Below are 114,259 nucleotides of genomic sequence, written 5' to 3' on the forward strand. Positions count from 1 at the left end.
CCCCCCCCCCCAGTTACGTTAGTAACGTCTTATAGGGAAAGCCCCTCACCGATTCGTTCGGTGAGGGGCTTTCTTGTGTCTTCTAAGAGCTGTCTTCTATGCCTGTTTCCCGCCGTGATGGGCGGCTACCGCCGTTGCAGATTCGGTTATTCGGACTCCTGCGAGGACTTATCGTGGGAGGACTTATCGTGGGAGGACTTATCGTGGGAGGACTTATAGTGCAGGCCCTGCGGGCGCGGGGTCGGACGCTGCGGCTTGGGCTGAATCAGCTTCGCGTATTCTTCCGGGTCGTCCACGCGCAGACCGTACCGCTGCGCCGGGCGCTTCTGCGTATCTGACTTCTGGGCGGTCGCCTGGTCAGTATCTGCCTGTTCAGCAGACTGTGCAGACTGAGCGGACTGTGCGGGGGCAACCGGTGCGGGCATGTTCTGCGCCGCGCTCTGAGCAATCGCGTTCTGCGCGGTCGTATCATGCTCGGGAAGGTTCTGGTTCGGCGCCGGCTGGCTACCCGCCTGCGCACGGTACGAGGGAGCCTTCGGCGCACCGGTCGGAACCGGTGCGCCATTCATCGAGACGGTGCTCTGAGCGGCACGCGCCTGCGAAGCCTCCGGGGCTGCCGCCGCACGCGCAGCCGCAACCGCCGCCGAGAAGCGAGGGTGCGCACCCAGCACGCGGCGCGCATCCTGAGCGTACTCCGGCAGAGCGTACATCACGGTACGCGAGGGAATCGCCTCGGTACGCATCGGGTAACGAATACCGCGATTACGACGAAGAATATACATCTGCCACAGCACAAACACAGCCACCGACAGCGGCACGTACCTTAGCGCCACCGACGTAAAAGAGTCACCGGTCAGCGTCAACAGCACCGAAAACACCAGGCCCATCGACGCACCCTGAATCGTCGCAGAAATCAGGGCACGACCATAACCGGGCTGCACCGGGTACTCCACCTGGCGGATACCGTCATTGACCAGGTACAGCGCCGTGACCGGATAATCCTGCTCGCTGAGCACGTCAAAAGCGGCGAGCGCATCATCGTGACGAACGAAGGAGGCAACCGCCTCACCGGCGGGCAGGGGCTTGCCCTGAGCCTGCGCCAGGCGCGAGGCCAAGTACGAAGAAGGCGGGGTCGAGGGAATATTCGGCAGGTTAGAAGTCATGGCTCCTATTCTACCGCCCGCCCTAACCCTGGACCCGGTGGGCAGTCTGCTCTTCTACAGGCGTAGCGAACACCTGTTCAATTAGGCTTCTCAAAGTGCGAATCCCCGCGGCGGGGCGTACCCTAGAGAGGTGAGCAATTCGAAGTTCAGCACCCCCAGCAAGATTTACATTGCCCGCCTTTTGGGCCTCGACGTTTTTGACCCCTTCGGTGACCGCCTCGGCCGTCTCCGCGATGTCGTCGTGCTCAAACGCGGCCTGGGCGCGTCCATTGCGGGCGCCCGCCCCGCCAAGGGCAGCGAACCCATTGTTGTCGGCATCATCGTTGAGGTGCTTGGCAAGAAACGCGTGTTCATGCCCATGACCCGTGTGCGAAGTATCGACGCTTCACAGATCATTTCAACCGGCTTGGTGAACCTGCGCCGCTTTGAGCAGCGCAACTCTGAGACTCTTATCGTTGGTGAGCTCTTTGACCGCCGCGTGCGCCTGCTCGACGGCAGCGGCGATGCCGTCATTGAGGACGTCGCCATTGAGCAGCGCCGCAACGGCGACTGGGGCGTGACCGAGCTGTTCGTTTCCCGCGTCAGCTCCTCCTCCAGCACGTGGCGCCGCCGCTCCAAGGAGACCCTGATCGTCGACTGGGACGAAGCGGTGCTCTCCACCGATGTGGAACCGCAGGCGGCAACCGCGTTCGTGGCGAACCACGAGAACTCCAAGCCCGCCGACCTTGCGGATGCTATCCACGAGATGAGCGATAAGCGCATGGTCGAAATCGCCGCCGAGCTGCAGGATGAACGCCTCGCGGACGTTCTGCAGGAGCTGCCCGCCGAGGACCAGGTGCAGATTCTCTCGCACCTGGACGACGAGCGTGCCGCGCAGGTCCTCGAAGAGATGGAACCGGACGACGCCGCCGACCTTCTCATCGAGCTGGACGACGCCCAGCGTGAAAAGCTGCTCGAACTCATGGAACCCGACGAAGCAGACGACGTGCGTCGACTGCTCGAATATGACGAGGGTACCGCTGGTTCGCTCATGAACCCGGTGCCGATCATCCTCTCCCCGGAGGCGACCGTTGCGGAGGCGCTCGCGCACATCCGCGCCGAGGAGATCCCTCCGGCGATGGCGGCTGCCGTCATGGTGACCCGCCCGCCCCTGGAAACGCCGACCGGCAAGTACCTGGGTCTGGTGCACATGCAGAAGTTGCTGCGTGTGCCGCCGAGTGAGCCGATTGGTCACATCCTCGATACCGACACTGAGCCTGTCTCTGACCAGGCAAGTTTGGAAGAGCTGGCACGCGTGCTGGCGACCTATGACCTGACCATCGTTCCCATTGTGAACGAATCGCACCGCCTGGTAGGCGCAGTGACCATCGACGACGTGCTCGATGCGCTCCTGCCCGAAGACTGGCGCACTTACGATGATGGAACTCCCGTACGAAAGGTAGGACGACGCTTTGCCTGATTCGAACCGCCGCGACGCAAACCGTACCGAAGAGAACCCCCGCATCGATAAGGCGCGCATCCTCAAGGACCGCCTGGAGAAGAAGTACGCTGAACGCAACCGCGAGCGCGGCGACTCCCGCCCGCAGCGTAGCGACTCGCAGCTGAGCACCCCCGGCACCCGCAAGCCGAAGCTGTTCTCGAGCCCCAACCCGGACGCTTTCGGCCGCATGACCGAGGGTTTTGCGCGCTACATGGGTACCCCGCAGTTTTTGATGTGGATGACCATTTTCTGTGGCGTGTGGCTTGCCTGGAACTCCCTGGCGCCGGAGGAGATGCAGTTCGACCCGCGTAGCCTGAACTTCACCTTGCTGACCCTGATGCTGTCCCTGCAGGCTTCTTACGCGGCTCCCCTGCTGCTGTTGGCGCAGAACCGTCAGGATGACCGCGACCGCGTGGTCGCGTCTGAGGACCGTAAGCGTGATCAGCAGAACCTGGAGGAGACCCAGTACCTGACCCGCGAGATCGCTTCGCTGCGTATTGCTCTGCGTGAGGTTGCGACCCGTGACTTCGTCCGTAGCGAGCTGCGTGACATTCTTGAGGAACTGCAGAACATTGCGCAGGAGCAGGAGCGTCACGCCGAGCAGCTGCAGGACATCAGTGAGGACATTGAGGACCTGGAGGAGGCTATCGACGATATCGATATCTCCGAGGGCGAGGAAAAGGACGCTGAGGAGCAGGATTCTGAGGGCACCGAGAACGGTACCGAGAAGTCTTCTGACAATGCTGAACGCTCTGCAAAGGACTCCGCGCAGGATCCCCGCCGAGGCGATTTGAGCCAGCCTCAGAGCCGCGAATCCCAGCAGGCACAGCAGCAGGCAGAGCGCACCCGTGAAGGAGGCGCCCGTGACCGCTAATTCACCCCTGCAGGATGCGCTCTACGCGGCACTCACCCGCGTCGAGGACCCCGAACTGCGCCGCCCCATTACGGAGCTGGGCATGGTGGAGACTGCGCTCGTACATCCTGAACTGGATGAGCACGGTGAGCCGATTCCCGGCCGCCACTGGGCTGAGGTCACGGTGCTGCTCACTATTGAGGGTTGCCCGCTGAAGAACACCATCGAGCAGCAGGTTCGTGACGCCGCCGCCACCGTTGAGGGTATCGAGCGTGTGCAACTGCAGGTGGGTGCGATGAACCCGCAGCAGCGTTCTGCCCTGCGTTCGATGCTCAAGCCGGAGCGTTCCAACCCGTTTACCGCGCCCGGTTCGCTGACCCGCGTGTTCGGTGTGGTGTCCGGTAAGGGCGGTGTGGGCAAGTCCTCCATGACCGCGAATCTTGCCGCCGCGTTCGCTTCACGCGGGCTTGCGGTGGGCATTATTGACGCGGATGTGCACGGCTTCTCGATTCCGGGTCTGCTGGGTATTGCCGACGCCCCGACCCGCCTGGATGACCTGATTCTTCCGCCAACCGTGGACGTTCCCGCCCCCGCCCAGCGTTGGGGTGAGCAAAAGGTCAGCGGCGGCTTTATTCGCGTGATTTCTATCGGCATGTTCCTCAAGGGCAACGAGCCGGTGGCGTGGCGCGGCCCCATGTTGCACCGTGCCCTGGAGCAGTTCATCATGGACGTGCACTTCGGCGCCCTGGATGTGCTGCTGCTCGATTTGCCGCCCGGCACCGGCGATATTGCCATCTCCATGGCTCAGCTGCTGCCGAATGCGGAGCTGGTACTCATTTCCACCCCGCAGCACGCCGCGGTGGATGTGGCGGAGCGTGCCGGCACCCTGAGCTTGCAGACCGGTCAGAAGGTCGTGGGCGTGGTGGAGAACATGGCTGCCATGACCCTGCCGGACGGTACCGTGCTCGATATGTTCGGTTCTGGCGGCGGTCAGGTGCTCGCTGAGCGTCTTTCGGAGGCGCTCTCCTATCCGGTACCGCTGCTCGGTTCTGTCCCGCTGGATGTGAACCTGCGTACCGGCGGCGACGAGGGCACCCCGGTGGTCTGGAGCCACCCGAACTCCCCCACCGCCGAAGAGATTCAGTCCATCGCCTCGCAGCTGCTGCAGTCGGGCGAGTCGAGGGCGGGTCAGAGCCTGCCGCTCTTCGTTTAGAGATCTAGCCGTCTAGAGATGTCGCCGTCTAAGACCAAGCATCTAGAAGCTGACAACCAGACAGCTGAGAACAGAAAGAACCCCGCACCATCACGGTGCGGGGTTCTTATCTATTCAAAATCTTAGGTGGCGTCCACGTCGAAGGGGGCGTATGCGCCTCGCGGAAGAGCACGGCTCTCAGCCTTTTCCTTCTCCTTCAGCAGCGCCTCTTCACGTTCCCTTGCCTCACGCGCACGCTCGGCGTCATCCTCAGCGAATGCCTGCTTCACAATCACGCGCGGATCGTACTGGCGGGGGTCGTACTGGCGCCAGTTAATATCTTCCAGACCCGTCTCGCCCAGGGCTTCCTTGAAGTCGTCCTTCGCATCGAACGCCATACGGCGCACGGTCTTGACGAATTCACGGATCTGTCGGGCGTATTCGGGCATGCGTTCGGGACCGATCACAAAGAACGTGATAACGGCCAAAATAATAAACTCGGTGCCACTAATACCAAACACAGAATATAGATTATCAGTTCCGAGCCAGCACCGCCGAACCCGCGGCGCTTTCTGGACGTGTCTTTAAGCTCTGGACAAGCAGAAGGTGTACGCTACAGCACCGCGGAGGGGCATTGCGCCCACGGCTAAGAACGCAAAAGACCGCCGGCAGCACACCGGCGGTCTCAAACATCCGTTGAATAGATTCAGCGGTTTACGGCGGATAATCTCCACCGCCGGGTTAAAACGCTGCGGCTCCAGCCGCAGGCACGCCCGCCTCCCGAACGCAAAAGACCGCCGGCAGCACACCGGCGGTCTCCAGTCACGATATTCGGTTTACGGCGGATAATCTCCACCGCCGGGTTAAAACGCTGCGGCTCCAGCCGCAGGCACGCCCGCCTCCCGAACGCAAAAGACCGCCGGCAGCACACCGGCGGTCTCAAGCACCTGTTGGAAAGAATCAGCGGTTTACGGCGGGTAATCTCCACCGCCGGGGAGCTGCTTCCAATGCCACAGCCAGCCCACCCAGCCCCACTGCGCACACGCACCCGCCACCAACAGCGCCCAACGATACGCCCGCGAACGGCTCGCCGCCGCCACCACAATCACCAGCGGGAACAACGGCAACAACAGACGGAACGTCGAGGACTGCGGATTCAAAAACAGAATCAAATACGCAAAATAGCTCAGACACCACAGGTTCAGCGGAGCCGCCAAAACCCTACGCGCCAGCGGGCTCAAACACAGAGCAATAAAGCCCAAAATCAGCAGGGTCAGCAGCACCGGAGCCGCATAGCCAAAGTACAGGTAACCTTGCGAAAGCCACGGCTGAATCGGCGCCAAATGGGTACCGCGCCACGCCGTCTCCGTGGCGGTGTACGCATCCACACGACCCGTAGCCCACCACGCAATAGCAGGCCACACCAGCGCACACGCACACACCACCAAGGCGCTCATCAGCTGCCCCAAATGACGCACAAACGCCGTGCCGATACCGGACCGGCGGCTCGAACGCACCCAGCACACAAACCACCACAGGCCAGCAGCCGCGCCCAGAGGCACACCCACCGGACGGGACAGGCACGCCAACGCCGCCACAGGAACCAGCAGGCCGTAGCGTCCCTGCACCAGGCACAACAGCGCACCGGCAAGGAACACCAAGTTCAGCGACTCCGCATACGGCACCTGAAGCACCGGTGCCACCGGCAAGAACGACACCAACGCCACAGCCCACATGGACAGCGCAGAAGGCGACTCCTCGCTCTTGAAACCGGTCGCCTTCAACGACGCCTCAAACAGCAGGTAAATCACCCACGCCGCCGCGAAACCGGCAAGCAGAGCAACCGTCGCCGCCACCGGGTAGTACCCGATGCCCGTCGCATGGCTAATAGCACCGGAAAGCTGCGGAAAAATCGGGTAAAACGCCCACTGATTCTGCTGCACCACACCCGCCGCGTTCACCGGCAGCTCACTCGGGTAGCCCTGTACCGCAATCTGCTCATACCAGCCGGCATCCCAGATGCTAATGAACGACAAATAATCCAGGTGCTGACCCCACGGGCTGCGCAACTGCTGCTGACCGACCACGGCAAACACCACGAAGCCCCACACGCGGGACAGGCCATAAATCAGCAGCACCGACAGCCACGCGGGCAGGGCACGCAGACGCTGCCCGATTCGGTACAGGCGCTCACCGGCGGCGGTGTACGCCCAGGTCAGAAGCTCATCAAAGGATTCGCCCTGCTCCTTCGTGGAGGCGGTGCGAGGGGCAGAGTCAGCGCGGGCAGGCGGAACAGGACTAGTGTGCTGAGAAGGAACACTCACCGGCGCTAGCTCCCCTCAGCCACCGAAGGAACACCCTCAGCCTGCGGGTTCTTTCGCTTCTCCACAAAGTCATGCGCGCTCAAGGTGCTCTCCGCATCATCAGACAGGGGAACCGCACTGCGGCGAACCGGCTCAGCGGCAGCGACGTTAGCATCAGCAGATTCTGTGGTAGAAGCGGCTGCCTCCGCGGCGGGTGCGTTCTCGAGTGCCTTGTTATCTTCGGGTGCACCGACGAGAGGAGCGATAAAGCCGAAATCCTCCACACGGTCGAAGGTGCCCAGACCGTCACGGCCCACACCGCTGAAGAACGCGGCACCGGGCACGGCACGCTCACCGGAGAGCGCCACAACGGAGAGCACCGCAATGCCCGAAATCAGCAGGGCAAGCAGAATCAGAAGAAAGTTCATGTCAATCTCATATCATGCAGGACCGTCAACCCCTGACGGTCACCTAAATTCAAATAGTAGCGCCAGCACCGGCAGAATCAGCACCAACCAGAGTTAGCGCCGCGACTAGTCCTCGTCACGGTCGCTGAGTAGCCAGGCACGCAAATCCGCGTGGCAGCGGGTCAGCTGACTAAAGCTCACGTGCTCATTATCGGTGTGAGCCAGCAGGGCATCACCGGGGCCGAAGTTCACGGCGGGAATACCGATCTCGCTCAGGCGCGCCACGTCCGTCCAACCGTACTTCGGCTGAGGCTCCTGCCCCACCGCCTCAATCAGGGAAGCTGCCAGCGGGGTGTCCAGGCCGGGGCGTGCCGCCGGGGAAAGATCCACAAAGTCCAGCTCGTATCCGGCGAAGACCTCACGCACGTGGGCGACCGCCTCATCCAGGGTCTTATCGGGCGCGAACCGGTAGTTCACGTGCATTGCCGCCGCATCAGGAATCATGTTACCGGCAACGCCACCAGCAATCTGCACCGCGTTCAGGCCCTCACGGTAATCCAGGCCCTCCACCGCAATAGTTTTCGGTTCGTAGGAGGCGAGCGCCACCAACGCCGGCGCCAGGGCGTGAATTGCGTTCTCGCCGCGCCATGCACGTCCCGAGTGGGCGGCGAGGCCGCGGGTGCGCACGAAGAAACGCATGGTGCCGTTGCAGCCGCCCTCAATGGTGCCGTTGGTCGGTTCAAGCAGCACACCGAAGTCTGCGTCAGTGATGAGCTCGCCGTGGTTGCGAATCAGACGCGCCAGGCCGGAGAGCTCGCTGGCGACCTCTTCGTTGTCGTAGAAGATGTAGGTCAGGTTGTAGTCGGTGTCTTGCGCGGTCAGTTCGGCGGCGAGCTTCAGCTGAACCGCCACGCCGCCCTTCATGTCGGTGGCGCCGCGACCGTAGAGCACATACCCCTCCTCTTCTTCACGCACCGTGGACGGCACGGTACCCAGCGAGCCCGCAACGGTGGGCAGGGGCACGGTATCCAGGTGACCGGCGAGAATAATGCGGGTGCGCTCGTCCTCAGCGCCGGGTAGCGGCGGGAACTCGGTGCGGGCGATAATGGCGTCTCCGTCACGGGTCAGCCGTAGGTGCGGGCAGAACGACAGCGCCATGTGCACGGCGTCAGCAATTGGCTGCTCATTGCCGGAAACCGACTCGTAATCCAGCAGGGCACGGGTCAGCTCGGGCATGGACACGTCCAGGTTCAGGGGCGGCTGCGGTACAGGGTGACGCTCAGAAATATTCGGGGAAACGCTCATCCTTCCACCTTACAGGTTCCCCGGTACACACACCCGCGCCCGCAACTTCCATATCGAGCATATGAGACGGTCTTGAAGGGGCTCTAACCCCCAAAACTATAATGGGAGGCATGTCTGAAAACACTCCCCGTTACGCCTCCGGCGTTGCACTGGTCAATGTTGTTGTCTCTGGCGAGCACGCCGGCACCGTCCTGGATGCTTGGTTCCCCGCCCCCTCCCTCACCCAGACCCCCGACCTGTCCATCGCGGACGAGCTGGAGGACCTGGCCGTTGAGCACCCTGCGCGCAACGCCCGTACCGAGGTGCGTACCGCCTCCATCAACCTGGATGAGGCACCCGAAGACGCAGTCGACGCGTACCTGCGTCTGCACCTGCTCTCTCACACTCTGGTTCGCCCCAACGAGCTGAACCTGGACGGCCTGTTCGGTACCCTGGCGAATGTTGCGTGGACTAACCACGGCCCGGTGCTTGCCGCCGAGTTCCAGAAGCTGGCGATTGGTCTGCGCAAGCTGGGCCACCTGAGCGTGAGCCACATTGATAAGTTCCCGCGCCTGGTGGATTACGTGGTTCCCGCCGGTGTGCGCATTGGCGACGGTGACCGTCTGCGCCTGGGCGCGCACCTGGCGTCCGGCACGACCGTGATGCACGAGGGCTTCGTGAACTTCAACGCCGGCACCCTGGGCACCTCCATGGTTGAGGGGCGTATTTCTCAGGGCGTTGTGGTGGGCGACGGCTCGGATGTGGGTGGCGGCGCCTCCACGATGGGTACGCTTTCCGGCGGCGGCACTCAGCGCGTGTCCATTGGTGAGCGTTCCCTGCTGGGTGCGGAGTCCGGTATCGGTATTGCCCTGGGTGATGACTGCGTGGTTGAGGCTGGCCTGTATGTGACCGCCGGTTCGCGCGTGAGTGTTCTGTTGCCCGGTCAGGAGGCGCGCGTAGTGAAGGCTGCGGAGCTGTCCGGCGTGTCGAACCTGCTGTTCCGCCGCAATTCGATCAGCGGCGCGATTGAGGTTCTGCCGCGTGCGAAGAACACCGTGGAGCTGAACGAGGCACTGCACCTGAACTAGTGCTGGGTCTGGACTAGCTCTGGTTGCCCTTGCGAACGTTGGGAATCGGCCAGTGAACTTTAGGGGTCGGGACGCGTGAAGCATCCCGACCCCTTTTCTGCGCCCTGTGTTCTCTCTTCGTCGCTCTTACAGGCTGGGCGCGAATCCGCGACGGCTACGATGACCGTTTTCAGGGCGGGATGCTCGGGTTTTCGCTAGGCTGGTAGTACCGGGTACAGCGCACCCGCCATGACTGACCACCTGTATAGTTCAGAGAGGAACTCAGATGCCCGAATCAACTAAGCCAGAGTCGACGATGAGCGAAACCTACCGGCACTTTACGCGCCTCTTCCCTACCCGCACGAGCGTATTGCGGTGGGCGCTCCTGCTACTGATGCCATGGCTCGTTACGATGAGTTGGCTCAGCTGGGGCGCGCGCAGGGGTTCGTCCCCTTCTTCCTGAACCTAAACGATACGGTGCTTGAAAGCATGGTCATTGCGGTATCCCTTGAGCACGACATCATTGACGATGTTGAGACTCTAACCCCCGAGCAGGTGAGCGCCTACACTCGTGCTGTCCTGCAGCGTTACCGTACCGCCCGTGGTGGCGCCTCCGCCGAAGAGTACGGTAGCGCCGTCATTGCCCAGCAGCTGCGCCGGGTTGCCGGTGACGGCGAAGATGCTCACGAGGAGGGCTCTGACGACTTCAACCTCAACGAGCTTGTTAACGAGTTTATGAGCTCCGATTTTCTTCCCGATGAGGAGCCCGAAGCTGACGCCCCGACTCTTTCTGCTCTGCTCTGCTACGAGCTTGCGGATGAGGAGGATCAAGGCGAGATGCTCCTGCTGCAGGTTCCGACCGATGACCCCGCCGATATTCCCGCGTACCTGCCCTTCGGCGGCTGGAATGACTGCCCGGGCGCTGAAACGCAGCTGGCGTTCACCCACTACTGGCGTGAAAAGTACGGTGCCATCCCGGCGGCTCTTGACGGTGCTGACTGCCTAGAGTTTCTGGTGGAACGCCCCGTCACCGACCCGGTCGAGGCGAAGAATCTGGCGGTCGAGCAATTCGCATTTTGTTCCGATCTTCCGTTCCAGGTATTTGAGGATTTTGAGCAGCTGACGGAGTTTATTCACCAGAGCCGCCAGTGGTATTTCTGGTGGGATTAGACGCAAGCTATACAGCGAGGTGGGGGCGAGTGGCAACACACCTCAATAACGCCTCCCACGTGCTCACATCAGAGTGCACAAGCGCACAGTGTTCCGCAGTACTTACACCGCATGCACGGCTGTACCATTAGATACAGCTCAACAGCTTTTGTCCCCCATCCGGAGCACTTTTTCCGGATAGATAAAGCCCGAAAGGACATCATGAAGGTACTCGTTACCGGCGGCGCCGGCTACATCGGCTCCCACACTGTACTTGAACTGCTCAAGGCAGGCCACGACGTCGTCGTCATGGATAACCTCGCGAACTCTTCCGAGGAGTCCCTCAAGCGCGTCGCTGAACTCGCTGGCCGCGCCCCCGAGTTCCACAAGGTTGACCTGCTCGACCTCGAAGGCATGAAGGCTCTCTTCAAGCAGGTTCGCCCCGACGCTGTGATTCACTTTGCGGGCCTGAAGGCTGTGGGCGAGTCCGCTGAGAAGCCGCTGTGGTACTACCAGACCAACGTGGCTGGCACCCTGAACCTGCTGTACGCAATGGACGAGGCTGACTGCCACTCCATCGTGTTCTCCTCCTCCGCTACCGTGTACGGTGAGCCCGAGTCCATGCCTCTGATCGAGAAGATGAACATGGATGCGCAGTCCTGCTACGGCCGCACCAAGGAGCACATCGAGGACATGCTGGTTGACCTGGCTGCTTCCGACTCCAAGTGGAACATTGCTCTGCTGCGTTACTTCAACCCCGTTGGTGCGCACGAGTCCGGCCGTATTGGTGAGGACCCGGCGGGCATCCCGAACAACCTGGTGCCCTTCATCGCGCAGGTTGCTGTGGGTCGCCGCGAGTACCTGAACGTCTTCGGTAACGACTACCCGACCGTTGACGGTACCGGCGTGCGCGACTACATCCACGTGGTTGACCTGGCTGACGGTCACCTGAAGGCGCTGGATTACATTACCCAGCACGGCGGTCTGCACACCTGGAACCTGGGTACCGGTAACGGCTACTCGGTTCTGCAGGTTCTGCACGCGTTCGAGGAGGCGTGCGGTAAGGAGCTGCCGTACAAGATTGTGGATCGTCGCCCCGGTGACGTTGCGGTCTCTTACGCTGATCCTTCCTCTGCTCTGGCGGATCTGGGTTGGAGCGCTAGCCGCGACATTAAGACCATGGTTCGCGACCACTGGAACTGGCAGAAGAACAACCCCAACGGTTACGAAGCCTAAGCTGTTTTAGCCCCTTGTGAGGGGTGTTGAAGAGTGCCTGATAGGTGTTATCTCACCTATCGGGCACTTTTTTACGCTTTTTTCGAAATTTTTACCAAGTCGTGACTACCTCCCTAAAGACGTTTGACACCTCGTGAGTGCGTAGAGAAAGGGCAGAATATATTCCCTAGTCAGAGCCTTTTATGAAGATGAGGTGTTTTTTACCCATATTTTTACGTCAAAAATACTATAACTATGCATTCATGCTTAAAAATTCACATTGCTTACACAGTAAAGTGAATATTTTGCAGACAGGAAACCGCCTGAGGCGTAAGCTGAAAACTCAGCATACAGACAACCCGCATCATAGACGCACCTCACGTGAAAGGGTTCAAAATGTCCGCACAGGCAGCTCCCGAAGCGCAGAAAAACCTCATCGAAATCACCAACGTCAACAAGTACTACGGCACCAACCACGTTCTGAAGAACATCAATCTTTCCGTGGGAAAAGGTGAGGTCGTCGTCCTCCTCGGCCCCTCCGGTTCCGGCAAATCCACCCTCTGCCGAACCATTAACCGCCTCGAAACCATCACCAGCGGGTCCATCACCATTGACGGACAAGAACTACCCGAAGAAGGCCGCGCCCTCGCCAAGCTCCGCGCCGAAGTCGGCATGGTCTTCCAGTCATACAACCTCTTCGCGCACAAGAACATCCTCGATAACGTAACCCTTGGACCCCGCCGAATCCGCAAGATATCCAAGTCAGAGGCAGAAGCAGAAGCCATGAACCTGCTCGCGAAAGTCGGCGTGGATTCCCAGGTGCACAAGATGCCCGCAGAGCTTTCCGGTGGTCAGCAGCAGCGCGTCGCCATCGCCCGCGCACTCGCCATGAGACCTAAGGTCATGCTCTTCGACGAACCCACCAGCGCGCTCGACCCCGAAATGGTCAACGAAGTGCTCGACACCATGGTCTCCCTCGCGAGGGAGGGCATGACCATGATCGTGGTGACCCACGAAATGGGTTTTGCCCGCAAGGCTGCAGACCGCATCGTCTTCCTTGCCGACGGCGAGATCGTCGAAGAGGCGCACCCGGACGAGTTCTTCACCAACCCGAAGAGCGAGCGCGCCAAGGACTTCCTCTCCAAGATCATCAACCACTGAAGCAGAGGGACCACCATGCAAAAATATTCACGCAAGCTCGCGGCACTCGCCGCGGCAGCATCCCTCGCTCTGACCGGCGTCCTCGCCGGATGCTCCAGCGCAGACATCGACCACAAGATCCGCATCGGCATCAAAGTAGACCAGCCCGGCCTCGGTTACCAGGACGGCAACACCTACACCGGTTTCGATGTGGAGGTGGCACGCTACGTCGCCGGCAAGCTCGGCTACTCCGAAGAGCAGATTGAGTTCGTCGAATCCCCCGCCGCTAACCGCGAAAACATGCTCAACACCGGTCAGGTAGACATGATTTTTGCGACCTACTCCATCTCTGAAAGCCGCAAGAAGACCGTGGACTTCGCCGGCCCCTACTACACGGCTGGTCAGGACCTGCTCGTGCGTGCCGATAACACCGATATTCACGGCCCCAACGACCTCAACGGCAAGAACCTCTGCTCCGTCACCGGCTCCACCAGCGCCCAGAAAGTGCAGGACAAGTTCGCCAAGAACGTGAACCTGGTCAAGCAGAACAGCTACTCCGACTGCGTGGTCGCCCTCAACGGCGGTGTGGTGGACGCCGTCACCACCGACAACATAACCCTCGCCGGTCTGGCAGCCACCAAAGCGAACAAGGGCAAGCTGAAAGTGATCGGCTCCCCCTTCACGACCGAACGCTACGGCGTGGGCCTGCCCAAGGGCACCGACAAGTGCGAAGCCGTGAACAACGTCATCAACGAGATGGTTGCCGACGGTACCTGGGAGAAGCTCATCACCAAGTACACCGAAGGTACCGGCTACCACTACAACACCGAAACCAACCCGCCGCACCTGGGCACCTCCTGCGCCTAGGCCTTCTAGAGAGGTTCACGAATGTCATTCTTTGACCAACTCGGCACCCTCCTGTCCAAGTACGATGTGGTTGGTGCCTTCATGACCAATATTCAGCTGACCTTCTGGGCGGCTATTGGCTCCTTCGTCATCGGTACCGTGCTGGCGCTCATGCGCATCAGCCCCGTCCCGTCCCTGCGCTGGGTGGGCACCGCCTATGTGCACACTGTCCGTAATACTCCGCTCACCATCATGATGACTTTCGCCATTTTGGGTGTGTGGACGCAGTTCCAGCTCTCTTTCTCGCACGATTTCGACACGAACTTCTTCGTGTACGCGGTCATTGCCCTGTCGATTTACCATTCGGCGTTTATTTGCGAGGCGATCCGTTCGGGTGTGAACACCGTGCCGAAGGGTCAGGCTGAGGCGGCACGCGCTATCGGTCTGGGTTTCTTCGATACCGCCCGCCTGGTGATTTTCCCTCAGGCTCTACGCGGTGCCATTACCCCGCTCGGCAATACTCTGATTGCGTTGACGAAGAACAGCACTGTCGCCTCGGTCGCGTCGGTGGCTGAGGCCTCCGGGCTGATGAAATCCATGATTGAGTTCGACGCGAACATGGTGCTCGCTATCTTCATCATGTTTGCGTTGGGCTTCGTCATCATTGTTGTTCCCATTGGTGCGTTGACCACCTGGTCATCCCGTAAGCTGGCGGTGAAGCGATGAAAAACCCTTTTATCAGTAATGACACCCGCACCGCTTCTTCGGTGCTTTTCGATGAGCCGGGTCCTATTGCGCAGCGTCGTATCCGCATCTTCAACATTGCTGCGGTAGTCCTTTTCGCGCTATTTGCGGTGTATGTGCTGACCGTGATGGGTCAGAAGGGGCAGCTGGAGGCAGAAAAGTGGACTGATCTGTTCACCGCCCGCGCCTGGAGTTCCTACTACCTGCCGGGTCTCGCCTCGACCCTGTCGGCGGCAGCGGTGTCGGTGGTTACCTCGGTTGCGTTCGGTGTGGTCTTCGGTATTGCTCGACTCTCCCAGTACCGCGTTATCCGCTGGTTCGGCACCGTGGTGGTGGAGTTCTTCCGCGCCGTGCCGGTGCTGATCATGATGATCTTCTTCTGGCTCTTTTTGGGCAAGTACAGCGGTCTTCCGCCTGCTCAGCTGCCCTTCATCGCCGTGGTCATTGGTCTGACCCTGTACAACGGTTCGGTGATTGCTGAGCTGCTGCGTTCGGGCGTGAAGCAGCTTCCTCGCGGTCAGGGCGAGGCGGGTCTTGCGATCGGTCTGACCCCGACCCAGACGCTGATTCGGATTCTGCTTCCGCAGGCGTTCACCGCAATGATGCCCTCGATGCTCAGCCAGTTCGTGGTGATTCTGAAGGACACCGCACTCGGTTACATCATCTCCTACCCGGAGCTACTCGCCTCGGCGCGCCGCATCGGTTCCGGTGACGGCAACGTGCTGCAGACCCTGATTCTGGCGGCGGCACTCTTCGTAACGGTGAACTTTGTTCTGACGGCTGTAGCAACCGGCATTACGGACAGGCTGGCGTCGCGCACCTCCGCGAAGGTGACCCGAAACCTGATTCCGGATGCGTTGGATAACCCGAACCCGCCGACCGTTCAGATGTTCGTTCTGCCCGGCGACCGCAAGTAGCCCTTCTCGTTCGGGCCCCTCGGCCAACGACAATCAGCAGATACGGCAAAGCCCCCGCACTCCCCTTTCGGGAGGGTGCGGGGGCTTTCTGCTATGCGGGCTAGTTAGACCCGTCGGGACTACATGCCTGTCGGGACTACTTAGCGGCAACGTTACTTAGATGCAGATGCCTTCAGACGCTCAGCAGCCTTCGCCACCGCCTCATCAGAGGCGGTCAGAGCGATGCGCACGTAGTCTTCGCCGTCCTCACCGTAGAACACGCCGGGGCCAGCAATAATACCCAGCTCCGCCAGGCGACCAATCGAATCCCAGGTGGACTCACCGAAGGTGGTCCACAGGTACAGGCCAGCCTCAGAATTCTCAATGCGGCCACCGGCGGCGGCAATCGCCTCCTGCAGTACCTCGCGGCGGGCACGGTACAGGTCCTTCTGCGCCGCCACGTGCGCCTCATCAGCCAGCGCCACCATCATGGCAGCCTGCACGGGGGCGGGCACAATCATGCCGGCGTGCTTGCGGCTATTGATCAGGTTCGGCATCAGCTCGGGGGCACCGGCAATGAACGCGGCACGGTAACCGGCGAGGTTCGACTGCTTCGACAGCGAGTACACCGCAAACAGGCCGGTGAAGTCACCATCGCACACGCGAGGATCCAGGATGGACGGCACCGGCTGACCGCCGCGTGCCTCATCCCAGGCACCCCAACCGAGCTCCGCGTAGCATTCGTCAGATGCCACCACGGCACCGATTTCACGCGCCTGTGCCACAATCTCACGCAGCTGCTCCACGGTACGCACCACACCGTTCGGGTTCGCCGGGGAGTTCACCCAAATCAGCTTCACGCGGCTGCGGGTGTCAGCGTCCAGCTCGTCCAGGCTGTCGGCGGGCAGGGACTCGGCGCGGGCAAAGCGGGCACCCATATCGTAGGTGGGGTACGCAACGCGCGGGTACACGACCACATCGCCCGGGCCCAGACCCAGCAGGAACGGCAGCCACGCCACGAGCTCCTTCGAACCGACCGTGGGCATGATCGCCTCCAGGCTCAGACCGGTCACGCCGCGGCGGCGCGCAAACCACTCGGCAATAGCCTCACGCAGGGCGGGGGTGCCGTGGGTGGTCGGGTAGCCGGGTGCGTCGGAGGCGGCCGCCAGCGCCTCACGAATATTCTGCGGGGTCGGGTCGACCGGGGTGCCGATGGACAGGTCCACCGGACCGTCCGGGTGGGCGGCCGCGGTTGCGCGGTAGGGGGCGAGCGCCTCCCAGGGGTATTCGGGCAGGTTCAGGCCGTAAGTCATTGTGTCACCTGGTTGCTTGGGAATAGTTTTCGTCATTTTAGTCTAGCGTCCGGGCGCTGGCGTGCCTACAGCAAAAGCCTCCATTCCAGCGCCTAGACGGTGCGTGGGCACCGGGTGCTGTGATGGAGGCTCTTGGCACCCGTTAGCGGGTGCGGGCAGTCTATGCGGTTGTACCTATTATTAGCCGCAGGCTACTACTCACCACGAGGGGGCAGTGCCGCGATGAAGGGCACGTCCTTGCCGGTGGGGCCGAGCTTTGCTGCGCCGCCGGGGGAACCCAGGTCGTCGAAGAAGTCTGCGTTGGCGCTGACGTATTCGGTCCACTCTTCGGGGACGTCGTCTTCGTAGTAGATTGCTTCTACGGGGCAGACGGGCTCGCAGGCGCCGCAGTCCACGCACTCATCGGGGTGGATGTACAGGGTGCGTTCGCCTTCGTAGATGCAGTCGACGGGGCATTCTTCAACGCATGCGCGGTCTTTGACATCCACGCAGGGAAGCGCGATTACGTAGGTCATTGGTGTGCCTTTCTAGAAGCTTTTCGCCCCGTGCCCGCCGTTCTGCGGGTCGTCTGCTGCAGGGCAAAATCTACAGAATAAACCGCCGAGTGGTTGGTACCCGGCGGGGAAGTCTGTGTATAGTCTATCGCGCGCTGACTGTTTAACAGTATTTTCGTGGTGTATCAGACAGTGGGTCATTGGGTTTGCGGGGGTATTTTTTAGGCTAGGCTGACCTGGTATTTATTTACATTATGACTAGTCGGCTGGCTTTTAAAAATAGATTAAGCCAAAAATGAAATCTTCGTCACATGAATTTTTTGATGAAGTCACCACTATTTCCACCCCGCTAAATTCACCGAATAACGCATAAATTTTCTTCCCTATTACCCTCTATCCGGCGGGTTTAGAAGACAGCAGCGGTGTAGCACCCAAAAACAGCAGGAGGGGCGTTCCGGCTAGCCGGAACGCCCCTCCCCCACGTTATGACATAGTAATAGCCTTCAGGCTACTTCTAGGCGCGCGCACGCTGATGCGCCGCACGCGGCGAGAAATACTGCGCGTCCTTCACGCGAGCGCGCGTGTACACGAGCATGCCCAGCATCGCCGCAACCGGGGCGCCAAACCACCACAGGGCACCGTACAAGCCAATCGCCGAATGGCCCGGGTTCACCAGAACAAACGGCGAATCGGGGCGACCATAACCAAGCACGTACACAGTCACGAACACCGCAACAGCCACGACAGCCGCCGCGTAGCCGCGACGCAATGACAGGGCACACCACAGGGCGGTAAAGAAAACCGTCAGGTACGCCACCAGCAAGCCGAGGGGCAGAGCGGTATCCCCCGCGTACACGACCCAAGCGTGGTAGATTGACCCGGCAATACCGGCAAAAATACCCAGAATCGAGCCGGTCAGAACGCCCGCCACCAGGCCCGCCTCCTGCGGCTTCGGGTGCACGGTCGCGGTCGAATCACCGTCGAGCACACGGAAAGTCTCCACGGCAGAAATCTTCTGCGGCACCTTATTCGAGTACTCAAAAGTCTTCTCGTCCACCACCGTAATCTGGGTGCGGTGCGCCTCCATTGCCTCACGCTTGGCGGTACCGTCACCGTAAATTGCCGCCTGCAGGCGCTGATCAGCCGCATCGAACTCACCCTCAATACCCCAGGTGAGAATCGGGCGGTCCTCGTCGTCTTCAAGGATCTGCAGGGCACGGTGCACAATCTCGTACACGCGCACGTGGTCGGGGTGGCCGTAGCCGCCGCCCGAATCGTAGGTGACCAGAACATCCGGGGTGAGGGCACGGATAGCGGCAACCAGCGCCTGAGCCTGCGGTTCCAGCGGCTGCGCGGTCAACGAATCCTCCGCCGCCACCGGGTTGGCGACGGGCTTACCCTCCGGGCCCCACGCCATGCCGGAGTCACGGTACAACGGCAGCGCGCCCTCCGCGACGGCGGGTTCCTGACCCAGGAAGAACTGCTTCTTCACGCCCAGCGCCTTGATAGCGCCGGCAAGCTCACCGGTGCGGTACTCACCCAGCGCCTCACCGTTATCACGGCAGCCGGGCTTACCGACCTCCAGGTGATGTAGCTCCTCGGGGATAACCTCACCCAACTCACCGCGGGTAGCGGTCAGCAGGTACACCTCCGCGCCCTTCTGCGCATAGTACGCCATGGTCGCGCCGGTCGAGGAGGTTTCGTCGTCCGGGTGTGCATGCACAAACAGGATGCGCGCCTTCTTCGCATCGTAGTTATTCGGTAGCAGGTCGCGACGCGAGCTGGGGGCGATGCTCTCACCCTGCGTGGGGTAGCTGGGGGTCGCAGAATCAGGCTGAGTGTTCTCGGTTTCAGACACAGGCTTTCCCTCTCATACGCAGGGTTGGGTTTCTTGGACGGTCAAAGCGCGCCGGCAATTTACATCGTTGATCAGCAAACGTTGAGTCGCGGACAGGTGCCGCCACCGCGCAGGCGCATTATTTTATCTTACACACTCGCATGTACAGCACGGGGTGTTCAGGCTTTTCGAAAGCAGTTTTAGGCAGAAAGCAGAAGCGCCCGGCTCTCCTCCCCCTTCCCTCCCGCCGCCCCGCCGTTATTTCCCGAACGGATCGGGGTGGTTAAACGGTGGGTAAACAGAACCGCCGCCACCTTCCATATGGAAGGTAGCGGCGGCTCTTGAACAACAACAGCGCTCGGGCAACGACAGCACCCGCTACAGCAGGTGAGTCGCTAACGCGCTATCAGTTCGCGCTGTACTAGTTCGCGCGGGCGCGGCGGCGGAACTCGCGGACACGCTCGTTGGAATCCAGGATGACCTTGCGGATACGAATCGCCTCGGGGGTCACCTCAACGCACTCGTCTTCGCGAGCGAATTCCAGGCACTCTTCCAGGGTCAGCTTCTTCGGCGGGGTCAGGTTTTCGAAGTTGTCCGCGGTCGAAGAACGCATGTTGGTCAGCTTCTTTTCCTTGGTGATGTTAACTTCCATGTCGTCTGCACGGGAGTTCATACCAACGATCATGCCCTCATACACCTCAGAGGTGGGCTCCACGAAGAAGGTGCCACGCTCCTGCAGGTTAATCATTGCGTAGGGGGTCACCACGCCGGCACGGTCAGCGATCAGCGAACCGTTGGTGCGGTACTCAATGTCGCCAGCCCAGGGCTCGTGCTCAATCGAGTAGGAGGAAGAAATACCGGCACCGCGGGTCTCAGTCAGGAACTGAGTACGGAAACCAATCAGACCACGTGCGGGAACAGCGAACTCCATACGGACCCAACCGGTACCGTGGTTCGACATGTTCTCCATGCGGCCCTTACGTGCAGCCATCAGCTGGGTGACAGCACCCAGGTGCTCCTCGGGCACGTCAATAATCATGTGCTCCATGGGCTCGTAGACCTTGCCGTCGATGGTCTTGGTAACCACCTGGGGCTTACCCACGGTCAGCTCGAAGCCTTCGCGGCGCATCTGCTCCACGAGGATAGCCAGGGCGAGCTCGCCACGGCCCTGAACTTCCCACGCGTCCGGACGCTGGGTGGGCAGAACCTTGATGGACACGTTACCGATCAGCTCGCGGTCCAGGCGGTCCTTCACCTGACGTGCGGTGACCTTTGCGCCCTTAACGCGGCCAGCCAGCGGGGAGGTGTTAATACCGATGGTCATGGAGATCGCGGGATCGTCCACCTTGATCAGCGGCAGGGGCTTGGGGTTCTCAGCGTCGGTGAGGGTTTCACCAATGGTGATGTCCTCGATACCTGCCACTGCGACGATTTCGCCGGGGCCAGCGGACTCTGCGGGAACACGCTCAAGAGCCTTGGTAGCCAGCAGCTCGGAGATACGGACGTTCTTGATTTCACCGTCGTGACGTGCCCATGCAACGGTCTGACCCTTCTTCAGGGTGCCGTTGAAGATACGGACCAGCGCCAGACGACCCAGGAACGGGGAGGAGTCCAGGTTGGTCACGTGTGCCTGCAGAACCTCGTTGGGGTCGTAGGTGGGGGCGGGCACGTGCTCGATGATGGTCTTGAACAGCGGCTCCAGGTCGTCGTTGTCGGGCAGCTGGCCGTCTGCGGGCTGGTTCAGGGATGCAGCGCCAGCCTTACCGGATGCGTACACTACCGGAACGTTCAGCACAGCGTCCAGGTCCAGGTCGGGAACCTCGTCCGCCAGGTCAGATGCCAGGCCGAGCAGCAGGTCCATGGACTCGCCAACGACCTCGTCGATACGGGAGTCGGGGCGGTCAACCTTGTTCACCACGAGGATCACGGGCAGCTTAGCAGCCAGTGCCTTACGCAGCACGAAGCGGGTCTGGGGCAGCGGACCTTCGGATGCGTCCACGAGCAGCACAACGCCGTCAACCATGGACAGGCCGCGCTCCACCTCGCCACCGAAGTCGGCGTGGCCGGGGGTGTCAATAACGTTAATGGTGATGGTCTCACCGTTGGCGGAAGGGCCGTTGTAGAACACGGTGGTGTTCTTCGCCAGAATGGTGATGCCCTTTTCCTTTTCGAGGTCGCCGGAGTCCATGACTCGGTCTTCAACATCTGCGTGGGCAGAGAAGGCGTGGGTCTGCTGCAGCATCGCGTCGACGATGGTGGTCTTGCCGTGGTCAACGTGTGCCACGATGGCCACATTGCGAAGGTCGGGGCGCGAAGCGGTGTTTTCAGACATGCGTTAAGTTTCTCGCTTAAATCTAGGGGATAGTCTTGCCAGCGGGTGCGCTCTAGACAGCGCGGGGGTCACGGGGCAGTACCTTCAGATAGATATCTGGGGGTGTTTGCCGGTTGGAGTGTTTGCCGGTGGAGCCGCTCTGCAATGAGAGCGTTTCCGGGCACGCCAAAACCGACCCCCCTCCGTTGGGCTTAGCTACCAGTGTATCACTAGGGCTTTTCTGCGAGCCACTCATCAATCATGCGGCGGGCGACAGCGTTCGTGCCGGGCAGCTCCAGCTTGGCGGGGTCGTCCTCGTCGCTGTTACCGCGCTCCTCCGAAATAGCAATCGCCTCACGCAACTCAGCCGCGGTAAACCAGCGGGCGGCACGAATCTCACCGTCGTGATGGATGATGGTTTCGTTCTCATCCACGCGCACCCGGTAGCAAATCATGAGCGAACGCGGGAAAGGCCACACATCACTCATACGGTACTCGGTACTGAGGGCGTGCAGACCGGTCTCTTCGTAGACTTCGCGGGCAATTGCCTCTTCAAGGTTTTCGCCGGGGTCAACGAAACCGGCGATGAGGGCGAAACGGTTGGGGTGCCACTGGCGGTTATTCGCCAGTAGCACGCGCTCACCGTCGCGACTAGTCACCAGCGCCATGACGGCAGGTTCAATGCGGGGGAACACCATCTCGCCGGAGGCGGTGCGGCGGATGCCCTTGGAGCCGAGGGGCGCCTCCTCGCCACTGTAGGCGGAGTAGCGCATATCGATGAGGTAGTCGCGGCGTGCCAGGGCGGTGGCGTAGTGGGCGCGGCCTTCCGGGTCATCGTGGACCGGGTAGTAGCGGAAACCACTGGTGGAGGCGCGCACCCGAGGGTCGTTCAGGTCGGCGGCGACCTGCGCGAGGGTTTCGTCCTCACAGTAGAGCACGTGCACCTCTGCCTCACTATTCTTCTGGGCATCAGCACCGTAGGCGGCGGGGCGGATCACACTGCACGCAAGGATAGCCTCTTCGGTCAGCGGCTCGGCAGTATCGTTACCGGTCAGGTAGTGCAGGGTTCCGTCATCGTTGAGGAGGGTTTCCCCTTCGCAAGAAATGAGCAGGTAGCGCGGTGCGTAAGCGTCAGCGGGTGTGTGTTCAGGTGAAGAAGTCATAGGTTTTACTCTACTCTGCTCAGCTCCATTCCGTTCAAACAGCCCACGCGCGGCAACCGCTCGCCTGGCAAAACTAAAACCCGCATCCCCTTCCTAGCCAAACCCCCTTGCTCGTCCAAAATCCACGAAAGCCTACAAAGCGCAGCAAAGTCCCCTCCCGCACGCGGCGGAAGAGGACTTTACAGTCAACACATTATGCGAATTAGCCAAACGGATTGCTTACTTGCGGGTGATTCCCTTCGGGTCCCAGCCAGCGGCAAAGGCACGCTCGTAGACGATATCGGTGAGGGTTGCCTCGTAGACATTCGTCAGGTGGTTCGAGTCAGCGTACATGTACACGTTGCCATGCAGAACCGAGCACTTACCGTCGGGGCAGTACACGTCCTTCAGGTCAATCAGGTAGGCACCACGATCAGCATACTTGGCGAAAATCGGGGCGGAAGCCACGACTTTCCAGGAAAGATTCATAGGGAGGATTCTGACCATTTTTGGGCACACGAATCCCCTTGAAAAGGTTAAATGCCATATTTGATTGTCCTGAGTGTTGTGTTTGAGAGTTTGAGGCGGCACTCCGCCCCAAAGGTCGTACCGGGCGGAGAACCTCACTATTAGTGCGTGGAGGAGCGATGAGAGAATGTCGCCCATGTGTGTTTCTTAAATCCAGGCACTATTCCCGTCAGTATAACTTTCTTTAAATTGAAACTTCAAGGATTGTGGGCTTTCCCCACTCCCTTTGTGGACCATTCCCTTTGCCGACGGATACGCGCCCGACAAGGCACGTCATCCTATTCGTTTTCTTCGAATTACTACCTCGTTTCTGTGCCGCTCACAGCAGTGCCAGGTTTCGATTTTTCGCCGTATCGTCCCATATCACTCTCGAAAGAGGTGACAGAGAACCCCGAAAATAAGAGAATGGGAGCATGACTACTTCTATTGACCCTACGACCACCTCCGCGTGGTCCGCTCTGTCCGCTCATCACAAGTCCCTCACCCCGAACCTGCGCGAATGGTTTGCCGCTGACCCGGAACGCGCGCAGAAGCTCAGCTTCACCGCCGACGAACTGCACGTCGACCTGTCCAAGAACCTGATTACCCCCGAAACCGTCGAGCTGCTGGTCAAGCTCGCTGAAGAGGTCAAGCTGGAGCAGGCTCGCGAGGCAATGTTCTCCGGCGAGCACATTAACGTCACCGAAGACCGCGCAGTACTGCACACCGCACTGCGCCGCCCCGAGGGTTACACCCCTGCACTGACCGTTGACGGCCAGGACGTAGACGCAGACGTTCACGCCGTGCTGAAGAAGATCTACGCATTCGCTGAGCGCGTGCGCAACGGCAAGTGGACCGGCATCACCGGCAAGCGCATCGAGACCGTTGTGAACATCGGTATCGGTGGCTCCGACCTGGGCCCGGTCATGGTGTACGAGGCTCTCAAGCCCTACGCTGATGCAGGTATCACCGCACGCTTCATCTCCAACATTGACCCCACCGATGTGGCTGAGAAGGTTTCCGGCCTGGACCCCGAGACCACCCTGTTCATTGTCGCGTCCAAGACTTTCGGCACCCTCGAAACCCTGACCAACGCGCGCGTGGCACGCGAGTGGCTGCTGTCCGCACTGGCTGAGGCTGGCGCTCTGGAAGGTAAGGAAGCATCCGAGGCTGTGGCTAAGCACTTCGTGGCTGTCTCCACCGCACTGGATAAGGTTGCAGCATTCGGCATTGACCCCGAGAACGCTTTCGGCTTCTGGGACTGGGTTGGCGGCCGCTACTCTGTAGACTCCGCTATTGGTACCTCCCTGGCTATCGTTTTCGGCCCGAAGGTTTTCGCTGAATTCCTCGCTGGCTTCCACGCAATGGATGAGCACTTCCGCACCGCTCCCCTGGCTCAGAACGTACCCGTTCTGATGGGTCTGCTGAACATCTGGAACGTGAACTTCCTGGGTGCTGAGACCCACGCGGTTCTGCCCTACGACCAGTACCTGCACCGCTTCCCCGCATACCTGCAGCAGCTGACCATGGAGTCCAACGGCAAGTCCGTTCGCGCGGACGGCTCCTTCGTCAACTACGCAACCGGTGAAGTGTTCTGGGGCGAGCCCGGCACTAACGGCCAGCACGCTTTCTACCAGCTGATCCACCAGGGTACCCGCTTGATCCCCGCGGACTTCCTTGCCTTCGCTAACCCGGTCCACCCGACCAAGGACGGCGAGCAGGACGTTCACGAGCTGTTCCTGGCTAACTTCTTCGCACAGTCTCAGGCTCTGGCGTTCGGCAAGACCGAGGAAGAGGTTCGTGCAGAGGGCACCGCAGAGCACGTGGTCAACGCACGTATCTTCAGCGGTAACCGCCCCTCCACCTCCATCATGGCGCCGCGCCTGACCCCGCGCGTTCTGGGTTCCCTGATTGCCCTGTACGAGCACATCACTTTCGTTCAGGGTGTTGTTTGGGGCATTGACTCCTTCGACCAGTGGGGCGTTGAGCTCGGTAAGAAGCTGGCACTGGACCTGGTTCCCGCTATTGAGGGTGACCGTGAGGTTCTGGCTCGTCAGGATTCTTCGACCGCTTCGCTGATTGACTACTACCTGAAGAACCGCACCAAGTAGTAGCTTGAGCCTGCATGTGCCGGTGTTATAGCCCGGCTGTGTAGGGTCAGCGCAGATGCACAAACCGCCGGATAGGCTCCCAGTTAGGGAGGCTATCCGGCGGTTTTGTTGTACGGGTTCTAGCTAAATGCCGTGCTACTAGTTCACGGCGGGCAGGGTGTCGGAGGCGACCTCCGCAATAATGCGCACCACGGTGGATTCGGGTAGCTGCGGGATGCCCTGCTCGTCACGCACCACGCCACCGGCGTCACGGTGGGCGGTCATGCCGGTGTCTTCGGTGGTCTCTTCGCCGTCGGCGCAGGTTGCGGGCACATGCACGAATCCGGCGGGGATGCTCAGACCCAGTTCACGGCTGATGCGCTGACCCTCGTAGAACACGTGGTTGCACACGTAGGTTCCGGCGGTGTACGAAATCTCAACCGGCTCCCCCACCGCACGCAGACGCTCAAAGCTGGCGCGCACCGGCAGGGAGGAGAAGTATGCCTCCTGACCGCCCGGAGCGATCGGCTCATCGCAGCGCTGGTCGCCGTCGTTATCTTCAATACCGGCGGAGTCCAGGTTGATAGCGACCTGTTCGAGGCTGACTACGTCGCGGCCAACCGCCACGCCCAGGCTGATGAGCGCATCGGGCTGCACATCCTGCAGGGCGGTGCGCAGTGCAGTGCTAGAACCGTTGTAGCTGACGGGCAGCTCGCAGGCCACGACGCGCAGGTCCGGGCGGGCGGTATTCAGCGCCCGCACGGAGCCTTCTGCGAGCGCCACGGTGGGGTTGACGGGCACGCCGGGGAACGGTCCGAAGTAGGTCAGTAGCAGGGTATTGGCCATGGCAGTTCAGCTTTCTGCGTTGGTCTTTTCGGCGGCGCGGCGCTCTAGGTCCTTGGCGAGCGCATCCAGCAGCTCCTCGGGAGTGGTCGCGATAATGAGTTCGTCCAGGTAGCGCTCGTTCAGCAGGCCGGTGGAGGCCATGTAGTGCATCGCGTCGATGAGCTTATCCCAGTAGCCGCTCACGTTCAGCAGCGCAACCGGCTTGGAGTGGATGTCGAGGAACTGCCAGCTGAACACCTCGAAGAACTCTTCCAGGGTGCCGGGGCCGCCGGGCATGGCGACGAATGCGTCAGCCTTGTCGATCATGGCGATTTTGCGCTGGTGCATGGTGTCCACAATGTCGAGGGTGGTCTGGCCGGGGTACACGCCCTCCAGGCCGACCAGCTTGTGGGTGACTACGCCGTAGACCACGCCGCCGGCGTCCAGGGTTGCGCCCGCGACGGTGCCCATGAGGCCGGTGCGGCCGCCGCCGTAGACCACGCCAATATTGTTCTGGGCGCAGAGGGTGCCGAGTTCCTGGGCACGGGTGGTGAAGAGCGGATCGTTGCCGGAGCGTGCACCGCAGTAGACGGCGAGGTTGTAGTCAGTCTTCTTCATGGTTCTCCTTGGGGTGTATGGGGGGTTCCGGGGTGGAGCGCCTCTATGCGTTCTACCCGCGATAGATGTTGCTGTGTTGAGGGTACCGGATGCACCTGTGTACCTCATGTGTGCGCCCGCCAGTTCAGGGGCACGTTGGGCGCAGTGGTTAGGGTAGCGCGGTGGTTACGGTAGCGGGGTACGTGCCAACAGCGGGAAAATCTGCTCGGTATTCAGGGGTGCCTGCAATGCAGAATCGGAGGGGCTGCTCATGGCGGGGTTGACCCAGCGCAGCTCAGCGATTTCAGCGTGCGGCACCAGCGTAGCCAGCTGCTCGTGTTGCTCATCGGTGGGGGCGTATTCGAAGGTTTCGGCGCGCACCGTAAAGCCTGCCTCGTTCAGTGCGGCGGCCTCTAGCAGTCCGAGATGGTGCATCCGGTCGGGGTCGGGGGTGAGCCCGATTTCTTCGCTCACTTCGCGGCAGGCAGTCTGCAGCGGGGTCTCCCCCGGTTCGGGTTTGCCGCCGGGCATCATGAACCCGTCACTGCCCCGTTTGCGCACGGTGAGTACGAGCCCGTCCCAGTTGCGGATTGCTACAGCGCACACGTTTACGACGCGGTGCGTGCTGTCGATGGCGCTGTGCTCAGTAGCGTTGGGTTCGGCGGGCGGGGCGGGCGGGGCTACTTCTACTCGGTTCTGCGGGTTCTTCTGCGTGGGCATCTTTCTACCCTAGCATTTCCGTATCCTCCAGCCGGCGCTGTGCGTGTATGTCTTATTCATCCGCCCTATTGTGCGCCCTGTAGGCGTTGGTTTTACGTAATATTTCGGCGAGTTATCTTATGTCCGGTTCATGCGTTTAGGTGCGTGTTACGGTGTATTTAACCGCGATGTCGCGGTACCGTATACGCACTCGACTTGGCGCGATACAGGAAGAGCGCGGATCACTCAATCACTCATGTAGAAGGAACTTCATGATGGCTAACTCTTCTCGCGCCCGCTGCTACGGTAGCGCCGGCGCTTCTGTTCTTCTTGCCGCATCCTTGAGCTTGTGCGCTCTGCCTTCTGTTGCGGCAGCGAATACCCCGGATCCGGATAACCCGCCGGTTATTACGGTCTACAACTACAAGGTTGAGACCAATACCCGTCAGCTGAAGACCGCCCTGCGTCTGAACAAGATTACGTTCAAGGCATCGAAACTGCCCGCGAAAACTGCCGCTTTCGCCCCGGCATTGCACGAGGCAAACCATAGGGGTTTCCCGTTTCTGAACCCGATTCAGACGGTGCGCGTTGAGGGCCCGTTCAAGGATGGCACGGCGACTGCGACCCATTAGGTTCCCGGTAGACTGATTGACCCGGCGAAGAACTACAGCTTCGTCGCTAATATCATCGTTGATGGTTACGGTGGCGGTCAGGTGCTGCGCATGGACGTTGTGAAGGATAGCGCCGCGCCGGTTCTTCAGGTGGATTCACCGCGTCTGAACACCAAGGGTGAGACCGTGTTGAAGGTGCGCGGTACCGGCTACACCGGTGAGGCGACCCCGCACGGTGTGCGCGTGGTGGTGTCTGATACGAATGTGTGGGTTCCCGGTCGTTTTCCCCAGCAGGGTATGCGTTTCGTGGCTGAGGTGACCGTACCTGCTTCGCAGATTCACAACGGTGCTTTTGAGACGGAGGTGAAGGTCCCAGCGAATGTTGCGGCGACGCTGAATACCTCTCACAAGTACATTGCGGGCACTATGGCGGCTGGCGTTCAGGGTGCTGAGTACGGCTCGTTTGATGCTCAGAAGCCTCTTGAGCTTTTCGCGCAGGAGGCCGTGGTTTCTGCGGTTCCGACCTATGCTCCGACGGTGGCTCCCCTGCCCGAAGCAACCGTGGGCGTGAACCCCACCAATGCACCCACCGTAGCGCCCTTGCCGGAAGCAACCATCGGTGTAAACCCGACCGACGCGCCGACCGTAGCACCCCTGCCGGAAGCAACCGTTGGCGTGAACCCCACCGATGCGCCGACGGTTCCCGCGCTGCCGGAAGCAACTGTCGCTCCGGAGCCGGTTGCCGATAAGACCCCGAACGCTGACAAGCTGGAGGACGCAACCGTGGCGCATCCCAAAAGCAAGCCAGCTCAGAGCAAGCCCGCTCAGGAGGCTCCGGTGACCGCCCGCTCGGCTCAGGACACGCTGGCAAAGAACACCCCGGCAAAGGACAGCCCCAAGAAGGCTACCCTGGCGAACACCGGCGCATCCAGTGTTGGCGTGATTGTTGGCATTGGCGTTGTCGCGATTTGTGCGGGTCTTGGCCTGAGCGTTCTGCGCTCGCGCCGCCGCTCCTAAGAGCTGCGGGGCGCATAGTCTAGCCCACCCGCCCGATGTAAACCGCGGATAGCGAAGAGCCGCCGGCTCCCCTCAATCAGGGGAACCGGCGGCTCTTCACGTATCAGCTCATTCAATCAGCTGGCGCAATCGTTCGCGTTACTTCGAAGCCTTAACATCAATGCCGCTCACGTCAATCTGCTCCAGCGGAATCAGGCGGTCACGAGTGACCACGCGGTGCACCAGCCAGACCGCGATAATCACGGGCAGACCAATGTAGGAGCTGAGCACACCAGCCCAGTCACCGCTCAGGAACGCCTCGTAGTTCTGGCCGCCAATAACGACCAGGCACATGAGGAAGGCGATAATTGGGCCTGCAGGGAAGAACGGCGCCACGTAGGGCAGATCCTTCAGGCTGTTGCCCTGCTTCAGGTATGCGCGGCGGAAACGGTAGTGAGCCACGGCGATACCCACCCAGGTGATGAATCCGGCAAGACCGGACACGTTCACCAGCCACAGGTACGCGCCATCCGGGGAGAGCAGTGCGGCGATGAAGCCGACCGCGCCGATTGCTGCGGTTGCCAGCAGTGCGTTCATGGGCACACCACCGGAGTTGATGCGGGTGAACATCTTCGGCGCCTTACCCTCCTGCGCGAGCGCGAAGAGCATACGAGCCGAAACGTACAGGCCCGAGTTACCCGCAGAAAGCACTGCGGAGAGAATCACGGCGTTCATGATGGCTGCCGCGAAAGCGATACCCGCACGCTCAAAGATGAGGGTGAACGGGGAGATATTGATGTTACCGTCCGCTGCGGTGAGCAGGTTCGGGTCGGAGTAAGGAATCAGGAAGCCAATGACGACCATCGCGCCGATGTAGAAGAGCATGATGCGCCAGAACACGCTGGTGAGCGCGCGGGGCACGTCGCGGCGGGGGTTCTCAGATTCGCCCGCAGCCACACCAATCATTTCGGTGCCCTGGAAGGAGAAGTCTGCCACCATGAAGATGGCGAGCACGGCGGGTGCGCCACCAACGAAGGGTGCCTCGCCCACGGTCCAGTTGGAAACGCCCGGGGAGCTACCGCCCAGGATGCCGAAAATCATGGCGATACCGGCGATGAGGAAGACGACCACGGTGACGACCTTGATGGTGGCCAGCCAGAACTCGCTCTCACCGTAGGAGCGTGCCGAGAGGGCGTTGATACCGGTCAGTAGCACGAGGAATCCTGCCGCCCACACCCAGGAGGGCACGTCCGGCAACCAGTACCTCATCACCTCACCGACCGCGACGAGCTCGGCGGCCACGGTAATCGCCCAGTTGAACCAGTAGTTCCAGCCCATGGCGAAGCCGAAGGACGGGGACACGTAGCGTGCCGCGTAGGTCTGGAATGCGCCGGGGACGGGCAGGTGCGCGGCCATCTCACCGAGGGACTGCATGAGGAACAGAACCATGACGCCGATGAGGGCGTAGGCGAGGATTGCGCCGCCGGGGCCTGCGGTGGAGATGGTCTTACCGGAGGCGACGAAGAGGCCGGTGCCGATTGCGCCGCCGATTGCGATCATCTGCATGTGGCGGGCGGAGAGGCCTCGCTTCAGTTCACCCTCTGCGGGGGTGGCTTCCGATGCAGCGCCGGAAGTCTCTGTAGGCTGTGCCATGTCAGGTCTTCTTTCTGAGGCTATTGTTTCGTGCGTTTGCTAGCGGTCTAGTCTGGTGTCCAGTCTAGTCTTGCTGCGGGCTGTGCCGCCGAAGGTTTGTGCCTGGGTCAAGAAATTCTTCAATCTTAAGGATTTCTTACGTACCGTAAGTTTTCCTAATCTGAGGGTCAATCCTACTCGCTTTTTAGACTCTTTTCCACCCCAAAACCACAAAAACACAGAAAAACCCTCCCGTACCATCTCAATACAAGCGGTACAGGAGGGTTCCCTATCGGGCTAATTCACCCGATCTATTCAGCTCACCCGGCTTTAGTCTGCCAGGTTGTGGAACGAAACGTTCGTGGGGTGCTCCACGGTACGAGAAACGGTGCAGTCCTTCTGCTCGCTGAGCTGAATCAGACGGTCCACCATCTTCTGCGCTTTGGCGCCCTGCTCATCGGCGGGGAATCGCACATCAAAGTCCACCTCAACGTCGTCGAGGCGCACCGCGCCGTCTTCGGTCTGCTTCAGCGCCGAGGCGAGCACCTCGAACACCTCGGGAGTGGAGCGGCGGGAGGTGCCCGCGTCCACGTCTACGGAGGAGCAGCCGGCAATCGCGGCGAGCAGCAGCTCGACGGGGGTTAGCAGGCCCTCGCCCACACCGAAGTCGAGAGTTGCGCCGTTGGCACCGTATGCACGGTAGCGCAGGCGGTCGATGCGCTCGATTTTGGTCTGGCGGTAGTTGTCGAGTTCGCGGCGTTCCTGCTGGCGCGAGTACACCTTCTTCTGCTCTTCTACAGTCTGCTCGGCGTTGTTCTGCACGCTGTTGTTCTGTTCAGCGTTGTTCTGCTCGGCCATTGAGGTTCCTTTCGGGTTGTCTGCGCGGTCGCTAGGTTATTCAGCGCCGCATTGTTTAGTGTCACTCACTATAAGCGTGTTTCTCATATTTTATTCCCGGACTCTTTTTCTCGTCGGTCAACCGCTTGCTCCTATACACTGGAAAACCGCGGCGGAGCTTCGAAGTCCCTCACGCACACAGTAGATTTTTTGAAGAGCACAACATATACAAGGAACTCTTTTATGGCACAGACCCCCAGCGCTGAGCGTACGAGCACGCAGAATGATTTCCGCTTGGCTGTTGCGGATTCTTCCGTGGTGATGCTCGGTATCGCTGTGCTGGGTTTGGGTTTGGGTATTATCCTCAACGCGCACGGCCTGCCGGTCTGGACTGCGCCGCTGCTATCTGCCCTAGTTTTTGCCGGTTCGGTGGAGTTTTTGATGGTGGGCATGGTCAGTGGTGGCGCGCCCCTAGCGTCGATTGCGTTGACGGTGTTCCTGGTGAATGCGCGCCATCTGGTGTACGGTCTTTCCTACCCGTTGCACAATGTGAAGGGTTTCTGGGCTAAGGCTCTGGCGATTCACACTCTTTGCGATGAGGCGTTCGCGGTTAACTCCGGTCCCGACCGTAATGAGCGTTCGGGGGCGCGCATTCTGTGGGTGAACGTGCTGATTTACGTGTCGTGGGTTCTGAGCGTAGTCCTCGGGTATGTGCTGGGCGCGAGCTTCCTCAGCAGTCTGAAGGGCGTGGACTTCGTGATGGTGGCTATCTTCACGGTTCTTGCGATGGACGGCTACCGCGCCAACCCGGATCGTGTGACGGCGCTCTTTGTGGCGGTTTCGGCTGCGGCTGCGCTGATTTTTGCGCCGTCCTCGTTCTTGGTGGTGGCGTTGGGTTCGTATGTGGTGCTGCTGCTGGCGCGTTTCCCGATGGCGAGGCGCCGCGGTACGCTGCCGCATCGTGCTGCGCATGAGGTAGCGGCTGAGGCTGAAAGCGCCGCTACCGCTGATGCCCCCGCTTCCACACAGCGATAAGAACGTTACATACGTGTTCGAAACCGGTTAGGATAGATGAGTGGAGCTTCGCTCTCCCCTCTTTCTATTTCTAGGATTACTAAGATGCCTCCCGCGCGAACCTGCGCGGAGGCTCCCAGAGGTGAAGGTACACCATGACTCAGATGAAAGACACCGCTAAGGAAACTAGCGACGCAGAACGCTGTGCCGCCCCGGAGTAACACCGCACCGGGAGCGGCATCACCCGAGGTCACGCACGAGAACTACTGACGCGCACAACTACCCGCGCAGAAAACTTGCGCTGAAAATTTACGCAGAAAAACTCGTGCAGGAGGAACGGCCCTCCGCCTCCATGTTTCGCGGCTTTCATCAACTCACATACCTACCGCACTACTTAGCACCCAGCCTCTCTTCGGCTGGGCTCTCCCTACCCTTTTCGCGGATGCTTTCAGGTTTCGCGGATGCTTTTCAGGGCTTCACCCGCACGCCTTGTTCAGGGTTCTTTCGCTGAGTATGTGCAGAAAGAGAAAATCTTCATGAATAGTGAAGTGACCACCGGTTATATTCTTGCGGCAATACTTGTTGCTGCGGTTATTACTTTTCTGTTGCGCCTGCTGCCTTTCGGTTTGAAGAAGGCACTGGCTGGCTCCGAACTTTTGGATGCGCTCAGCCACTGGATTCCGCTCGGCGCAGTCGCGCTGCTTGCCATCTATGCGGTGGCGAAGATTGATTATTCTTCGTTCGCTACGGCGGCACCGTACCTGGCGGGTCTGGTGGTGACCGTGGCGGTTCACCTGTGGCGTAAGAATATGGTGCTGAGTATGGTGGCGGGTACCGTCACCTGCGTTGTGCTGGCTAACTGGGTTTTCTAGGGGGATACAATGAGCATCTCTAAGAAGTCTGTTTCTTCCCCCGCCGTTTCTTCTCAGCCCGAGCCTCATCAGGCGAGCCAGCAGCAGGTTGAGCATGTTATTGCCTCCGCCCTTCCGCTAACCGGCATGATTCCCGTGGTGGAGGCGCCAACCTCCCCCGATGCACAGGAGCCTCAGCAGCCGCGCGAGAGTGGCTTCGCCGAGGCGATTCGCGTTGCCGGCGTGATCATACTGGGCCTGTTCTTTGTCGGCATTGGTCTGGGCGTGCTGGTGCACAGTTACGGTCTGCCGTTCTGGGTGGCTCCCCTGCTGCCGCTCCTGGTGTTTGCCGGTTCCGTAGAGTTCGTGCTGATCGACATGATCTCGAATCATGCCTCGCTGCTCTCTATTGCGGTGATGACTCTGCTCATTAACTCACGCCACCTCATGTACGGTCTGTCCTACCCGATTGAGCGTGTGCGTGGCGGCTTGGCGAAGTTCTACACCGTGTACACCCTCATCGATGAGGCATACGCGCTGAACACCGGACCGGACCGCCATAAGCTTCGTGCCTCCCGCATCCTGTTGATTCACGCGGGTCTGCACCTGAGCGTCCTAGCGAGCGCTACGCTCGGCTACGTGCTGGGTGCAAGTTTCTTGAGTGAGCTCAAGGGCGTGGATTTTGTGATGACTGCGCTTTTTGCGGTGCTCGCTATCGATGCCTATCAGAGTTCAAAAGACCATACCACTGCGGCTATCGCAGGTGTGTCTGCGGCGGTTGGTTTGTTGGTGGCGCCGCAGTCAATGCTGCTGATTTCGATGGTGGTGTACATTCTGCTGCTGGTGTCGCGTTTTGTGGTGGCTAAGCGCCGCGGCACCCTGCCGGAGCATATGCTGGTCGCGGATGAGGACCCCGCCGAAACTGCCGAAGCCGCCGACACTCCCGCTCATCCCGGCGACTCTGCACACTAAGTCTGAATCCCGCGCTAAGTCTAAATCGCGCACTAAGTCTGGATATAGTAAAGCGCCCCGCCCACCCGAAATACCGGGTGGGCGGGGCGTTATGCTGTCGCCAGCCGCATGTGTGGGTGAACCCCAGATCATGCGCTGTAGACGTTCAGTATCTGCTGTGCTGTGTACCGCCAGGTGTCCCTGACGGAAGTACTACGCGGGTGCCGGGCTTGCGTCCGGCTCCCGTACCAAGCTTAGCTTACTTGATAGCTGCCAGGGCTGCTTCGTAGTTGGGCTCGTTGGTGGTTTCGGGAACCAGCTCGGTGTAGACAACCTCACCGTCGGGGTTCACGACAAGCACGGAGCGTGCCAGCAGACCAGCCAGGGGGCCGTCAATCAGCTTCACGCCGAAGTCCTCACCGAAGGAGGAGCGGAAAGCGGAGGAGGTGACGACGTTTTCAATGCCCTCGGCTGCGCAGAAGCGGCCGATTGCGAAGGGCAGGTCGTTGGAGACGCACAGCACGACGGTGTTCTCCAGGCCTGCAGCCTGCTTGTTGAAAGTGCGGACGCTGGTTGCGCAAACACTGGTGTCGACGGAGGGGAAGATGTTCAGCACCAGGTTCTTACCTGCGAAGTCTGCGGAGGAAATCTCGGAGAGATCAGCCGCGAGAACCGAGAATTCGGGCAGCTTTGCGCCGACTGCGGGCAGGTCGCCGTTGGTGTGGATTACGAGTTCGTTCTGTAGAGTTACTTCAGCCATGCCTTCATTGTCCCCCGGATAGGGCGGGTGTGCAAGGGGACACAGGCACTAGCGGGCAGAGTTTCCGCATAGCTGATTTTCTGCGGTGCCGCTTCGCCTCAGCGGCATCTCTACAATGGACAGGTGAGCATTTTGAGGCACGTATCTTCCCGCCTTGCGCCGCTGGCGCATCCCGTGACGAATTTCAGGGCACTCCGTCAGGACCTGCGCCGTCAGCGGGTGGTGGGTCGCGCCCTCGTTGATCCGCAGAATACGTACCGTCCGAGTGTGCGCGCTGAGCTGCGCCGCATGTTCACGCGCCCCCTCCCGGTGGAAACGCAGACGCTCATGTGTAACGCCCTGCTGGCGGCAATCTGCTGGTACCTGCTCCCGGACGTCTGGCGTTCGTGGCTGTTTAGCGAGTTTAAGGGCCCGGCTGGTTTTGCGCTGGTGATGGTCGGCTGGATGGTTGCGGACGTCACCTCAACTAACCTGATGGGCCACGATGAGGAGCATGCCTTGCGTGCGTTGCGCAGTAGTGACCCGCACGCCCTGCACCTGTTCGTGCGCACGAAGGCTATTGCAATCGGTCTGATCACGGGTGTTTCTGGCACTCTGCTGACGCTGATTCTGCACAGTCAGGACAAGAACCTGCCCCCCACGCTCATGATGTCCCTGTCGTTCTTTGTGGTGCCGGCTATTGTGGTGTCCCTGGGCTCGATTCTGGGCGTGATGTATCCGTACCGTCTGCGCGGCTGGCAGTTCCGCTGGGCGCACCGCAAGAACCTGCGGATGAGTGCCCGCTGGGTTCTGCTCTGTTTCGGGCCGGGCTGGGTGCTGGGTACGGTGCTGATGTCGCTGATGTTCCCGTCGATTTTCCTGTCGGATGCGCTCGCGCGCCTTCTCAACCCCGGCGTGGATCCGCGCGATGTTGCGTTCCGGCCGCTGCTGTTTTCGCTGATTTTGTGGGCTCAGGGCGCGATTAGTCTGTGGGTTTTTCCGCGGATTACGGCGCGTATTGCGACCGCGAGGCGCGCCTGGCTGGTGCATTATCTGACGGACGATAAGGTCTGCTAGCCGGTTTTTGGTGCTGGGTGTTTGGGCCGGGGGTTTGGGCCGGGCAGATACTCGCCCATGCCACGGTAACGAACGGCACTGACCGTGCGCACCACGTGCCCGCATCTTTTCCCTATACTGGACGAGTTCACTATTCACTTCTTGACCAGCACTGATGCGCGCTGCCGCGCATCTTCAGGAGTATCCATGTCTTCTAATCGCCGCCGTTTCACCGGCCGTACCGCTTTGGCTCTACCCGCGTTGGGCGCCGCTCTAGCTCTTGTTGTCACTTCCTGCTCGGCAAGCACTGATTCTGCTGTTTCGGGTACCGTAGTGTCTTCTTCTGGCAGCGCTTCTGCCTCCGCGAGCGCGACCTCCACTCAAGCACTGTTCCCGACCCCGTCGGCGAGCCCGAGCGCATCCGCGGGCGCTACCCCGAGTGCTTCGTCGCCTGCTCCGGTGCCGTCGGTGGTGACGATTACGGTTCATGCTGAGCCGACCGCATCCGAGTCGAAGTCGGATTCCAGGTCTGAGGCTAAGTCTGAGTCGAAGAAGGACTCCACCTGCGCGTCTGATTCTGCATCGACCGTGGTGTCTAAGGCTCTGCGCGAGTTGAAGAATAAGAGCAAGTGGGATCAGTGGACGAACGTTTCAGAAGACTACGAGGGTTATGATTCCTGTGCTGAGCTGTCCTGGATTGACGCTATTCCGGGAAGCTCTCATAAGGAATGTTGCATCTCCTCGATGGCGCACCACATTCTGCTGTTCCACCGCGGCAAGTTCATTGGTACCGCAACCTATGAGCCGTACTCGTTCTCTCCGGTGATTACCCGCACCTCGGACAGCTCGATTCGTGTGACCTACCGTTACATGAAGGAAGACGAAGCTCCCGCTAGCGCGAGTGGTAGCACGACTGCTGAGTTCACTTGGAACCCGGCAAAGAACCAAGTCGATATGGAAGGTACCCCGCCTCCGAGCTATAACTCTTAGGCTACGTGCTTGGGGCGCACAAACTGGGCGTACGAGAAACCCGCCGTCTCGCATATGGTGCATATGTGAGACGGCGGGTTTTCGTTGCTTAAGGATATGTAGAGTGCCCGAGGGCTAGCTATTTAGGCAACGAACTTCTTGTAACCGAAGTATGCGGCGCCTGCCAGGATAGCGATGCACAGGATCTTCTTCACGGTATAACTCCTTTGATTGTTCCGGTAGGCACCCGGTGTTTTACTCCGTTTGCGACTCACCTAAAAATGAGGGCAGGCGGAGCGTCATCCGCACGTGGTGCCGTTGCTCCCTATCTTACCTGCTTTTGAACAACGTTTTTCTGTTTGACGTGCCTAGTCCGCATTTTAGACAGTCAAACACGCAGCGGTTCAGCGCATCGTTGAGGCGGGGAATAAGCCCCTGACGGGCGCATAATGGGAGCATGAGTATTTTTAAGAAGAAAGAGTACAGCGCTGAGCGCTCGGCTACTCGTATGGCTCGTGCCCTCGCTGTGATGGGTGCGTTGCACTTCATCATCACGGATTCCTTCGACTCGATTGTGCCGAAGTACCTGCCGGGTCCTGCCCACGCGTACACTCACGGTTCGGGTGTAGCTGAGATGGGCACCGCTGCCCTGCTGGCTAATGATAAGACCCGCCGTGCCGGTGGTCTGCTGGCGGCTCTGCTGTTTGTTGCGGTATTCCCCGCGAACATTCAGATGGCTCTGGATGCGCGTAACCAGTCCACTCAGCGTAAGGCTATTGCGTACGGTCGCCTGCCCCTGCAACTGCCGCTGATTTGTAGCGCTCTGAAGATTTGGCGTAAGTCGAAGTAGTCAATAAAATCACCATTCGATACATTCGACACTCATCTCATTGATGAGAAAAGCACCTTAGTGTTTTAGAGATAAAACACTAAGGTGCTTTTAGCTTAATAAAAGCTCTTATAAGCTCTTCTTACATCATATTTACGTATAATTGAAAACAACATACTATCTGCCACAGTGGCAGATATATAAACCCAAGGAGATTACAATGGGTACTTTTATTGGCACCATTATTACCGGCGCAATTATTGGTGCACTTGCACGCTTCTTTATGCGAGGCCGCCAGAACATTTCGATTCTTTGGACCATTATCTGCGGTGCTGTCGGCGCAGCTATCGGTACCTGGGCAGCGACCCAGCTGGGTGTTGCAGACACTAGCGGCATTGACTGGATCCGCTGGATTATCTCAATTATTGCTGCAATGCTGACCATTTCCCTGTACATGGGCTTGACCGGTAAAAAGTAAAGAGATATTTGCCAATTTCTTTTAAAACCTAAGCAATTTTATAGAGCATAAGGCGGCACCTCCCCTAGCGTGAGCTAGTGCGGGAGGTGCCGCCTTTTCTGCGCCTCGCAGGAGGCGTTTTATGTCTTCTTGGCTTATATCGCCTTGGGTTATGCCTTCTTGACGACGGAGGACTTCAGGTACATCTGGCCTGCGCCGGGGACCTTCGCCTCAATGTCGTGGCCGTTGACGGGGGATTCGAGCAGGCGGATGCCGCGCACCTTGGTGCCTGCCTTGATGTCTGCGCCACCCTTGACCTTCAGGCCCTTGACGATGGTGACGGAGTCGCCGTCGACGAGCTCGTTACCGACGGAGTCGAGAACCTTGGTGCCTGCTTCTTCTTCGGTTTCGCCTGCTGCGGTGCGTTCCCATTCGTGGCCACACATGGGGCATGCCCAGAGTTCGCCCATTTCGTAGGTGTAGTTTTCGCTGCATTCGGGGCAGGCGGGTGCTTCGATTTCGTTGAGGTTTTCGCTCATGGTTCCTTCTTCGATCTGTGCGGATGCGCCGCTCCTCTGTTTCCGCGGTGTTACTGCGGTGGTGCTGCGGCGTGTGGGTGCGCGTCAGCGAGGGCGGGGTGCGACGGTGGAGGGTGCGAGGATTCTCGCGTTCGTGCTGACTATACCATTTGGCGGGTGTGAGCCGCATGTGTGGGGCTGTTTTTTGCCGGTCTTTTAGGGTGAGTGCGGGGGCGTGCCGGTCGATAAGGCTTATACCCGGGCGGCTGCCTTGTGTGGCGCGCGAGGGTTAATAGGGCGGAGCCCCGCACTGTACACACAGTGCGGGGCTCCGTTGCTTTCTGAGGTAGACCCCCTACAGGAGGGACTGGACCCTCACCCTAACCTGCGGGGTATTGTCGTCATCGCTACTGGTTGAGTCTAAGGCTTGAGAGTTTGATTGCTCTTCGTCGTGTTGCTGCGCTTGAGACAGCGAACGAATGACAGTCTCTTGGATATCTCGTACGATATCTTTGACCGGCCTGGATTCGTCAATGCCGACCTCAATAGTAGCTTGGCGCGAGCCTGATTCAACGATTACACCAAATCGGGCCTGCGGCATGCGGCTACCAATTACTTTCAGGGTGCTACCCAGTCCAGGTTCGATTCCTCGTACTCCGGGAATGGCTGTGACCAGCCGAAGTAGCTCGGCGGCAGAGAAGTTAGTCGTCATGATGAATATCCTCGATATGTACATTGACTGTCGGGGAGACTCCCAGGTTCTTATCGCAGGCTTCGCGGACGGCTTCGCGGACTTGCTGGGCCAGTTGCGGTAGGCTTTCAACGGCACCGTGAGCCGAGATTCGGCAGGATACAACCTCCGGAACCCCCAGACCGCGATGCTCTTCGCTTGACGGTGCGTGCTCAAAAGAAGAACGCAAGGAACGTGCACCGGGTACTGAGTCTACAGCGCGGCGAATAAGCGCCCTCAGCGAAAACTCAGACATGCTGTAGGGACCCAAATCCGTATCGGGCATTTCCACCTGAGCACCGTGACGAGTCTCAGCGATAATAGCGTCCATTATGGAACGGGGCCGCGGCATAACCGAGGTACTTCCCATAGCCTCTAGCCGGTCCCATTCCTTGTGGATGGAGGCGATAAGACTCAGATATTCCTGGGTGTCCGCGTCGTCCTGCTCGTGCGAGCGCAAGAGTGATTTTGCCGACGCTGCTGAGTGCCGGACCTTATTTGAGAGGTTTTTGGCGTTACTCAAGCCCACTCCTTCATCAGGCGTATGACGAGAGAACGGGCTCGTGCCAGCCTCCCACGGACGGTCGAAACTGTCAGGTTCAGTGTCTTGGCAATCTCTTCGTATGACATCTCATCGATTTCTCGAAGAATCCATACTATACGCAGTTCAGGTTCCACGGACGCCAAAAGATTGGCAAGGGCCTGAATCTGCGCATTAACTTCACTGGAATCAGCCGGGTCAGCGGTACTGCTCGACATCATCTCAGCCGCAGCGCTCACACCTTCGAGCCCTTCTGCATCATAAGGATCCGTGGCACGACGCTGACGCTTACGCACCATACTAGTAGCTTTATTAGTGCAAATCTGCATAATCCAGCCACGAAAAGCTGCCGGTTCCCGAACTAGATGAAGGCTACGCCAAGCCTGGACGAGGGTATCCTGAACGATATCCTCACTGTCCTGACGGTTCCGAACAATCATATATGCAGAGCGAAAAAGACGCCCTTGATAACGCTCAACAAGCTTCTCAAAGGCGTCAATGTCTCCGTCCTGAGCACGCAGGACAAGGTATCGGTCCTCGTCCTGCGTTGCTTCAGACAGAGCGCTCAGCTGCGCGGTGGGGTACTGATGGGTTTGAGGTTCCGGCGCCATCTCGCTCTGAGGGTTATGCGCCAATGCTCTCTCCCGTGATTTCGGGTGCATGATGGCCAGTTACAGATTCGGAGACATTACGCGACTTCGATGAACGCTCCAGCCGTACTAGAACGTCAATCTGCTTGGGGCTCGCGCCGAAAGATACTGCCACATCATTATTAAGTCGGTTCTTGAGTTCAGCAATAGCCCACTCAACCTCACACCCCTGAGAGACAGTAGCCTCTGCCTGAACCCACAGGCTCTTCGGGGAGCCAGTAGCCCAGACAGCGCACTTTTCCACACCGGGGACTTCCTGAGCACGCTCAGACAGAGCCTGCGCCAGAACCTCAGGTGCCAAAGTAGCCATTAGCACACCCTCAGAACCACTAAACTTCAAAGGGGATGCAACAGCTTTACGGGGAACCTGTGCAACCAGCATGAACAAGCCGGCAAGGATAATAAGTACTGATACCAGTGCTACTACAGGCAGGAACCACGGTGTGTGCACCATGGGTCCGATAAAGCTAGCTACCGGGTCCTGTGCAGAGGCCAGGAAAGGTGCAATTTCCGGCCAAACCTGACCAGCATTAAAACCTGAGGCTAAAAGCCAAACGGACGCTACTACAAGGAGAAACCCAAAGGTAGCCAGAACAGTTCTGTTCAAAACACCAGAAACTGAACGCATATTCGTATCTCCTTTAGCTAATATGCTTAATCCGCACGCGACTACGTGCAATACCCACGGGTGCGAGCATCTTTAGAACTTCGTCAGTCTTCTTCCGTGCAGCTTCACGCACGGGGTCGAGGTCGTCCAAGACGCTATGGACAACAACGTCTACGCGGGAGCCGTTAGCGGTAACGATAGCGGAGTGGACGCCGTCAATCTGCTCAACCTGGGTCTGAATGAGGTTAGCCAAGTCTCGGCGCTTTGCGACAGTCTGACCGGGAATATCGTCGGGGAAAATTTCCACACGATCCGGAGCTCCCGGCCACACAGCGCCAATGATCATAGTCAGACCGCACACCGCCAGGATGATGGCGAAGATGGTAGCCGTGACGGAGCCAAGAGTGGTAGAACCAATAGCGGTGAGGGTACCCACCATAGACTCGGGCCAGGCACCGTTCACCATTCGGTGAACCGCAAGCCAAACCACCAGTCCCCCCAGTGCGAGCAAAACCAGAGCCAACAGGATGCTAGGGATACTTCGCGAGGGACGACGAATTAGTTTCGGAACAGGTGTACTCATTTAAGGCTCTTCCTAACGTGGCTGCTCGGATTGAGCCAGGATATCTCGATGTTAATCTTGCCCACGCTAAGCCCCGTGAGGTACTCAACGCGGTTACGCACGTGTGCGCGCAGATTTTCGATGATGGGGGACAAAGGTGCTGGGAAGACCAGTCCGATGTCCAGGTGCAGGACTGCTACCTGGCCGTAGAGTTCACACTGGGCTTCAGGGCGCGAGTCGAAGTTGTGGCGGGTACCAATTCCCAGTACACCTCCAGCATTTGAGCCAACGTTCGCACTTTCGTTTGCAGCCTCAGCTGCAATCTTTGCAACGAGTCGCGCGGGGATGGTTGTGGTGCCGCGGTGCTCCCAGGAAGAACGTTCTTCCTGGGAAGCACTTAGCTGCGTGTTTGCACGCTGGTTCGCGGTCACCATCGTCACTTCTTTCGCCCGGCCAGGAGGCTTCGGACATCGACCCGGCCCTCCAGGCAGAGGCCTACGGCCCATCCGGCAAAGCCACACAGGGCTACCAGAGCGAACGTTCCGAAAGAACCGAAGGCAAGAACGGCTCCAAGGAACAGGCCCACCAGGAGGGCCAGGTGCGTTGTCTTCATAAGAACTCCTTAGATTAAGGCGTTGGATGCGGGTTACTTGAGGTCGGTGTCCTCGGACTTGTCAGAGTCGTCCTCGGGCAGGTGAACGTCGGTAACGTTGATGTTGACCTCAACAACCTCAAGACCGGTAGTGCCCTCAATCTGCTCGATAACGTTGCGACGAATTGCGTCGGCAACCTCGACGATGGAGACACCGTACTCGACGACTACGGTAACCTCGACAGCTGCCTGGGTCTCACCCTTCTGGATGCTAATGCCGCCAGCAACGTTGGTCTGAGCGTTGGGGATACGGTCGGTCACTGCGTTGAACGCACGGCGGACAGTGTTGCCCATGTCGTAGACGCCGGGGATTTCACGAGCTGCCATGCCAGCAATCTTTGCGACGACGCTCTCATCAATGGTGGTAACACCGTGCTCGGTCTGGAGGGGGCCGCGGGGCTCCTTGGTCTCTTCAGCCTTGTTCTCGTTGTGCTCGCGCTGCTTTGCGGTCTGGGGGATAGCGTTGTTGCTCATTTGGAGCCTCTTTCGTAAAAATCCGAGATGGTTAATAACGGTTATGCACGATGCAGTAAGCAATGTAGCCAAGGTGCCCTCGGTGGCATCCACAATCAGCTTTCTTCATTAACTGATCTGACTGGTTGTGCAAACTGTCATCTTCGCCGTGCTAATAGTTAGACGCCACCAACTGCGGTTTCGTCATAACTTTATTTTATGCAGTGCATCACTTAGTTCAAAAAAGGTCTTCTTGTGCGCGTAACAATCCATCACAAACATATAGATAGGTAGCGCACCATTGCCGTATATCCCGCCAGATAAGAGTCACCGCAACACCACAGACGACCACTTCGGAAGACGGCTTTCCGTCTTGTCATCCTATGGTTTCAGGCAGGAAGGTGCATCCGTCAGATTCTTCAGAAGAAGCCAACAAGAATAAAGCGGAGTCTCGCACTGCACCTTCACAGTGCGGGCTCCACTGCATCTGAGGTTTCTCTACCGGGTTGGAGCATTTACCCTAGAACTTACCCCAGCTGGTCAGCTCCGAACGCGCCGGAACGGGCTCCTTGTTATCCCAACGTTCCGCGATCTTCTTCCAGGCGGATGGTCATGGACCCCTCCATGGATCTGGGTGGTTTGTTGTTTCCTTATATATGTCTAACGTGCCCGAGGTGGGGTTTTATTCCGGGTTCGTCAGGGTGATTTACGTATTTTTGAGTCTATATTTTTGGGTCTTCTAGGGGCGTGGATGGAGCCGAAAATAAAATTTGCCTGGTTCGTGCGTAATATTTACGAAAATTCGGGTTTTTGCTCATTATGCAGAAGATAAGGCGTGTAAAGTATCTAGAGCATTTGTACGTTTATTGAGTGAAAGGCACGGCTTCATGAAGCTTTCTGCACGTAACCAGTTCGCTGGCAAGGTTGTTGAGATTACTGAGGGTGCAACCAACGGCATCGTTAAGATTGAGATCGCTCCGGAGGTTGTTATCTCCGCTTCGATTACCAACGAGTCCATTAAGGAACTGGGCCTGAAGGTTGGCGAGACTGCTTACGCAGTGATTAAGGCTTCCAATGTTATGGTTGGTGCTGACCACTAATCCCGGTCGATAAGGCTTATACCCGGGCGGCTGCCTTGTGTGGCGCGCGAGGGTTAATAGGGCGGAGCCCCGCACTGTATGTTCACAGTGCGGGGCTCCGCTTTTATGTTTTATCGCTTAGACGTTGAAGCGGAACTCCACCACGTCGCCGTCCTGCATGATGTAGTCCTTGCCCTCCATACGGACCTTACCGCGAGCCTTCGCCTCCGCCATGGAGCCAGCCTCATCCAGGTCCTTGAACGACACAACCTCAGCCTTAATGAAGCCACGCTCAAAGTCAGAGTGAATCACGCCAGCAGCCTGCGGCGCAGTATCACCCTTGTAAATAGTCCAAGCGCGAGCCTCCTTCGGGCCAGCAGTCAGGTAAGTCTGCAAACCCAGGGTCGAGAAGCCCACGCGAGCCAGCTGGTCCAGGCCGGACTCATCCTGACCGTTCATCTCCAGCATCTCGCGAGCCTCCTCCTCAGACAGCTCCACCAGATCAGCCTCCAGCTTCGCATCCAAGAACACAGCCTCAGCCGGCGCCACCATGTCACGTAGCTCCTGCTGCCTCTCCTCAGAGGCCAGAATGCCCTCATCCGCGTTGAACACGTAAATGAACGGCTTAGCAGTCAGCAGGTTCAGCTCCTTCAAATGAGCCAGCTCCAGCTTCGCGTCCTTCGCACGAGAGATGATGGTGTCACCATCCTCCAGAATCTTCTGCGCAGCCTTGTAAGTCTCCAGCTGAGCGGCGTCGCCCTTCTTGATCTTCACAGCCTTCTCCAGACGCGGAATAGCGTTCTCCAGAGTCTGCAGGTCAGCCAGAATCAGCTCAGTGTTGATGGTCTCCATATCGGAGGCGGGGTCAACCTTGCCGTCCACGTGAATGACGTCCGGGTCATCAAACGCACGCACCACCTGGGCGATAGCGTGCGCCTCACGAATATTCGCGAGGAACTTGTTGCCCAGGCCCTCACCCTCAGAAGCGCCCTTCACAATACCCGCAATATCAACGAACGAAACAGTCGCAGGCAGAATACGCTCCGAACCAAAAATCTCAGCCAGACGGTTCAGACGCGCATCCGGCAGGTTCACCACGCCCACGTTCGGGTCAATGGTCGCGAACGGGTAGTTAGCCGCCAGCACAGTGTTGCCGGTCAGAGCGTTGAACAGGGTGGACTTGCCCACGTTAGGCAGGCCAACAATGCCGATAGTTAGAGCCACAAGTTTTCCTTCGAATCATGTACCCCGCCATACGCACGGATGCGCCGCGTAAGTGATGTGGCGGGTGCGGGCGGGCACAGGGCGAAAATGGTGCCCGCTTCCAAGCGCGGCACCGCAAGTCTCGGGAAGAAACGGGTGCGGGGCGCCTGCGGGCATAGACACTACCATTCTACCGTGTTCGGACAGGAGCCGCCCTGGGTGCTAGAAATAGGGTTACTGGGCTGGACTAAATCATTTGAAATGCAGAGCACTAGAAATTTAGAACCCAGGAATTTCTTCAAGCTTCACTTAATATATAAAGATTAATGTAGAGTATTTACTGCCTGCTGAAAACAATGGGCACCAATCATACAATATTTTCATCATGGAGAAACAATGACTAGTTTCAAGAAGCTCCTCACCGCCTCCAGCGCGCTCGCTATCGCAGCCGTCGGGCTGAACGCTCCCGCATCCCAGGCAGTCGTACGTGGCAAGAACGCCGATAACCCCGCCGTTGTAAAAATCTGGCTCCAGGGCAAACACGACGGCACCAAGGTCTGCACTGGCACCCACATCGGTAACGGTTGGGTACTTACCGCCGCGCACTGTGGCCTGCACATGCACCACAAGACCCTCCGCGTCGGATGGGGCGATTCCCGAACCGGTGCATACAACCCCGAACGCGGACAAACCAGCGCCGATGCACGAATCTACGGTGTAGAAGGCACTGCCGACCGTGCAGAATACCCGGACGACTACCGCGTTGACATGATGCTCATCCACTCCCCCGAGCTCGAAACCGCGCATGTTCCCGCAATGCCGATTCGTACCAAGGGCACCGCCCAGCAGCTCGTCACCAAGACCTGCACCGCCTACGGTTACGGCGACCAGACCCCTGTACGTCAGAAGCCCCGTAAGGTTGGGGAGCGTCTCAAGTCTGTCTCGGTGCGTATGACCTCCGCAGAGACCGACGGCGCCACGATTGATAGCACCGCTCTGGGCAACCTGCACGGTCGTGGTCTCAACGGCTCCCTGTCTTCCGGTGATTCCGGCGGACCGGTCGTATGTGATGGCGTTCTTTCCGGGGTAATTTCATCCATCGATAACGCAAGTGGTCAGCTTAATTTCGCGTCCCTCGACGCCGAAGAAGCAGCTTGGATTAAGAACACCGCCAATATCTAAAAGCGGTACCTAGATGCTCCCTCGTTTTGAGGCTCGTTTCAACAAGAAGTGTTCGTGCACTCTACACAGTGCACGAGCACTTCTTTATTTCAAAGCATCTCTGAAATTCTCGGAACGGACCAGAAAATCGAGCTAGAGCCAGCCGTTCTCCGTAGCGATACGCACCGCGTCCTGACGCGTCGATGCACCCGTCTTCGCCATCGCCGCCGACAAATAATTACGCACCGTACCCGCCGACAAAAACAACGCTGCGGCAATCTGCTGAGCCGTACTACCCGACGCCGCCTCACGCAGCACCTGCGCCTCACGCTCCGTCAACGGAGAAGCACCCGTCACCAAAGAATCCGCCGCCAACGACGGATCAACCACACGCAACCCCGCATGCACACGACGAATCGCCTCCGCCAACTGGCGAGCACCCGTATCCTTCACCACGAACCCACTCGCACCAGCCTCCAACGCACGGCGCACATAGCCAGGGCGGCCAAACGTCGTCACAATCAGCGTACGCACCGGCTCACCCGACTCACTCAAAGCACCCGCATCACGCAGCGCCGCAGCCGCCTCAATACCATCAGCCAGCAAAGTACCGGGCATCTGCACATCCAGCAGCACCACGTCCGGCTTCAACAGGGCGACAGCGCCCAACACCTCATCACCACTACCGACCTGACCCACAATCTGCAGGTCAACCTCCAGGCCCAGCAGGGCGGCAAGAGCCTCACGGATGAGCTGCTGATCGTCAGCGAGCAGAACACGAATCATGGGAGCCTCCCAGGGGTGAAGACGGGGTGATAACGGCGGGCGGAACAACCGCGTGAGGTTGTCTACCACCACCATACAGGGGCGGGTGGCTCTCCCGTCCAGGGCACGGCGCCAAGTTCCACAATCTACAGCACCTACCTACAGCAGTGAGGTGTCGCCGTCCATGCTCACACGGATGCGCGTACCCATCCCACTGCCAGGGTTCTCCGCCAGCCACTGCTCGGGCGCCGCCTCAATCACCACACTACCGCCGGACGCCGCCACACGCTGAGCCATACCCGTCAGCCCGTTACCGCGGGCATCGCCCACACCCACGCCGTTATCGAGGATGTCCAGACCGGTTGCGCTCAGACGAACCCGCGCCGCATTCGCGCCCGAATGGCGCACCATGTTCGTAACCGCCTCACGCAGAACCCAGGAGAACAGCTTCGCGTTCACACCAGCAACCGCGAGCGCGTTCTGAGCCTCCGGCAGTTCGACGCGAATACCGGCGGTCTGCAGGGCACGACCCGCACCCTCAATCTCACCCGAGAAGTCGGGCACACGCAGGCGCGTCACGGTTGAGCGAACCTCCGCCAGGGATGCACGGGACAGCTGCGCAATCGCCTCCATCTCGGCGCCGGCGCGGGCGGGGTCAATCTCCAGCAGGCGCTGCGCCAGCTCCGCTTTGAGGGTGATGACGGTCAGGGAGTGGCCGAGCACGTCGTGCACGTCGCGGGCGATCTCTTCACGTTCCTCGGAGAGCGCCAGGGAGGCACGCGCTACATCCGCACGTTCACCGAGCTCAATGAGGTAGGAGAAGCCCAGCATGCCCACCATCGGCGCACCGATAAAGAGGGCAATTCCGCCGTGCGCGGTGACGTCAAAACCGATGCCCGCCATAAAGATTAGCCAGCAGACCAGGGCAATCGTCGCGGCCACACCAAACCGCAGGCGGTACGGGGCGATTGTGCCAAAAATCCAGAACGCCACAAAGTACATGCTGAACGACAAGAACACCACATACGCCGACTCAAGCCGCAGTGCCGTCAGGCCAGCTACAGGCAGTGCCATCAGCACCGTCCAGATAACGCTTCTACGCACCGTGGAGGCGACCGGCACCAGCCACGGCACTGCGTACGCCGAGCAGTTCACCACCGCGAAAAGTGCCACCAGCACTACACCGGTCCAGCGCACCGGCGCCAGCTCCGGGGTGGTGAGGAAGCTGTCCAGCGGCATGAGCAGAAACACCAGCCACGGGGCGCTGAAACCCAGCGCCAGCCAGTTCACGTTGCCACGGCGTTCACGGTAGAGGAAGCGGAAGCGGTGCTTGCCCAGGGTGCGCTTCGCGGCGGAGGGTGCCACCTCGTTCTCTGCGTGGGGGTGTTCGTTCTCGTAGGAATGGGTGTGGGTGTGGGTTTCGGTCATGGTTCTAGCCTAACGTGCGGGTGCCAAGGGTGCGGGTGCCGCGGGTGCAGATACCACCGGTGCGGCGGTGTCAGTAGCGGCAGTGTTAGTAGGAGCAGCGTGAGTGGATACGGCTTCCGCCGCAGCCTCGGGAGCTCCTGATACTACGGAACCCTTGAGACTGCGGCGGGAAGAATCATTTAGCGGCGGGTTGCGCGGCGCCTCAGCAGGGCAGAAACACTCAGGAAGATAGCCGCCCAGACGACCAGGCTCACCACGGCGTACCAGAGCGGCTCGGTGACGAACCAGTCCTCACCGCCCGAAATAATGGTCTGACCTGCGCTGAAGGGGTAGCGGGCAATCTCAGCGGCACCGTACAGCGGGGTGAAGCGTGCGTAGTTCAGCAGGTCGGTGCTCAGCGGGGAGAACACGGTACCGAAGAAACTCATAATCACCAGCAGACCGTTTGCAATGGACACGGCGTTCTCGTTACGAATCAGCAGACCCATCATGATGCCGTAGAAGGCGAACACCAGACCGCACAGCACCGTCAGCGCGCCAGCGGCAAGCTGCTGGTTCACGGGGATCTCAACACCGGTGAACATGCCCACAATGTTCACCGCAATCACCGGCAGCGCAGAAATCACCAGGGCGGTCAGCGCCTTCGCGCCCAGGTACTTGCCGGTGGTCAGCGGGGTCAGCGCCAGCTGGCGGTTCCAGCCGCTGGAGAGCTCGGTGACGGTGCTGCCGCTAATCGCCACGGTGTTCTGCACAGCACCGTACAGCGCCATGCCAATCATGACGTACGCAGCTACGTTACCGTCACCCATCGGCTGGGAGGAGTAGTCCTGCATCGCGCCGAAGAGCAGGAAGAAGACGATGGGCAGTGCCACGCCGAAGAAGAAACGGTCGGTCGAGAGGATAGAAGCGCGGATGTCGTAGAGTGCGTAGCGGAGCATGATGTTTTCCTTGAGGTGTGTAGCGGCGGTGCGGTGTTGGGGCGGTACGGTATTTAGGCTTCGGATGCCTTGGAGGCGGCGGCCTGCTCGGTCAGCAGGGTGAAGGACTCGTCCAGGGAGGGCTTGGTGACCTCCAGGTCAGTGATACTGTAGTTGTTCAGCAGAGTGCGCAGTACCTGTTCAATCTCCACCACGGAGATGCGGTGGCGGTACCCGCCGGACTCTTCGGTGACCTCAACCGGCACGTCCAGGTCGGTGATGGGTGCGGGTGCGAGGAAGCTGAGGTGGCGGTGGCCGGTCAGGGCACGAATCTCGTCGGAGGAGCCGTCAGCGATGATGGAGCCGGATTCCATGAGCACGATGCGCTGGGCGAAGTTCTGTGCTTCTTCCAGATAGTGCGTCGCAAAAAGAATGGTCGTTCCTCGTTCGGCGATGGCTTCCATGCGCTCCCAGAAGGTGCGGCGCGCGTTCACGTCCATGCCGGCGGTCGGCTCGTCCAGGATCAGCAACTCCGGCGAGTGCATGGTCGCCAGGGCGTAACGCAGACGCTGCTGCTGACCTCCCGAGCACTTGCCGACCTTACACTTAGCGATATCGGTCAGGTCGGCGCCGGCGAGTACCTCATCCACGTCAATGGGCTTGGGGTACAGGGCGGCAATCATCTCGACCGTGGCGCGGATCGTCAGGTCCTTGAGCAGGCCACCGGTCTGCTGCACCGCGCCGAGTAGACCGGCGCGTGCCGCCTCGGAGGCGTTGCGACCGAAGACGCTCAACTCGCCGCCGCTGGGCTGGGTCAGACCAAGAATCATGTCGATGAGGGTGGTCTTGCCGGCGCCGTTGGGGCCGAGCAGTGCGATGATTTCGCCGCGCTTGACGGTCAGGTCAATCGAGTTGACGGCGACCACGGTGCCTGCCGCGCGGGTGGAGAAAACCTGGCGGAGGGAGCGGGCGGAAATAACGGTTTCTGCGGTGTTTTGCTTGCTATTCTGAAGTGCTGCGGTGTTCATGTTTCTATTACACCGCCGGTTTTCGCACCGGTGCGGTACAGAGTGTCATGAGCTGCCCATGACAAATGTCATGAGTTGAGGATATGCGAGCGTCGCGGCCCGTTACGCGAAGCGGGGGCTCCATCCTCGAAGCGCCCCCAGGCGCTGAAGAGGGGGCACTCCCCCGCGTAGCGTGAGCGCGAAGCTGCGCAAGCGTCCCTACCGCGCATCCCGCACATCAGACGAAAAACCCCGTGTCTTCTCCCCACACGGGGAAGAGGACACGGGGTCATAAGCTAAAAGTCTTAGCGAGTGGGCTTAGCGCCGCGGCCACCGAGCTGGCGGCCCACGTTCTCGTCATTCTTCAGGGCGGAACGCAGCTCCTTCGGCAGGGAGAAGAGAATGTCTTCCTTCGCGGTCTCCACCTCTTCGATGGTGTTGTAGCCGTACTCGGCGAGCAGTGCCAGCACCTCCTGAACCAGAACCTCGGGCACGGACGCGCCGGAGGTCAGGCCCACGGTTGCTACACCTTCGAACCAGGATTCGTCCACCTGGTGTGCGAAGTCCACACGCTCGGCACGCTTAGCGCCGTATTCGAGTGCTACTTCCTTCAGGCGCACGGAGTTCGAGGAGTTCGCCGAACCCACCACAATCACCAGGTCTGCGCGCGGAGCGATCTCCTTGATAGCGCCCTGGCGGTTGGAGGTTGCGTAGCAGATGTCGTCCGAGGGCGGATCCTGCAGGGACGGGAAACGCTCACGCAGACGCGCCACGGTTTCCAGGGTCTCATCCACGGACAGGGTGGTCTGAGAAATCCAGACGACCTTCTCCGGGTTGCGGACGGTCACCTGATCCACCTCGTCGGGCGAGTTCACGATCTGGATGTGCTCGGGCGCCTCACCGGCGGTACCTTCGACCTCTTCGTGGCCGGTGTGGCCGATGAGCAGGATGTCGTAGTCCTGCTTGGCGAAGCGCACAGCCTCGCGGTGCACTTTGTTCACCAGCGGGCAGGTCGCGTCAATGGTGTTCAGGGAGCGGTCGCCGGCTGCGGAAACCACCGCCGGGGACACGCCGTGCGCCGAGAACACGGTCACGGAACCTTCGGGAACTTCGTCCACTTCATCAACGAAGATAGCGCCCTGCTTCTCCAGGGTATCCACCACGTGGCGGTTGTGAACAATCTGCTTGCGCACGTAGACGGGCGCGCCGTAGTGCTCCAGTGCCTTCTCAACAGCAATCACGGCACGGTCAACACCTGCGCAGTAACCGCGCGGGGTGGCGAGCAGGACTTTCTTCTCACCGTTGACGGGTGCGGCGGCTTCAACGTCGGCGCGGCTGCGGCGCTCGCGGGGTACGGGCGGCAGGCCCAGGGCAATAGTTTCAGTGGACATGGTTACTATCCTACGTTGTTCGGACTTTTAGTGTGTGATGACTGTGGCACCGCTCGCAGGGCTACGTCCCAGTGCAATGAGGCGAATCAGAATACCGAGCAGCAGGGCGAGGATTGCCAGGACCAGCCCGTAGCTTGCCGCCGCCTGCAAGTGCCCGGTCAGTGACGGTGCAAGCTGGTTCCATGCCCCGGTAATCAGTGCCGTTCCGGCGGTGCTGTGGCTGGTAATTCCCAGGGTTTCAGGGCTCTGGCCGCCAAACCAGGCTGCGGCGCCCCAGCTCAGTAGGGCGTAGAGCAGAGCAGTGACCACCGGCACCAGGATGCGGTGCCTGGGTGTCAGCAACGTAGCCAGCAGCAGGCTCAGCACCGAGATGATGGTCAGCGGCACGGTGGATTTGCCCAGCGCGGCGGCACGGTTAATGCCGGCATGCAGGTACCACTCCTGCTGCTCCTGCTGGTTGTTGCCGTCCTTCAACCGGTCAATGTTGAGGGTTTCAGGGCCGAGCTTCGTCAGGTCCGGGTCGAAGGAGCCGATAGAGCCGACCTTCGCATCCAACGCACGGTAGAAGGGGGTGAGCACAATGACGGCGGGGCCGTCCTGGTGTTCGAGGTTGTAGCGGCGAGTCTCCTCGGCTATTTCCTTCCAGAGGCTTCGATATTCTTCAGTTTTTGACAGCTCAGCCGCGGAACGGTTGAGCAGGGAACGTATGCCGTCTTGTGTCGGCTTTACAAGAATGGAGTATAAGCCGCTTTGTTTGGTGCCGTCGAGGAAGGTTGTCATAGCTTCGGAGTTCATGAGGTCTTCGACCGCACCGTCCGCGATGCGTGAGGCGAGCTGCGAATCCTCCGCCAGTGTGGAGGAAATCTGCGAGAAACCGCGCTCTGACATGAGCTTAGAGTTCACCCAGGCACCCGTGGTTGCACCCAGACCGGTCACCAGGGCCAGGGCGCACAGCACAACGGTCAGGAACCTCCGCAAACCTGCCGCGAAGGGAGGCTCGGGGGCAGCCTGCAGTTCAGCCTTGGTGGGGGCTGCGGCGTGGCCGAGCGTGCGCGTGGGCTGTAGCAGGGTGGTGTCTTCATCCGCCGTATAGTAGCCGTCCGTGCGGGTAATCCGGGTGTCGACGACTCGGGTCGCGTCCGCCGGATAGTTTTGCTCGCCAGTACCCGCCGCTGACGAAGCCGCGGCGGTGTTGAGGGCGTTGTTCTGGTGTGCTGACTGATCGGGTGAGCGCATGAGCCTAGGGTACCCGTTCACGGTGTTCAAAGCCGATTCAGACCCGCAGAATGCGCCAGAAGCTAAGTTCTGCCTGCACTCCGTGCAAACTACCCGAGTCGCCAGGCTGACCTGTGCGCAGGCGCATAACCGACCAATCAGGGACAATAGAAAGTATGAACTTCTACAACCCCTCCGCAGCGCAACCGGCACCCGCACTGGTGGTGCCACCCGTGCACGAGCGGCAGCTTCCCGGGAAGTCTCAGGAAACCACCGCCACCAACCCCTGGCCCCTCGCCCTGCTCGCGCAGAACCTCAAAAACTACGTAGACAAGGTTCCCGAGCTCTGGGTGGAGGCGCAGGTCGCCTCCCTCAACGGCCGCGGCGGCAACGTCTTCATGGAGCTCAAAGACCTCAACGAAGACTTCTCCTTCACCCTCGCGCTCTTCGGGCGTGCCGGTAGCGGCCTAGCGGCTGATGTGACCGTAGGCGCTCGCATCGTCACCCGCGCCAAGCCGAGCCTGTGGAAGAACGGCAAGCTCTCCCTCATCGGCAAGGAAGTGTACGCGGTCGGCACCGGCAACCTGCACGAGCAGCTGCAGCATCTGCGTGAAGCTCTCGCCGCTGAGGGGCTGTTCTCTGACGCGCGGAAGAAGCCGCTACCCATGCTGCCGAACCGTGTGGGTCTGATTACCGGTCGCGATTCTGACGCGGAGAAGGACGTCATCCGCAACGCCTCCCTGCGCTGGCCCGGCGTGGTCTTCGAGGTGCGCAATACCCGCGTTCAGGGTGAGGGCGCGGCAGCTGAGGTCATTGCGGCTCTCGCCGAGCTGGACGCCCACCCGGAGGTGGAAGTCATCGTCATCGCCCGAGGCGGCGGCTCCTTCGAAGACCTGCTGCCTTTCTCCGAGGAGGCGCTCATCCGCGCCGTCGCGGCAGCCACCACCCCGGTGGTCTCGGCAATCGGTCACGAGGCGGACTCCCCCATCCTCGATGCGGTCGCCGACCTGCGCGCCTCCACCCCCACCGATGCGGGTAAGCGCATTGTGCCCGATATTTCGGAGGAAACCGCCCGCATCACCGAGGCCCGCGCCCGCCTGGACCGTGCGGTACTCGGCTACGTGGGCATGCAGATGAACTACATTGCGCAGCTGCGTAGCCGCCCGGTGCTCACCCACCCGGAGTCCTCCCTGCTCATGCGTGTGGAGGAGCTGAGCCAGTTGCGCGAGCGCGCTCACCGTTCGGTACAGCACCGTCTGGAGCGTGAGTCGGCGACTCTGTCGCATACGTTGGCGCGGGTGCGTTCGCTCTCGCCTGCACAGACGCTCAACCGCGGCTACTCCATCGTTCAGGATGCCGCGGGCGCTATTGTGCGTGACGCTTCGGCGCTGAGCGAGGGCGAGCAGATTACGGTGCGTGCGGCGACCGGTTCGGCGCAGGCAACCGTAACCTCCACGGATCCCTCAAACATCTCCTAAACCTCGATACCCCTACGTTTTATCCCTAGTTTTTACCTTTGAAAGGTTCCTCAATGAGCGAGAACATTAGCTTCAACAGCGCCGAACTCGGCGCACCCGTCGAAACCCTCGGCTACGAGCAGGCGCGTGCCGAGCTGGAGCAGGTCGTGCGCCAGCTGGAGTCCGGCGCCAGTGACCTGGAGACCTCCATCGCCCTGTGGGAGCGTGGCGAGGCGCTTGCCGCCCGCTGCGAGGCGTGGCTGCAGGGCGCGCAGGAGCGCCTGAACGCGGCACGCGGCGCACAGCAGGGCGGTCAGGAGAGCCCGGCAAACTAAAGCCGTTTCCAGCCACCCGTTCTGGCACATCCGCCAGCCGTCAAATAAAAATAGCCTGCCCCGCAGCTCATCAGAACTGCGGGGCAGGCTATTTCTGTCTATATGTAACAGAGGCGGGAAGGCTAGTGCTTCTGCTTGTAGTCAGCCATGAAGTTACCCAGACGCTCCAGGGCGCTGGTGAGGGTCTGCGTATCGGGCAGGAACACCAGGCGGAAGTGGTCCGGGTCCTTCCAGTTGAACGCGCGGCCGTGGCTGAAGAGGATCTTCTGGCTCTTGAGCAGGTCCAGGGCAAACTGCTCGTCGTCGGTAATGTCGAAGCGCTCAACATCAATCTTCGGGAACAGGTATAGCGCGCCTTCCGCGTTGGTGCAGCTGATGCCGTCAATCTCGTTGAGCATCTTGTGTGCCAGGGTGCGCTGCTCGTACAGGCGGCCGCCGGGAACGATAAGCTCGTTAATGGACTGGTAGCCGCCGAGCGCGGTCTGGATTGCGTGCTGTGCCGGGACGTTGGAGCACAGGCGCATGGAGGCAAGCAGGTGAATACCCTCAAGGTAGCTTGCGGCGTCCTTCTTCGGGCCGGTGATTGCAACCCAGCCTGCACGGTAACCGCAGACGCGATACGCCTTGGACAGGCCGGAGAAGGTCAGGCAGAGCACGTCGTCGCCGGTGAGGGTCGCCATGTTGATGGCTTCAGCACCGTCGTAGGTAATCTTTTCGTAAATCTCATCAGAGAACACGACCAGACCGTGTTGGCGTGCCACATCCACAATCTGCTTAAGCACGGAACGCGGGTAGACGGCGCCGGTGGGGTTGTTCGGGTTAATAACCACGATGCCCTTGGTGCGCTCGGTAATCTTCGACTTAATGTCTTCGATGTCCGGGTACCAGTTGTTTTCCTCATCGCAGAGGTAGTGCACGGGCTTGCCGCCCACCAGCGCGGTGGATGCGGTCCACAGCGGATAGTCGGGCATGGGGACGAGGATTTCGTCGCCGGTCTCGCACAGTGCCTGCAGGGTCATCGGAATCAGCTCAGACACGCCGTTGCCGAGGTAGACAGCGTCGGTGTCGAGGTTCATGATGCCGCGGTTCTGGTAGTGCTGCACAATGGCGGTACGTGCCGAGTAGAGGCCGCGTGAGTCAGAGTAACCCTGAGTTTCGGGCAGGTGACGAATGATATCCATCATGATCGCGTCGGGCGCTTCAAAGCCGAAGGGCGCGGGGTTACCAATGTTCAGCTTGAGGATGCGGTGGCCCATCGCTTCCATGCGATTGGCCTCATCCAGAATGGGGCCGCGGATGTCGTACAGGACGTTGCTCAACTTTGAGGACTGACGGTACTTCGTCATGATGATTTACTTTCTAGGGTGATCCAAAATGAATTGTGCTGCGTCGTCATCTGCGATGGGGTTGGAACCGCTAGTCAGACGCAACAGGAACGAGAGGTTACCCGTGTCTAATGTAGATGATACGCGGTTAATTGCCGTCCGGGCGCTATCTGGCAGGGTACGACGGATAATGGGCACCAGTTGCTGCTGCAAAAGTGCCGTTGACGGGTCTTCCAGGGTGACCAGGCGGTTCTCTTCAATCGCCGAGTCGCTGCTGTGCAGCAGGGTCACCTGCACGGTATCGGAGGTCAGGGCTTTAACTCGCTCGGCGGGATTGTCCTGAATCTTCGGGTCGTGCACACGGTAGCGGTAGAGGCTACGCAAAGAGTCCACGCCGTAGGTGCCGCTGGAGTACCCGGTCGGAATAGAGAACGCCAGAGAAGACTGCACCTCCCGCAGGTTCGCGAGGGAGTTGAGCTTGTGGCGGGCACTCACGGCGCGAGGGGTGACCAGTACATCCTTGTTGGTGGCGTGGGCGCCGTTGAGGAGCATGAGCTCTTCGGGCAGGATGCGCGAGATGGCGTTGGTCATGTCGGTGGTGCTCATAGCGCGCAGGTTGATGGGGTCAGCGGAGCGGGTGGAGCTTGCCGAGGGGCTTGCGGTACCGTCCGTAGCATGCGCGGAGGCGGTGCTCTCCTCCGCGGTGGGGGTAGCCGCCGGGGGCAGGGTCACGCCTGCCGCTTGAGCGGAGGCGCTCACGGAGGCGGCGATGCGTTCGTTATGGGCGGCGGCGGGGCTGATTTTGCCGTCGTCAGTCAGGTAGAGTAGCAGGTCGCCGCTGTAGTCGATAACCAGATCCAAGGATTCAGGGGCGGCGGCAGTGGTGCTGCGGGTTTCCTCATCGTCGGGCAGAGTTGCGGTAGGGGTGGCGGAATTAGCCGAAGGAACCATGAGCCCTCGCAGGGCGGCGGCGCGGCTGTTGTCGGTGTCAACAAGTTCAACGGAGTAGCCAACCTGTCGCAGGGCGCGCGCGTACACATGCGCCACGGCGCGCATCTCACGCAGAGCACCGTAGCCGATGCGCAGAGTACCGTAGCTGGATGCGGAAGGGTCCACCTGCGGGGTTGCGTCATTATTCCCGCAAGCGGCGAGTAGCGGCATGAGCGCCAGGGAGGTGAGCGCCGCACGGCGGGTGAGGGTTAGTCGGTTCATTAGGGAAGCTTCCGTGCGTTTTCGTCGGCAAGAAATTCGCGGTATTCACGTGCCCAGCTGGCAGCGTTGGAGTAGCCCATCATGGAGGCGACCTCGTCGATGAGAGTGCCGTAGCGGATGGTGTCTAGCTCAGCGATGGGTACCCAGCGTGCCGTGTCGGAGGAGCCGTTGATTTCGTGGCGCAGTTCGCCGGTGACAATATGGGCACGGAAAACCACCCGCAGGGCGCAGAAGGGTAGCGCTTGCGGGTCTTTCTGGGTGGAACGCACAGGGAAGTGTCCGGCGTGCACGCCCAGAATGTCTTCAATGGCGACGCTGTAACCGGTCTCTTCGAGGGTTTCTCTCAGCGCGGTTTCGTCGGCCTGTTCGCCGGGTTCCATGCCGCCGCCGGGCAGGGACCAGAGGGGGCTGAGCGCGCGGTCTTCGGGCACCCAGCGGGTCATAAGCAGCTTGCCCTGCTCAATGATCACTGCGTAGGCTGCGGGTCGGGTTTCCATTGCTAATGCCATGGTTTGATTTTACCGTCTATCGTTCGTTAGCGTTTCTTGCCGCGGCGTGCGCTGGCGGCTTTGGCGGACTGTCGAGCGTGCTGGCGCGCGTTGCCGTTTTTCTTGGCATTGGCGCGCTTTTTATCGCGTGCTTCGCGGCGGGCGTTGGCGGCTCGTGCCTTCGCTTTTTCCTTTGCCTTTTCGGCGGCGATACGTTCGGCGCGTGCCTGTCGGGTTTCGCTACCGCGCTCGCTGGTTGCGGTGCGGCCACGCACAATACCGATGAAGTCCTGCAGGAGCGCTTCGAGCTCTTCGCTGCGCGGCTCGCCCTTGGGGGCACGCGGCCAAACCAGGTGCACCGGGTAGACGTCCAGGCCCGCAACCGGGCGGTAGGTGAGGTCCTTGCGGTGATAGAAACGCGCAATGGACATCGGCACAATGTACAGACCCACACCGGCGGCAACCAGCTCGATGGTTTCCTTATCGGTCAGACCTTCGGGCACGATGCGACCGGCACTCTCACGCCATGCGCGGGAGACTTCTTCATAGGCCGGAATATCGGAGGCGGGCTGCAGCAGGAACTCTTCGGCAAGCTCCTCCACGGGCACCTCATCAAGTACGGTGAGCACATGGTCCACCGGCAAAATGACCACGGGCAGCTCCTCGTAGAGGCGGATGCTGTGGTACTTCTCGCCGTCGGTGCTTGCCGGTTCGCGGTCGGGGCGCACAATGCTCATGTGCGCGAAGGGGTTCTCGGGTACGTCCTTACGCTCAATGGGGGCGTGCTCGGTAGCCTCAGCGCTAACCTCGGCGGGCGCCTCGGAGGCTGCGGTTCCCTCTTCTGCGGACCCAGCGGCGGGGTCAATCAGGCGCAGGTCCTGATGCAGGGAGTCCAGGCCGCGCGCCTCACGCATGGGCACCTCCGCCAGCTGCACGCGGTCACCGAAACGCTCATGCCAGCGGTTGAACCACTTACCGGGCATAATCGCCGGCACGTAGCTAACACGTAGCACGGAGCGCTGTAGCACGGGCACGGGCAGAGCCTCCGGGGTCTGGATCATCGCTAGCTGCTCGGGATGCAGGTACACGCGGGTGAGGGTCTCGGTGGGTGCTTCGGTTTCTACCTCGTCGGTAGCGTTTTCGGGGGCGCTCTGCTCGGGGTCGATTGCGGTGAGGGCAGGGTCGTTGACGGGCTGCTCTTCGAGGGTGCCTGCGGTGGAGGATGCGGATGAACTCATCCCTCCACGCTAGCACATCTTGGGCGGGGGTATTGGGGCCTGGCGAGCGGGGTCAGGTGAGCGGTCTCAACCCGGCGAGATAGTGCACCTATCCCCCGCTGAAGGTAGGACTAGTTCTCGGCGATGTTATCCGCAGTGTTCTCAACGGCTTCACGGTTAATGCGGCGTTCGCGCAGCTGAGTCACAATGACCAGCACCGTAATAACAATGGCAAGGGCGAGCGGGAACATCCACGGCTCCAGGCCGAGGGCCGCAAGAATTGCGAAGCCGATGGTGGTGTAAATACACGCCCACATGAAGGTTCCAACCAGCATCGCGGGAACCCAGCGGCGCAGAGGCATTTTCGTGAAGCCGGTCGTGATGATGACCGCGGTTTGCAGACCCACGGTGAGAAAGCAGAGGGGCACAGCAATAACGCCCCACCGGTTAATCAAGCGGCGCGCTTTACGGTAGAGCGGGCTGTCCATGGCTTTGCGGATGCGGTCGAGGCGGGCGCCGCCTTCAGCAGCGAGCGCACCAAGAGCGTACACGATGCTGGTGCGGACGATTCCGACCACCCACATGAAAGCTAGGGCAACCTCAATCGGGAGTGCGTCAAACCATTCTTTCACCCGGCTATTCTCTCATGGGTGGGCGATATTGACCTGATTGAAGGTTTTTTGAGGCTTCTTATTCGACTTTTGGAGGGGTCAGAAAATTTTTTTAAATTTTTTCAGCCGGGGGTTATTGCCCCTTGTCGCCTGCAATGGCGCGGATTTTACTTAGGTCAACCTTAGTTTATTGACAGGCTGTCGCTATTTTCAGCTTGTCACCCGTACGGGAATTAGGATATATTTTTATTACCGAATAGGGCAGGCCTTGTGGGAAGGCCTTCCTAATCGGTCTAGAAGACTTTCTTCCTGTGTGTGATGCTAGAAAAGGAGCCCCATGGATGGGGTTCCTTTTCTTTTAACCAGCCAGCACCCCCAGACCACCCAGCACCACAAGGAAAAGCAAAACCCCAGACAGCGTAAACTGTCGGGGGTTTTGCACATAGTGAAAGCTAAAGCTTACTTCTTATCCTGACGGTGCAGAGCACTCAGCGGCTTGGGCAACTGAACCGGGTTCCAGGTGTTGCTCACCGCCTCAAAGGAGGAGCCAGCACCGGGGTGGCGGTTCGTCGAACGAACACCGCCGGTCGCAGTAACACCGGTCGAAAGAGCCGGGTCGTTCAGCGAGGCGATATCCAGTGCATCGAACTCGGAATCATCCAGGACATCCGGCAGAGGAATCTCTTCAGGAATCGGCTGAGCGGGAGCCTGAGTAGCAGGTGCCGCAGGTGCCTGACGGACGGGGGAACCGTCACGCAGAGCCTGGCGAGCCACCGGCTGATCCGGGTGAATTGCCGGCTGCTGTGCGGCAGTTGCTACCGGCTGCACAGGTGCCTGAGCGGGAGCCTGCTGCGCCTGAGCATGCTGAAGGGGCTGTGCAGGCTGATGCTGAACAGCCTGAGGCTGCGAAACCGGAGCCTGTGCAACCTGAGGCTGTGCAACCCGGGGCTGCCCCGCGGTACGAGGCGCAGCCGCGGAGGAAGCAGCGGAGCCGCTCTCCTGATCGAAGAGCACGCTACCGCGGCGAATCGGCTGGAAACGGCTCGGGCGCTGCTGGCGACGCTCCTGACGGTGCACCGCAGTCCGCTCGGTAGAACCAGTAGCGGTAGAACGCGCGGGTGCCGGGCGAGCAGGACGAGTAGCCTGAGAAGGCGCGGGCGCCTCCTCACGAGCAACAACCTCGGGGGCATCCTCAGATGCCTCTACCGCAGCATGTGCGCGGCTCGGGCGTACCACCTCACGGTTAACGTTGCCGGCAGACTTGCGGGTGGCGGGGCGAGCAGGGGTTTCCTCTTCAATCGGGTCCTCAACCGGCGCCTCCGCAGACTCATCGGCACTATCGGCAGGCTCTCCATCCCCATCAGAATCTTCGGAGCCCTCTTCGCCGGGCTCCTCCTCAGAGGCAGCAGCAAGACAAGCAGCACGACGAGCCTTGATCTGAGCATTTGCAGACTCCAGCAGACCGAAACGACTGACAGCCCACGTGCCACCGGAAAGAATCAGGAAGAGAACAGCCCAACCCCACGCCAGCACATCAAAGAGCGCCAGAAGACCGGTAACCAGGGCAAGAACACCCAGACCAGCTGCAACCAGCAGGGCAATACCGCTCGGGCTCGAAGTATCAAAGTAGGACAGAGGCGAGGGCTTTGCGTCCTCCACGACCGGAATCTCGTCCGTGTACGGGGCAGTCGGGGAAGATTCGCGAATCTGCGAAATAGAAGCCGTATCGGGCGCAGGGTGGGCGGATTCCTCCACCGTGTGGGAGGAACGGGAAGAAGCCTGCGGAAGAGCGGAAGAGGGCAGGGAGGTGCCCGGCGCCACCGCATGATCGGAGGACTGGTACGCCTCCGACTCATTCAGTAGCACACCCGCGGAGGCGAGAATATCCTCTGCAGTACGCTCGGCGCTAATCAGGGGACGCTCAGGCTCCATGGCGGAACCAGCAGGCGCGCGACGCAGGCTCCTGGGCACAAACCACAGCAGCAAAATCACGGTCAGAATTACCAACACACCCGAGGTGTTCAACAGCGTCATATCAGGTCGCCCTCTATCGTCCCTTTATCCCTAGACTTTAATCATACCCTTATATTCCCGATGCTTTCCATAAGCGGCAAGAATCGGGCTGGATATGTGCATATACCCCGGAAGGAATATGCACACGAGGATGCCCAGTAGCCTCACTCCAGAAGTACCACTGAGCCCTCACAGCAGTACCCAGTACACGAAATGATATGTGCGAAACGAGGAAGGCGCCTTTCCCCGGGGCTAACGCCCCACCGGAAAGAACGCCTTCCTCAGCGTGGTTGGTATTTATCGGTTGCCCTCATCAGAGAGCGGGTGCAGAGTAATTAGCAGTTCTCTGCAACAAAGTCCTTCAGCCATGCGCGCAGGTCGTCACCGAACTCGGGGCGCTCAGCAGCAAGAATAACGTTTGCCTTCAGGTAGGACAGCTTGTCACCGGTGTCGAAACGGCGGCCGGAGAAGACCACGCCGTAGACACTTTCGCCTTCGCCCTCACCTTGAGCCAGGGTCTGCAGAGCGTCGGTCAGCTGAATCTCGCCGCCGCGGCCCGGAGCGGTGTCCTCCAGAACCTCGAAGACCTTCGGGCTCAGAACGTAACGGCCAATCACAGCGTAGTTCGAGGGAGCCTCATCAGCAGCAGGCTTCTCAACCAGACCGGTGATCTTAACGAAACCGTCCTCGCCCTCAACAGCCTCAATAGCAGCTGCACCGTAAGCGGAAATAGCCTCGCGGGGAACCTCCATCAGAGCAACGACGGAACCGCCGGTGCGCTCCTGGACCTCCACCATGCGAGCGAGCAGGTCTTCCTTCTCATCAATCAGGTCATCGCCGAGCAGAACAGCGAACGCTTCATCACCAACGTGGCGCTTTGCGCGCAGAACAGCGTGGCCCAGACCCTTAGGGTCGCCCTGACGTACGTAGTGCAGGTCGCCGCCCATCTCATTGGTAGCTACCACGGATGCGAGCAGGGCGTCCTTACCCTGCTCAGCGAGCTGCTGCTCCAGAACGGGAACGCGGTCGAAGTGATCCTCGAGAGCGCGCTTGTTACGGCCGGTAATCATCAGAACGTCGTTCAGACCGGCACGAATTGCTTCCTCCACCACGTACTGAATCGCGGGGCGATCGACGACGGGGAGCATTTCCTTGGGGGTTGCCTTCGTTGCGGGCAGGAATCGGGTGCCCAGACCAGCAGCAGGAATAACTGCCTTAGTAACAGACTTAATTTCAGTAGCCATGCCACAAGAATACCCTAAGTTGTAAAGTACTCAATGCGATTTATCGACACTATGACATGAAAAAATCTTCAACGTGACTAACTACATATCGGTGAAGGTACATTCTTCGGGCTGTAGAGAAAATACCTTCTTCAGAACCCAATGCTATTTTCTGTAATCTCTATACTAAAAAGTAGAATCTACAGCCCAACAGAGTAGGTTGCTTTTTGTCATCTACAAGAACGTTTTCCCCCTGCCTCGAAACGCCCCTCAGCGCGGAGGCATCATGACCCAAACCAGCCAATCTAGCCCATAGAACCGCTCTCCCCCGCCCCACATAAGACCTCACCCGCAAAGACGATGGGACACACCATGCACCTCAACACCACCCCCGCCACCAGCAACTCCGACACCGGTGCCAGCGCAGACGATATCTCCCTAGACAAAGACATTCTCCGCTCCCAAATCCGCCCGCGCCGCCTCACCGCACGCAGCCATCGTGACGAACACGGTCAGCAGCAGCTGGCTGATCTTTTTGCCCACCACATTCTCGAGGCGGTCGCGCAGCGGACCCACTCCCCCGGCACCATTGCGGCATATCTGCCCACCAAATCTGAGCCGCCCATTATTCAAGCGCTAAACGCTCTCCATGAGCAGGGACACCGCATCCTCGTGCCCGTCGTGCGTCCCGGCCGCAAACTCGCCTGGGTGCACTGGGACCCAGCCGTTGAACATCCGCTCAACCCCATGGGAATCCCCGAACCCGAAGGCGAAGAACGGGACTCACAGGCATTCGTGAACGCCGATCTGCGCCTCATCCCCGCTCTCGCCTTTGATACTGGCGGGCACCGCCTCGGTCAAGGAGGCGGCTACTACGACCGGATTATCCCCCTGCTCAGCGCACAGCAGCTGAAGGAGCAGAGCATCGGCGTGGTCTTTGCTGACGAAATTTACGAAGCTATCCCCTACGACCAGTGGGACGCTATTCTGCCGGTGATTCTCACCGAACGGGGCATTTTCCACGCTCACCAACAGAGCTAAAAGCGCCCGGCTCACCCACGCCCGATTCGCTCTTGATTGACACCCCGGATCTTTATGCAAAACGCAAAGATATGCAGGAACACACCAACAAAATCACTCACGAAAAAGGCGAAAAGAAACAGAAATAGCTATTTGAGAAGAAAACGCAAATAGCTCCCAACCTTTCAAAAGCGGTACACTCAAACCACGTTAATAAACCATCACAGCGAAAACGGATACAGAAGGACAAAATGCCGGTCTACGTTTACCAGTGCAAGAATTGCAACCACGTCTTTGAACAGCGCCAGTCCTTTAGCGACGAGGCACTGCGCGTCTGCCCGCAGTGCGGCGAAGAAACCCTGCGCAAGCGCTACAACACCGTCGGCGTGACCTTCAAGGGTTCCGGCTTCTACAGCACCGACAAGGGCAACTCCTAAACGGAAGTTCCACACCAGTCGAAGAGGGGCGGGGCAACACAGGTTGCCCCGCCCCTCGGCGTTTAAGAAGCACTCCCAGCTCGGAGGCGCTACACGATATTGTTACCCCAGTGCGGGGGACGTTGCTGACGCATCCATTCCAGACGCTCACGCTCCTCCGGGGCCAGCGGCTGCGTGGAAGTAGCCGCTCTCTGAGAACCCGCCTTCTGGGAGTTCTGGTTCTTCTGGGAGTTCTGGTTCTTCTGGGAGTTCTGGCTCTGAGTATCAGCTTTCTTCGCGGAAGCCCCCGCAGCAGACGAGGCACCCGAAGCCGCAGCCGGAGGCGTCGTCACACCCACCAGCAGAGGCTCAGCCCCACTCACCGAACCGCCGCCGCTCACACGGCGGTGACCGCGGCGAGGCTTCGGCGTCGACGAATAACTAGCCACGAACCTCAGCGCCCTCATCCATATCCAGGTAGTGCAACACGCGCGCCACCACAGCGTCCGGATCGGCGAACACCTCCAGGGTGCCCAGCGTAATGTAGTTCCAGCCCGTGCGGCTCAGACGCTCCGGCAGCAGACGGGTACGCTCACGCACCGAAGCACGCGCGTAATTCTGCTCGCCATCAGAGCACGCCACCAGCGGCATAGCCGCCGGAGCACTCGGCTGCGAAGACACCACGGGAGCCACACCCAGCGCGGGCACCGGCTCAGCAGCCAGCTTCTCCGGGGCGTGCGCAATCAGAGCGATATCGCCCTCACCGCGGCTCACACGCACACCGCAAGCCTGCAGGCGCGCCACCAAATCGTTCAGCAGCCAGTCGCCCAAATCCGGGGTGTCCGCATCGTCGGCAGCCAAGAATGCGTTACGCGGCAGGGTCTCCGGCACGCGCTGTGCCTTCGCCTCCGCCTCTTCACGCGCCTGACGTTCCGCGTGCTCACGCAGCAGGTGGTAAAAGTCCACCGCACCATGATGCAGCTTCTGCGAGTCCAGCTCCGACGGGTCAATGCACGAAACGATGCGCAGGGCACGGCGAGCACGAGTCAGCGCCACCACAAAGCCCTGGCGACCATGCTCGGCAGACAGCTGACCCAAATCGTACGACGCCTGGCCCAGTCGGGCACGGCCCACACCCAGAGAGAAAATCACGGTGTCGCGCTCTAGGGTCTCAGCGCGGGTCAGATCGACCACGCGGAAAGACTCCTCACCGGCGGCGAAGAACGGCGCCAGCTGCGGGTACAGGCTCAGGGCGTGACGCACCGACTCAGCCACACGCTGAGCGTGCTTCGGGCTTGCCGTCACCACCGCCAGCGAACGATCCGGGGTACGGTACGCGTGCTCAAGCACCAGGTTCGTGACGCGCTCCACCTCAACACCGGGCGAGTCCAGGTTCGCGTTATCGCTGACCTTACCGCGAGTATCAATGTACTCAACGGTCAGCGAACCGGCAGGCTGAGAGGAGGCGCGGCTCACCGGAGCCGCATGCAGCTGCGAACCGTAGAACTCACGGTTCAGGTAGTCCAGAATCACCGGGTCCATGCTGCGGTGCAGCATCGCCAAGGTGCGGTTGGGCAGCACGGTAGCGAGCACGTCGAAGGTGCTGTCCAGCTGCTCGTCGGTCGGCTCGGGTGCACCGAAAGTCGGCGCGGACACGATGAACGGCGAGGGATAACCCGAATGCGGGTCACCCAGGGCAATCACCTGGTCGGCACGGGTAATCGCTGGCAGGTTCGCCGCCAGCGGGGTCGACTCGGAGTCCAGCAGCAGCACCGTATCAAAACGCATGGAGGCGGGAACCTTACGCGCCAGGGCGAAGGGGCTCGCAGTCCACAGCGGAAGCAGGGTACGCGCCATGACCGGGGCGTGAGTCAGTAGCTCCTCGAGCACGAACTCGTAGCCGCGCAGCTGACTCTTCAGGTACGCCGCCTGGTCGTGCTCAGACTCAATACGTTCAGTCCACACGCGCGCAATCTTCGCCAGCAGACGCGCCGGGGCGCTGGTCATGTGGGCGTAGTCGGCGCGACGGAAACGGGACTCCGTATCGCGCAGACGGTCACCGTCCAGCAGCTTACCCTCGTGATGCTGCAGCAAGAATTCCAGGGCAGACTGCCACCAGGCGAGCTCCAGCTCAGCGGAAACAACCTCGGTCGGAACCTGACGTGCGTACAGGTCATCGAGCAGCTCCGACAGGCCGCGCTCACGCAGCTTCTGGGTCAGAGCGTCACGCTCAGGCAGGGTCATCAACAGCACGCGGTCCGCCATGAGGGCGTCCAGACGCGCATCCAGTGCGTCCAGGTCGGTGCGCACAAAGTCGGTGCCCTCAACGGTGTCAGCCAGGACAATGCCCAGGCCCGCCAACTCAGAAACCAGGGAGTTCAGGGCGTCAGCCAGCTGATCCAGGTTCTCCGGGATCTGCGGGGTGCGGGGCGCCTCAATGTGGCGAATCCACTCGGCACGCTCCGCCTGAACCACCTTCAGCTGCTCGTGCAGGTCACCAATATTCACGCCGGGCAGGATGTATTCCTTCGCCGCGCGGCGCAGGCGGGAACGCTGCATACTGCTCATCTCGATACCGTTCTCACGGCGCCACGAACCGGAGGCAGTCGCCGCGATCAGGTCGGTCACCGGGCGGTCGTAGACGTCCGCGCGGAAACGCTTGAGCGTCTCGCGGATGCGCATCAGAATCGCCAGCTGCGACTCCCACTCGGCGATGGTACGACCCGGGCGCAGACCCAGCATTGCGCTGGTGCGGTTCATCGCCTCGCGCAGGTTCAGCAGGGAGGACTTGAGGGTAATGACCAGGGCATACGCCTCGGCGGCTTCCTCGTCATTGACCAGGCGGGCACGGTACCACGGGGAGGTACGCGAAGCCGCCGCAAAACCGTCAATCTCACCCAGGCGCACCAGCTCGGCGCGCACCTGCTCACGCTCCATGAGCGAATCGAGCATGGGGCGGTCAAAACGCACGCGGGTTGCCGGGCCGTCCTCGGATGCGGTCAGCTCAGCCAAACGCTGCAGCGCCGAGTAGACAGAAATCTGCCAGTTCGCTTCCTTGTTCAGCAGGGCACGAGTGTGGTCGAGCAACGCGGCACGGGTCACCACGAGCTCTTCGTTCAGGTCCTCAGAGTTCGGCTCTTCCGCGCCCTCATTGCGCACAATCGCGCGAATGAACTCGGCGCGCTGAGCCTCAGCGTCATGCTCGGCAAGCAGGTCGTAGCGCAGGCTCTCAATGCCGGTGCGCTTGAGCAGCGCCGAGAATTCAGCCAGGGTAGAGCGCTTCTCGCCCACCACGAGCACGGACTTACCGCGACCCATCAGGGCGGAAGCAATGTTCACAGCGGTACGCAGCGGCTCGGTGCCGGGCGCCGCGGTAATCGTGAAGGAGAAACCGCTGACCGCGGTGTCGATAATCTCCTGGGCATTCGCGTCAGCGTCCAGCAGGAGCATTTCCTCCGCCGGGTCGCGCTGATCCAGGGGCTGCTGCAGGTTGTGGGCGTTGAGCTCGCGCGGCTTCACGCCGGGAACCTTCAGTGCCGCCAGGTCACGAACCAGCGGGGTGATGGCGGTGTGCGGCAGCTCGCCCAGGCTTTCCTTCAGGTCAGCAAAGGTGGAGATGAAGTATTTCGACTCAATGGTCATGCCCGGAATACGACCGGCGGATGCACGCATACGCTCGATAACAGGCTCGGGGTCCAGGCGGGACATGGAGTTCGCCAGCTGCGCCACGTCCATGGTGCCTAGGTCGATGCCGTACTCCTGCTTGATCTGGCGGACCATCGCCGGGTTCAGGCGTGCGGAACCGGCGAGGCGTAGCTCGAAGTCGTCGTCCTTCGGGTGCGGGGTGATGCTCAGCGGCGCCATAAGAATCGGCGCGATGAAACGCTTCTCGTAGGCGGCGGCGTCCTCGCGGGTGTCGTGCGAAAGCCAGGAGGCGGTACCCGCCACGAAGTAGCCGGAGTCAAGGCCGTGGTCGGTGGCGAGTTCGTAGATCTTGGTGCGCAGGGTGCGGGCAGAGCGCATACCCGCCTCGAGCTGCGACTTGTCACGCAGGATCGTGGAGAGGCGGGTCTTGCGTCCGGCGAGTAGCTGAGCCAGACCGGAGGGGTTTGCTTCGGACAGGTCGATGTGCACGTAGTCGACCTGGTTGAAGTCGAGCATCGCGTCCGGGCCGGTGTAGACGTCCATCTGTTCTGCCCAACGCTCAAGCCCCGCCGAGGGGTCGAAGTCCTCGTGGGCGGGGTTCAGGTGTGCGGGCAGCTCGGCGATGTTGATTTCGTCGGCTACTTCGTGGGTTTCCTCTGCTGAGGTCGCGGCGGCTGCGGCGGGCTGAGCAGTATCAGCCGGAGTGCCGGGTGCGTGTTGCGCGTCGGTAGGCTCGGGAATCTGGTTCACGTCGTGAGTGTCCTTGTGGGTCAGTGCGGTGTACGTTTGCGCGTACACACCGAAGATGGTGGTTCTTCCGGGGTCCTCTGCCCGGGTGCCTCAAACGGGGCGGGTGTCAGCGTGCGCATGCGTGCTTAGTGTGCCCGCGTGCTTACTGCCTGTTCCTCTGTGCTTACTTCGACCACATTGCGATGTTCGCGGCGAGTAGCACTACGGTCACCAATACGTAGAAGACCAGGGCAGGCAGAAGCGCCCAACGGTACTTGGGTGCCAGTTCGCCTTCCAGGTTGCCGAAGCGCAGGGAGCGGAAGAGGAAGAAGCTCAGGATCGCGCCGGGCAGGTTACCGATGATGACCAGCAGAATGGTCAGGTACAGGGCGTAGGCTCGTTCGGTGCGTTCGTTCTCTGCGCCCGCGAATTTGAGGGTGCCGCCCAGTAGCAGGCTGAGGCATGCGTTCAGGAATGCCACGGTGAAGAAGGGAATCTTCAGGGCTGCTTGGAAGTCCATCTGGGAGTTCGCTGCGCCCAGAGCAATCCACAGCAGTAGCAGCGCGGGGATGATCATGAGGTACCAGAACAGGTACTTACGCATCTTCTCGGTGTTTTCGATGAGCGCGAAAATTGCGGTCACTGGGTGTCTCTTTCAGGTGATCTCAGGTGGATTCGGTCGGATTCAGGAGGAGTGAGTGAAGGGGCAGGTGGGCACAGTAATGCCTTGTCAGGCGTCGATTTCGCCCCCATTGTTGAGGGCGTCATCCACCTGGTCCTGCAGGGACTCGCGGCGCTCATTCTCAACGAATTCAATGTAGCGGCGCACGATGTAGTCCAGCAGTACCGACAGCGCAACGAAGGAGTAGTAGGGCTTGCGCTGGGTGCTGATCTGGGTGGGGGTCGTCTGGTAGTGCAGGGAGTACTCGGCGTGTGAAGACATGTAGTTCACACCAATGGCGGTCACCGCAATCATGGGGATGCGGCGCAGCGCCAGCATCTTAATGTGTTCGCGCATGTTCTCAGTCTGACCGGAGAAAGACACAATGATGACCACATCGTCCTGGGTCATATTGTTCATGGCGCTTTCGAACTCATTACGTGCCGGAATGACGTGGCAGAACTTACCGCAAACCTGCATGGACTTGGCAAATTCCTGAACGGCATTGCGCTGAGCGTAGCCGGTACCGAAGCAGTACACAGTGCGAGCCTCATGGATGCGCTTGAGCAGTCCGCTCAGCTCCATGTGCTCGAGGTAGTCGTAGGTGCGCTGAATGTCTTCGCGGCCGCTCTCAATGAACCGCGGGTTGAAGGGTTCGCTGCGGTTCAGAGAGGACTTAATGAAGTACTTCAACTCAGCAAATCCGGAGAAGTTCAGCTTCTTCGTCAAACGGATAATTGAGCTGGTTGAAGTATAGGTTTTATGTGCCAGAGAGTTGATCGTTGACTCTGCAACGAACTCTTCGTTTTCCAGCATGAATGCCAAAATTTCCCGTTCAGTTTCACTGAATCGGTGCTGGTTCGCATTCACGACGTCTTGTAAATCCACTCAAAGCTCCTGAATCCGATGGTGAGCAATATATAAATAGTACACGCTCTAGAGTCATCGGCCAGGGTGGGTGAGGACGGTCATCTATCACTTTGAGTGTGTATGCCAGCAGATTTGAGCCTGGGTGCGAGCCTGAATACAGCTTCGCCGGCGGCATCGGTGTTATCCGATACCGCCGGCGAAGTCTATACCTTATGAGGCGTTATGCCGTCAGGCGGTTGAAAGCTGAATCCTCTTAGGAGAGGGTCTTAGCTTCGTTCACCATGGTCTCGAAACGCTCGCGAACCTGGGGAACGTCCATGCCGACGATGACCTGGAATGCCTTGCCCTTGCGGACGAGGCCCAGAGCACCTGCATTCTTGAAGTCTGCATCCGAGGTGCTGACGAGGGACTCATCAGCAACGGAGACACGCAGGCGGGTTGCACAGTTGTTCACGGTGGTGATGTTCTCTGCGCCACCGAGCAGTTCGAGGAAGCCTGCTGCGCGGGGTGCGTAGAGGTCGCCGTCAGCTGCGGGAGCTGCCGCGCCGCCGTCCTTCTCAGCAGCCTTAGCAGCCTTGTACTCTGCCTTGCTGTAGAGCTTGGTCTCGCCACCGTCTTCTTCACGACCGGGGGTCTTGAAGTCGAACTTCAGAATCATGAAGCGGAAGACCAGGAAGTACAGGACGGTGAAGCACAGGCCCACACCGATCTGCATGAGGTAGGTGCCGGAGTGGTTTGCCCACAGCGGGATCCAGTTCTGGAACAGGAAGTCGAGCAGACCGCCACCCATGTAACCAACCAGACCCAGCTGGTACATGATTGCTGCCATGGATGCTGCCAGGATTGCGTGGACCAGGAACAGCGGGGGTGCAAGGAACAGGAAGGTGAACTCGAGGGGCTCGGTGATACCAATCAGGATCGCGGTGAGGCAGACGGGGATCATCAGAGCGAGAACTTCCTTGCGCTTCTCGGGACGAGCAGTGGTGTAGAACGCCGCTGCGATACCGATGGGTGCAAAGACCTTGGAGTTACCGTGCAGTGCGAAGCCGCCGCCGGGGAACAGTTCCTTCAGGGGCTTGTCGCTCTTTGCGAACTCGGTCAGGTGGGTCGGCCAGTCCTTAGCAATACCGTTCGGGGTAACAACATTACCGAAGACGAACGGGGAGTAGATGAAGTGGTGCAGACCGGTCGGAATCAGGAAGCGCTCGAGGAAGGTGTAAACCCACACGCCGAGTGCGCCGGATGCGATGAAGAAGCCCTGCAGGGAGGAGATGCCGTGCTGAGCGTAGGGCCACAGCCAGGAGAACAGGAATGCCACGGGCATCATCAGGAAGAAGCATGCGCCGTAGACGAACTGGGAGCCCTGGAAGATGCCGAGGAAGTCGGGCAGCTTCTTGTCGAACCAGCGGTTGTGTGCCCACACCACGATTGCGGAGATGATGATTGCACCGAAGATACCGGTGTCCATGGTCTTGATACCGGCGATCATCTTCAGACCGGTACCTGCCGCGCTCTCAGAGATGTCGGTGGTGTAGTCCAGGTCGAAGAAACCGGTGCCGCCCTTGCCCCATACCTTGAGCATGGTGCCAACGAAGTAGTTGAAGGTCAGGTAGACCATTGCAGCTTCCATCACTGCACGTGCGTTAGCGGTCTTTGCCAGTGCAATGGGCAGACCGATCACGAAGAGCAGTTCCATCTGGTTGAAGACGGTCCATGCGCCGGACTCCCAGACAGACCAGAAGTGGTTCCACGCGCTTTCCTTGTCAGCAGCGAGAGGAATCAGTTCACCGTTCTGTGCAATGATCGCGATACCAACCGCAAGGCCGGCGAATGCGAAGAGAAGAACGGGTGCCAGCATGGCAGAGCCGAACCTCTGTACTTTTTCCATCATGAGGCTATACGCCCTTTCGGGTTGTCGAGTGAGCGGACGCAGGTGCCGGCGATCGTTGCCGGTCTGCGGTGGCAACGCCGTATCTTTATACCCTCAAACGAAAGTATATGAGACGGGTGCCACATATCCTGCGTGCGCTAAATGCCGAATGTGTTTTAGACAGAAACAATAATGCCAGGTCATACCTGCCCACAGGTACCAAAACTGTGAGTTTTGAAAGAGTTTTTCAGAACCTGAAACATATCCCGGCACTGGTTAAAAATATTTGCTGCAGATGAGACTTTTTCCCTATTACCTAGCGCACAGAATCGATAGCATAAACAGTGCGCCCATAGAGGTCAGAGTGCATAAACACTCACCACCTCAATACGCGGTGCGCATATCATTCTTCAACCTCACACATACCCCGGACTTAATACATGCGCTTCCTCACCCTCAATACGCACAGCTGGTGCGAAATCCACCAGATTGCCAAGATCCGCGCCCTCGCCAAGTTCATTATTGAACAGCAGGTGGACGTTATCGCCCTCCAGGAGGTCAACCAGCTGACCTCCACCCCCGTGGTGGAACATCCCCTCCACTTCCGCGGCGGCGCGGGTATTCCGGTCCGTGAAGACAACTACGCCCTGCTCCTCGTGCGCGCGCTGGAGGCGCTCGGCGCCCGCTACGAGTGGACCCTCACCGAGACCCACCTCGGGTGGGAGCGCTACGACGAGTGCGTGGCCGTCCTCTCGCGCCTGCCGATTCGCGGTATCAAGCCCATCAATATGTCCCCCGACTACACCTACTTCCAGGTGCAGCGCCGCGCAGCACAGGCAACGCTCATCGAAACTGAGACGGGCACCTTCTGGTGCGCCACCACCCACATGTCCTGGTGGGACTTCGACGGCGAGCCCCTCTTCGCGCAGGAATACGCACACCTCTCGCAGGAGCTTGCCGAGTGCGCCCGCACCGCACCGGTACTGCTCGGCGGCGACTTCAACTCCGCAGCACATCTGAGCAATGAAGGCTACGCGCTGGTCACCTCCAGCGGCATGGTGGATACCCGATCCCTGGCGGAGCACACCGACGGCGAGAACACCGTCCACCGCGAAATCGCCGGCTGGGAAGGTAGCACGGATGCCAAGCGCATCGACTTTGTCTTCGCTGACCGCCTGGTCGACGTGGTATCCCACGCGGTTGTCTTCCGGGATAACTCCCCCGAGGCGATTTCCGATCACAGCGGCCTGCTCCTGGAGATTGACCCCGCAAGCTGGGCCCCTCAGAGCGTCCTGACGCCCCTCACCACCCAGCACTAAGGGCATCAGACTTTAGCCGCCCACAGAGCGGCCCCACACAACACTCATCCATACCAAGGAAAGGAAGAACAATGACGACCCAGATCCAGTGGTGGCAGGAACCCGTTGTCTACCAGATTTACCCCCGCTCCTTCAACGACTCCAACGGCGACGGCATCGGCGATCTGCCCGGCATTACCGAGAAGATTCCGTACCTGGCAGACCTCGGCATCGAAGTACTGTGGCTCTCCCCCATCTACGCTTCCCCGAACGATGACAACGGCTACGACATCTCCGACTACCGCGCCATCATGACCGAGTTCGGCACCATGGAAGACTTCGATGAGCTACTCGAAACCGCACACAAGCACGGCATCAAGCTCATGATGGACCTGGTCGTCAACCACACCTCCGACGAGCACGAATGGTTCAAACAGGCACGCTCCTCCAAGGACAACCCCTACCGCGACTACTACATCTGGCGCGACCCCAAGGGCTTCGACGAGGACGGCAAGCCGATTCCGCCGAACAACTGGATTTCCTGCTTCAGCCCCTCCGTGTGGGAATGGGACGAGGCGACCGGCCAGTTCTATCTGCACTACTTCTCCGTCAAGCAGCCCGACCTGAACTGGGAGAACCCGAAGGTCCGCGAAGAGGTCTACGACATCATGCGCTTCTGGCTGGACAAGGGCGTGGACGGCTTCCGCATGGACGTCATCAACCTAATTTCTAAGGACCTCTCCTTCCCCGAGGACCCGGCAGTCCTCGCTGGCGGCCTCGACAACTGCCTGGCTGTCGCAGCGAACGGCCCGCGCGTGCACGAATTCCTGCAGGAGATGAACCGCGAGGTCCTGAGCAAGTACCCGGTCATGACCGTGGGCGAAACCCCCTGCGTGACCGTGGACGACGCCGCACTCTACACCGGTTTCGACCGCAACGAGCTGCAGATGGTGTTCCAGTTCGAGCACATGGACGTAGACGCCTCCGAAGGTGGCGTGACCGGCAAGTGGTCCGACCGCCGCTTCAACCTGGTTGACCTCAAGAAGGTCCTCACCCACTGGCAGGAAGGCCTGCACGGCCGCGGCTGGAACTCCCTGTACTGGAACAACCACGACCAGCCGCGCACCGTCTCCCGCTTCGGTAACGACTCCCCCGAGTACCGCACCGTCAGCGCCAAGATGCTGGGTACCGTGCTGCACCTGATGCAGGGCACCCCCTACATCTACCAGGGCGAAGAGCTGGGCATGACCAATGTCTTCTTCGACGACGTCAAGGACTACAACGACCTGGAGATTCACGACTCCTGGCGCAAGTACGTTGAAGAGTCGGGCCGCGTCTCCGCGGAGGACATGCTTCGCTACATCAGCGCCTCCGGTCGCGATAACGCCCGCACCCCCATGCAGTGGACCGCTGGCGAGAACGCAGGCTTCACCTCCGGCACCCCGTGGCTGAAGCTGAACCCGCGCTACACCGAAATCAACGCGGAGGCAGAGCTCGCTGACCAGGATTCGGTGTTCTACCACTACCGTGACCTGATTAGCCTGCGCCGCGAGCACCCGATTGTCCTAACCGGCGAGTACCGCCTGCTGGATGAAGAGGATGACCAGGTTTACGCCTACCTGCGCGTGAACTCCGATGAGGACGCCGCCGCAACCGGCGAGCGCGCACTGCTGGTCGTCGCGAACTTCACCGATGACACCGTTCAGCTAAACTACGCGGGTGGCAACCTGGATTCGGTGGTACTGACCAACTCGCAGGCACTCTCCCCGACTGAGCTGAAGGCAATCGAGAACACCCCGAAGCTGATTAGCTCGAACTACCGCGATGAGAACCGCGAGTTCACCGACGAGGGCACCCTGCTGCGCCCCTACGAGGCGAAGGTGTACCTCTTCGGTAACGCCAAGTAGTCGTACCCCACTCATACTGTGCGAAGGGGGACCAGAAACGGACATTCCGGTCCCTCTTCGCCCTATACTTTAATCACAGACAAAATTTGTTCCTCTTTTCGGCTGGATGGCCGGTATAGAAAGGCAATTATGAGCAACTCCGAGGCATACGAGGTTCCCTCCTACGAAGGCCGCCAGTGGTGGAAGGAAGCCGTGGTGTACCAGGTGTACCCCCGCTCCTTCAACGACGCTAACGGCGACGGTATCGGTGATCTGAAGGGCATTATCGAGAAGCTGCCCTACCTGGCTAAGCTGGGCATCAACGTCATTTGGCTCTCCCCCGTGTTCGACTCGCCGAACGTGGACAACGGCTACGATATCTCTGACTACTTCGCGATCATGGGTGACTTCGGCACCATGGAAGACTTCGACGAGATGCTTGAAACCGCCCACAAGCACGGCATCAAGATCCTGATGGACCTGGTCGCAAACCACACCTCCGATGAGCACCCCTGGTTCAAGGAATCCCGCTCCTCCAAGGACAACCCCTACCGCGACTACTACATTTGGAAGGACCCGAAGGGCTTCGACGAGGACGGCAACCCGATTCCTCCGAACAACTGGGCGTCCGAGTTCGGCGGCCCGGCGTGGGAGTGGGACGAGGCGACCGGCCAGTTCTACCTGCACATCTTCTTCAAGGAACAGCCCGACCTGAACTGGGAGAACGAGAAGGTTCGCGAGGACCTGTACTCCATGGTCCGCTGGTGGCTGGACAAGGGCGTTGACGGCTTCCGCCTGGACGCTATCAACATCATCTCCAAGCCCGAGGGCTACCCGGATGACCCCTCCACCGACTATGAGAAGCACACTTCCTCGATTCCGTTCGTCATTACGAACGGCACCATGGTGCACCCGTGGATGAAGGAACTCACCCGCGAGACCTTCAGCCGCTACGACGTGATGACCGTGGGCGAGACCAGCGCAACCAGCCCCGAGGACGCTAAGCTGTGGGCTGGCTACCACACCGGTGAGCTGAACATGATCTTCCACTTCGATCACATGGGCGTGGATAACGACCCGAACGGCAATCTGGGCGGCAAGTGGTCCTACGCACCGTACAAGCTGACCGAGCTCAAGCGCATCCTGAACGACTGGCAGACCACCCTGGAGGGTAACGCCTGGGGTTCGCTGTACTGGAACAACCACGACCAGCCGCGCGTTGTCTCTCGCTTCGGTAACGATTCGGATGAGTTCCGAACCCTGTCCGCTAAGCAGCTGGCGACCACTCTGCACTTCATGCAGGGCACCCCGTACATTTACCAGGGTGAAGAGCTGGGCATGACCAACGTGAAGTTTGATTCGATTGAGGATTACCGCGATGGTGACTCGATTCGCTTCTACGAGGACATGCACGTTGATCACAAGCGTCTGAGCCACGAAGAGGCGATGCAGGCGATTTATATTAAGGGCCGCGATAACGCTCGTACCCCGGTTCAGTGGGATGCCTCCGCTAACGGTGGTTTCAGCCCCGAGGGTGTGACCCCGTGGATTGCTGTAAACCCGAACTACCCGGCGATTAACGCTGAGGCTGTTCTGGCTGATGAGGATTCGATTTTCTACCACTACCAGCAGCTGGTGGCTCTGCGCCGCGGCAAGCTGAAGGACCTGATGGTTTACGCAGCCTTCGCTCCGGTGGATTCGGTTCAGGTTCCGCACAACGAGGATGAGGCTGTGTACGCATACGCCCGTACCGGTGGCGCGGATGGCAGCCCCGCGAACGAGTCTTTGCTGGTTATTTCGAACTTCACTGCCGAGGAGCAGGAGCGGGACTTCGCGGTGCTTTCTGAGGCTCGTGAGGCTGGTGCTCGTGTTGAGCTGGTGAGCTCGAACTACAAGGACGACGCGGGTTCGACCCTGCGCCCCTACGAGGCGAAGGTGTACCACATCGTTCGCTAAGCGCTGTAGCTCGTTGAGTGCTGCCGCGTGCCGATAAGGTGATAGACAGCAGAAGGAGGGTGAGGCTTATGCCCCGCCCTCCTTTTGTGTTGTCTTCTGTGTTCTCTTCTGCGTTCTCTCCGGTGTTCTCCAGGCATGCTTTCTTGGCTCTGCTTAGCTGGAGGCTCTGCTCAACTGGAGAAGACGAGCTGCAGGATCGGCACGGCGAGCGCTATCATTCCTACGCTGACGACCGCCCCTGCGGCAATGACGGGGGCTGCGGTGCCTTCGTGCCGGTAGTGGGTTTCCAGAATGACAATATTAGCTGCTGGCGGCAGAACAGCCAGAAGGAAAAGCACCTGCGGATGCGCGAGCAACTGGTCAAAGTGCACGCCCGCCGTATCGTGTGCCCAGCGGGCGAATGCCAGCACGCCGATGCTGTAGACGCTCACGAGCACGACGCGTAGGAGCGCCCACCGGACGGCTTGTTTGAGGTCGGTTCGGTGCAGGCGGGCGGTGCTCAGCCACATGCCTAGCACCATGAGCCCTACGAAGCTGAAGACCCAGGTGATGAGCCGGTAGATACCGGCGGCGTGGGTGTTGAGGAACGGTCCGGCGGGCAGGCATATCAGCCCGATCGCTACGGCGATAATGGGGCGGTTAGTGAGCAGGGACCGCAATACTGCACCGACGGCAGCTTTTCGGGCGGGCTTGGATTGGCTATTCGTGAGTCCGTCTGCGTTGGCTTCTCTGCGCATGAGTGAGGTGCCGAGGATATTACCCATGACGGAGTTGCCGATATACGCGCCGACGTATAGGCGTACGGCTTCCTCGCCCCAGAAGCTGGCAACTACGGGGATTCCGAAGATTCCAGCGTTGAGGTAAACGAGGGCGAGCCGCTGCACCGGGTCGTTCGTGAAGAAGGCGGCGCAGCGTACTAGAAGCGCCATGAGCACCATGGTGGAGGCTGCCATGAAGAAGAGTTCGGGGCGGCTGGTGGCGACGATGTAAACGATGACGGTGGGGATAATCCAGCGGGTCAGCAGGGCGGAGGCGCTTTCTTTCAGGCGATTGCCCCCAGTGCTCGGGCAGCAACATTGCGAGCCCGAATCCTGCCCCTAAGTAGAGGAGTGGGAGGATCATTCCCATGCTCGTTCCTTTCACTGTTGCCGTGTCTGTGCTGTTGTTTTACGGCTAAGGTCCCTGTCTAATAACCCTACCCTGAACCTTCAGGTTGAGGCTTACTGCTTTTTCGTTGTATTTTTCGAAATTTTCGCGTCATATTGCATCATATTCGCTGATGCTCTCGTTTTTTATACGGTTCGCTTCTAATCTTGAATTATAGAGAGAATATATTTTCCACCACATTCTTTCGTTCTATCACCGACACTCATTTCTTACGAGATTAAGAACTATGCTTTTTCTTCTCCCGTGAGGCTAAATATTCAGGAGCCCGCAATGCAGCAGCCGTATCTTTCTTCCCCTCCCGAATCTGGTGGTGTCCCGCAGCATCCGGCGCAGGCTTCCAGCCAGCATGCTGATGCGCATATTCCGTGGCGCTCTTCTTCTGCTCTGCTTACTGCCCCTGCTGCAGCTTCTGTAGCGACTGTACCCGCCCCTGAGAGCCCGGAGCGAACCTTTAGGGTGCCTCACCCGGTGTTGAGCGCTATCTCGTGGGTGATTGCGGCTGCGAGCGCTGCATGGCTTGTCATTCTGGCTGTTTCGTTGACGATGATTGTGGCATCAGGCCTGAGTCATGATTCTGAGTTTGTGATGCTGACCTATGGCGTGTACATGGCGTGCGCGTTTGGGTTCTGCTGTTTTGGTACGTTTTTTGCGTTGCATTTTGGGTTGGGGTCGAGCGCTCATTGGCGTGATTCGATTCGTCACCCGCATCACCCGCATTAAAGTTTTTATTTATCGTGTAGTTTTGTGGAGAGTTTTTAGTTCTTTTATTTGAACTCTCGTTTTAAATATTTTGGCGTTTTCCTTTGAAATTCACGCTTAAGTACCACCCGTTTTTCTCTATACCTCCGCATAAAAAGCCGCCCGGCGCATCCACAAACAGGATACACCGGGCGGCTTACTTCTAAGCTAAAAGTCTGGGGCAGGGCGCTGCGAGGCAGAACGTTCCGCTACGGGGATTTCTTCAGAACAGTTTGTGTCATCTCCAAGGGAAGGAAAACTGACGAAAAACTCATAGACGGAGGATTTATGCTCTTGCTTTTGATCGTGCTCGTTATCAGATTTTGACATCTCTAGCCCCTCCTTATGACATTAGGTTAGTGCTCTGCACATGTCAGACGAAGCATGCATAAGCACATTATATTTCGTTCATCCCTGGCATCTGCAACGTACATACTCACAAAAGGAGCCACCCAGCACATCCACAAACAGGATGCACCGGGCGGCTCCTTCACAGGCTCCCAGCTACAAAGCTAGGTAGCCCAAAGCGGGATTACTCCCACTCAATGGTTCCCGGGGGCTTGGAGGTAACGTCCAGCACCACTCGGTTAACGTCCTTGACCTCGTTCGTAATACGGTTCGAGATCTTAGCCAGCAGGTCGTACGGCAGGCGCGACCAGTCAGCGGTCATTGCGTCTTCCGAAGAGACCGGGCGCAGAACAATCGGGTGGCCGTAAGTACGGCCGTCACCCTGAACGCCCACGGAACGAACGCCAGCCAGCAGAACCACGGGGCACTGCCAGATGTGCTCGTCCTGACCTGCTGCGGTCAGCTCTTCACGCACGATAGCGTCAGCGGCACGCAGGGTTTCCAGGTTCTCGCGGTTAACCTCGCCGACAATGCGGATGCCCAGGCCGGGGCCGGGGAACGGCTGACGTGCCACGATCTTCTCGGGAACGCCGAGCTCACGACCGATAGCGCGGACCTCGTCCTTGAACAGGGTGCGCAGCGGCTCAACCAGTTCGAAGGTCAGGTCGTCGGGAAGGCCACCCACGTTGTGGTGGCTCTTAATGTTTGCGGTGCCGTCGCCGCCGCCGGACTCGACAACGTCCGGGTACAGGGTGCCCTGGACCAGGAACTTGATGTCTGCGCCCTCTTCGCCAGCTTCAGCAATCAGCTTGCGCTGTGCCTCTTCGAAGGAGCGGATGAACTCGCGGCCGATAGCCTTACGCTTCGCCTCGGGTTCGGTGATGCCATCGAGGGCGGAGAGGAAACGCTCCGACTCGTCGATGGTAATGACCTTGATACCCATGGATGCTGCGTAGTCCTGCTCGACCTGTTCGCGCTCGCCCTCACGGAGCAGACCGTGGTCGATAAAGAAGCAGGTGAGCTGGTCGCCAACAGCCTTGTGCACAAGCGCTGCTGCCACGGAGGAGTCAACGCCACCGGAGAGCGCGCAGATGACGCGGTCGCTACCGACCTGCTCGCGGATCTTTGCGACCTGCTCTTCGATGATGTTGTTGGTGGACCAGGTGGGCTTCAGTCCTGCCACATTGTAGAGGAAGTTCTCCAGGGCGACCTGGCCGTAGTCGGAGTGCTTCACCTCGGGGTGCCACTGCACGCCGCCGAGCTTGCGGGACTCGTCCACGAATGCTGCCACGGATGCGCCGGGGGTCTTTGCCAGCACCTCAAAGCCTTCGGGGGCTTCGGTCACGGAGTCACCGTGAGACATCCACACGTTCTGGGTGGTGGGGGTGCCGGTGAGGAAGGAGGAGTTCTCAGCGCAGACCACAGCGTCGGTTGCACCGTATTCGCGCAGACCGGTCTGGGCGACGGTGCCGCCGAGGGTCTGGGCCATCACCTGGAAGCCGTAGCAGATACCGAAGATCGGCACGCCAGCTTCGAAGAGGGCCTTGTCGCCCTTGGGTGCGCCATCGGCGTAGACCGAGGAGGGGCCACCGGAGAGCACGATGGCTGCCGGGTTCTTGGCGAGCATCTTCTCGGTGCTCATGGAGTGGGGGACGATTTCGGAGTAGATGCCGGCTTCACGCACGCGACGAGCAATGAGCTGCGCGTACTGTGCACCGTAATCTACCACCAGGACGGGACGCTCTTCGAGCTGGTCCAGGTTCACAGAGTTGGTCACGAAAATTACCTCAACGTGTTGGTACTAATCCGCGCACTTGCGCGGGGATATATCTATTTTACGCTATCGCGGTGTGAGCTTGAACGCCCGCAGCGCGGGAACCCTTCAGCGAATGACCGTTCTTTTCAGCGAGTAAAAATAAACCCCGTATAAGAAAGCACCGCCCGGCGACGGAGTTAACGACTCCATAGCCAGGCGGCACATTGCAAAAACAATCCTCTTCGTTTATCCCTTGAACTGAGACATATCAATACGCCGGTCGCAGAAGTCCGCCACCGCATCGCTGTGCGTAGCAATAATGGCACAGGCCCCGGCGTTCACCAGCTCCCGCAGAATATCAAGCACCTGCGCCTCGTTCTCGGCGTCCAGCGCACCGGTCGGCTCATCTGCCAGAATCAGTGATGGCTGCTTCAACATAAGCCCAGCAAGCGCCACGCGCTGCTGCTCACCACCCGAGAGTTGGTAGATAAGAGACTTCTCTCGCCCAGACAAACCGACCCGGGCGAGGACGGACTCTAGCTCTTTGCGGCTCGGACGCTGCGAACGCGGCATAACCGCGAGCGGTCCGAGGACGTTCTTTTCAACGCTCTCCCCTTCTACCAGGGCATAGTTCTGGAAGAGATATCCTAGACTATCACGGCGGAAATGACGGCGGGTTCGCGATGATGAACCGCTCAACATTGTTCCTTGGAAGGTATATTCCCCTTCAGTAAAGTCGGTCAGGGTCCCTAGACAGTTAAGGAGAGTGGTCTTGCCACTTCCTGAGGCACCAGTTAGGGCTAGCATCTGTCCTGGAGCTACGGCAATATGGACATCAGCAAAAATAGGATGTCCTGCAATACGCACAGACCCCCCGCTTACGGCCAGCAGATTTTCTGTTTTTAAGATGGACGTCATCAGTACATTTCCTTTCGCGCATGATTGGCAACAGTAACTCGGTAGCCTCTGCCAAAGGCCCATAAACTCATACCAATCGACACAATAACAGTGGATGTGAAGAGTACCGTTGCCAGTACTGCAATAACAGATGCAGTCTCAGCCCCAGCATTGAGATACTGCTCGTGGGCCAAACTCGTTAGTTGGAGGACCCCATAGCTAATGACAAGAATCGTCAAAACCGCCTCCCCTATGAGAACCCCACGGAAAGTCCGGGTCGGATGCATACCGTAGGTAAAGGAACGAGCGATACGCTGCTGATGTTCTGCGCAGTACACACGTGCGTACTCCAGAAGGGTCACAAGACACAAAACGGAAAGGATGATGAGCGCATACAAGCTAATGCGTTGTTCGCTCTGCATCCTGCTTGTGAGACTAAAATATTTTTCGCTCACCGGCAGAATTTCACCTACGTAGCTTCGAGCTGCACTACCCTTCAGAGATTCAAGAGCTTTCTGCCGGTCCTTAATAAATGCCCCGTTCTGACTGAAGGCGGCAACGAGCATCTCCATTCTGTCAGTCAGCACAGTTTTCGGGACATACACAATGATGGGGTTCTGCACAAAGTAGTTCGCTTTAGTACCGTCACCATATGTATAGGACCTCGTTACAGACTCATATGCCCTCAACTCCGAAAGCTCAGCACGTGAAGCTTCTAATTTATTCGAGGAAGAAGAGCTATCAGCCGAGTCAAAAGTACTAGAAGCAAGGCGCCTTATATCATCAGCGTGCTTTTCCAATTCCTGGGGATAGTAGACGCTAAGACCGCTACGACCTTCCAGGTCTTCAAGAGGAGGTAAACCTGCTGGCAGGGATTCAGGATTACTATCCAGGTATTCACGATTCACGTACAGAAAGGTACGACCCAAGCTCTGATCAGATTTCAGAGAGGCTGATTCATCCTTTCCGGCTCTATAAGCTTCAATCGATTCAGGGGATGTATAGACAGGGTTCTCCGCACTAGCGAGGATGACGTTATCAGATTCTACTTGTTCTTTACTCCAGCCCTGAAGGTTCTGGATGTCACTAGTCTTATACCGGAAACCATTAAAGGACACACTATATCCGTTACCCTGAAGCACCGCGGGGCGGGCTTGATTGAGTGCATGGACTTGCTGAGTCGTGTAAGCCAAAGTGATTAGAGTAGCAACAACAAGAATGAGCGCCAAAGAGCGGCACGCCCAGCTAGCCGCATAGGTAATACGCGTAGGTACCTTTCCTTTAAGGGCTTGTCCAATAGGTATAGCTACAGTAAGTGCACAAGCCACATAATGCAGCAGAAGCATAAGGCCCAACATCCAGCACAACAGGATAAGCTGAACTTTCAGCGTCAAAGCTGCAAAAGCCCACGAATTGTACAGGGCGAGGAATGTATAGAAAAGGGCATAGAGGCCCAGAATTCCACAAAGAATAGCAGGCCCCGACTCTAGCAGCTGTGCACCGTAGACACGGTTTAAGGATGCCCCATGCAGACGCAGGCGCGCGCTTTTTTTCGTCTGCCGGAATATGGCACCAATCAGAGCCGTACTAAGGGCTAGGCATGTTGCAATAAAGGCATACCCGCCTGGGGTTCCCATGTAGTACCCTGCAATACTTCGGAGATTGAGAACATCGTATTCAGTTGTATGCGCACCATTTTCACGCAGGGTAGCGAGTAGCTGGGCGCGTTGTTGCTCACTACCGCCATAAAGGTTGTAGAGACCTCGCGCTTCTGCAACCTTGCCCGGATTAAGCCTTTTGACCTCAACGCGGTCTTCAGGGGTATAGGAAGGGTATCCTGTTTGTTCCCACCCACGTACAGTATTTTCGGCACCGCAGAATTCGAGTACGATACCGTGCCGAGTATCTGACACATCAAGGGTGCGACGAGCTATAGCGATACTGTTCTTCTCCGCTTCCTGACACATATCCTCTAGAAATTTGCGAGTATCTACGCCTTCGCTGATTGAAGGAATCTGGAGGTTACGGGTATGCCCAAGAGACATCTCCGAGTTGATACTCAGAAGCATGAAGAAAGGGAACACGATGGAGGCGAGGGCTGCCCATAGATAAACTGAGGTGAGGGCCGATACATACCGGCCAAATCGGAATCGGCACTTAAGCATGGGGATTCATTTCTGTCATATGGGCGGACCGCCTGATAGATTCACTCAGACGGCCCGCCAAATATTTTGTATATTAGCTTCCTGCATCATTTGCAGGGCCATATTGCTAATACGCTATAGAACATCCAACGCGCTCATCTCTAACAATGGTTGTTGTAGTAAGCCTCGTTAGTGTGGTCCCAAGAATGACCAGACGAAGCCCTAGCAGTGGTAAAGGGCTTCTTACATCCGGAGTAAACCCAGTTACTTCCCCAAACGGTTGCACTATGCCGTGCTTCTTTGTGGTAATAACGAGACCACACACCCCAGATAGACGAACCATAGTCCCAAGTACCACCATGAACCTCAACAACAGTCGCCGCAGCCGGGACAGTTGCGGCAGGAACGGCAGTCAGTGCCGTCACGCTCAACGCGGCAGCAGCAAGAACCTTCTTAACAGGGGGAGCGAAGATACCCATTTCTAATCTCCTTCGATAGGTATATCCATATGGTATTGAACTTGCAGTTTTGCAGAAGTTCTTTCAAAGAATATAGACCTTAGCCATATCCTTATTAGATACACTACAGTGAAAATATAATCCCAGTCACTATAAAATGAGAAAGTTTAACAATATGGCATAAATTCCATTCTCCCAAAGACAGTGACTCAACCCCTACCTAAAAGAGCACGTCAAAACAATACCGCCCGGTAGTCGGAGGGATAAACCCACCAACCACCGGGCGGTGATTCATGAAGCTACATTAGCCGCGGTACGCGGGAACCACGGTCAGGTCAGCCTTCTGGAACTTCTTCAGGTCCAGGTAACCGCAGTTAGCCATTGCACGCTTGAGCGCACCGACAATGTTGCTGGTGCCGTTCACGTGGTGCGAAGGACCGTACAGGACCTCCTCCAGGGAGCCGACAACACCCAGCGGGGTGCGCACGCCGCGCGGGAAGTCCAGCGAGTGCGCCTCGTTACCCCAGTACCAGCCCTGGCCGGGAGCCTCGGATGCACGAGCCAGCGGAGCGCCCAGCATGACGGCGTCAGCACCCAGTGCGAGCGCCTTCACCATGTCGCCGGAGCGGCCCAGGGAACCGTCAGCGATCACGTGTACGTAGCGGCCGCCGGACTCATCCAGGTAGTCCGAACGTGCCGCAGCCACGTCGGCGATAGCGGTTGCCATCGGTGCGGAGATGCCCAGGCCCTGGCGGGTAGTCTGTGCGGAACCGCCGCCGAAGCCCACCAGCACGCCGGCTGCGCCGGTACGCATCAGGTGCTTAGCCTGCGAGTAGCCAGCCACACCACCAACGATGACCGGAACGTCCAGTTCGTAGATGAATTTCTTCAGGTTCAGCGGCTCGTGCGAGGTGGAAATGTGCTCAGCAGAGACGGACGCGCCGCGGATGACGAACAGCTCAACACCCGCCTTCACCACGGTCTCGTAGTGCTCCTGGGTGTTCTGCGGGCTCAGGGAGCCTGCAACGACCACGCCGGAGTCACGAATCTCTTCCAGGCGTGCAGTGATTAGTTCCGGCTTAATCGGCTCGGAGTAAATCTGCTGCATGCGGGTGGTTGCGGAGGCGGGGTCCGCCTCGGGCAGCTCGACAATCTCGTCGAGCAGCGGCTGCGGGTCCTCGTAGCGGGTCCACAGGCCCTCGAGGTTCAGCACGCCCAGGCCACCCAGCTTACCCAGTGTAATGGCGGTCGCCGGGGACATGACCGAGTCCATGGGCGCACCAATGATGGGGGTGTCGAACTTGAAGGCGTCAATCTGCCAGGAAGTGTCGACGTCGCGGCGGTCGCGGGTACGGCGGGTAGGCACCAGCGCCACATCGTCCAGGGAGTAGGTGGGGCGGGCGTTCTTAGAGAGGCCAATCTGAATTTCAGACATGGGGTGAATCCTTTCGAATTCGGTTTGAGGGGTGCCGCTGGGCGTTATTCGCGCCGATGCCCGCCCGATACCTGAACGGGTATGGGGCGGGCTCAACGGCGCATGGTATGCACACCATGCGGCGAATCATCGTTGGTGAGGCGTTTTAGCGGCGGTAGTTCGGTGCCTCAACGGTCATCATGATGTCGTGCGGGTGCGATTCCTTCAGACCTGCGGGGGTGATGCGCACGAACTGACCCTTGTACTTGAGCTCCTCGATGGTGCGGGAACCGACGTAGAACATGGTCTGGCGCAGGCCGCCTTCGAGCTGGTGAATCACTGCGGAGAGCGGGCCGCGGAAGGGAACCTGACCCTCAATACCCTCGGGGATCAGCTTCTCTTCGCTGGAGACATCAGCCTGGAAGTAGCGGTCCTTGGAGAAGGACTTGTGGCGGCCGCGGGTCTGCATTGCACCCAGCGAACCCATGCCGCGGTATGCCTTGTACTGCTTACCGTTCATGAAAATCAGCTCACCGGGGGACTCGGTGGTACCAGCCAGCAGGGAGCCGAGCATCACGGAGTCAGCGCCGGCAACCAGTGCCTTGCCGATCTCGCCGGAGTGCTGCATACCGCCGTCAGCAATCAGCGGCACGCCCGCCGGGATTGCTGCCTTAGCGGACTCGTTGATAGCGGTCACCTGGGGAACGCCAACACCGGCGATAATGCGGGTGGTGCAGATGGAGCCGGGGCCGACGCCGACCTTCACGCCGTCAGCGCCGGCGTCGATGATTGCCTGTGCGCCCAGGCGGGTTGCAGCCTGGCCACCGATGACGTCCACGTGTGCTGCGGCGGGGTCCTTCTTCAGGCGGGCGATCATGTCGAGCACGCCCTGGGAGTGGCCGTTTGCGGTGTCCACGAACAGTGCGTCAACGCCTGCCTCAACCAGGGTCATGGCGCGCTCGTAACCGTCGCCGAAGAAGCCGATAGCGGCGCCGGCACGCAGGCGGCCGTCCTCGTCCTTGGTGGCGTTGGGGTACTGCTCAGTCTTGACGAAGTCCTTCAGGGTAATCAGACCGGCGAGCTTGCCTGCGTCGTCGACCAGGGGCAGACGCTCAATCTTGTTGTGGGACAGCAGCGCGAATGCCTCGTCCTTGGTGACGCTGGGGTGCGCGGTGACCAGCGGCATGGGGGTCATGATGTCGCGGACGCGAATGCCCTCGTAATCGGAACGGGAGATGTAGCGGATATCGCGGTTGGTGATGATGCCTTCCAGCACGCCCTCTTCGCTGACGACGGGCAGACCGGAGACCTTGTAGTAGCCGCAGACCTCGTCGTATTCGGCGATGGTTGCGTCAGCACCGATGGTGACGGGGTTAATGATCATGCCGGACTCGGAACGCTTCACGCGGTCCACGTGTGCAGCCTGGTCCTCGATCGAGAGGTTGCGGTGGATAACGCCCATACCGCCCAGACGTGCCATAGCGATTGCCATAGCAGAGTCGGTCACGGTGTCCATTGCGGCGGAGATGATGGGGGTGTTCAGGGTGATGCGCTTAGACAGGCGGGTGGAGGTGTCCGCATCGGAGGGGATGACGTCGGTGTTGCCGGGCAGCAGCAGCACGTCATCGTAGGTCAGGCCGGTGAAGCCGAAGGGATCCTCGGACAGAGCGGTGGGAATGGTCATTGTCTACCTTTCGGATGCTGGCTTCATCGGTGAGAAGCTCAGCCTATACGTTGCGTATGTCAAGATGCGGTACGACCCGTCTGCTCGCACCCCACAAGGTGGTTTGAGCGCAAACGAGAACAGCTTACCTTCTATAGTAAACCGCTAAAGGTTTCTTTGCTGAGAAGCCCTCATAGTAAGCACCCCTCAGCGGGAGGCTGTCGGCAGGTTCTAGCGCCCCCACGAACGCGAGCGCATCCGAGCCTACCGACAGCGAGTGCCCGGTACCGCCTCCTTGATGGAGGGGGCGGCACCGGGCACACACACTATTTAGTCTTCTTCAGTTTCTTCGGGCTTCTCGACCACCAGGGTCTCGGTGGTCAGCACCAGAGCCGCAATGGAGGATGCGTTCTGCAGAGCCGAACGGGTCACCTTCACCGGGTCAATCACACCGGCTTCGATGAGGTCCACGTACTCGCCGGTCTTGGCGTTGAAGCCGTGACCCACGGGCAGTTCGGAGACCTTGGAGACGATGACGTAGCCGTCTTCGCCAGCGTTCTCCGCGATCCAGCGCAGCGGCTGAACCAGGGCGCGGCGAACGATCTGTACACCCACGTTTGCGTCGTGGTTGCCCAGGTCCATACCGTCCAATGCCTTCAGCGCGTGGACCAGTGCGGAACCGCCGCCGGAGACGATACCCTCTTCCAGAGCGGCACGGGTGGAGGACACAGCGTCCTCGATGCGGTGCTTGCGTTCCTTCGCCTCAACCTCGGTTGCGGCACCGACCTTGATGACGCCCACGCCGCCGGCGAGCTTAGCCAGGCGCTCCTTGAGCTTCTCGCGGTCCCATTCGGAATCCACGCGCTCAATTTCGCGGCGCAGCTGCTGCACGCGATCCTCGATCGCCTCGGGGTCGCCGCCGCCGTCCACGATGGTGGTGTGGGACTTGGTGACGGTCACGCGGCGTGCCGAGCCCAGGTGCTCCAGGGTGACCTGCGGCAGGTCGATGCCGAGCTCGCCGGTCACGACGGTGCCGCCGGTCAGAATTGCCAGGTCCTGCATGATTGCCTTGCGGCGGTCACCGAAACCGGGAGCCTTCAGAGCCACCACGTTGATGGTGCCGCGCAGCTTGTTCACGACCAGTGCGGAGAGCGCCTCGCCGTCAACGTCTTCTGCGATGATGGTCAGCGGCTTCTTCGCCTGAACAATCTTCTCGAGCACGGGCATGATTTCTGCAATGGTGGAAATCTTGCCCTGGTAGAGCAGCACGAGGCTGTTCTCCAGCACTGCTTCGCCGCGCTCAGAGTCGGTGACGAAGGAGGGCGAGAGGTAGCCCTTGTCGAACTGCATACCTTCGGTGATGTCCAGCTCGATTTCGGTGGAGGAGCCGTCTTCGATGGTGATGACGCCGTCCTGGCCGACCTTCTCGAAGGCGCGAGCCAGCAGCTCACCGATCTGCTCGGACTGCGCGGAGATAGCGGCAACGTGCGCCACCTCGGGGCCCTGCACGGGGCGTGCGTTCTCGAGCAGGCGTGCGGAGACAGCCTCCACAGCAGCCTCAATGCCGCGCTTGACGTCGGCGGGTGCCGCGCCGCTGGTGACATTGCGCAGGCCCTCGTTGACCAGTGCCTGTGCGAGCACAGTTGCGGTGGTGGTGCCGTCACCGGCTACGTCGTTGGTCTTGGTGGCGACTTCCTTCGCCAGCTGGGCGCCCAAGTTCTCGTACGGGTCGTCCAGTTCAATTTCGCGGGCAATGGACACGCCGTCATTGGTGATGACGGGTGCACCCCACTGCTTGTCGAGCACAACGTTGCGCCCGCGCGGGCCGAGGGTTACCTTGACCGCGTTTGCCAGCTTATCGACGCCAGCCTGCAGGGACTTGCGGGCGGCATCGTTGAATTCAAGCTGCTTAGCCATGTGTTCGCTACTCCTAGTGCGTCACAGAAAGGAAAATTTGAGGGGCAGATGATAGCTCATGCGCCGTACCGGATGAGCGGTACGGCGCATGAGCATCTGAAAGTATTAGTCGACGATTGCCAGAACGTCGCGTGCGGAGAGAATCAGGTACTCTTCGCCCTGGTACTTGACCTCGGTGCCACCGTAGCGGGAGAACACGACAACGTCGCCTTCCTTGATGTCTACGGGAATGCGGTTGCCCTTCTCATCCACGCGGCCCGGGCCAACGGCGACAACGCGTGCTTCCTGCGGCTTTTCCTTCGCAGTTTCGGGGATGACCAGACCGGATGCGGTGGTCTGCTCAGCCTGCTCAATCTTGATAACGACGCGGTCTTCCAGGGGCTTGATAGCCATAATCGGTTCCTCCGGGTTGTGGATTTACGTTTGATGCGAGACAGCGGCGCAGTGGCGCGCCCGATGACTGTCTCGAGTGCTACCTCAACTCTAGTTTCACCTGTGCTTTCGGTCAAGAAAAGCGCCCCTCTGCCGGGGTGTTTCACCGCAAGGCGAACGCTGAGCAAAAAGCTGGGCAAATCGGGCTCCTCACCTCTCAAAACCGGCACCCCGTAAAATGAGGAGCATGCCTATTCCCGCATCCCCTTTTACTCCCGCCGCCGAGCTTCCGTTCAGCCCCGAAGCGCTCGCGGCAGCCGACGAGCTCTACCCGCTGGGCTCGGATACGCTCAGCGCCGTCACTTCTTTGCGTTCGCGAGGTTTCAGCCCCGAGGAGTCTGCACAGATTATTTCGCTGGCGCAGGCTCGTACCCGTGCGCGCGCCAAATTCGGCGAACGCGCCCGCACGCTCATGCTGACTCAGGAGGCGGCGGAGCAGGCCACCCGCCCGGTGATTGCGCACTATCGTGCTCAGCGCCTGCGCCCGGTTGCCGGCACGGTGGCTGATTTGGGTTGCGGTATTGCCTCGGACTCTGCCGTATATGCGGCGGAGCGCGGTACCGTGGTTACGGTGGAGCTGGACCCGTTGACGGCTTCTTTTGCGGCGAAGAACCTAGAGTTTTGCCCACAGGCGCGCGTGTATTCGGGGGATGTGACCGATTATGTGCACGGTGAACTTCTGGACGCTACCGGCGAGCCGGTGGGTATTGTTTGGATGGACCCGGCACGCCGCGAGTTGCGCGGCGCTAAGAAGGCTCAGACGGAGCGCCTTTTTGATCCGGAGGCGTTCTCTCCCCCGTTCTCGTTCGTGCTGAATCTGGCACGTACGGGCGTGCCTATGGGCGTGAAGTTGGGTCCCGGTTTTCCTCATGAGGGCATCCCCTCACCCGAAGATATTGCGTCGGAGGCAAACCCCAACCCGCGCATTGAGGCGGAGTGGATCCAGTCAGAGGGTTCGCTTGCCGAGTTGGTGCTCTGGTTTAACGCGCTGGCTCAGGAGGGGATGGCTCGCACGGCGACCTCGGTGCGTGAGCTACCTGCAGAAGAGGCTACCCCTAACGAAGGCACCGCCGAAACCAGCGCCCTGCTGCCGCCGTACGAGGCGGTGAGCTTCCGCAGCCCCCTGACGGCGGAAGAAGCGCAGCAAAGCGTTGACGTTCCGGTGTCCCTACCGCAGCCCGGTGGTTACCTGTTGGAGCCTGCCCCGGCGATTGTGCGTTCGCATCTGGTCGCTGAGTTTGCGCAGAGTATTGGCGCGCATCTGCTGGATGAGCACCTGGCGTACCTGTGTTCTGCCGAGCCGGTGGAGCATCCGTTGGTTGCCTGCTACGAGGTGCTGGAGGAGATTCCCCAGCAGGAGAAGCAGCTGAAGCGTTGGGTGCGTGAGCAGGGCTTTACGGCACTGACGATTAAGAAGCGTGGCGTGGATATTGTTCCGGAGCAGTTGCGTGCGCGCCTGCTGGGTTCGGCGGGTTCTAAGCCTTCCAAGAAGAAAAAGAACGCTAATTCTTCTTCGGGCGCTCAGGAGTCCTCGTACCGTCCGGCAACGCTGGTCTTTACCCGCATCGGTTCGGGTAGGGATTCACGCCGCGTCGGCTGGCATGTGCGCCCGCTCTAACCTCACCAGCCCCGGCCACCCATCCCTGGCTACCCAGCACTGACGACCCAGACCCGACTGCCCAGACCCGAGGTCGGGTTACCGTTCGTGACGATTCATGACGTTTCCGTTCCGGATTCTGCACTCGACAGGGCACCGGGCACCGCAAGACCGTACACTAGATACGGTGCCCGATAAAGACGCTGTGCCGGATAAAGATACTATGCCTGATCAAAGATACGCGGCCTAGTAGAGGCACTCCCCCAAGGAGCCGGCTCTCACCAGCTAGCGCACAGCCGGGCAGAGCCCACCGATAATAACTTTCATAGTCGGCACCATGCACGACCCTATTTCCAGACGCAGGAAAGGCAATATGATCGACTTTGCTACCTCCCCGCAGTCCACTCTCGGCGTGGAATGGGAGATTGCGCTCATCGACCGTGAAAGCGGCGCACTGACCCAGCGCGCCAGCGAGGTGCTATCCATCCTGCGCGAGCGTCGCCCCGAATTGCTCGAACCCGCCTCCGACCGGGCGCACGTGACCGGCGAATTCCTGGAGAACACCGTCGAGGTGGTGACCGGCATCTGCCGCACCGTCGCTGAGGCGTGCCGTCAGCTGCAGGATTTGGCGGATACCCTGCGTGACATCACCGATGAGCTCGGCATTGAGTTCTACCCCGCCGGTACCCACCCCTTCTCCCACTGGGCTGACCAGCCGGTCGTGGCGAAGGAACGCTACCAGCGTGTGGTCGAGCGCGCCCAGTATTGGGGCCGCCACATGGTCATTTACGGTGTGCACGTGCACGTGGGCATTGACTCCCGCGATAAGGTCCTGCCGCTCATTGACGCGCTGACCAACTACGGGCCGCACCTGCTGGCGCTTTCGTGCTCTTCCCCGTACTGGGATGGAGTCGACACCGGTTACGCTTCACACCGCACCCAGCTTTACCAGCAGCTGCCCACGAACGGTCTGCCCTTCCACTTTGATACCTGGGAGCAGTACAGCGACTACCTAGAGTCGCTCGTGGCAACCGACGTGATTAACGACCCGAGCGAGGACCGTTGGGATGTTCGCCCGGTTCCGCGTTACGGCACCATCGAGATGCGCTATTGCGATGGCCTCGCTTCCCTGCCGGATGTTGCGGCGCTCGTGGCGTTCACGCAGTGCCTGGTGGAGTACTTCTCCCGCCAGATTGAGGCGGGTGAAAGCGTTGAGGTGCTCGCCCCCTGGCACGCTCAGGAGAATAAGTGGCGCGTCGCCCGCTACGGCCTGGAAGCTAAGATCGTGGTCTCTAACGAGCCGGTACAGCGTACCCTACGTGAAGATTTTGAGCTGCTTTTGCCCAAGCTGGAGCCGGTGGCACGCGACCTTGACTGCGAGGTAGAGCTGGCGCAGGTACACCGCATCCTCACCGAGGGTACGGGTGCGGATCGTCAGCGTGCGGTCTTTGAGAAGACCGGTTCTCTGCGTGAGGTAGCGCTGGATGTTGCCGCGCAGTCTCGTGCGCGAGCGCTGCGTTAGAGCTGCTCCCCCGCCCCCGTAACTAAAGCTTGAATACAGAAAATGCCTCGGCGCAGTCCTTTGTGAGACTGCGCCGGGGCATTTCTATGAGTATTTTCGAGGCGAGCCGCATCAACGGGCTCGCGCTAATAATCCCTGCGGAAGTAACTATTTCAGAGGTAGCCTGTTTAGAAACAGACCGTGGTCACCGGCAGCGAGGAATCCGTCGTGAAGTCCACGCCCGAGGGCTCACGACCGGCAGCGACCAGGCGGGCGCCCAGCGCCGCAACCATCGCGCCGTTATCGGTGCACAGGGTGAACTTCGGGATAATCAGGCGCACACCCTCGGAGGCGCATCGGGCTGCAAGCAGCTCACGCAGACGCGAGTTAGCCGCCACGCCACCGCCGAGCAGCAGGGTCTTCATGCCCTGCTCGCGGCAGGCAAGCATCGCCTTCTTGGTGATGACGTCCACGACCGCCTCCTGGAAGGACGCGGCAATATCGGCAACCGGGACCTCTTCACCGGCTGCTTCAAAGCTTTCGATCACGCGCGCCACGGCGGTCTTCAGACCGGAGAAGGAGAAATCGTAGCGGTGCGCACCGGGCTCCTCGGCGGTGCCCATGAACTTGCGGTTCGACAGGCCGCGCGGGAACACGAAGGCGTTGCGGTTACCCTCGGCGGCGGCGCGGTCAATCGCGGGGCCGCCCGGGTAGTCCAGGCCGAGCAGTCGGGCGACCTTGTCGTAGGCCTCGCCGGCGGCGTCATCCAGGGTTGCGCCGAGCAGGCGCACATCGGAGGTAATGTCGCGCACCTGCAGGATTTCGGTATGACCGCCAGAGACCAGTAGCGCACCCAGACCACCGGAACCGGCATTCGCCAGCAGGTCGGAGCCATCTTCGGTGCCGTTATCCTCCAGCAGGCCAACGCCAACGTGGGCGACCAGGTGGTTAATGCCGTAGAGGGGCTTGCCGGTGGCAATAGCGAGCGCCTTCGCCGCGGAGACACCGACCATGAGTGCGCCCGCCAGGCCGGGGCCGGCGGTGACGGCAATAGCATCCACCTGATCGAGGGTGATGTCCGCTTCGGCAAGTGCCGCCTTGAGGGCGGGGATCATGGCGTCCAGGTGAGCGCGGGAAGCGATTTCGGGGATCACGCCGCCGAAGCGCACGTGCTCTTCCATGGAGGAGGAGATGGTGTTGCTGAGCAGCTGTGCACCGCGCACAATGCCGATACCAGTCTCATCGCAGGAGGATTCGATGCCCAGAACGAGGGGTTCGCGAGTGCTCATAGTTCGTCTTTCTGTTGCGCTGTCTGCGCGTAGTGCTTCTAGTTGCAGTAATGGAAGGATGCTGTGGCGTAGGGATGCTGTGGCTTAGAGGGGCGGCGGCGTAGAGGGCAGCGGATACTCACCCCTATCGCATGGATTGCCGTTTAGCCCAACGGACTATTTAGAACGTGCATTCCATAATGATGGCATCGGTTCCATCATCGTAGTAGCCGCGGCGTACGTGAATCGCACGGTAGCCGTTACGTTCGTAGAGGCGCTGGGCGCGCGGGTTGTCGGCACGCACCTCCAGCAGGATGCGCTCGGCACCCTGCTCGCGGGCACGCTCGTGCATCTGCTCAAGCATGGCGCGACCGAAGCCGTGGCCCTCGTACTCGGGGAGCACGCCGATGGTTTGAACGTCGGCGGTGTCGGCTACGACCATGGTTCCGCAGTAGCCGATAGCGCGCCAGCCGCCCTCGTTATCTTCCGAACCTTCTGCAGGCAATTCGAGCATGTAGTAGGTGCGGGTCGGGTGGGTCAGCTCTTCGAGGAACATGTCGATGTGCCAGGCGTCGGCGGGGAACAGGGTGGTTTCCATGCGGTGCATGGCCTGCACGTCGGCAAGTTCGGCAACGCGCAGACGGGCACCCAGAGCTAGGTCGTCTCGCACGATATTGTCGGTAGCACTCATTTAGCTCTCCTTCTGCGCGGCAGCCTGTGCAGTAGACTGCGCGGCCTGCTTCTGCTGGCGGGCGAGCATTGCGGCGGGGACCTTTGCGTCTGAGTCGCGCAGGTACTGGGCGGAGGTGTCCTCACTCAGGTTCTCTACGCCCAGGCGCGCCGCGGCGGCAACCAGGTACTCGGCGTGGGGGTGAACCCCGCGGGCAGATTCGACGATGGTCCAGCCGTGTTCTTCGAGGGCCTCGGAGTACAGACCAGCACCGTAGCCGTAGGCGTAGGAGGGAGCCCCACCGGGCAGAATTTCGGAGGCGGGGCATACGTTCGGGCCGTCCACCAGGCTGTAGCCTTCGGCATTCACGCGGTAGCGGGCGGAGTAGACTTCGCGGCGGCGCGCGTCGGAGAGTACGAGTAGCTCAGCACCTTCTACAAGCTCAGCACCTTCAGCAGAGGCGAACGCTCGTTCTGCACTCTCCTCCCCGGCAGCCGCGCCAGACACAGCACGCTCAGCCAGCGCGGTCAGGCTCATCATGCCGTACACCGGCACCGACCAGGCAAAACCCAGAGCGCGCGCAGTAACGATACCGGCACGCAGACCCGTAAAAGGTCCCGGGCCGGTACCGGTCAGAATCGCATCCAAATCTTCGCCGCGCACGCCAGCGTCCTGCAGGGCCGCCTGCGCGTAGGGGCCCATCACCTCGGCGTGGGAGCGGGTATCTTCACTCTCGTAGCGGGCGAGGATTTCGAAGGACGCACCGGCTTCGGAGCCGTGCACACGGGCGAGCGCCACAGATGCGGTGGCGGATGAATCAAGGGCAAGTACTAGCACCCTATCATTCTAACGCGCGGGCTCTAGGCGCTCTGCAGGGCCTCTTTCAGTGCGTCAAAAGCGTGCTCCCAGCGGGGGCCGAAGGCGCGCACCCGCAGCAGGCGAGGCTCGGGGGTATCCGCGTCCTCGTCGCTTTCGTCCTCGTCTTCGTCGTCCCAGCTGAACTCTTCGGCACCCGAGTAGGCGAAGCGCGCATCCGCGCCAGTCAGTCGGGTGAAGTCCAGCTCCAGGCGGGAATCACTCAGGTGCTCAGCCTTATCGCGGCCCCACTCAATGACGGTCACAGAGCGCGGCAGAGAGAACTCCAGATCCAGGTCGTCGAGCTCTTCGGCGCTGGAGAGGCGGTAGGCGTCCACGTGCACCAGGTCGGGGCCGCCGGGGCGGGGGCCGTCCGGCAGGTTCGGGTGCACGCGCGAGAGCACGAAGGTCGGTGAGATAACGCCTTCGCGCACCCCCAGGCCTTCACCCAGGGAGCGGGTGAACGTGGTCTTGCCCGCGCCGAGCTCGCCCGAGAGCAACAGTACGTCCCCGGCGTTCAAGTGCTGCACCAGGGTGAGCGCCAGGCGGCGGGTATGGTCGGGGCCGGTCACATCCAGGTCGAGGGCGGCGGAAATGTACTCGACGCTCATTAGCCCTCCTGCTCCTGCCCGGTGCCCCACAGCTCGTTCAGTTCAGCTTCAACCCAGGAGCCGCCAACGTAGAGGCGCTCCACGCGGGACGAAATGCGGGTCACGATTTCGTAGTTAATGGTCTGCGCGGCATCCGCCCACTCTTCCACGGGCGGGTTCTCACCGGCACCAAAAAGGATGGCGGGCGCCCCCAGGTAACCCAGGGCGGGGTCGCTCAGGCCGGGTTCACCCAGGTCAACGACCATCTGGTCCATGGCAACGCGACCGACCACGCGGTAGGTCTTACCCTCCGCACTATTAGGCACGAAGCCGTTCTCCACGTTCTGCTCGCCCGGGTAGATGCGCACCGGCGCATTCTCCGCAATGCGCGGCACGCCGTCAGCGTAGCCGAGCGGTACCAGCGCCAGGGTGGTCGGTTTTTTGGTGTGGTAGCGCAAACCGTAGGAAACACCCTGACCTGCAGGAACTTCCTTCACGGCGGCAATGTAGCTACCCACCGTCATGACGGGCTTCAGGCCCAGGTCCTCAGCGGTGACCTCCGGCAACGGGGAAAGACCGTACAGCGCAAGGCCGCAACGCACGCCGTCACCGAGCAGACGCGCCTCCGTATCCCAGCCCTCCAGCGAGGCGGTCAGGGTCGCCGGAGAGTTCGCCAGATGCACCATCTTCGGATCCAGGCCGGCCTCACGAGCCTGAGCCACAAAAGTATCCAGGGCGTCGAGCTGCTGTGCAGTCTCGGCGCGGGTCGGCTCATCCGCAACCGCCAGGTGGCTAAAAATACCCTCAACCGTAATCAGTCCAGACTCCTCCAGGGAGGCAGCGCGAGCCACCAGCGCAGGCCAATCCGCAGCGGTGGCACCGTTACGGCCCAGACCGGTATCAGCCTTCAGATGCACGATAGCGCGCTCACCGGTGCGTTCAGCGGCGGCGGCTACCGCCTCCAGGTCCCAACCGGAAACACCCAGACGGATCTTCTCCTGCAGCGCCGCCTCAAAATCGGTGGAGGGAGTGTGCAGCCACGCCATGAGCGGCGCCTCAATACCGTCAGCACGCAGTTCCAGCGCCTCGTTCACGTGCACCACACCCAGCAGGTCAGCACCGGCGGCAATAGCCGAACGTGCCACCGGGTACGCGCCGTGACCGTACGCGTCCGCCTTAATCACTGCAATGAGCGCACGGTCGCCAATAAGTTCCTTGAGGCGGCGCACATTATGTTCTAGAGCATCAAGGTCAATGGTGGCGCTTCGCTCTGCCTCTGCTGGGGTGCAGGGCGGGCAGTAGAGCGGTTCGGCAGGCTGCTGAGGGTGAGTCATGGTCCTTCACGGTCCTTCTGACGGGCGGGTACTACAGGCTGTGCTTGGGCAGCCTCTCTTCTACTAAATTCTAGACCTCCCGGTGTGCGAAAGTCCTGTCGCGCTACACTAGGTCAGGTACACCTTCGAGAGAGGAAAGCATCGATGAGCACTCTGCCGCCGGTTCGGACGGTTCACGTGTATTCCATGCACACCGACCCTTTTGCGCAGCCCGGTAGCGGAGATGCAGGCGGCATGAACGTCTATATTGCCCGGTCGGTGCACGCCATGCTGGAGCTCGATCCCGAGCTGCGGGTTGAGGTTTTCATGCTGGACCGCGGTGAAGCACTTCCGGCTGATTCGCCGTTCCGTCAGCTTCCTCAGTCCGGCGAGCGCATTGTGCGCCACAGCCTTGATCTTCCGTCTGCTCGTGGTCTTTCGAAGAATGAGTTGGCTACGGTCACCGATGATTTTGCGCGGGCGTGCGTAGAGCAGGCACTGTACACCCCGGATATTATTCACGCCCACTATTGGCTGTCTGGTCAGGCTGCGGCTCGCGCATCCCAACTGTGGTCGACTCAGGGCGCTGTCTTCCCGGTTCCCGTTCTTTTCACTCCGCATACGACGGCTGCCGCCAAGGATGCGCGCCGCGGCGAAGGTGAAGCACCCGAGCCTGAGGAACGCTACCGCGCCGAGCGTCTGATGAGTAGCTCCGCGAGCCGGGTGATTGTGAATACTCCCCTGGAGGCGCAGCAGATGGGCGAGTACTACGGTACGGACGCGCAGAAGCTTGCCATTATCCCGCCGGGTGTTGACACCTCGATTTTCCATACGATTCCTGGCGTGCATCCGCTCAATGACACCTCGGAGACTCGTTGCCGCATTGTGTTTGCCGGTAGGCCTCAGCCTTTGAAGGGCCCGCATCTGCTGGTGGAGGCGCTCGCGCTGCTCCCCGATGATTTGCAGGTGGATGTGGACATTATTGGTCGTTCCGATTCGGATTATGAGCGCCGCCTGTTGCAGCGTGCAGCTGAGCTGGGCGTGGCAGATCGAGTCCATTTGAAGGACCCGGTTCCCGCCTCTGAGTTGGCGAATATTTTCCGTGCCGCCGATATTGTGGCGTCCCCATCGTCGTCTGAGACCTTCGGGTTGGTGGCTCTGGAGGCGCAGGCGTGCGGCGCGGCGGTGCTCGCTACGGATGCTGACGGTCTGCGCTTTGCGGTGGAGAACCACCGTACGGGCCTGCTGGTGGCGCCGCGCACCCCAGAACGTTGGGCTGCGGCTATTGAGCGTCTGGTGCGTGCCCCGTATCTGCGTCATTCGTTGGGTTCGAACGCCGCGGCGCGTGCCCGCACGATGGGTTGGGATCAGACAGCGCGCCGAACCCTTGAAGCTTATGCCGAGGTACGTGAGGGTATCTCGCAGTAATGTATTTTTCACGTTGTGAGGAGTTTTAATGTCTTTCTCGATGAGCCGCGATGAGTTCGCCGCGTACCTGGATTCTGTGCGTATTACCGGCGAGGTGGCAACCGCCCGAGAGAATAACCTGGACCATATTCAGGGTTTCCTGGATGGTAATGAGCACCTTGAGTTTGGCGTGCAGTGGACCCGCGAGTGGGATTACGATTCGGTGTTTGAGGTGATGGTCCGCCGCGCGGGTCTGAACCCGGACCGTTCGCATACTCACGGTCAGGACACCATTGGTGCCGAACAGTGCATCAGCGCACTGGAGGAGTACGCCCGCATCTTTGGCGAAGCGGTGCGTGCGGGTTCTCGTATTCTGTTTGCGACCGGTCACCCGGCGGGTCTGTTCCCCATGTATGCGGTAATGGCTGCGGCGGCGAAGGCTGCCGGTGCTGAGGTTCTTCAGATTGAGGAGGGCGAGCGCTTCCTGGACGGCGATGTCCGCCAGATTATGGATGTCGTGATGTTTGAGCAGTATGGTAATCTGCAACATACGCATTTCCCTGGCCCGATGCGCATCGCGCTGGATCAGTTGAAGGCGCGCGGTGTGACTCCGGATCTGGTGGTTTCGGATCACGGTATGGCTGGTTATGCTTCTTCGACCTGTAAGTTGCTGACGATTGGTATTGCGGATTGTAATGATCCGGGTCTGTTTGTGGCGGCTGAGCAGGGAGACCTGCCGGTGTGCGTGCCGATGGACGATAACGTTCCGCCGCGTCGTTATGAGCCGATGATTGATTTCATTTTGGATCGTGCGGGGCTTGAGCGTCCTTAACGTCTCTTGTGCACCCTGCGTTTAGGGTGTGGGGTCTTTGGGGTTTGTCTTTTATCTGTCGGTTATTGTTTTCCTGCAAGTGCGTGAAACATACTGCTGGTTTTGGGGTTTCTTAGCTCCACTAGGCATTCTTCCCGAAGGCCCTTTTTTCCTTCTTTGTCTGTGATTGATTTCATCACACCCAAGAGGCTTTGTGCCTTCATTCTTCGCGCCACAAGACCCCCGACCCCGTAGAATAGTTTACGGAACACGTTTATGCGCTCTTTAGCTTCATATAGCGTTCCACTAGGCGCCTTACCAGCGCCTTTACCGTAGTCTCTGCCACTATTCACTCAGCAAGATTACTGGTTCACTCATTCATTCAGAACACTGACTAGGATACGATTCCCTATTCACCGATAATTAGGGGTAAATGTGCCTATTCGCCGCTCTCAGTCCACGACACAGGACAAATTTCCGGGGAAGATTACACCGTTGAAAGTACAAGATCGTCTTAAAAAAATGTGGGGTTCAGACTTCGTCGTCAGGCGAAGCTGGCATCCCAAGGTTCAGCGAGCCCTTTACTTTGGCGATTTTCTCGCCATTGCTATTGCGGTTATCGCTGCGCATCTAATTCGTTTCGGGTGGGAGAATGCTGGCCTGCCCTATGTGAACGTTTGGCCTATTAACGCCCTGGATGGCCGTATTCCCGCTATTGATTACATCTTCCTGGGCGTTGGTATGGTCGTCGGCTGGTGGTTTATCCTCCAGGTGAACGGCTCCCGCAGCCTGCGCATCATGGGGTTCGGCAACGAGGAGTACCGTCTCATTACTCGCGGCACTACTTACTTTTTCTGTCTGCTGATTATTGTGGCGTTCTTCCTCAAGATTGACGTCACCCGCATGTACCTACTGATTGCATACCCGCTGGGTCTGTTCCTTCTGCTCGTTGAGCGTTGGCTGATTCGTCAGGGTCTGGTGCGTTCGCGTTCTCGCGGTCGTGCGTTGACTCGCGTCATGATTATTTCTGATGTGACGACCGGTCAGCACCTGTACAAGAACCTGGAGGGTGTGGTTGCTTCCGGCCTGTCCCCCGCTGCGTTCTATCTGCCCGGTTTCACCCCGGGTACCACTGTTGCTGGCGCACCGATTCCGGTGCTTGGTTACAGCACTTCTCCGGCTGACATTATGGAAGCTATCCGCGAGAACGACATCCATATGGTCGCTGTTACGGATGGTCACCACTTGAGCCCGGATCAGGTTCGCCTGCTGGGTTGGAAGCTTGCTGACGCGCATATTTCGCTGATTATGGCTCCTGCGACAACCGATATTGCTGGTCCGCGTATGCACATGCAGCCGCTGAATGGTCTGCCGCTGGTGCATGTGTCCACGCCGCGTATTACCGGTCTGTCTGCGTTCTTCAAGCGCACTGTGGATGTTGTGTCTTCGGGTCTGGGTTTGATTCTGCTGTCTCCGCTGTTCCTGGTGGTGGCGCTGCTGGTCAAGCGTGATGGCGGTCCGGTCTTCTTCCTGCAGAACCGCGTGGGTCTGAACGGTGAAATGTTCAAGATGGTGAAGTTCCGTTCGATGCGTACTGATGCCGAAGAGGTTAAGAAGCGCCTCATGGAGCAGAACGAGGGTAATGGCGTGCTCTTCAAGATGAAGGACGACCCGCGTATTACCCCCATTGGCAAGTTCATCCGTAAGTACTCGATTGATGAGTTGCCTCAGCTGTGGAACGTGTTCATTGGCGATATGTCGCTGGTGGGTCCGCGTCCTCCGCTGGTTGAGGAAGTTGAGCAGTACGAGGATATTGCGTACCGCCGCTTGCTGGTGAAGCCCGGTATTACCGGTCTGTGGCAGGTTTCGGGCCGTAGTGACCTTTCTTGGGAAGAATCGGTTCGTCTGGATCTTTACTATGTTGAGAACTGGTCGCTTACCGGTGACCTCATTATTCTTCTGCGTACTGTCCGTGCGGTTTTCGCTAAGGAAGGCGCGTACTAAGAAGAGTCGGGGGTCTCCCGCTGGTATGTATGCCGTTTTTGAAGACGCTGTTCCGGCACAGGCAGCTTGGCATCATCCATTGATATAAAACGCACAGAAGGGGTGTGAATCCATTTCCGGTGGATTCACGCCCCTTCTGTGTGCCTTCTGCCTAGTTCTTTGAGAGACGCTCAGGGGTCTCCTGAGAGCGTTAGATTGGAGGCGGCGTACTGGGCGCCTCTGCCCTATTCGGCGATGAGTCGCGCAATGACTTCGGGGAGCATCTCCGCGACGCGGGTTGTCGGGGCGGGTCCCAGCAGCGCGTCCTTGACGCTTCCGGTGGCACTGGCACGTGCGGCTTCACCGTGCAGGTAGACTGCGAGCGCACCGATAGAGGCGTAGGTGCAGTCTTCCAGCGTTTCTCTGCGGGCTTCGAAGGCGGCTACGGTCTGGGCGAGCAGGGCGCCGTAGATGCCGGTGAGGGTGTCTCCGCTGCCTGCGGTGGCGAGCCAGGGGCTTCCTCCGGCAACGCTGTAGGTGGCGCCGTTGGGTGCCGCAATGAGCGTGTAACCGCCCTTGAGCATGACAGTGGCGCCAGAGAGTTCGGAGGCGGCACGCACCCAGCGGAAGGGCTCTGCGTCAATGTCCTTGCGGCTGGGTACGATGGCTTCGCCCAGGTGCTTCTTCCAGGTTTCGGGGGCGAGCTCGTGTACGACGCGCAAGAATCGTTCGAGTTCTGCCGCGTGCGGGGTGAGGATTTTGTGTGATCCGAGGTGCTTACCGGTTGCCATATATTCTGCCGCCAGGTCGCAGGCACCGGCGTCGAGGATTGCGGGCTCGGGCGAGTGGAGCAGGTAGCGGTTCTTGTCCAGCGAGTCGTAGCTGGATCCGGAGCCGCCGGCCCACACGGTGACCCTCTGCAGAGCGGGTGCGCCGCTGAAGTAGACGGTTTCGGGGTTGTGGGCAATCATGAGCTGGCGGAGCTCATGGGAGTTAGCGCCGAAGCGAACCATGCCAACGCCGGTGTTGAGGGCTGCGCGCACACTCATGAGGGCTGCGCCGGGGTATTCGAGGCTTCCGGTGAGCATGCCCAGTACGCCGCGGGTGTACTTGTGGGAGTGCTCGTCGGGTACCTCGATGAGTTCGCGGTAGTCTTCGCGGTCGAGGACGCGCAGGGCGGGCTTGTGGGAGTTGAGGGCTTCGGGAACGCCCAGGTCGTAGAGTTTGATGTCTCCGGAGTGGACGCTGTGGCAGGTGCCTGCTGGTAGCTTGTGGCCGATGAAGGTGACGGTGCGGTCGGCGCGCAGGGAGGGTTCGTGCACGGTTCCGCGGTTGTTGTCGACTCCGGAGGGGGTGTCCACTGCGAGGACTGCGCCGAGCTTACCGTCGAGCTGCACTGCACGGAGTACGCCCAGGTATTCGCCGGCGCCACCGCGTACGGCGCCGCTGGAGCCGGTACCGAGGATGCCGTCAATGGTCAGGTCGTAGCCGGTAAGGTGTTCGAGGGTGTGTTCGGGGTCGAGTACGCGGGTGCCTTCGCCGCCTTCGCGGGCAATGAGTTCGAGGTTCTTTTCGCTGGGGTCGAAGATGACTGCGTCAACGCGGTGGCCCTTGGCGCTGAGGCGGGCGCCGGCGTAGATGGTGTCTGCGCCGTTGTTGCCCGGGCCGATGAGGAGCAGGATTTTGGCGTTTTCTGTGCCGTGGAGCAAATCCTGCGCTTCGGCTGCGACGGCATCTGCGGCGCGTTGCATGAGGTATCCGTCGTAGTCGGCGGCTTCGATGTAGGGCTTTTCTGCTTCGCGTACCTGGGAAGCAGTGTAGATGAGCTTCATTGCTGTCTCCTTGGGTGGCACCGTGCGGGCCTTAGGGGTCGCCTGATTGTGGTGTTGGTGTGACTCTGCGTTAGTCGTCGGTGTCATCACCGGCGATGACGCTGAGCCGGTAGCTTTCGGGGTTGAACTTTTGCAGGTGCGCCAGTTCTGCGTCGCTGAGGTATTCGGCGGTTGCGATGGCGATAGCCATGGGTTCGTCGTGGGTCAGCGAGAGGTGGATGCGGTTGATGCCGAGTTCTTTGGCTCGGCGGGCGATGGTGCCCTGAATGATGAGATAGGGCTGGCCGCTTTCGGCGGTGGCGACTTCGCAGTCTTGCCAGTTGAGTCCGGCGGGTGCTCCGAGTACTTTTGCGACGGCTTCTTTGGCGGCAAATCGTACGGCTTGGGAGCGTACGTTCCGGGTGCGTTCGTTGGGGGTGAAGACGCGGCGGACGAAGGCGGGTGTTTCGGTGACGATTCGTTCGAATCGTTCAATGTTGACGGTATCTACGCCGATTCCCATGATCATGAGCTTCACCTTTTACGGTAGGGGTGGTGACCGCGTCCTGTTTGCGGTTTCTCTTGTTTTAAGTCTAGCGAGATTCGTTTCTTTTAGGTGGGATAGCGTCAAATATGACGCATGGTTGATGTCTGTTTCACAGCGTCTGTTTTTGTTGGTTCATCCATGAATAACCGCCCGATTAAACGACAAGGGCGGTGGTTGAGTTCTCTAAGAACTCAACCACCGCCCTTTCGTTATCGCTGAGGCGATTTCCGAGGATTACGCCAGAGGATTACCCTAGAGAATTACTCCACGGTCACGGACTTTGCGAGGTTACGCGGCTGGTCAACGTCCAGGCCCTTAGCTTCTGCCAGTGCGCATGCGAAAATCTGCAGGGGCACGGTTGCCAGCAGGGGCTGCAGCAGCGAGGGGCATGCCGGGACGGTGATGAGGCGGTCTGCGTAGGGCTTGACGGCCTCGTCGCCTTCCTCGGCGATGACGATGGTGAAGGCACCGCGAGCGCGCACTTCCTGGATGTTGGAGACGACCTTGCCGTGCAGGGAGTCGCGACCGTTTGCGGAGGGAACCACTACGATGACCGGCTGACCTTCATCGATCAGTGCGATGGGGCCGTGCTTGAGCTCGCCTGCTGCGAAGCCTTCAGCGTGGATGTAGGTGATTTCCTTGAGCTTGAGTGCGCCTTCCATTGCGACGGGGAAGCCCACGTGGCGGCCGAGGAAGATCACGGAGGAGGCATCCTTCATTTCGACGCCCAGTTCCTTGACCTGGGTGTCGTTGTCGATGACCTTCTGGATCTTTGCGGGCATGTTCTGCAGCTCGGCAAGGATCGAAGCAATTTCGTCCTTGTACTTGTTGCCGCGCAGTTGTGCCAGGTACAGGCCGAGCAGGTATGCTGCGGTGATCTGTGCCAGGAATGCCTTGGTGGATGCCACTGCGATTTCGGGGCCTGCGTGAGTGTACAGCGCAGCGTCGGATTCGCGGGGCAGGGTCGAGCCGTGGGTGTTGCAGATGGAGATAACCTTTGCGCCCTGTTCGCGTGCGTGGCGCACTGCCATCAGGGTGTCCATGGTTTCGCCGGACTGCGAGAGTGCCACGATGAGGGTCTTCTCGTTCACGATGGGGTCGCGGTAGCGGAACTCGTGTGCGAGCTCAACCTCGGTGGGGATGCGGCACCAGTGCTCGATGGCGTAGCGCGCCACCTGGCCTGCGTATGCTGCGGTACCACATGCGACGACGATGATCTTGTCGATGGTGCGCAGCACCGAGTCGTCAATGTTCAGTTCGTCGAGGGTGAGGTTGCCGTTTTCGTCGAGGCGGCCCATGAGGGTCTGCTCAACTGCGGTGGGCTGCTCGTGGATTTCCTTCTCCATGAAGGAGTTGAAGCCGCCCTTTTCAGCTGCTGCTGCGTCCCATTCGATGTGGAAGGGCTTGCCCTCTGCGGGGTTACCTTCGAAGTCGATGATGGAGTAGTCGGTGCCGGTGATGGTCACGATCTGGTCCTGACCCATTTCGACGGCTTCCTTGGTGTAGTCAATGAACGCGGAGACGTCCGAACCGAGGAAGTTTTCGTTCTCGCCCAGGCCGATGACCAGCGGGGAGTTGCGGCGGGTTGCCACAACGCGGTCCGGGTGGTCTGCGTGCACAGCCAGGATGGTGAATGCACCTTCGAGGCGGTTGGATGCGACGCGTACTGCCTCGGTGAGGTCACCGGTACCGAGCTTGTTGTAGATGCTTGCGATGGTTGCTGCAGCTACCTCGGTGTCGGTCTGAGATGCGAACTCTACGCCTTCGGCGAGCAGTTCGGCACGCAGTTCTGCGAAGTTTTCGATAATACCGTTGTGTACGACGGCGAGGCGGCCGTTGTCGACAACGTGGGGGTGAGCGTTGTTGTCGGTGGGTCCACCGTGGGTTGCCCAACGGGTGTGACCGATACCAATCTGGGAGTCCGGCAGGGGGTGTTCCTTAACCTCGTTTTCAAGGTTCAGGAGCTTACCGGCCTTCTTACGGAATACGATGCCGTCGGGGCACACGAGTGCCACGCCAGCAGAGTCATAGCCGCGGTATTCCTGGCGGCGCAGACCTTCGAGGACCACATCGTATGCGTTGTGGTCAAAATTGTTACCGTCCGGAGCAGTGTCCAGACCTACATATCCTACGATTCCACACATGCTATAAGTTTATCCCACAAGTATCCAGATATGCGCACGGTGAAATACCGTTATACGTCACGTTTATTGTGGCTTTCCTAGCTTTTTCAGGTTTTACCTTTTTCTTCTCATAAATTTATTTCTTCGGACAAACCGTGAGGGCGGGTATTTTCCCCGCGGGCTGAAAGTTCGTACACTTAGATAAATGAGCACCGCACCGTATTTTTCTGGCGATGACCGCTTCATGCATCTTGACCGTTCCCGTTGGTCGCACCTAGCCGATGAGATTGCTGTTCCCCTCAGCGCTGAGGAAATTGAGTCTCTTCGAGGCCTGGGTGAAACTGTCGACCTTGAAGAGGTGCAGCGTATTTATCTGCCGGTTTCTCGTCTTCTGAATCTGTATGTGACTGCTGCTTCTTCGTTGAACCATATGACGAATGATTTCCTGCATGTGTCTCAGCGGCGTGTCCCGTTCATTATTGGTGTGGCGGGTTCTGTTGCGGTGGGTAAGTCGACCACGGCGCGTATTTTGCAGGCTCTTTTGAGCCGCTGGCCGTCTACTCCTAATGTTCAGCTGGTGACCACGGATGGTTTCTTGTACCCGAACGCGGAGCTTCAGCGCCGCGGCATTATGCATCGTAAGGGTTTCCCGGAGTCTTATGATCGCCGTGCTCTGTTGAATTTTGTGTCGCAGGTGAAGTCCGGTGCTGAGCGTGTGGTGGCGCCGAAGTATTCGCATCTGTATTACGACATCATGCCTGATGAGCATATTGAGGTCACCGCACCGGATGTGCTGATTCTTGAGGGTTTGAATGTTTTGGCGCCTTCTCAAGCTGAGGGTCCGGAGACTTCTGATTTGACGCTGAGCGATTTCTTCGACTTCTCTATTTATGTGGATGCCCGCACTGAGGATATTGAGCGCTGGTATGTGAATCGTTTCTTGACCCTGCGTTCTTCGGCTTTTGCGAATCCTGAGTCGTATTTCAAGCGTTATGCGGAGTTGAGCGATGAGCAGGCGGTTGAGGTTGCGACCGGCATTTGGAAGAGCGTGAATGAGCCGAATCTATTGCAGAATGTTTTGCCGACTCGTGCTCGTGCGCATTTGATTCTGCAGAAGGGCGCCGAGCATACCGTGGAGCAGGTTCTTCTGCGTAAGAACTAGATGTTCTTTAGGTTTTTATTGTTTGTGTGCGGCTTTTAGTTGCCCGGGTAGCGCGTTTGTGGTGCATTCTAGTAGAGGGCGCCGGAGGCTCCACTCCCTCTCGGGGTGGGTTTAGGCTTCCGGCGCTTTTGTATGCACATACGCCATGATGAGGAGTTGTTGTGAAGTCTCTGCACCGTACGTCTACCGCTCAGGAGTCTCTTAATAGTTCTGCGGTGAACCGACGCACTCTCTTAGGTGCCGCTTTGGGGGTTGGCAGTACCGCGTTGTTGGCGGCTTGTGGTTCGCAGGGTGGTTCACAGGGTCAGGGTGCCTCCTCTTCATCTTCAGCAGCGAGCGCTTCTGCGTCTGAGTCTGCGACGGCTTCAGCGGCTTCTTCTAGTGCTTCTTCCACTGCGGCGACCTCTTCTGCCGCGCCCTCCCCTGATGCTTCTACTGCCGGTGCTTCTGCAAGTGCTTCGGCTTCTGCGAGCGCGTCTTCTTCCCCGTTGGCTCTTGCTCAGCCAAGTGTTGAGTCTCAGCCGGACTCGTTGCGTTGCCTCGTGAATAAGATGCGCCCCTTTGAGCAACAGGATTGGGAGCCGAGTGACCTGGTGGAGTTCTACGGTCATCAATTGCGTGCTGAGGCGGCTAAGGCGGCGGACACGATGATTGATGCGGCGGCGACCGACGGCGTGACTCTGCTTGTTTCTAGCGCGTATCGTTCGTATGCGGTGCAGCAGCAGACCTATCAGTATTGGGTTTCGGTGAACGGTCAGCAGGTGGCGGATCAGTTGTCGGCTCGTCCCGGCTATTCGGAGCATCAGACGGGTTTGGCGATTGATTTTGCTTCTCCTGAGGGTTGCCGCTTGGAGGAGTGTTACCGCGATACGCTGGCTGGTCAGTGGTTGGCGAAGAATGCTCCGCGTTACGGATATATTTTGCGTTTCCCTGATGGTCGTCAGTCGGTGACCGGTTATCGTTTTGAGCCGTGGCATTACCGTTATGTGGGTGTGCAGATTGCTCAGGAGTATGTGTCTTCGGGTGCGAAGACTTTTGAGGAGTTTATCGGTACGGGTGCGGCACCCGATTATGCAAGTGCGAGCTAGGCTCTGGGCTAAGCTTTCAGCTTTGGCCGGTGCGCCGAGCGGTGATGTGCATCGTATTTTCTAGCTTTCGTGCCGGGAATAAATAGGCACAGTAGATGCATATTTTTTCACGCATACACCGCGTAAATCCGCGGTTTTTCGCGGGTTTCAGGGATTTTTACTCAGCTTCATGTGACCTAAACCTTAAGTATCAAGAATCATAGAACTATTATGAAGAAAAACACATGCTTTACAGTGAAAATTTTCTCAGAATATGGCATTTTCTGAGGTGAAAAGGCGCTATTCTATATCTCATGCTTAAGGGTTTTAAAGATTTTCTGATCCGCGGTAACGTCATCGACCTCGCAGTTGGTCTGATCATGGGTACCGCCTTCACCGCTGTGGTGACCGCACTTGTCCAGTCCGTCCTGATGCCGGCTATCTCCATGTTGATTCAGTCCCCCAACTTTGACGAGTTCCTGGTCTTCGGCCAGATCAAGGTTGGCGTGTTCCTGACCGCTGTTGTCAACTTCATCCTGATTGCATCTGCTGTGTACTTCGCAGTTGTTGTGCCCACTCAGAAGCTGACTGAACTCGCGCTGGCTAAGAAGAAGGCTGAAGACGAGGCTGTTGAAAAGGAAGAGACAGAGCTTGACCTCCTGAAGGAGATCCGCGACGCTCTGGCAAAGAAGTAATTTCTCTGCTCTCTACCACTAATTTTTCAGACCCCCGTATCCCCTGTGGATACGGGGGCTTTCCGTGTCCTCGTCCCCCCTCCCCTGCCCAAGATAACGAAGAAGGGCTGGGAAGGTGTTACCTTCCCAGCCCTTTCTCTATCCTCCATTCCGGTCTTCGCGCCGGAAGAGAATACGTTTAGAGTGCCAATTCCTTAGCCACAACGTCAGCCAGCTGCTGAGCAACCTCATCAGCCTGCTCCTGGGTTGCAGCCTCAACCATCACGCGGACCAGAGGCTCAGTGCCGGATGCACGCAGCAGCACGCGGCCGCTCTCACCCAGTACGCTTTCAGCCTCGCTCACGGCGGTGGCGAGCGCCTCGTTAGTCTTGACCGCCGCACGGTCAACGCCCTTGACATTGATCAGGCGCTGCGGGGTGGGCTGCATGCGGGATGCCAGCTCCGAGAGAGTCTGACCGCTACGAGCCACCTCTGCAGCCAGCTGGATGCCGGTCAGAACGCCGTCACCGGTGGTTGCGTAATCGCTCATGATAACGTGGCCGGACTGCTCGCCGCCGAGGTTGTAGCCGTGCTCGCGCATAGACTCGAGGACGTAGCGGTCGCCCACAGCGGTGCGGCCGAGGGTAATGCCGTGCTCGCGCAAGTACAGCTCCAGGCCCAGGCTGCTCATCACGGTTGCGACGAGGGTGTCCTTTGCGAGCTTGCCTTCGCGCTTAGCAGCAACAGCAAGGATAGCCATGATCTGGTCGCCGTCTACCAGCTTGCCCTTGTCGTCAACTGCCTGGCAACGGTCGGAGTCGCCGTCGTGGGCGATGCCGAGGTCCGCGCCGTGCTCAACGACTGCTGCCTGCAGCTTCTCGGGGTGGGTGGAGCCCACGCCGTCGTTGATGTTGGTGCCGTTGGGCTCTACAGCCAATGCGATGACCTCTGCACCCAGTGCCTCGAAGGTTGCCGGGGATGCCGCGTAGGCCGCACCATTTGCGCAGTCCAGAACAATCTTCAGGCCAGCAAGCGGCTTGCCTTCAGGCAGGGTGGAGACCAGGTGCTTCACGTAAGCCTCGGTACCGTTCTCCAGGGGCTTGACGGTACCCACAGCGCCACCGGTCGGGTAGCGGAAGGACTTCTCGCGGTAAACGCGCTCAATAGCATCCTCAACGGAGTCTTCCAGCTTCTGGCCACCACGAGCCAGGAACTTAATGCCGTTGTCCGCTGCGGGGTTGTGCGACGCAGAAATCATCACACCGAAGTCAGCACCGGTGTGTGCCACCAGGTAAGCTGCTGCGGGGGTGGGGACAATGCCGGCGTCCAGTACGTCAACACCTGCGCTAGCGAAGCCAGCCTTCATCGCAGAGACAATAAAGTCTGCAGAGGATCGGGAGTCATTTGCGATCACGGCACGGGGGCGTACGCCCTCTTCTACCGTGTCAAAGCCCAGCACAATAGAGGCCGCCTGCGCGAGCTCCATAGCCAGGGCGGGAGTAATTACATCGTTTGCCAGACCGCGTACGCCGTCGGTTCCAAAAAGTCGTTCAGTCACCCTTTTATTTTACGATGCGCATAACTCTCCTCAGGCGTATACACCGCATTTTCTTCAGAATCAGAAAGTGATTTTCAGCGGCTACATATCTGCTCCATAGCTAATGTTTCTATAGACACGCAAAGGTGCCTGCTCTCAGTTCCCAGAGAGGGGAAAGAGAGGCAGGCACCTTCACAGTGCAAGCTGTTTGTCGGTTATATCGCCGCAGGGTCGAGTTGTTGCTCTCCCCTATCTATCAACGCTTACTTGACGACCGGGAAGCCATCGGGAGAGTCACCGGACTCATCCTCGAAAACGTCCGATGCAGAGCGGACGATCAGCGAGTCGAGCTCGCCCACGACTGCCTCATCCTTGGAGGGGTAGTCGAACTGGGAGAGCACGTAACGCATTGCTTCCAGACGTGCGCGCTTCTTGTCGTTGGACTTGATAACGGTCCAGGGGGCGTCACCGGTGTGGGTGTAGAAGAACATTGCTTCCTTCGCCGCGGTGTAGTCGTCCCACTTGTCCAGGGATGCCAGGTCGGTGGGGGAAAGCTTCCACTGACGAACCGGGTCGGTACGGCGGGAGGTGAAGCGTGCAAGTTGCTCTTCGCGGGTGACGGAGAACCAGAACTTGATGATGTGGATACCGGAGTTCACCAGCATGCGCTCCAGGTCCGGAACTTCGCGCATGAACTCGAAGTACTGTGCCTGGGTGCAGTAGCCCATAACGCGCTCAACACCGGCACGGTTGTACCAGGAGCGGTCCATCAGGACGATTTCGCCGCCGGAGGGCAGGTGCTTGATGTAGCGCTGGAAGTACCACTGGGTCTGCTCGATGTCAGTCGGCTTCTCCAGCGCCACAACACGAGCGCCACGGGGGTTCAGGTGCTCGGTGAAACGCTTGATGGAGCCGCCCTTACCTGCTGCGTCGCGGCCTTCGAAGATAATCAGAATCTTCTGACCGGTGGACTTCGCCCAGAGCTGCAGCTTCAGTAGCTCAATCTGCAGGGCGCGCTTTTCCTTCTCGTATGCCTTACGGCTGAGCTTGGTGTCGTAGGGGTAGCCCTTCTTCCATGCCTGCGAGGTTTCGTCGTCCTTCTTACCACCGAGGGCACGGGTGAGGGAAGCCATTTCGTCCAGCTCTGCCGAGTAGTCTTCAACGACGGAGGTACGGCGTGCCTGGGGCTTCAGGGCTTCCTTGATGGCTTGTTTCTTCTCAGAACCGGTGTGTGCGTGTGCGCCTTCAGCGGCGTGGTGGTGGGATTCAGTCTGAGGAGCCTCCACTGCCTTCTCTTCGGGCTGGGTGGAGGGATTCTGCTCTGCCATGAGTACTCTTTTCTTCCTGTCTGCTTTGACTCTTTAACTCTACCGGTGTGCTCTTCGATGAACAAACGTAACAGTTATATGCACCCTATAACCTTGTAACGCTCACGGTAAGTAGATACGCAAAACGCCCCGAATCTCCCGAAGGAGAAGCGGGGCGTAACGCTTCGTAAAAACCAGCGATTAACGCTTGGAGAACTGCGAAGCCTTGCGTGCCTTCTTAAGACCAGCCTTCTTACGCTCGATGACGCGTGCGTCACGGGTCAGGTAGCCAGCCTTCTTCAGTGCGGGGCGGTTGTTCTCGCGGTCGATCTCGTTCAGTGCACGAGCGATACCCAGGCGCAGAGCACCTGCCTGACCGGAGGGACCACCACCGTTGATGCGTGCGATGACGTCGTATGCACCCTCGAGCTCCAGGAGCTTGAAGGGCTGGTTGACGTCCTGCTGGTGCAGCTTGTTGGGGAAGTAGTCTTCCAGGCTACGACCGTTGATGGTCCAGTTGCCGGAACCGGGCACAACGCGAACGCGTGCCACTGCTTCCTTGCGGCGACCAACTGCTGCGCCTGCAACGGTCAGTGCCGGACGTGCTGCCTTAGCCGCTGCGGGGGCAGCGGACTCCGAGGTGTAGCTGGTCAGCTCTTCCTCGACTACGATCTGCTCTTCGTTCTGAGCCACGATTTCTCCTATTGTTTCTTCGTAGGCCCGAATTACTGGGCGACCTGGTTGAATTCGTAGGTCTTGGGCTGCTGTGCCGCGTGCGGGTGCTCGGGGCCAGCGTAGACCTTCAGCTTCTTGAGCTGCTGTGCAGCGAGCTTGTTCTTGGGCAGCATGCCCTTAACAGCCTTCTCAACCGCGCGAACGGGGTTGGTCTCAAGCAGCTCTGCGTAGTTCACGGACTTCAGACCGCCGGGGTAACCCGAGTGGCGGTATGCACGCTTCTGCTCGAGCTTTGCACCGGTCAGGGCGACCTTCTCAGCGTTCACGATGATAACGAAGTCACCGGTGTCAACGTGCGGAGCAAAAGTCGGCTTGTGCTTACCGCGCAGCAGGATAGCGGTCTGGCTTGCGAGGCGGCCGAGAACAACGTCGGTGGCGTCAATGACGTGCCACTGGCGCTCGACTTCGCCGGGCTTGGGAGTATAAGTGCGCAAAATATTGGCCTTTGTCTCGAAATGTACATACGGCGCTTAGTTGGGTATCGCGCCTTTTACTTACGTGCATGACGAACACCCGGGTGAGGACCGAGCTGCCGCCCGTTCTGCCCGTACTCTAGACCGCCTTAACGTCCTGCAACTAGACAGCGATTTAGAGCGCGATCGGGTAGAACACGCACAACATATCAAGACTATACAGGACGTCGAGTGCTTAATCCACCGCCAAAGCCTTAAAAATAGGGCTTTTTTGTCTTAAACACATTTTAAATTCCATCCGTGTAATTCACCTGAGGTAGTTGCGCTCCCCCGCGACGCTTCACAGC

The 114,259-nt window shown here is 59.6% G+C and carries 104 protein-coding genes; 38 read left to right on the plus strand and 66 right to left on the minus strand.

All coding sequences use genetic code 11. The features are described 5' to 3' along the window. Positions 1-146 precede the first annotated feature (146 nt). A complete protein-coding gene (locus tag HMPREF2927_RS03040; RefSeq protein ID WP_070685396.1) occupies positions 147-1,163 on the minus strand; it encodes a hypothetical protein in 1,017 nt (338 codons plus the stop codon). Between the two features lie 130 nt (positions 1,164-1,293). Between HMPREF2927_RS03040 and HMPREF2927_RS03045 the strand changes: the two genes are divergently transcribed. From HMPREF2927_RS03045 to HMPREF2927_RS03055, 3 genes are read left to right on the plus strand one after another with little or no spacing between them, the layout of a single operon-like run. Further along, the gene (locus HMPREF2927_RS03045; RefSeq protein WP_005508498.1) at positions 1,294-2,622 is read left to right on the plus strand and encodes a magnesium transporter MgtE N-terminal domain-containing protein; all 1,329 of its coding nucleotides are present in this window, start codon (positions 1,294-1,296) and stop codon (positions 2,620-2,622) included. Beyond that, on the plus strand, positions 2,615-3,517 hold the full coding sequence (locus HMPREF2927_RS03050) for a DUF1003 domain-containing protein (RefSeq protein WP_070685398.1): 903 nt from the start codon (positions 2,615-2,617) through the stop codon (positions 3,515-3,517). Before HMPREF2927_RS03045 ends, HMPREF2927_RS03050 begins: the two co-directional genes overlap by 8 nt. Further along, complete coding sequence (locus HMPREF2927_RS03055; protein WP_070685400.1) at positions 3,507-4,709, plus strand: P-loop NTPase; 1,203 nt, start codon at positions 3,507-3,509, stop codon at positions 4,707-4,709. Before HMPREF2927_RS03050 ends, HMPREF2927_RS03055 begins: the two co-directional genes overlap by 11 nt. Before the next feature lie 122 nt (positions 4,710-4,831). Here HMPREF2927_RS03055 and HMPREF2927_RS03060 read toward each other — a convergent pair whose 3' ends face one another. The 4 genes from HMPREF2927_RS03060 to dapE form a co-directional block, all read right to left on the minus strand. Then, positions 4,832-5,209, minus strand: a complete 378-nt coding sequence (locus HMPREF2927_RS03060) for a twin-arginine translocase TatA/TatE family subunit (protein ID WP_070685402.1) — start codon at positions 5,207-5,209, stop codon at positions 4,832-4,834. A 447-nt stretch (positions 5,210-5,656) separates the two neighbouring features. Next, entirely contained in the window at positions 5,657-7,012 is a 1,356-nt protein-coding gene (locus tag HMPREF2927_RS03065; RefSeq protein ID WP_049361784.1) for a hypothetical protein, read from the minus strand. A gap of 5 nt (positions 7,013-7,017) precedes the next feature. After that, positions 7,018-7,419: a taurine ABC transporter substrate-binding protein gene (locus HMPREF2927_RS03070; protein ID WP_070685404.1), complete on the minus strand. Its 402-nt coding sequence runs from the start codon at positions 7,417-7,419 to the stop codon at positions 7,018-7,020. A gap of 105 nt (positions 7,420-7,524) precedes the next feature. Beyond that, on the minus strand, positions 7,525-8,703 hold the full coding sequence (gene dapE, locus HMPREF2927_RS03075) for a succinyl-diaminopimelate desuccinylase (protein WP_070685407.1): 1,179 nt from the start codon (positions 8,701-8,703) through the stop codon (positions 7,525-7,527). A 101-nt stretch (positions 8,704-8,804) separates the two neighbouring features. Between dapE and dapD the strand changes: the two genes are divergently transcribed. The 7 genes from dapD to HMPREF2927_RS03110 all read left to right on the plus strand — a co-directional run bounded on the left by dapD (position 8,805) and on the right by HMPREF2927_RS03110 (position 15,760). Then, positions 8,805-9,770 carry a 2,3,4,5-tetrahydropyridine-2,6-dicarboxylate N-succinyltransferase gene (dapD, locus tag HMPREF2927_RS03080; protein WP_005505235.1) on the plus strand — a complete coding sequence of 322 codons (966 nt, stop codon included), beginning with the start codon at positions 8,805-8,807 and terminating at the stop codon, positions 9,768-9,770. A gap of 354 nt (positions 9,771-10,124) precedes the next feature. After that, positions 10,125-10,919 carry a DUF4253 domain-containing protein gene (locus tag HMPREF2927_RS03085; RefSeq protein WP_246827343.1) on the plus strand — a complete coding sequence of 265 codons (795 nt, stop codon included), beginning with the start codon at positions 10,125-10,127 and terminating at the stop codon, positions 10,917-10,919. Between the two features lie 201 nt (positions 10,920-11,120). Then, positions 11,121-12,134, plus strand: a complete 1,014-nt coding sequence (galE, locus tag HMPREF2927_RS03090) for a UDP-glucose 4-epimerase GalE (RefSeq protein ID WP_070685409.1) — start codon at positions 11,121-11,123, stop codon at positions 12,132-12,134. A gap of 375 nt (positions 12,135-12,509) precedes the next feature. After that, positions 12,510-13,274: an amino acid ABC transporter ATP-binding protein gene (locus HMPREF2927_RS03095; protein ID WP_070685411.1), complete on the plus strand. Its 765-nt coding sequence runs from the start codon at positions 12,510-12,512 to the stop codon at positions 13,272-13,274. Between the two features lie 15 nt (positions 13,275-13,289). Continuing rightward, positions 13,290-14,120 (plus strand): glutamate ABC transporter substrate-binding protein, encoded by an 831-nt coding sequence (locus HMPREF2927_RS03100; RefSeq protein ID WP_070685413.1) that lies wholly within the window; start codon positions 13,290-13,292, stop codon positions 14,118-14,120. A gap of 21 nt (positions 14,121-14,141) precedes the next feature. Then, positions 14,142-14,825 carry an amino acid ABC transporter permease gene (locus HMPREF2927_RS03105; protein WP_070685415.1) on the plus strand — a complete coding sequence of 228 codons (684 nt, stop codon included), beginning with the start codon at positions 14,142-14,144 and terminating at the stop codon, positions 14,823-14,825. Next, positions 14,822-15,760 (plus strand): amino acid ABC transporter permease, encoded by a 939-nt coding sequence (locus HMPREF2927_RS03110; protein ID WP_070685417.1) that lies wholly within the window; start codon positions 14,822-14,824, stop codon positions 15,758-15,760. The genes HMPREF2927_RS03105 and HMPREF2927_RS03110 overlap by 4 nt, the downstream gene beginning before the upstream one ends. Positions 15,761-15,912: 152 nt before the next feature. Here HMPREF2927_RS03110 and dapC read toward each other — a convergent pair whose 3' ends face one another. The 6 genes from dapC to HMPREF2927_RS03140 form a co-directional block, all read right to left on the minus strand. Then, positions 15,913-17,052, minus strand: a complete 1,140-nt coding sequence (dapC, locus tag HMPREF2927_RS03115; protein ID WP_070685421.1) for a succinyldiaminopimelate transaminase — start codon at positions 17,050-17,052, stop codon at positions 15,913-15,915. A gap of 194 nt (positions 17,053-17,246) precedes the next feature. After that, positions 17,247-17,567: a ferredoxin gene (gene fdxA / locus HMPREF2927_RS03120; RefSeq protein ID WP_049354209.1), complete on the minus strand. Its 321-nt coding sequence runs from the start codon at positions 17,565-17,567 to the stop codon at positions 17,247-17,249. 493 nt (positions 17,568-18,060) lie between these two features. After that, positions 18,061-19,404 carry a PIG-L family deacetylase gene (locus HMPREF2927_RS03125; protein ID WP_070685424.1) on the minus strand — a complete coding sequence of 448 codons (1,344 nt, stop codon included), beginning with the start codon at positions 19,402-19,404 and terminating at the stop codon, positions 18,061-18,063. A gap of 400 nt (positions 19,405-19,804) precedes the next feature. After that, complete coding sequence (typA, locus tag HMPREF2927_RS03130) at positions 19,805-21,715, minus strand: translational GTPase TypA (RefSeq protein ID WP_060824490.1); 1,911 nt, start codon at positions 21,713-21,715, stop codon at positions 19,805-19,807. A gap of 209 nt (positions 21,716-21,924) precedes the next feature. Then, positions 21,925-22,857: an NAD(+) diphosphatase gene (locus HMPREF2927_RS03135; RefSeq protein WP_070685427.1), complete on the minus strand. Its 933-nt coding sequence runs from the start codon at positions 22,855-22,857 to the stop codon at positions 21,925-21,927. Positions 22,858-23,076: 219 nt separating this feature from the next. Beyond that, entirely contained in the window at positions 23,077-23,304 is a 228-nt protein-coding gene (locus HMPREF2927_RS03140) for an SGNH hydrolase domain-containing protein (protein ID WP_210399822.1), read from the minus strand. 473 nt (positions 23,305-23,777) lie between these two features. Between HMPREF2927_RS03140 and pgi the strand changes: the two genes are divergently transcribed. Further along, the gene (pgi, locus tag HMPREF2927_RS03145; RefSeq protein WP_070685431.1) at positions 23,778-25,454 is read left to right on the plus strand and encodes a glucose-6-phosphate isomerase; all 1,677 of its coding nucleotides are present in this window, start codon (positions 23,778-23,780) and stop codon (positions 25,452-25,454) included. Between the two features lie 138 nt (positions 25,455-25,592). On the opposite strand, the gene HMPREF2927_RS03150 is transcribed toward pgi, so the two are convergent. From HMPREF2927_RS03150 to HMPREF2927_RS03160, 3 genes are all read right to left on the minus strand, one after another. Continuing rightward, a complete protein-coding gene (locus tag HMPREF2927_RS03150; protein WP_070685434.1) occupies positions 25,593-26,279 on the minus strand; it encodes a pyroglutamyl-peptidase I in 687 nt (228 codons plus the stop codon). A gap of 6 nt (positions 26,280-26,285) precedes the next feature. Beyond that, entirely contained in the window at positions 26,286-26,876 is a 591-nt protein-coding gene (locus HMPREF2927_RS03155; protein ID WP_070685437.1) for an LOG family protein, read from the minus strand. Positions 26,877-27,041: 165 nt separating this feature from the next. Beyond that, positions 27,042-27,575 carry an NUDIX hydrolase gene (locus HMPREF2927_RS03160; protein WP_193389288.1) on the minus strand — a complete coding sequence of 178 codons (534 nt, stop codon included), beginning with the start codon at positions 27,573-27,575 and terminating at the stop codon, positions 27,042-27,044. Positions 27,576-27,826: 251 nt separating this feature from the next. Between HMPREF2927_RS03160 and HMPREF2927_RS09230 the strand changes: the two genes are divergently transcribed. Continuing rightward, a complete protein-coding gene (locus HMPREF2927_RS09230; RefSeq protein ID WP_246827344.1) occupies positions 27,827-28,186 on the plus strand; it encodes a hypothetical protein in 360 nt (119 codons plus the stop codon). A 90-nt stretch (positions 28,187-28,276) separates the two neighbouring features. Next, entirely contained in the window at positions 28,277-29,182 is a 906-nt protein-coding gene (locus HMPREF2927_RS03165; protein WP_246827346.1) for an LPXTG cell wall anchor domain-containing protein, read from the plus strand. Between the two features lie 138 nt (positions 29,183-29,320). Here the strand turns inward: HMPREF2927_RS03165 and HMPREF2927_RS03170 are convergent, their stop codons facing one another. Together HMPREF2927_RS03170 and HMPREF2927_RS03175 are read right to left on the minus strand one after the other, a co-directional pair. Beyond that, positions 29,321-30,814: an amino acid permease gene (locus HMPREF2927_RS03170; RefSeq protein ID WP_070685440.1), complete on the minus strand. Its 1,494-nt coding sequence runs from the start codon at positions 30,812-30,814 to the stop codon at positions 29,321-29,323. A gap of 309 nt (positions 30,815-31,123) precedes the next feature. Next, a complete protein-coding gene (locus tag HMPREF2927_RS03175; protein WP_210399823.1) occupies positions 31,124-31,651 on the minus strand; it encodes an OsmC family protein in 528 nt (175 codons plus the stop codon). Positions 31,652-31,873: 222 nt separating this feature from the next. Here HMPREF2927_RS03175 and HMPREF2927_RS03180 point away from each other — a divergent pair, with 222 nt between their 5' ends. The 3 genes from HMPREF2927_RS03180 (at position 31,874) to HMPREF2927_RS03190 (ending at position 34,467) form a co-directional block, all read left to right on the plus strand. Then, positions 31,874-32,665, plus strand: coding sequence for an AzlC family ABC transporter permease (locus tag HMPREF2927_RS03180; protein ID WP_070685443.1), 792 nt, complete (start codon positions 31,874-31,876; stop codon positions 32,663-32,665). Positions 32,666-33,180: 515 nt separating this feature from the next. Continuing rightward, positions 33,181-33,516 carry a branched-chain amino acid transporter permease gene (locus HMPREF2927_RS03185; protein WP_070685902.1) on the plus strand — a complete coding sequence of 112 codons (336 nt, stop codon included), beginning with the start codon at positions 33,181-33,183 and terminating at the stop codon, positions 33,514-33,516. 9 nt (positions 33,517-33,525) lie between these two features. Further along, positions 33,526-34,467, plus strand: coding sequence for an AzlC family ABC transporter permease (locus HMPREF2927_RS03190; protein ID WP_070685446.1), 942 nt, complete (start codon positions 33,526-33,528; stop codon positions 34,465-34,467). A 238-nt stretch (positions 34,468-34,705) separates the two neighbouring features. Here the strand turns inward: HMPREF2927_RS03190 and tpx are convergent, their stop codons facing one another. Further along, a complete protein-coding gene (gene tpx / locus HMPREF2927_RS03195; protein WP_070685449.1) occupies positions 34,706-35,206 on the minus strand; it encodes a thiol peroxidase in 501 nt (166 codons plus the stop codon). A gap of 174 nt (positions 35,207-35,380) precedes the next feature. Between tpx and HMPREF2927_RS03200 the strand changes: the two genes are divergently transcribed. The 4 genes from HMPREF2927_RS03200 (at position 35,381) to HMPREF2927_RS03215 (ending at position 38,517) form a co-directional block, all read left to right on the plus strand. Then, a complete protein-coding gene (locus HMPREF2927_RS03200; RefSeq protein ID WP_141754870.1) occupies positions 35,381-36,262 on the plus strand; it encodes a hypothetical protein in 882 nt (293 codons plus the stop codon). A 186-nt stretch (positions 36,263-36,448) separates the two neighbouring features. Next, entirely contained in the window at positions 36,449-37,231 is a 783-nt protein-coding gene (locus HMPREF2927_RS03205) for an LppP/LprE family lipoprotein (protein WP_070685453.1), read from the plus strand. Positions 37,232-37,667: 436 nt separating this feature from the next. Beyond that, entirely contained in the window at positions 37,668-38,060 is a 393-nt protein-coding gene (locus HMPREF2927_RS03210) for a DoxX family protein (RefSeq protein WP_070685456.1), read from the plus strand. 199 nt (positions 38,061-38,259) lie between these two features. Continuing rightward, positions 38,260-38,517: a GlsB/YeaQ/YmgE family stress response membrane protein gene (locus HMPREF2927_RS03215; RefSeq protein WP_044150247.1), complete on the plus strand. Its 258-nt coding sequence runs from the start codon at positions 38,260-38,262 to the stop codon at positions 38,515-38,517. A 149-nt stretch (positions 38,518-38,666) separates the two neighbouring features. Here the strand turns inward: HMPREF2927_RS03215 and HMPREF2927_RS03220 are convergent, their stop codons facing one another. The 8 genes from HMPREF2927_RS03220 to HMPREF2927_RS03255 form a co-directional block, all read right to left on the minus strand. After that, positions 38,667-39,035: a zinc ribbon domain-containing protein YjdM gene (locus HMPREF2927_RS03220; protein WP_070642857.1), complete on the minus strand. Its 369-nt coding sequence runs from the start codon at positions 39,033-39,035 to the stop codon at positions 38,667-38,669. A gap of 334 nt (positions 39,036-39,369) precedes the next feature. Continuing rightward, positions 39,370-39,726, minus strand: coding sequence for a transcriptional regulator (locus tag HMPREF2927_RS03225; protein WP_070685458.1), 357 nt, complete (start codon positions 39,724-39,726; stop codon positions 39,370-39,372). Next, positions 39,716-40,267 (minus strand): Asp23/Gls24 family envelope stress response protein, encoded by a 552-nt coding sequence (locus HMPREF2927_RS03230; RefSeq protein ID WP_070685461.1) that lies wholly within the window; start codon positions 40,265-40,267, stop codon positions 39,716-39,718. The genes HMPREF2927_RS03225 and HMPREF2927_RS03230 overlap by 11 nt, the downstream gene beginning before the upstream one ends. Then, positions 40,264-40,920, minus strand: a complete 657-nt coding sequence (locus tag HMPREF2927_RS03235) for an RNA polymerase sigma factor (protein WP_233992283.1) — start codon at positions 40,918-40,920, stop codon at positions 40,264-40,266. The genes HMPREF2927_RS03230 and HMPREF2927_RS03235 overlap by 4 nt, the downstream gene beginning before the upstream one ends. Next, entirely contained in the window at positions 40,910-41,245 is a 336-nt protein-coding gene (locus HMPREF2927_RS09235; RefSeq protein ID WP_233992282.1) for a hypothetical protein, read from the minus strand. Before HMPREF2927_RS09235 ends, HMPREF2927_RS03235 begins: the two co-directional genes overlap by 11 nt. 331 nt (positions 41,246-41,576) lie before the next feature. Next, a complete protein-coding gene (locus tag HMPREF2927_RS03245; protein ID WP_070685470.1) occupies positions 41,577-42,125 on the minus strand; it encodes a DUF6286 domain-containing protein in 549 nt (182 codons plus the stop codon). Next, positions 42,122-42,538, minus strand: a complete 417-nt coding sequence (locus HMPREF2927_RS03250) for an Asp23/Gls24 family envelope stress response protein (protein WP_070685473.1) — start codon at positions 42,536-42,538, stop codon at positions 42,122-42,124. Before HMPREF2927_RS03250 ends, HMPREF2927_RS03245 begins: the two co-directional genes overlap by 4 nt. A gap of 212 nt (positions 42,539-42,750) precedes the next feature. Then, positions 42,751-43,230: an Asp23/Gls24 family envelope stress response protein gene (locus HMPREF2927_RS03255; RefSeq protein WP_070685476.1), complete on the minus strand. Its 480-nt coding sequence runs from the start codon at positions 43,228-43,230 to the stop codon at positions 42,751-42,753. A gap of 866 nt (positions 43,231-44,096) precedes the next feature. On the opposite strand from HMPREF2927_RS03255, the gene HMPREF2927_RS03260 reads away from it, so the two are divergent. Further along, a complete protein-coding gene (locus HMPREF2927_RS03260) occupies positions 44,097-44,309 on the plus strand; it encodes a TOBE domain-containing protein (RefSeq protein WP_005505155.1) in 213 nt (70 codons plus the stop codon). A gap of 117 nt (positions 44,310-44,426) precedes the next feature. Here the strand turns inward: HMPREF2927_RS03260 and ychF are convergent, their stop codons facing one another. After that, complete coding sequence (ychF, locus tag HMPREF2927_RS03265) at positions 44,427-45,512, minus strand: redox-regulated ATPase YchF (protein WP_070685479.1); 1,086 nt, start codon at positions 45,510-45,512, stop codon at positions 44,427-44,429. 375 nt (positions 45,513-45,887) lie between these two features. Here ychF and HMPREF2927_RS03270 point away from each other — a divergent pair, with 375 nt between their 5' ends. Next, positions 45,888-46,673: a trypsin-like serine protease gene (locus HMPREF2927_RS03270; protein ID WP_070685482.1), complete on the plus strand. Its 786-nt coding sequence runs from the start codon at positions 45,888-45,890 to the stop codon at positions 46,671-46,673. A 132-nt stretch (positions 46,674-46,805) separates the two neighbouring features. On the opposite strand, the gene HMPREF2927_RS03275 is transcribed toward HMPREF2927_RS03270, so the two are convergent. The 6 genes from HMPREF2927_RS03275 to HMPREF2927_RS03300 form a co-directional block, all read right to left on the minus strand. Then, positions 46,806-47,438 carry a response regulator transcription factor gene (locus HMPREF2927_RS03275; RefSeq protein WP_070685485.1) on the minus strand — a complete coding sequence of 211 codons (633 nt, stop codon included), beginning with the start codon at positions 47,436-47,438 and terminating at the stop codon, positions 46,806-46,808. A gap of 138 nt (positions 47,439-47,576) precedes the next feature. Then, a complete protein-coding gene (locus tag HMPREF2927_RS03280) occupies positions 47,577-48,845 on the minus strand; it encodes a sensor histidine kinase (protein ID WP_070685488.1) in 1,269 nt (422 codons plus the stop codon). 179 nt (positions 48,846-49,024) lie between these two features. After that, positions 49,025-49,783: an ABC transporter permease gene (locus tag HMPREF2927_RS03285; protein ID WP_070685491.1), complete on the minus strand. Its 759-nt coding sequence runs from the start codon at positions 49,781-49,783 to the stop codon at positions 49,025-49,027. A gap of 53 nt (positions 49,784-49,836) precedes the next feature. After that, the gene (locus tag HMPREF2927_RS03290; protein WP_070685494.1) at positions 49,837-50,790 is read right to left on the minus strand and encodes an ABC transporter ATP-binding protein; all 954 of its coding nucleotides are present in this window, start codon (positions 50,788-50,790) and stop codon (positions 49,837-49,839) included. A gap of 284 nt (positions 50,791-51,074) precedes the next feature. Next, positions 51,075-52,160, minus strand: coding sequence for a 4-hydroxy-3-methylbut-2-enyl diphosphate reductase (locus tag HMPREF2927_RS03295; RefSeq protein WP_070685497.1), 1,086 nt, complete (start codon positions 52,158-52,160; stop codon positions 51,075-51,077). Positions 52,161-52,187: 27 nt separating this feature from the next. Continuing rightward, positions 52,188-53,396: a dehydrogenase gene (locus tag HMPREF2927_RS03300; protein ID WP_070685500.1), complete on the minus strand. Its 1,209-nt coding sequence runs from the start codon at positions 53,394-53,396 to the stop codon at positions 52,188-52,190. Between the two features lie 155 nt (positions 53,397-53,551). Between HMPREF2927_RS03300 and xseA the strand changes: the two genes are divergently transcribed. Together xseA and HMPREF2927_RS03310 are read left to right on the plus strand one after the other, a co-directional pair. Further along, positions 53,552-54,853, plus strand: coding sequence for an exodeoxyribonuclease VII large subunit (gene xseA, locus HMPREF2927_RS03305; RefSeq protein ID WP_070685503.1), 1,302 nt, complete (start codon positions 53,552-53,554; stop codon positions 54,851-54,853). Positions 54,854-54,906: 53 nt separating this feature from the next. Continuing rightward, a complete protein-coding gene (locus HMPREF2927_RS03310; protein WP_049341827.1) occupies positions 54,907-55,167 on the plus strand; it encodes an exodeoxyribonuclease VII small subunit in 261 nt (86 codons plus the stop codon). Positions 55,168-55,289: 122 nt separating this feature from the next. On the opposite strand, the gene HMPREF2927_RS03315 is transcribed toward HMPREF2927_RS03310, so the two are convergent. The 7 genes from HMPREF2927_RS03315 to galU form a co-directional block, all read right to left on the minus strand. Further along, entirely contained in the window at positions 55,290-56,513 is a 1,224-nt protein-coding gene (locus HMPREF2927_RS03315) for a pyridoxal phosphate-dependent aminotransferase (protein WP_070685511.1), read from the minus strand. Positions 56,514-56,519: 6 nt separating this feature from the next. Then, the gene (locus HMPREF2927_RS03320; protein WP_070685514.1) at positions 56,520-57,704 is read right to left on the minus strand and encodes a glycine betaine ABC transporter substrate-binding protein; all 1,185 of its coding nucleotides are present in this window, start codon (positions 57,702-57,704) and stop codon (positions 56,520-56,522) included. Beyond that, the gene (locus HMPREF2927_RS03325; RefSeq protein ID WP_005505097.1) at positions 57,704-58,201 is read right to left on the minus strand and encodes an NUDIX domain-containing protein; all 498 of its coding nucleotides are present in this window, start codon (positions 58,199-58,201) and stop codon (positions 57,704-57,706) included. Before HMPREF2927_RS03325 ends, HMPREF2927_RS03320 begins: the two co-directional genes overlap by 1 nt. A 38-nt stretch (positions 58,202-58,239) precedes the next feature. Then, on the minus strand, positions 58,240-59,430 hold the full coding sequence (locus tag HMPREF2927_RS03330) for a LysR substrate-binding domain-containing protein (protein ID WP_070685517.1): 1,191 nt from the start codon (positions 59,428-59,430) through the stop codon (positions 58,240-58,242). Positions 59,431-59,540: 110 nt separating this feature from the next. After that, a complete protein-coding gene (locus HMPREF2927_RS03335; protein ID WP_070685520.1) occupies positions 59,541-60,041 on the minus strand; it encodes a DedA family protein in 501 nt (166 codons plus the stop codon). Positions 60,042-60,479: 438 nt separating this feature from the next. Next, entirely contained in the window at positions 60,480-62,054 is a 1,575-nt protein-coding gene (locus HMPREF2927_RS03340) for a hypothetical protein (RefSeq protein ID WP_070685523.1), read from the minus strand. Positions 62,055-62,368: 314 nt separating this feature from the next. Next, positions 62,369-63,277, minus strand: a complete 909-nt coding sequence (galU, locus tag HMPREF2927_RS03345) for a UTP--glucose-1-phosphate uridylyltransferase GalU (RefSeq protein WP_070685526.1) — start codon at positions 63,275-63,277, stop codon at positions 62,369-62,371. A 339-nt stretch (positions 63,278-63,616) separates the two neighbouring features. Between galU and HMPREF2927_RS03350 the strand changes: the two genes are divergently transcribed. Then, a complete protein-coding gene (locus tag HMPREF2927_RS03350) occupies positions 63,617-64,297 on the plus strand; it encodes a 5-formyltetrahydrofolate cyclo-ligase (protein ID WP_070685529.1) in 681 nt (226 codons plus the stop codon). Positions 64,298-64,527: 230 nt separating this feature from the next. Then, positions 64,528-64,713 carry an FmdB family zinc ribbon protein gene (locus HMPREF2927_RS03355; RefSeq protein ID WP_070685532.1) on the plus strand — a complete coding sequence of 62 codons (186 nt, stop codon included), beginning with the start codon at positions 64,528-64,530 and terminating at the stop codon, positions 64,711-64,713. An 89-nt stretch (positions 64,714-64,802) separates the two neighbouring features. Here the strand turns inward: HMPREF2927_RS03355 and HMPREF2927_RS03360 are convergent, their stop codons facing one another. The 5 genes from HMPREF2927_RS03360 to HMPREF2927_RS03380 all read right to left on the minus strand — a co-directional run bounded on the left by HMPREF2927_RS03360 (position 64,803) and on the right by HMPREF2927_RS03380 (position 72,488). After that, positions 64,803-65,141 (minus strand): hypothetical protein, encoded by a 339-nt coding sequence (locus tag HMPREF2927_RS03360; protein WP_246827348.1) that lies wholly within the window; start codon positions 65,139-65,141, stop codon positions 64,803-64,805. Further along, positions 65,134-69,135: a DEAD/DEAH box helicase gene (locus tag HMPREF2927_RS03365; RefSeq protein WP_070685537.1), complete on the minus strand. Its 4,002-nt coding sequence runs from the start codon at positions 69,133-69,135 to the stop codon at positions 65,134-65,136. Before HMPREF2927_RS03365 ends, HMPREF2927_RS03360 begins: the two co-directional genes overlap by 8 nt. Positions 69,136-69,250: 115 nt before the next feature. Further along, the gene (locus HMPREF2927_RS03370) at positions 69,251-69,709 is read right to left on the minus strand and encodes a hypothetical protein (RefSeq protein WP_005508442.1); all 459 of its coding nucleotides are present in this window, start codon (positions 69,707-69,709) and stop codon (positions 69,251-69,253) included. A gap of 87 nt (positions 69,710-69,796) precedes the next feature. Beyond that, entirely contained in the window at positions 69,797-70,615 is an 819-nt protein-coding gene (locus tag HMPREF2927_RS03375; RefSeq protein ID WP_070685540.1) for a MurR/RpiR family transcriptional regulator, read from the minus strand. A gap of 235 nt (positions 70,616-70,850) precedes the next feature. After that, positions 70,851-72,488, minus strand: coding sequence for an alpha-glucoside-specific PTS transporter subunit IIBC (locus HMPREF2927_RS03380; RefSeq protein ID WP_070685543.1), 1,638 nt, complete (start codon positions 72,486-72,488; stop codon positions 70,851-70,853). A gap of 419 nt (positions 72,489-72,907) precedes the next feature. Between HMPREF2927_RS03380 and HMPREF2927_RS03385 the strand changes: the two genes are divergently transcribed. The 3 genes from HMPREF2927_RS03385 to HMPREF2927_RS03395 all read left to right on the plus strand — a co-directional run bounded on the left by HMPREF2927_RS03385 (position 72,908) and on the right by HMPREF2927_RS03395 (position 77,607). After that, the gene (locus HMPREF2927_RS03385) at positions 72,908-73,786 is read left to right on the plus strand and encodes an endonuclease/exonuclease/phosphatase family protein (protein ID WP_070685546.1); all 879 of its coding nucleotides are present in this window, start codon (positions 72,908-72,910) and stop codon (positions 73,784-73,786) included. 71 nt (positions 73,787-73,857) lie between these two features. Then, positions 73,858-75,672 (plus strand): alpha-glucosidase, encoded by a 1,815-nt coding sequence (locus HMPREF2927_RS03390; RefSeq protein ID WP_070685549.1) that lies wholly within the window; start codon positions 73,858-73,860, stop codon positions 75,670-75,672. Positions 75,673-75,801: 129 nt separating this feature from the next. After that, positions 75,802-77,607: a glycoside hydrolase family 13 protein gene (locus HMPREF2927_RS03395; protein WP_070685552.1), complete on the plus strand. Its 1,806-nt coding sequence runs from the start codon at positions 75,802-75,804 to the stop codon at positions 77,605-77,607. Between the two features lie 170 nt (positions 77,608-77,777). Here HMPREF2927_RS03395 and HMPREF2927_RS09370 read toward each other — a convergent pair whose 3' ends face one another. Further along, complete coding sequence (locus tag HMPREF2927_RS09370; RefSeq protein WP_168165220.1) at positions 77,778-78,038, minus strand: hypothetical protein; 261 nt, start codon at positions 78,036-78,038, stop codon at positions 77,778-77,780. Next, entirely contained in the window at positions 77,968-78,213 is a 246-nt protein-coding gene (locus tag HMPREF2927_RS09375) for an EspF repeat-containing protein (RefSeq protein WP_141754872.1), read from the minus strand. The genes HMPREF2927_RS09370 and HMPREF2927_RS09375 overlap by 71 nt, the downstream gene beginning before the upstream one ends. Positions 78,214-79,044: 831 nt before the next feature. Here HMPREF2927_RS09375 and HMPREF2927_RS09010 point away from each other — a divergent pair. Further along, positions 79,045-79,494, plus strand: a complete 450-nt coding sequence (locus tag HMPREF2927_RS09010) for a hypothetical protein (protein ID WP_141754873.1) — start codon at positions 79,045-79,047, stop codon at positions 79,492-79,494. A 550-nt stretch (positions 79,495-80,044) separates the two neighbouring features. Here HMPREF2927_RS09010 and guaA read toward each other — a convergent pair. The 8 genes from guaA to groES form a co-directional block, all read right to left on the minus strand. After that, entirely contained in the window at positions 80,045-81,637 is a 1,593-nt protein-coding gene (gene guaA / locus HMPREF2927_RS03405; RefSeq protein ID WP_005508433.1) for a glutamine-hydrolyzing GMP synthase, read from the minus strand. A 225-nt stretch (positions 81,638-81,862) separates the two neighbouring features. After that, the gene (locus HMPREF2927_RS03410; protein ID WP_083311159.1) at positions 81,863-82,534 is read right to left on the minus strand and encodes an ABC transporter ATP-binding protein; all 672 of its coding nucleotides are present in this window, start codon (positions 82,532-82,534) and stop codon (positions 81,863-81,865) included. After that, on the minus strand, positions 82,534-84,678 hold the full coding sequence (locus tag HMPREF2927_RS03415; RefSeq protein ID WP_070685555.1) for a hypothetical protein: 2,145 nt from the start codon (positions 84,676-84,678) through the stop codon (positions 82,534-82,536). Before HMPREF2927_RS03415 ends, HMPREF2927_RS03410 begins: the two co-directional genes overlap by 1 nt. Positions 84,679-84,818: 140 nt before the next feature. Then, a complete protein-coding gene (locus HMPREF2927_RS09380; protein WP_083311161.1) occupies positions 84,819-85,136 on the minus strand; it encodes a lactococcin 972 family bacteriocin in 318 nt (105 codons plus the stop codon). 283 nt (positions 85,137-85,419) lie between these two features. Further along, a complete protein-coding gene (locus HMPREF2927_RS03420) occupies positions 85,420-86,550 on the minus strand; it encodes a GuaB3 family IMP dehydrogenase-related protein (protein WP_070685558.1) in 1,131 nt (376 codons plus the stop codon). Between the two features lie 145 nt (positions 86,551-86,695). After that, positions 86,696-88,213, minus strand: coding sequence for an IMP dehydrogenase (gene guaB / locus HMPREF2927_RS03425; RefSeq protein WP_070685561.1), 1,518 nt, complete (start codon positions 88,211-88,213; stop codon positions 86,696-86,698). A gap of 309 nt (positions 88,214-88,522) precedes the next feature. Next, entirely contained in the window at positions 88,523-90,109 is a 1,587-nt protein-coding gene (gene groL, locus HMPREF2927_RS03430) for a chaperonin GroEL (RefSeq protein WP_070685565.1), read from the minus strand. A 105-nt stretch (positions 90,110-90,214) separates the two neighbouring features. Then, a complete protein-coding gene (groES, locus tag HMPREF2927_RS03435) occupies positions 90,215-90,502 on the minus strand; it encodes a co-chaperone GroES (RefSeq protein ID WP_005505066.1) in 288 nt (95 codons plus the stop codon). 226 nt (positions 90,503-90,728) lie between these two features. Between groES and HMPREF2927_RS03440 the strand changes: the two genes are divergently transcribed. Together HMPREF2927_RS03440 and HMPREF2927_RS03445 are read left to right on the plus strand one after the other, a co-directional pair. Beyond that, complete coding sequence (locus HMPREF2927_RS03440; RefSeq protein WP_371441154.1) at positions 90,729-92,159, plus strand: class I SAM-dependent methyltransferase; 1,431 nt, start codon at positions 90,729-90,731, stop codon at positions 92,157-92,159. Between the two features lie 352 nt (positions 92,160-92,511). Continuing rightward, a complete protein-coding gene (locus HMPREF2927_RS03445) occupies positions 92,512-93,660 on the plus strand; it encodes a glutamate--cysteine ligase (RefSeq protein WP_070685571.1) in 1,149 nt (382 codons plus the stop codon). A 167-nt stretch (positions 93,661-93,827) separates the two neighbouring features. Here the strand turns inward: HMPREF2927_RS03445 and tsaD are convergent, their stop codons facing one another. The 5 genes from tsaD to alr form a co-directional block, all read right to left on the minus strand. After that, entirely contained in the window at positions 93,828-94,928 is a 1,101-nt protein-coding gene (gene tsaD / locus HMPREF2927_RS03450) for a tRNA (adenosine(37)-N6)-threonylcarbamoyltransferase complex transferase subunit TsaD (RefSeq protein ID WP_005508428.1), read from the minus strand. Between the two features lie 160 nt (positions 94,929-95,088). Beyond that, on the minus strand, positions 95,089-95,598 hold the full coding sequence (rimI, locus tag HMPREF2927_RS03455) for a ribosomal protein S18-alanine N-acetyltransferase (RefSeq protein ID WP_070685577.1): 510 nt from the start codon (positions 95,596-95,598) through the stop codon (positions 95,089-95,091). Further along, positions 95,599-96,414, minus strand: coding sequence for a tRNA (adenosine(37)-N6)-threonylcarbamoyltransferase complex dimerization subunit type 1 TsaB (gene tsaB, locus HMPREF2927_RS03460; RefSeq protein ID WP_070685579.1), 816 nt, complete (start codon positions 96,412-96,414; stop codon positions 95,599-95,601). It abuts the gene before it with no gap. A 23-nt stretch (positions 96,415-96,437) separates the two neighbouring features. Beyond that, positions 96,438-97,043, minus strand: a complete 606-nt coding sequence (gene tsaE / locus HMPREF2927_RS03465) for a tRNA (adenosine(37)-N6)-threonylcarbamoyltransferase complex ATPase subunit type 1 TsaE (RefSeq protein ID WP_070685582.1) — start codon at positions 97,041-97,043, stop codon at positions 96,438-96,440. Beyond that, positions 97,043-98,356 carry an alanine racemase gene (gene alr, locus HMPREF2927_RS03470; RefSeq protein ID WP_070685585.1) on the minus strand — a complete coding sequence of 438 codons (1,314 nt, stop codon included), beginning with the start codon at positions 98,354-98,356 and terminating at the stop codon, positions 97,043-97,045. The genes tsaE and alr overlap by 1 nt, the downstream gene beginning before the upstream one ends. 144 nt (positions 98,357-98,500) lie before the next feature. On the opposite strand from alr, the gene HMPREF2927_RS03475 reads away from it, so the two are divergent. The 3 genes from HMPREF2927_RS03475 (at position 98,501) to HMPREF2927_RS03485 (ending at position 102,557) form a co-directional block, all read left to right on the plus strand. After that, entirely contained in the window at positions 98,501-99,763 is a 1,263-nt protein-coding gene (locus HMPREF2927_RS03475; protein ID WP_070685588.1) for a glycosyltransferase, read from the plus strand. Between the two features lie 28 nt (positions 99,764-99,791). Next, complete coding sequence (locus HMPREF2927_RS03480) at positions 99,792-100,574, plus strand: phosphatase (protein WP_070685591.1); 783 nt, start codon at positions 99,792-99,794, stop codon at positions 100,572-100,574. Between the two features lie 501 nt (positions 100,575-101,075). Next, positions 101,076-102,557 carry a sugar transferase gene (locus HMPREF2927_RS03485; protein ID WP_070685593.1) on the plus strand — a complete coding sequence of 494 codons (1,482 nt, stop codon included), beginning with the start codon at positions 101,076-101,078 and terminating at the stop codon, positions 102,555-102,557. Positions 102,558-102,781: 224 nt separating this feature from the next. On the opposite strand, the gene HMPREF2927_RS03490 is transcribed toward HMPREF2927_RS03485, so the two are convergent. From HMPREF2927_RS03490 to glmS, 3 genes are all read right to left on the minus strand, one after another. Beyond that, positions 102,782-104,368 (minus strand): bifunctional ADP-dependent NAD(P)H-hydrate dehydratase/NAD(P)H-hydrate epimerase, encoded by a 1,587-nt coding sequence (locus tag HMPREF2927_RS03490; RefSeq protein WP_070685596.1) that lies wholly within the window; start codon positions 104,366-104,368, stop codon positions 102,782-102,784. Positions 104,369-104,438: 70 nt separating this feature from the next. Continuing rightward, the gene (locus HMPREF2927_RS03495) at positions 104,439-104,876 is read right to left on the minus strand and encodes a holo-ACP synthase (protein ID WP_005505045.1); all 438 of its coding nucleotides are present in this window, start codon (positions 104,874-104,876) and stop codon (positions 104,439-104,441) included. 278 nt (positions 104,877-105,154) lie between these two features. Beyond that, positions 105,155-107,038, minus strand: a complete 1,884-nt coding sequence (gene glmS / locus HMPREF2927_RS03500) for a glutamine--fructose-6-phosphate transaminase (isomerizing) (protein ID WP_070685599.1) — start codon at positions 107,036-107,038, stop codon at positions 105,155-105,157. Positions 107,039-107,222: 184 nt separating this feature from the next. On the opposite strand from glmS, the gene coaA reads away from it, so the two are divergent. The 3 genes from coaA (at position 107,223) to mscL (ending at position 109,941) form a co-directional block, all read left to right on the plus strand. Continuing rightward, positions 107,223-108,179, plus strand: a complete 957-nt coding sequence (coaA, locus tag HMPREF2927_RS03505) for a type I pantothenate kinase (RefSeq protein ID WP_070685602.1) — start codon at positions 107,223-107,225, stop codon at positions 108,177-108,179. A 161-nt stretch (positions 108,180-108,340) separates the two neighbouring features. After that, positions 108,341-109,267, plus strand: coding sequence for a M15 family metallopeptidase (locus HMPREF2927_RS03510; protein WP_070685605.1), 927 nt, complete (start codon positions 108,341-108,343; stop codon positions 109,265-109,267). Between the two features lie 293 nt (positions 109,268-109,560). Beyond that, the gene (mscL, locus tag HMPREF2927_RS03515; RefSeq protein WP_070685608.1) at positions 109,561-109,941 is read left to right on the plus strand and encodes a large conductance mechanosensitive channel protein MscL; all 381 of its coding nucleotides are present in this window, start codon (positions 109,561-109,563) and stop codon (positions 109,939-109,941) included. Between the two features lie 178 nt (positions 109,942-110,119). On the opposite strand, the gene glmM is transcribed toward mscL, so the two are convergent. The 4 genes from glmM to rplM all read right to left on the minus strand — a co-directional run bounded on the left by glmM (position 110,120) and on the right by rplM (position 113,933). Continuing rightward, positions 110,120-111,478 (minus strand): phosphoglucosamine mutase, encoded by a 1,359-nt coding sequence (gene glmM / locus HMPREF2927_RS03520; protein ID WP_070685611.1) that lies wholly within the window; start codon positions 111,476-111,478, stop codon positions 110,120-110,122. Positions 111,479-111,720: 242 nt separating this feature from the next. Then, a complete protein-coding gene (gene ppk2, locus HMPREF2927_RS03525) occupies positions 111,721-112,785 on the minus strand; it encodes a polyphosphate kinase 2 (protein ID WP_070685614.1) in 1,065 nt (354 codons plus the stop codon). Between the two features lie 180 nt (positions 112,786-112,965). Further along, the gene (gene rpsI, locus HMPREF2927_RS03530; RefSeq protein WP_005505036.1) at positions 112,966-113,457 is read right to left on the minus strand and encodes a 30S ribosomal protein S9; all 492 of its coding nucleotides are present in this window, start codon (positions 113,455-113,457) and stop codon (positions 112,966-112,968) included. A 32-nt stretch (positions 113,458-113,489) separates the two neighbouring features. Beyond that, positions 113,490-113,933 carry a 50S ribosomal protein L13 gene (gene rplM, locus HMPREF2927_RS03535; protein ID WP_005505035.1) on the minus strand — a complete coding sequence of 148 codons (444 nt, stop codon included), beginning with the start codon at positions 113,931-113,933 and terminating at the stop codon, positions 113,490-113,492. Positions 113,934-114,259 lie beyond the last annotated feature (326 nt).

Origin of the sequence: Rothia sp. HMSC061E04 (assembly GCF_001813685.1) — a bacterium.
Taxonomy (GTDB): Bacteria; Actinomycetota; Actinomycetes; order Actinomycetales; family Micrococcaceae; genus Rothia; species Rothia mucilaginosa.

What these genes read in the sequence shown, in the direction of transcription:
- HMPREF2927_RS03040 (WP_070685396.1), bottom strand. Translation starts at nt 1,163, where the DNA reads ATGACTTCTAACCTGCCGAATATTCCCTCGACCCCGCCTTCTTCGTAC.
- HMPREF2927_RS03070 (WP_070685404.1), bottom strand. Translation starts at nt 7,419, where the DNA reads ATGAACTTTCTTCTGATTCTGCTTGCCCTGCTGATTTCGGGCATTGCG.
- dapE (WP_070685407.1), bottom strand. Translation starts at nt 8,703, where the DNA reads ATGAGCGTTTCCCCGAATATTTCTGAGCGTCACCCTGTACCGCAGCCG.
- dapD (WP_005505235.1), top strand. Translation starts at nt 8,805, where the DNA reads ATGGGAGGCATGTCTGAAAACACTCCCCGTTACGCCTCCGGCGTTGCA.
- galE (WP_070685409.1), top strand. Translation starts at nt 11,121, where the DNA reads ATGAAGGTACTCGTTACCGGCGGCGCCGGCTACATCGGCTCCCACACT.
- HMPREF2927_RS03095 (WP_070685411.1), top strand. Translation starts at nt 12,510, where the DNA reads ATGTCCGCACAGGCAGCTCCCGAAGCGCAGAAAAACCTCATCGAAATC.
- HMPREF2927_RS03100 (WP_070685413.1), top strand. Translation starts at nt 13,290, where the DNA reads ATGCAAAAATATTCACGCAAGCTCGCGGCACTCGCCGCGGCAGCATCC.
- HMPREF2927_RS03105 (WP_070685415.1), top strand. Translation starts at nt 14,142, where the DNA reads ATGTCATTCTTTGACCAACTCGGCACCCTCCTGTCCAAGTACGATGTG.
- HMPREF2927_RS03110 (WP_070685417.1), top strand. Translation starts at nt 14,822, where the DNA reads ATGAAAAACCCTTTTATCAGTAATGACACCCGCACCGCTTCTTCGGTG.
- dapC (WP_070685421.1), bottom strand. Translation starts at nt 17,052, where the DNA reads ATGACTTACGGCCTGAACCTGCCCGAATACCCCTGGGAGGCGCTCGCC.
- fdxA (WP_049354209.1), bottom strand. Translation starts at nt 17,567, where the DNA reads ATGACCTACGTAATCGCGCTTCCCTGCGTGGATGTCAAAGACCGCGCA.
- typA (WP_060824490.1), bottom strand. Translation starts at nt 21,715, where the DNA reads ATGTCTGAAAACACCGCTTCGCGCCCCGACCTTCGCAATGTGGCCATC.
- HMPREF2927_RS03135 (WP_070685427.1), bottom strand. Translation starts at nt 22,857, where the DNA reads ATGACTTCTTCACCTGAACACACACCCGCTGACGCTTACGCACCGCGC.
- pgi (WP_070685431.1), top strand. Translation starts at nt 23,778, where the DNA reads ATGACTACTTCTATTGACCCTACGACCACCTCCGCGTGGTCCGCTCTG.
- HMPREF2927_RS03150 (WP_070685434.1), bottom strand. Translation starts at nt 26,279, where the DNA reads ATGGCCAATACCCTGCTACTGACCTACTTCGGACCGTTCCCCGGCGTG.
- HMPREF2927_RS03155 (WP_070685437.1), bottom strand. Translation starts at nt 26,876, where the DNA reads ATGAAGAAGACTGACTACAACCTCGCCGTCTACTGCGGTGCACGCTCC.
- HMPREF2927_RS03160 (WP_193389288.1), bottom strand. Translation starts at nt 27,575, where the DNA reads ATGCCCACGCAGAAGAACCCGCAGAACCGAGTAGAAGTAGCCCCGCCC.
- HMPREF2927_RS09230 (WP_246827344.1), top strand. Translation starts at nt 27,827, where the DNA reads ATGATGGCTAACTCTTCTCGCGCCCGCTGCTACGGTAGCGCCGGCGCT.
- HMPREF2927_RS03165 (WP_246827346.1), top strand. Translation starts at nt 28,277, where the DNA reads ATGGACGTTGTGAAGGATAGCGCCGCGCCGGTTCTTCAGGTGGATTCA.
- HMPREF2927_RS03170 (WP_070685440.1), bottom strand. Translation starts at nt 30,814, where the DNA reads ATGGCACAGCCTACAGAGACTTCCGGCGCTGCATCGGAAGCCACCCCC.
- HMPREF2927_RS03175 (WP_210399823.1), bottom strand. Translation starts at nt 31,651, where the DNA reads ATGGCCGAGCAGAACAACGCTGAACAGAACAACAGCGTGCAGAACAAC.
- HMPREF2927_RS03180 (WP_070685443.1), top strand. Translation starts at nt 31,874, where the DNA reads ATGGCACAGACCCCCAGCGCTGAGCGTACGAGCACGCAGAATGATTTC.
- HMPREF2927_RS03185 (WP_070685902.1), top strand. Translation starts at nt 33,181, where the DNA reads ATGAATAGTGAAGTGACCACCGGTTATATTCTTGCGGCAATACTTGTT.
- HMPREF2927_RS03190 (WP_070685446.1), top strand. Translation starts at nt 33,526, where the DNA reads ATGAGCATCTCTAAGAAGTCTGTTTCTTCCCCCGCCGTTTCTTCTCAG.
- tpx (WP_070685449.1), bottom strand. Translation starts at nt 35,206, where the DNA reads ATGGCTGAAGTAACTCTACAGAACGAACTCGTAATCCACACCAACGGC.
- HMPREF2927_RS03205 (WP_070685453.1), top strand. Translation starts at nt 36,449, where the DNA reads ATGTCTTCTAATCGCCGCCGTTTCACCGGCCGTACCGCTTTGGCTCTA.
- HMPREF2927_RS03210 (WP_070685456.1), top strand. Translation starts at nt 37,668, where the DNA reads ATGAGTATTTTTAAGAAGAAAGAGTACAGCGCTGAGCGCTCGGCTACT.
- HMPREF2927_RS03215 (WP_044150247.1), top strand. Translation starts at nt 38,260, where the DNA reads ATGGGTACTTTTATTGGCACCATTATTACCGGCGCAATTATTGGTGCA.
- HMPREF2927_RS03220 (WP_070642857.1), bottom strand. Translation starts at nt 39,035, where the DNA reads ATGAGCGAAAACCTCAACGAAATCGAAGCACCCGCCTGCCCCGAATGC.
- HMPREF2927_RS03225 (WP_070685458.1), bottom strand. Translation starts at nt 39,726, where the DNA reads ATGACGACTAACTTCTCTGCCGCCGAGCTACTTCGGCTGGTCACAGCC.
- HMPREF2927_RS09235 (WP_233992282.1), bottom strand. Translation starts at nt 41,245, where the DNA reads ATGGCTACTTTGGCACCTGAGGTTCTGGCGCAGGCTCTGTCTGAGCGT.
- HMPREF2927_RS03245 (WP_070685470.1), bottom strand. Translation starts at nt 42,125, where the DNA reads ATGAGTACACCTGTTCCGAAACTAATTCGTCGTCCCTCGCGAAGTATC.
- HMPREF2927_RS03250 (WP_070685473.1), bottom strand. Translation starts at nt 42,538, where the DNA reads ATGGTGACCGCGAACCAGCGTGCAAACACGCAGCTAAGTGCTTCCCAG.
- HMPREF2927_RS03255 (WP_070685476.1), bottom strand. Translation starts at nt 43,230, where the DNA reads ATGAGCAACAACGCTATCCCCCAGACCGCAAAGCAGCGCGAGCACAAC.
- HMPREF2927_RS03260 (WP_005505155.1), top strand. Translation starts at nt 44,097, where the DNA reads ATGAAGCTTTCTGCACGTAACCAGTTCGCTGGCAAGGTTGTTGAGATT.
- HMPREF2927_RS03270 (WP_070685482.1), top strand. Translation starts at nt 45,888, where the DNA reads ATGACTAGTTTCAAGAAGCTCCTCACCGCCTCCAGCGCGCTCGCTATC.
- HMPREF2927_RS03275 (WP_070685485.1), bottom strand. Translation starts at nt 47,438, where the DNA reads ATGATTCGTGTTCTGCTCGCTGACGATCAGCAGCTCATCCGTGAGGCT.
- HMPREF2927_RS03280 (WP_070685488.1), bottom strand. Translation starts at nt 48,845, where the DNA reads ATGACCGAAACCCACACCCACACCCATTCCTACGAGAACGAACACCCC.
- HMPREF2927_RS03285 (WP_070685491.1), bottom strand. Translation starts at nt 49,783, where the DNA reads ATGCTCCGCTACGCACTCTACGACATCCGCGCTTCTATCCTCTCGACC.
- HMPREF2927_RS03290 (WP_070685494.1), bottom strand. Translation starts at nt 50,790, where the DNA reads ATGAACACCGCAGCACTTCAGAATAGCAAGCAAAACACCGCAGAAACC.
- HMPREF2927_RS03295 (WP_070685497.1), bottom strand. Translation starts at nt 52,160, where the DNA reads ATGTCCACTGAAACTATTGCCCTGGGCCTGCCGCCCGTACCCCGCGAG.
- HMPREF2927_RS03300 (WP_070685500.1), bottom strand. Translation starts at nt 53,396, where the DNA reads ATGCGCTCACCCGATCAGTCAGCACACCAGAACAACGCCCTCAACACC.
- xseA (WP_070685503.1), top strand. Translation starts at nt 53,552, where the DNA reads ATGAACTTCTACAACCCCTCCGCAGCGCAACCGGCACCCGCACTGGTG.
- HMPREF2927_RS03310 (WP_049341827.1), top strand. Translation starts at nt 54,907, where the DNA reads ATGAGCGAGAACATTAGCTTCAACAGCGCCGAACTCGGCGCACCCGTC.
- HMPREF2927_RS03315 (WP_070685511.1), bottom strand. Translation starts at nt 56,513, where the DNA reads ATGACGAAGTACCGTCAGTCCTCAAAGTTGAGCAACGTCCTGTACGAC.
- HMPREF2927_RS03320 (WP_070685514.1), bottom strand. Translation starts at nt 57,704, where the DNA reads ATGAACCGACTAACCCTCACCCGCCGTGCGGCGCTCACCTCCCTGGCG.
- HMPREF2927_RS03325 (WP_005505097.1), bottom strand. Translation starts at nt 58,201, where the DNA reads ATGGAAACCCGACCCGCAGCCTACGCAGTGATCATTGAGCAGGGCAAG.
- HMPREF2927_RS03330 (WP_070685517.1), bottom strand. Translation starts at nt 59,430, where the DNA reads ATGAGTTCATCCGCATCCTCCACCGCAGGCACCCTCGAAGAGCAGCCC.
- HMPREF2927_RS03340 (WP_070685523.1), bottom strand. Translation starts at nt 62,054, where the DNA reads ATGACGCTGTTGAACACCTCGGGTGTGTTGGTAATTCTGACCGTGATT.
- galU (WP_070685526.1), bottom strand. Translation starts at nt 63,277, where the DNA reads ATGGCTACTGAAATTAAGTCTGTTACTAAGGCAGTTATTCCTGCTGCT.
- HMPREF2927_RS03350 (WP_070685529.1), top strand. Translation starts at nt 63,617, where the DNA reads ATGGGACACACCATGCACCTCAACACCACCCCCGCCACCAGCAACTCC.
- HMPREF2927_RS03355 (WP_070685532.1), top strand. Translation starts at nt 64,528, where the DNA reads ATGCCGGTCTACGTTTACCAGTGCAAGAATTGCAACCACGTCTTTGAA.
- HMPREF2927_RS03380 (WP_070685543.1), bottom strand. Translation starts at nt 72,488, where the DNA reads ATGATGGAAAAAGTACAGAGGTTCGGCTCTGCCATGCTGGCACCCGTT.
- HMPREF2927_RS03385 (WP_070685546.1), top strand. Translation starts at nt 72,908, where the DNA reads ATGCGCTTCCTCACCCTCAATACGCACAGCTGGTGCGAAATCCACCAG.
- HMPREF2927_RS03390 (WP_070685549.1), top strand. Translation starts at nt 73,858, where the DNA reads ATGACGACCCAGATCCAGTGGTGGCAGGAACCCGTTGTCTACCAGATT.
- HMPREF2927_RS03395 (WP_070685552.1), top strand. Translation starts at nt 75,802, where the DNA reads ATGAGCAACTCCGAGGCATACGAGGTTCCCTCCTACGAAGGCCGCCAG.
- HMPREF2927_RS09375 (WP_141754872.1), bottom strand. Translation starts at nt 78,213, where the DNA reads ATGCCTGCCCGCCGGACCGTTCCTCAACACCCACGCCGCCGGTATCTA.
- HMPREF2927_RS09010 (WP_141754873.1), top strand. Translation starts at nt 79,045, where the DNA reads ATGCAGCAGCCGTATCTTTCTTCCCCTCCCGAATCTGGTGGTGTCCCG.
- HMPREF2927_RS03410 (WP_083311159.1), bottom strand. Translation starts at nt 82,534, where the DNA reads ATGACGTCCATCTTAAAAACAGAAAATCTGCTGGCCGTAAGCGGGGGG.
- HMPREF2927_RS03415 (WP_070685555.1), bottom strand. Translation starts at nt 84,678, where the DNA reads ATGCTTAAGTGCCGATTCCGATTTGGCCGGTATGTATCGGCCCTCACC.
- HMPREF2927_RS09380 (WP_083311161.1), bottom strand. Translation starts at nt 85,136, where the DNA reads ATGGGTATCTTCGCTCCCCCTGTTAAGAAGGTTCTTGCTGCTGCCGCG.
- HMPREF2927_RS03420 (WP_070685558.1), bottom strand. Translation starts at nt 86,550, where the DNA reads ATGTCTGAAATTCAGATTGGCCTCTCTAAGAACGCCCGCCCCACCTAC.
- guaB (WP_070685561.1), bottom strand. Translation starts at nt 88,213, where the DNA reads ATGACCATTCCCACCGCTCTGTCCGAGGATCCCTTCGGCTTCACCGGC.
- groL (WP_070685565.1), bottom strand. Translation starts at nt 90,109, where the DNA reads ATGGCTAAGCAGCTTGAATTCAACGATGCCGCCCGCAAGTCCCTGCAG.
- groES (WP_005505066.1), bottom strand. Translation starts at nt 90,502, where the DNA reads ATGGCTATCAAGCCCCTGGAAGACCGCGTCGTTATCAAGATTGAGCAG.
- HMPREF2927_RS03440 (WP_371441154.1), top strand. Translation starts at nt 90,729, where the DNA reads ATGCCTATTCCCGCATCCCCTTTTACTCCCGCCGCCGAGCTTCCGTTC.
- HMPREF2927_RS03445 (WP_070685571.1), top strand. Translation starts at nt 92,512, where the DNA reads ATGATCGACTTTGCTACCTCCCCGCAGTCCACTCTCGGCGTGGAATGG.
- tsaD (WP_005508428.1), bottom strand. Translation starts at nt 94,928, where the DNA reads ATGAGCACTCGCGAACCCCTCGTTCTGGGCATCGAATCCTCCTGCGAT.
- rimI (WP_070685577.1), bottom strand. Translation starts at nt 95,598, where the DNA reads ATGAGTGCTACCGACAATATCGTGCGAGACGACCTAGCTCTGGGTGCC.
- tsaE (WP_070685582.1), bottom strand. Translation starts at nt 97,043, where the DNA reads ATGAGCGTCGAGTACATTTCCGCCGCCCTCGACCTGGATGTGACCGGC.
- alr (WP_070685585.1), bottom strand. Translation starts at nt 98,356, where the DNA reads ATGACTCACCCTCAGCAGCCTGCCGAACCGCTCTACTGCCCGCCCTGC.
- HMPREF2927_RS03475 (WP_070685588.1), top strand. Translation starts at nt 98,501, where the DNA reads ATGAGCACTCTGCCGCCGGTTCGGACGGTTCACGTGTATTCCATGCAC.
- HMPREF2927_RS03480 (WP_070685591.1), top strand. Translation starts at nt 99,792, where the DNA reads ATGTCTTTCTCGATGAGCCGCGATGAGTTCGCCGCGTACCTGGATTCT.
- HMPREF2927_RS03485 (WP_070685593.1), top strand. Translation starts at nt 101,076, where the DNA reads ATGTGGGGTTCAGACTTCGTCGTCAGGCGAAGCTGGCATCCCAAGGTT.
- HMPREF2927_RS03490 (WP_070685596.1), bottom strand. Translation starts at nt 104,368, where the DNA reads ATGAAGCTCATCTACACTGCTTCCCAGGTACGCGAAGCAGAAAAGCCC.
- HMPREF2927_RS03495 (WP_005505045.1), bottom strand. Translation starts at nt 104,876, where the DNA reads ATGATCATGGGAATCGGCGTAGATACCGTCAACATTGAACGATTCGAA.
- glmS (WP_070685599.1), bottom strand. Translation starts at nt 107,038, where the DNA reads ATGTGTGGAATCGTAGGATATGTAGGTCTGGACACTGCTCCGGACGGT.
- coaA (WP_070685602.1), top strand. Translation starts at nt 107,223, where the DNA reads ATGAGCACCGCACCGTATTTTTCTGGCGATGACCGCTTCATGCATCTT.
- mscL (WP_070685608.1), top strand. Translation starts at nt 109,561, where the DNA reads ATGCTTAAGGGTTTTAAAGATTTTCTGATCCGCGGTAACGTCATCGAC.
- ppk2 (WP_070685614.1), bottom strand. Translation starts at nt 112,785, where the DNA reads ATGGCAGAGCAGAATCCCTCCACCCAGCCCGAAGAGAAGGCAGTGGAG.